This is a genomic window from Variovorax sp. dw_308, from assembly GCF_019207085.1.
Lineage (GTDB): Bacteria > Pseudomonadota > Gammaproteobacteria > Burkholderiales > Burkholderiaceae_C > Variovorax.
This window is the reverse complement of record NZ_JAATOM010000002.1, coordinates 229,115-342,307: the sequence shown is the minus strand read 5'-3', so window position 1 is coordinate 342,307 and position 113,193 is coordinate 229,115. Positions and strand designations below refer to the sequence as shown.

Here is a 113,193-nt window from a genome sequence, read left to right as displayed (position 1 = left end):
GTCGTCGCCGGCCGAGGTCTCCAGCCACAAGGTCTCCAGCGTGGGAAAAGCAGCTTCGAAGTGCTCGCGCTCGTTGCCGATCTCGAGCACCAACACAGCCCCCTCGCTCATCACCGCGGGCGCGGCGGCGAGCAGCGTGCGGATGAAGTCCATGCCGTCCGTGCCGCCGGCCAGCGCCAGTTCGGGCTCCGCCTTGTACTCCGCGGGCAGCGCAGCCATGCTGCCGGCATTGACGTAGGGCGGGTTGCAGAGGATCAGGTCGTACGGGCCGGGCAAGGCGCCCAGGCCATCGGACTGCACCAGCGTGATGCGTGTGTCGAGCTGGTGCCTTGTCACGTTGATGGCCGCGACTTCGAGCGCTTCCGTCGATATGTCAGCCCCGGTCACGTGCACTTCCGGGTAGGTCATGGCTGCCAGCACGGCGAGGCTGCCGTTGCCGGTGCAGAGGTCGAGGACGTGCCGGGTCTTCTCGTCAAGCCAGTAGTCGATGGTGCCGTCTGCCACCAGCTCGGCGATGAAGCTGCGCGGCACGATGGCGCGCTCGTCGACGAAGAAGGGCACGCCCTGCAGCCAGGCCTCCCTGGTGAGGTAGGCGGCTGGCTTGCGCGTACCGATGCGCGTCTTGACCAGCTCTGCCGCGCGTTCGGCGTCGGCCGGCGCCACGGGCTTGTCGGCCACCGAATCGAGATCGTCGATGGGCAGGCGCAGTTGCCACAGCACCAGCCAGGCGGCCTCGTCGAATGCGTTGGTGGTGCCGTGGCCGAAGGCGACGCCGGCGTCGGTGAGTTGCTTCGCGCCGGCTTCGATCAATTGGATGACCGTTGTCATGCGCGCGCTGCCTGTTCGAGCTTCTCCAGCGTGCGCCGGTAGATGTTCTTCAACGGTTCGATCGCGTCGACGGCAATGTGCTCGTCGATCTTGTGGATGCTGGCGTTGACCGGCCCCAACTCGATCACCTGCCTGCAGATCTTGGCGATGAAGCGCGCATCGCTGGTGCCGCCGCTGGTCGAGAGTTCGGTGACGATGCCGGTCTCGTCACGGATCGCGTCCTGCACCGCCTGCACCAGTTCCGCAGGCTGCGTGAGGAAGGGCAGGCCGCCGACGGTCCAGTCGAGCTTGTAGTCGAGCCCGTGGGCATCGAGCACCGCATGCACTTTCTTCTGCAGCGATTCGGGCGTCGACTCGGTCGAGAAGCGGAAGTTGAAGTCGATCACCGCAGCACCCGGAATGACGTTGCTCGCGCCGGTGCCCGAGTGGAAGTTGCTGATCTGCCAGCTGGTCGGCTGGAAGTGCGCATTGCCGGCGTCCCAGCCGCCGGTGGCGTTGATGGCGACCAGTTCCGCCAAGGCCGGCGCGAAGGCATGCACCGGGTTCTTGGCCAGGTGCGGGTAGGCGATGTGGCCCTGCACGCCGTGGACGGTGAGCTTGCCGCTCATGGTGCCGCGCCGGCCGTTCTTGATCATGTCGCCGCAGCGCTCGACCGAGGTGGGCTCGCCGACGATGCAGTAGTCGACGACCTCGCCGCGCGCGGCCAGCGTGTTGCAGACGATGACGGTGCCGTCGACGCCCGGGCCTTCCTCGTCGCTCGTGAGCAGCAGGGCCAGCGAGAGATGCGGATCGGGCGTGGCGGCCAGGAACTCCTCGATGGCCACTACGAAGGCCGCCAACGAGGTCTTCATGTCACAGGCGCCGCGGCCGTAGAGCAGGCCGCCGCGGTGCGCCGGGGTGAAGGGGTGGCTGGTCCACTGTTCGAGCGGGCCGGTGGGCACCACGTCCGTGTGGCCGGCGAAGGCGATGGTCTTCGCGCCGGGCGTAGTGGCGGTGCGCCTGGCCCACAGGTTGGTCACGCGGAAGTCGGCGGGGCCGCTTTCGATGGTCTCCAGCGTGAAGCCCAGCTTCGCCAGCCGCTCACCGAGGATCTGCTGGCACCCTCCGTCGTCCGGGGTGACAGAGGGGCGCGAGATCAGTTGTTCGGCAAGGTGCAGCGTGCGGGACATCGGTGGGGCGGTGCGTCAGGGAGGTGGCGGATTTTGCCCGACCTGCCTGTGCCGGACCGCCTCCGACTCAAAACTTCACGTCGAGCGTGATGTCGGTGAAGGTGGGTTCGTCGAGCTGGTCCAGCAGGGCCCGGTCGTCGGTGTTGGTGGCCGGGTTGTTGCGGTTTTGCAGGCGCCACATGAGGTTGGTCGGCGAGTCGGCCTGGAGCATGCCTTCCTCGCGCGTGACGCGCTCTTCGAGAATCAGGCGGGCGATATCTTCCTCGAAGGTCTGCGAACCCTCGGCCATCGACTGTTCCATCGCTTCCTTGACGCTGGAGAAGTCGCCCTTCTCGATGAGCTCGGCCACCAGGGCCGAATTCAGCATCACCTCCACGGCGGGCACGCGCACACCGGCCGGCGTGCGCATCAGGCGTTGCGCCACGATGGCGCGCAGCGACGAGCCCAGGTCGGACAGCAGCGTGCCGCGCACTTCCACCGGGTAGAAGCTCAGGATGCGGTTCAGCGCACGGTAGCTGTTGTTGGCATGCAGCGTGGCCACGCACAGGTGGCCCGATTGCGCGTACGCGATGGCGGCCGTCATGGTCTCGCGGTCGCGGATCTCGCCGATCTGGATCACGTCGGGCGCCTGGCGCAGCGCATTCTTCAGCGCGACCTGGAGCGATTGCGTGTCGCTGCCCACGTCGCGTTGGTTGACCATCGACTTCTTGTTGGTGAAGGTGAATTCGATCGGTTCCTCCACCGTGAGGATGTGGCCGCTTGCATGTTCGTTGCGGTAATCCAGCATCGACGCCAACGTGGTCGACTTGCCCGCACCCGTGGCGCCGACCATGAGGATCAGCCCGCGCTTCTCCATGATCAGCGTCTTGAGGATGTCGGGCAGGTTCAGGTCGGCGAAGGTCGGGATGATCGACGCGATGTGCCGCACCACCACCGCATAGCTGCCGCGCTGGCGCATGGCGCTGATGCGGAAGTTGCCGAGGCCCTCGAGCGCGATCGCCATGTTGAGCTCGCCGGTGCGTTCCAGCTCGGCCACGCGGCTTTCATGCACCACCTCGGACAGCAGCGAAAGCGGCGCCGCCGCTGGAAGCACCTGGCCGTTGATGGGAACGCAGTTTCCATTGATCCGGATCAGCGCCGGCGAATTGGCCGAGAGGTAGATGTCGGAGGCCTTTCGTTCGGCCATCAATCGCAGGATGCGTTCCATCGTATTCATCGGCACTCTTTCCAGCAAAGAAACGGAAGAAGAAAAATCAGTCGCGCAGCAGGTCGTTCAGCGAGGTCTTGGCACGGGTTTGTGCGTCCACGCGCTTCACGATGATTGCAGCATAGAGGCTGTAGCGGCCGTTGTCCTTCGGGAGAGACCCGCTGATGACAACAGAGCCTGCCGGCACGCGACCGTAGGTGATTTCACCGGTTGCGCGGTCGTAGATGGGTGTGCTTTGGCCGATGTAGACGCCCATCGACAGCACCGAGTTCTCTTCCACGACCACGCCTTCCACCACTTCCGAGCGGGCGCCGATGAAACAGTTGTCTTCGATGATGGTCGGGCCGGCCTGCAGCGGCTCCAGCACGCCGCCGATGCCCACGCCGCCCGAGAGGTGCACGTTGGCGCCGATCTGCGCGCAGGAACCCACGGTGGCCCAGGTGTCGACCATGGTGTTTTCACCGACGTATGCGCCGATGTTCACGTACGACGGCATCAGGATCGCGCCCTTGGCGACGAAGCTGCCACGGCGGGCCACGGCGGGCGGCACGATGCGCACGCCGGCTTCCTTGAGTTCACCGGCCGACAGGTGCGAGAACTTGGTCGGCACCTTGTCGTAGAAGCCCAGCGAGCCGGCCTGCATCTGTTCGTTGTCCTTCAGGCGGAACGACAGCAGCACGGCCTTCTTGATCCATTGGTGCACCGTCCACTGGCCGACGCCCTCGCGCGTGGCCACGCGCAGGTGGCCGTTGTTGAGCTCGGAGATCACATGATCGACCGCCTTGCGCACCTCGGCCGGCGCGTCGGTTGCGGACATGTTGGCGCGGTCTTCCCACGCGGCGTCGATGGTTTGCTGGAGTTGCTGGGTCATGGATGAAGTCTCGGAAGTCGAATGCAAGAAAAGGGCCGCGTCATTGGCCCGACTGGATGAACTGGACGATGCGGTTGGCGGCTGCCACGCACTCGTCGGTGCCTGCCACGAGCGCCATGCGGATGCGCCCCCGGCCCGGATTGACACCGCCGAAGTCGCGGGCCAGATAGCTGCCGGGCAACACCGTGACATTGTATTGAGCGTACAAGTCGCGGGCGAAGGCGGCATCGTCGCCCTCCCACCGGGCGGGCACGCCGGCCCAGAGGTAGAAGCTCGCATCGGGCAGCTTCACGTCGAGCACGGGTTCGAGCAGCGGCGTGACGGCGGCGAACTTGGCACGGTACTGGGCGCGGTTCTCAACGACGTGATGCTCGTCGCCCCAGGCTGCGATGCTGGCGGCGGCGACGGCGCCGCTCATCGCGCTGCCGTGGTAGGTGCGATAGAGCAGGAAGCTCTTGATGATCGAGGCGTCGCCGGCCACGAAGCCGCTGCGCAGGCCGGGCACGTTGCTGCGCTTGGACAGCGAGGTCAGGGCGATCAGGTTCTTGAAGTCGCTGCGACCCAGCCTGGCCGCGGCTTCGAGGCCGCCGAGGGGCGGTTCCTCGCGGAAGTAGATCTCGCTGTAGCACTCGTCGGAGGCGATGACGAAGCCGTGCGCGTCCGAGAGCGCGAACAGCTTCTTCCACTCGTCCAGCGGCATCACGGCCCCGGTCGGGTTGCCCGGCGAGCACACGAACACGAGTTGCGCGCGCGCCCAGACGTCCGCCGGCACGCTGTCCCAGTCGACGGCAAAGTTGCGGTCGGCGCGGCTCGGTACGTAGTACGTCTCGGCGCCGGCCAGCAGCGCCGCGCCTTCGTAGATTTGATAGAACGGGTTGGGCGAGACCACGATGGGGGCCGGCTTCGCGCTGGCATCGACGACGGTCTGCGCCAGCGCGAACAGCGCCTCGCGCGAGCCGTTCACCGGCAGCACCTGCGTGGCCGGATCGAGCGCGAGGCCGTAGCGGGTCTGCAGCCAGTCGGTGAAGGACTTGCGCAGCTTCGGCTCGCCCGCGGTGGCGGGATAGGCGGCCAGGGCGCCCAGCCCCGCGGTCAGCGCGTGCTTGATGAAGTCCGGCGTCGGATGCTTCGGCTCGCCGATGCCGAGGCTGATGGGCGCGAGCGCCGGGTCGGGCGTCACGCCGGCGAACAGCTGGCGCAGGCGCTCGAAGGGATACGGTTGGAGTTTGTTCAGTAACGGATTCATGTCGAGGGTCAGAGCTTCTTCACGAGCACCTGGCTCTTGCGGTCCCAGTTGTACTTGCGCTTGCGGGCCTCGGGCAGCCATTCCGGATCGACCTGGACGAAGCCGCGCTTGATGAACCAGTGCATCGTGCGCGTGGTGAGCACGAAGATGCTTTCCAGGCCGGCCGCCTTGGCGCGCTGTTCCACGCGCTTGAGGATCTTCTCGCCATCGCCCTGCGCCTGCACGTTGGGCGACACGGTCAGCGCGGCCATCTCGGCGGTGCGGGCCTCGGGGTAGGGGTACAGCGCGGCGCAGCCGAAGATCACGCCGTCATGCTCGATCACCGTGTAGTGGCCGATGTCGCGTTCGATCTCGGTGCGGTCGCGCTTGACCAGCGTGCCGTCGCGCTCGAAGGGCTCGATCAATTGCAGGATGCCGCCGATGTCGTCGGCCGTGGCTTCACGCAGCGACTCCAGCTTCTCGTCGATGACCATGGTGCCGATGCCATCGTGCACGTACACCTCCAGCAGCAGCGAGCCATCCACAGCGAAAGGCAGGATGTGATTGCGCTCCACGCCGGCCTTGCACGCTTTCACGCAGTGCTGCAGGTAGAAGGCGGAGTCGGTCGGGCGCTGGGCCGGCTCCATGCGGGCCAGCAGCTTCTCGGCGGCGTCCAGGGGCAGTTCCGTGTCGATCGGGTTGTCCTCGCTCACCGGCAGGCTCGGGTCGATCGCGATGCCGGGCACCTCGGTGAGGAAGATCAGCTTGTCGGCCTGGATCGAGATGGCAACGCTGGTGGCGACTTCTTCCATCGTGAGGTTGAAGGCCTCGCCGGTGGGCGAGAAGCCGAAGGGCGAGATCAGCACCATCGCGCCGAAGTCCAGCGTGCGGCGAATGCCCGAGGCATCGACCTTGCGCACCAGGCCGGAATGCTTGAAGTCCACGCCGTCCAGCACGCCCACGGGGCGCGCGGTGATGAAGTTGCCCGAAATGACGCGTACCGTGGCGCCGGCCATCGGCGTGTTGGGCAGGCCCTGGCTGAACGCGGCCTCGATCTCGTAGCGCAACTGGCCGGCCGCTTCCTGGGCCGAGTCCAGCGCCACCTCGTCGGTGATGCGCATGCCGTGGGAGTAGCGCGCCTCGTGGCCTTTGGCGCGCAATTGCTCGTTGACCTGAGGGCGAAAGCCGTGCACCAGCACCACCTTCACCCCCATCGACTGGATCAGGGCCAGGTCCTGCGCGATGCTTTGCAGCTTGCCGGCGGCAATGGCTTCGCCCGCGAGGCCAACCACGAAAGTCTTGCCGCGATGCGTGTGGATATAAGGCGCCACCGAGCGAAACCACGGAACGAAGGTGAAATTGAAGACGGTCGACATGAAGGGCGGAGGGTTGTCGGATCGGCGGGAATCAATCCTGAATGAATGGATTCTCGACGACAAGCTTGCCGAAACGCTGGCCGTGCTGCCCGTCCTGCGAAACGAGGACGTCGGCGTTGGACCGCAACGCGGCTTCGAGGATCAGCGCGTCCCACCATTGAAGGCGGTGCTTCTGCGCGAGTTCGGCGGCAGCCAACACGCTGTCGGCGGTGGCACTGACCACTTCGAATGCGCACAACTGGGCCACCTGGCTGGCGGCTTCGCGGGCGCTCAAGGGCGGGCGCAGCTTGCGCGTGGTGACGTTGTAGAACTCCTGCAGCACCTGCGTGCTGAGCACAATGGAGTCTTCCTTGAAGGCCCGCTCGAAGCGTGCGAGCGCGATTTCACGGCGTGCGGGGTCGCCGGCATCGACGGCATACACCAGCACGTTGGTGTCGAAGAAGGTACTCATCAAGCGGAGGGATAGGGGCGGTCGTGCGCGTCGTCGCGCGTCCAGCTTGCGCCCTCGCTGTTGGCCTTGCTGCGGCGGGCGGCCGCGATGAAGGCTTGTCCTGCCGTCTGCTGGCGGTCGTTGCCCTGGGCGTACTCGGCGAGGAACTCGCGGATGCGCGCGCTGACCGAAGTGCCTTCGTGGATGGCACGGATGCGGGCCTTGCGAATCAGCTTCTCGTCGACTGAGATGGTCAGGTTAGTCATTGGAACTCTTCCAAAGTCACACGAAAACCAGTGTAGCACGTGAACCTGTGCAGTGCGATAATTGACGGGTTCATGAGCACCATTCCCCCCGAAGCCGTTCGCCCGCGCGCACCTCTCGTCATCGAGTTCCCCGAATCGCTGCCGGTCTCCGCGCGGCGCGACGAGATCGCCGCGGCCATCCAGGCCAACCAGGTGGTGATCGTCTGTGGCGAGACAGGGTCGGGCAAGACGACGCAGTTGCCCAAGATCGCCCTGCAACTGGGCCGCGGCAAGATCAACGCCGCGCCGGCGAACGGCAACGCGCCTGCGGTGCAGGGCCGGCTGATCGGCCACACGCAGCCGCGGCGCATCGCTGCGAGCTCGGTCGCCAAGCGCATCGCCGAGGAGTTGAAGACACCGCTCGGCGAGGTGGTCGGCTTCAAGGTGCGCTTCCAGGACCGGCTGAGCCGCGACGCCTCCGTCAAGCTGATGACCGATGGCATCCTGCTGGCGGAAACGCAGTCCGACCCGCTGCTGAAAGCCTACGACACGCTGATCATCGACGAGGCCCACGAGCGCTCGCTGAACATCGACTTCCTGCTGGGCTACCTGCGCGAGATCCTGCCGCGCCGGCCTGACCTGAAAGTCATCGTGACCTCGGCGACCATCGATGCGGACCGGTTTGCCACGCACTTCGCCTCCAAAAAAGGGCCAGCGCCGATCATCTACGTCTCGGGCCGCACCTTTCCGGTCGAGCAGCGCTGGCGCCCCTTCGAGGAATCCCGCGAGTACGACCTGAACAACGCCATTGCCGATGGCGTCGACGAGTTGTGGCGCGACCCGCACAACGCCGGCGACATCCTGATCTTCCTGCCCGGCGAACGCGAGATCCGCGAGGCGGCCGACCATCTGCGCAAGCACCTGGCGCACCTGCCGCTGTACCGCGGCGCCGAGGTGCTGCCCTTGTTCGCGCGCCTCTCGCAGGCCGAGCAGGACCGCATCTTCGAAGGCCACAGCGGTCGCCGCGTGGTGCTTGCCACCAACGTGGCCGAGACCTCGCTGACCGTGCCGGGCATCCGCTACGTGATCGATACGGGAACCGCGCGCGTCAAGCGCTACAGCTTCCGCAGCAAGGTCGAGCAGTTGCTGGTCGAGCCGATCAGCCAAGCGGCCGCCAACCAGCGTGCGGGGCGTTGCGGGCGGGTCGCAAACGGCATCTGCATCCGCCTCTATGACGAGAAGGACTTCGCGGGACGGCCGCGCTTCACCGATCCGGAAATCCTGCGCTCCTCGCTGGCCGGCGTGATCCTGCGGATGAAGTCGCTGCGGCTGGGCGACGTGTCGCGCTTTCCTTTTCTTGAATCGCCGTCGCCGCGGGCGATCGCGGATGGCTACCAGTTGCTCAACGAGCTTGGCGCGGTCGACGATTCCAACGAACTGACCGCGATCGGGGGCGAACTGGCCCGGCTGCCGCTCGATCCGCGCGTGGGCCGGATGATCCTGGAGGCGCGTTCGCGCGGGGCGCTGGAAGAGGTGCTGGTGATCGCGTCTGCGTTGAGCGTGCAGGACGTGCGGGACCGGCCAATGGAGGCGCAGCAACAGGCGGATCAGGCGCATGCGAAGTTCGATGATGAGCGCAGCGAGTTCAGTGGGTACTTGCAGCTTTGGACGTGGATTCATGCGGCGCGGGGGGGGCAGCCCTCGGCCCGGCCCTCTCCGGCAGGCGGGGGTGAGGGTCACCCGACTCACAAGCTCACCAACCGCCAATACGAACAACTCCTGCGCCAGAACTTCATCAACGTCCGCCGCGTGCGCGAATGGCGCGACACCCATTCGCAGTTGCTCACCGTCGTCACCGAGCACAAGTGGAAGATCAACACGCAGCCGGCCAGCTACGAGCATCTGCACCTGTCGATGCTGGCCGGCCTGCTCGGCAACGTCGGCTGGAAGGTCGAGGACGACGAGACCTACCTCGGCGCGCGCGGCATCAAGTTCTATCGCCATCCGGGCGCGCACCTGAAGAAGAAGCCGGGCCGCTGGATCGTGGTCGCCGAGCTGGTCGAGACCACGCGGCTGTTCGGCCGCGGGATCGCCAACATCGAGCCGCAGTGGCTGGAGCAGGTCGCAGGGCATCTGCTGAAGAAGCAACTGCTCGATCCGCATTGGGAGAAGAAGGGCGCGCAGGTCACCGCGCTGGAGCGCGCCACCCTGTATGGGCTGGTCATCTACAGCGGCCGTCGCGTCGACTTCACCCGCGTCGATCCAGTCGCGGCGCGCGAGATCTTCATACGGGAAGCGCTGGTCGGTGGCCAGTGGGACAGCAAGTTCCCTTTTCTTGCCGCCAACCGCAAGCTGGTGCGCGAGGTCGAGGGCCTGGAGCACAAGGCTCGCCGGCAGGACGTCTTGGTCGACGACGAACTCATCTTCGCCTTCTATGACGCGCAACTGCCGCCCGACGTGGCCAGCGGCATCAACTTCGAGAACTGGTACCGCCAGGCATCGGTCACGCAACCGCGCCTGCTGTTCCTCACGCGCGACGAACTCATGCGTCACCAGGCGGCCGGCATCACGACGCAATCCTTCCCGCCGACGATCCGGCTCGGCGGCGTCGATTGCGCGGCCACCTACCTGCACGAACCGGGCGATGCACGCGATGGCCTCACCGTCACGGTGCCGCTGTTCGTGCTCAACCAGGTCAGCGAGGAGCGCAGCGAATGGCTGGTCACCGGCATGCTCAAGGACAAGATCCAGGCGCTGCTCAAGAGCCTGCCGCAACGCCCGCGTTCCCGGCTGGTGCCCTTGCCTGAATCGGCATCGCGGCTGGCCGAGGAAATGGCGATGCCCGAGGCCTTCGGCGCCGGCTCGTTGACCGATGCGCTGCTGAAGAAGGTGCGCGACATCACCAGCCTCGACGTGAAGCGCGCCGACTTCAAGCTCGACATGCTGCCGCCACACCTGTTCATGAACCTGCGCGTCGTCGACGAGCATGGGCGCCAGCTCGGCATGGGGCGCAATCTGGGCGCTCTCAAGGCGGAGCTGGGGGCGCAGGCGCGCGGTGCGTTCCAGGCGCTGGCCGGGCTCAACGTCAAGAAGGCGCCGGACACGAAGCCCTCACCCGCCCCGGGTGGCCAGACCCCGGCGGCGCAAGGCGCAAGGGCGCCGGAGCCCGCGCTGCCAGCCGGCCAGCGCTACACCACCTGGACCTTCGGCGAACTGCCGGAGTTGATGGAAGTGCGGCGCGGCGCACAGTCGCTGGTCGGTTTTCCGGCCCTGGTCAATGACGGGCATGCGGACGGCGTCACCATCGAGGTGTTCGACGAGCCCGCCGTTGCGGCTGCCAGGCACCGCGCCGGGCTGCGCCGGCTCGTCGCCCTGCAACTCAAGGATGCGCTCAAGTACCTGGAGAAGAACATCCCCGACCTGCAGAAGATGGCCGTGCAGTTCATGCCCCTCGGCACGGTCGAGGAGTTGCGCGCACAGATCATCGATGTCGCGCTGGACCGCGCCTTCCTGCAGGAGCCATTGCCCACCGATGAATTTGCCTTCAGGCGCCGCATCGAGGAAGGTCGCGGCCGGCTGACCCTGATAGCCAACGAGGTCGCGCGGCTGGCGGGCACGATCCTCGTCGAGTACGCGACGGCGGCTCGCAAGATCAAGGACACCAAGGTGCAGCCCGATTCGGTGCAGGACGCCGCGCAGCAACTGCAACGCCTGGTCGGCAAGCGCTTCGTCGCCGACACGCCTTGGCCGCAGCTGCAGCATTTCGCACGCTACCTGAAGGCGATCACCGCACGGCTGGACAAGCTCCGCGCCGACCCCGCGCGCGACACCGCCCGGCTCGTCGAACTGAGGCCGCAGGAGCAAAGGTATTGGCGTCTGGTGGCGGAGCGCAAGGGCGCGGTCGACGACCGCATGCTGGAGTTCCGCTGGCTGCTGGAAGAGTTGCGCGTGAGCTTCTTTGCGCAGGAACTGCGCACGCCGCAGCCGGTGAGCGTGAAGCGTCTGGACAAGGCCTGGGCGCAGCTCAATACATGAAGGCCGCTTGCGCGCTTGTCGCAGGCAACCCACCGTGCCCAAGCCGTACTGGATGCCCGAGAGCGCACCGACACAGCGGGGAAAAGAGGGCCAACCGGGTGCTGGCCCGTTCGCCGCGCGCTATATGTGGCCGAGCACCGCCAGGATGACCACGACCACCAGCACCAGGCCCAGGCCGCCGCTCGGGCCGTAGCCCCAGTTGCGGCTGTAGCCCCAGCTTGGCAGCGCGCCGACCAGCAACAGGACCACCACGATCAGCAGGATCAACGAGAGCGACATGACCTTCTCCTAAGAGCTTTGCGAAGGAGTCCATGGTCAGCTCGCGCCGTCCGTCCGCGCCGGGGACAGACGGCCCTTCGGAGGTCAGGCGAAGTCGCCGCAGCGTGTCAGAGCCGGGCGAGTCGCTCCAGCGCCGAAAGCAGCGTCTCATCCTTCTTGGCGAAGCAGAAACGCACCACGCGCTGGTCGAAGCCATCGCCATAGAAGGCCGACAGCGGTATCGCAGCCACGCCGATCTCGCCGGTCAGCCAGAGGCAGAACTCCGACTCGGACAGGTCGCTCACCCCGGAAATGTCGACGCATTGGAAGTAGGTGCCCTGGCTCGGCAGCAAGCGCAGCCGTGTCTTCGCCAGGCCCGCGGCGAACAAGTCGCGTTTGCGCTGGTAGAAGGCCGGCAGTTCCAGGTAGGGCGCCGGATCGGCCATGAACTGCGCCAGTGCATGCTGCATCGGCGTGTTGACCGTGAAGACGTTGAACTGGTGCACCTTGCGGAACTCGGCCGTGAGCGGCGCCGGCGCGGCCACATAGCCGACCTTCCAGCCCGTCACGTGATAAGTCTTGCCAAAGCTGCTCACGATGAAGCTGCGTGCCGCCAGGCCCGGGTAGCGCGCCACGCTCTCATGCCGCAGCGGCGCATAGACCATGTGCTCGTACACCTCGTCGGCGATCACCAGCACCTCGGTGGGCGCGAGCAACGCCTCGAGGCGGCGCATCTCGGCATCGGTCCACACAGTCGCGCTCGGGTTGTGCGGCGTGTTGACGATGATCGCGCGCGTTCGGGGCGACAGGGCGGCCGCGATCTTGTCGAAGTCGGGCCGGAAGGTGCCCGGCGTCAGCGGCACGCGCACGACGATGCCGCCGGCCAGTTCGATGTTGGGCACGTAGCTGTCGTAGCAGGGTTCCAGCACGATCACTTCGTCGCCCGCCCGTACCACCGCGAGGATCGCCGTGATGATGGCCTGCGTCGCCCCGGCCGTGATCGTGATCTCGTCCGCCGCGCTGTAGCGGTGTCCGTAGAGCGCCTCGACCTTGCTGGCGATGGCGTTGCGCAAGGGCAGCACGCCGGGCATCGGCGGATACTGGTTGTGGCCGGCGGCCATGGCGTCGGTCACGGCCTGCAGCAGCTTCGGGTCGCAGCCGAAATCCGGAAAGCCCTGGCCCAGGTTCACCGCATTCTTCTCCGCGGCCAGCGCCGACATCACGGTGAAGATGGTCGTGCCGACGGACGGCAGCTTGGTGGTGATATCGGGGGTGCGTGGGGCGGCGATGACGGTTCTCATGGTGTCGTGGCTTGGGTGGTTCTTCGACATTGTGCAGTTCACATCCCGAAGTCCTCGTTGTGGCCGCTCAGGGCCTTGGCGATCAGGTTGCGGTCGAGCCGGTCGCTCAGCAGTTCCGCGAACTTGAAGACGAAGTTGCGCAGATAGGCGCTGCGCTTGAAAGCCACGCGCGCAATGTTCTGGCCAAAGATGTGCCCCATCGGCTTCACCACCAGGTCGGCATTGGTGTCGTCGCGCACCGCCATCTCGGCCACGATGCCCACGCCCAGCCCCAGGCGCACATAGGTCTTGATCACGTCCGAATCGATGGCCTCGAGCGCGATGCGCGGCGAAAGCTTCTTTGCCGCAAAGGCGTGGTCGATGCGGGTGCGCCCGGTGAAGGATGGGTGGTAGGTGATGATCGGTTCGTGGGCCAGGTCTTCGAGCGATACGCGCTCCTTGCCCGCCAGCGGATGGTCTTTCGGCAGCACCAGCACGTGCTGCCATTCGTAGCAGGGCAGGGTCACGAGTTCGGCATAGGCATCCAGCGACTCGGTCGCGATGCCGATCTCGGCCACCTCGTCGATCACCATGCGCGCCACCTGGTCGGGCGAGCCCTGGTGCAGGCTGACGTTGACCTTGGGGTAGGCCTCGCGCAACTTCGCCACCGGCACCGGCAGCACGTAGCGCGCCTGCGTGTGGGTGGTCGCGATGGACAGCGTGCCGCTGTCCTGCGCGCTGAACTGCTCGCCGATGCGCTTGAGGTTGCCTACCTCGCGCATGATGAGTTCGATGCTGGCGATGACGTGCTGGCCGGGCTCGGTCACGCGCTTCAGGCGCTTGCCGTGCCGCGCGAAGATCTCGACGCCGAGTTCTTCCTCGAGTTCGATGATCGCCTTGGAGACGCCTGGCTGCGAGGTATGCAGCGCCTTGGCCGCCTCGGTCAGGTTGAGATTGCGGCGCACCGCTTCCTGGACAAACTTGAATTGGTGCAGGTTCATAACGAATGGTGTCCTTATATGGATTTCATTATGCCGCCTGCGTCTATGGAAAGTGTTGCGTCTTAGCCATCCGGACACGCAATCCTGGCCAGGAGGTCAATCACCTCCGACTCCTCGCCAATGGCCTTTTGCAGCGTGAAGATGACTTCCCGGTGGGTGTCGGCACATTGCGCCATCAGCTTGGGCAGGTCTTCGCGCAGATGCTTCCCGATGCCGAGGAACAGCGGCACCACGCGCACGCTCGTTGCTCCCAGGCCCACCAGCTGGGCCACGGCGGTCGTCAGGTCGGGCGCGACCAGTTCAAGGTAGGCGCAACGCACGAGGGCCTCCGGGTGGCGCTCGGCGACGCGAAGGGCGACGGCCTCGATCGGCTCGCGCCAGCGCGCATCGCGCGACCCATGCGCGAACAACACGATGCCGCGCCTGGCCTGCATCGCTTCAGCGCCGCAGCACCAGCCAGCCGAAGGCGCCCAGGGACATCACCGAATAGATCATGCCCGGCGCGGCGGCCGTGAACCAGGGCGACCAGGTCCGCAGGTTGCCGATGTAGCCGAACACGTTGTTCAGCAGGAAGAAACTGATGCCGATCAGCACGCCGCCAAAGACATAGGTCGTGATGCCGGCCTGGCGAAAGTGCAGGTAGGCAAAGGGCAAGGCCAGCACCACCATCACCAGGCAGGACAGCGGATAGAACACCTTGCGCCAGAAGTCGATTTCATAGCGTTGCGTCTTCTGGCCGTTGGCGTTCAAGTGCCGGATGTAGGCGAACAGGTCGATCGTTGCCATGCGATCGGGCTTGAGCAAGGCCACGGAGACCATCTCGTGCGTGATGGTGCTGGGCCAGCGCAGCAGTGGTTCAGCCGTGGTGCGAATCTGCGCCTTCGTGTCGGCGCCGTTGGCATCGTAGGCTTGGCGCTCCACGCTCGTGAGCAGCCAGGTGCCGTCCGGCTCGATGCGGGCGGAGTCGGCGGAGGTCTGGGCGGTCAGGAAGCCCTTGGCATCGAACTCGAAGATCCGCGGGCTCGTCAGCGAGCCGTCGCGCCCCATGGACAGGACATTGACCGCATAGGACTTGTCGTCGCCCTTTTCGCGCAGCCAGGCGCCCGTGAGCCCGCTGGTGGTGAAGAGCCCCTGGTAGCGGGCCTTGACCAGCGTGGCGGTGCGGTCGCTGAAAGGCGCCACGTAGTCGCCCACCGCGAATGTCAGCACCACGAACCCGAGCCCGAGCACCAACAGCGTGCGCAGCGCCCGCCATGGCCCGAGTCCGCTGGTGCGCAGGATGGTGTATTCGGAGCTTTGCGCCAGGCGCGCCATCACGAAGATGGTGCCGATGAGCACTGCGATCGGCAGCAACTCGTAGAGATGGCTCGGCACCAGCAGCGAGACGTAGAGGATGGCCTGGGGCAAGCCGTAGCCAAGCGTGTTCGACGACTTGGTGACCGCCTGCAGCTCGTCGATGAAATCGAAGAAGAAGAACAGGCAAAGAAAGCCCAGTGCGACGAAGGCGACGGACTTCAGCACCTCGCCATAGATGAGTCGGCGTATGGTTTTCACGCAGTGGACGAAGCAATGGAGGAGCGGCGGCGCAGGCTGAAGCTCCAGTTGTTGTGGCGCTTGGCCAGCCATGCGACGGCGACCACGAAGACGCCTCCATGCAATGCCAGCAGGAAAGGCCCGGGTGCGATGCGGCCGGTGCCCACCCATCCCTGGCCAAGGTTCAGCATGTTGTAGTAGATGACGAATGCGAACAGCGCGAACAACAGGTTGCCGCTGCGTCCGACCCGCGGGTTCACGCTCGCCACCGCCAGCGCCAGCAGCACGAAATTGCACGCGGCCAGCAACATGCCCAATCGCCATGACAGTTCCGCGCGGCCGGGCAGCGCGCTGCTGGCCAGCAGGGCCACCGTGGTCTGGGCGCGCGGCGGCAGGGCATCGGGCGAGGTCGCCGCGTTGGAGCCGACCCGGGCGCCATAGGTCTTGAATTCGCTGATCTTCAGGCCTGCTGACTTGTCGAAGGGCCGCTCCAGTCGCTGGCCGTTGCTCAGCATCAGGAAGCGCGCGTTGTCGATCGTCTCGATCCGGCCGCTTCGCGCGGAAGTGATCAACTGGCGATTGCGTTCGATCGACGAGATGAACACGTTCGATGCCGTGCTGTCGTCGGCGGTGTCCTTGTCGATGAAGAACACCCGGTTGCGGCCGGAGGACTCCTGGAACTCACCGGGCGCGATGCGGTCGATGTCGCTGCGGCGCTCGTACTGGTCGCGCATGCCCTGGGTCTGCGAGTTGGCCCACGGCCAGGCGACGAAGGCCAGCATGGCGATCAACACCAGGATCGGCCAGGCAAAGCGCAGGATCGGCCAGGTGAAGTTGGCCAGGCCGCGGCCGCTGGAGAACCAGATGATCATTTCGCTGTCGCCGTACATGCGCGACAGCGTGCCGACGATGGAGATGAACAGGCTGAGGCTCAGGATGGTCGGCAGGTAGCCGAGCACCGTGTAGGTCATCACCAGGAACACTTCCGCCGGATCGACGCTGCCCTTGGACGCCAGGCCCAGGGTGCGGATCAGCATCATCGTCATCACGATGGTGACAAGGACCACCAGCGTGGCCCCGAAGCTGCGCGACAGCTCCTTGCGTAGGGAGGAATGGAATAACATCGTTCAGGAAAAGAAGGATTATGGACTTTCAACTCAAGACACTCTCCATTGCCCAGGCCGCCACCGAAAAGGCCGATGCGCTGATCGTGCTCGCGGCATCCCCTGGCGACGAGGCCACGGGGCCCCTGGCAAGCCTGCTCGCGCAAGCGCGCGAATCGGAAGACCTTCCCGCCAAGGCCGGCAAGCTGCTGCAACTCTACCGGCCCGAGGGCGTCACGGCGCCGCGCGTGGTGCTGGTATCGGTCGGCGACGGCGCGGCCGCGTCGGTGCGCAGCGCGGTCAGCGCTGGCGTGCAGGCGGTCAAGGCCGCCAACCCCAAGCGGGTTGTAGTGGTGTTCGCGCAGCCCCTTGACGCCGCCGGACTCCAGCAGGCAATGCAGGCCGCTGCCGATGCCACCTATGTCTACACGACGACCAAGCCCAAGGCCGATGCACGCACCGTGCGGCAACTGGTGCTGGGCGTGCCCGACGCGGCCTCGCTGGAAGCGGCCTTCCGGGCGTCGTCTGCCACGGTGGCAGGCATCGAATTCGCCAAGGAGTGGGGCAACCGCCCGGCCAACCATTGCACGCCGGCCTTGCTGGGCGAGGCCGCGAAGGCGCTGACGGAGTTTCCGCGCATCAAGTGCGAAGTGCTCGGCCCCAAGGAGGTTGCCAAGCTGGGCATGGGCTCCTTTGCTGCGGTGGCGCAGGGTTCGACGCAGCCGCTTCGCTTCATCGTGTTGGAGTACCACGGCGCGGGCAAGTCCGATGCGCCGGTGGTGCTGGTGGGCAAGGGCATCACCTTCGACACGGGCGGTGTCTCGCTCAAGCCCGCGGCCGAGATGGACGAGATGAAGTTCGACATGTGCGGCGCGGCCAGCGTGCTGGGCGTGTTCCGTGCGTTGGCCGAATGCAAGCCGGCCATCAACGTGGTCGGGCTGATCCCCTCGTGCGAGAACATGAACGACGGTGCGGCGCTGAAGCCCGGCGACGTCGTGACCAGCATGAGCGGCCAGACCATCGAGGTGCTCAACACCGACGCCGAAGGCCGGCTGATCCTCTGCGACGCGCTGAGCTATGCCAAGCGCTTCGAACCCGCCGCAGTGATCGACATTGCCACCCTGACCGGCGCCTGCGTGGTCGCGCTCGGCGGTGTGCGCAGCGGCTTGTTCTCCACGGATGACAAACTGGCCGCGGCGCTCGAAGCGGCGGGCGAGCAATCGCTGGATCGCTGCTGGCGCCTGCCGCTCGACGAGGACTATGCGGAGGGTCTCAAGAGCAATTTTGCCGACGTGGCCAATATCGCCGGGCGGGCCGGCGGGGCGATCACCGCCGCCAAGTTCCTGCAACGCTTTGCCGGTGACTTCGCCTGGGCGCACCTGGACATCGCGGGCACGGCGTGGAAGAGCGGGGCGGCCAAGGGTTCGACGGGCCGTCCGGTCGGCTTGCTGATGGCCTACCTGCTCGACCGGGCCGCAGCTGAGGCGCCGGTTGCTCTAGCCGCGCCAGCCGTGCCACGCAAGCGCAAGACCCGGTGAGGAAGCTTCGCGCGTGACCGAGATCGACTTTCATTTCAATGCCGTCGACAAGGTCAGCCATGCCTGCAGGCTGCTGCGCAAGGCGGTCGTCGCGGGCGGGGCGAAAGTCGTGCTCGTGGCCGACGACGCCATGCTCGATGCGGTCGATGCGGCGCTGTGGCAGTTCTCGGCGGTCGACTTCATCGGTCATTGCCGCAGCGACAGTGAAGCGCACATCGTCGCCCGTTCCGCCGTCGTCCTTGCCGCCGCGGATGCGACCGGCTTGCCGCACCAGCAGGTGATGGTGAACCTCGGCGACGGGGTGCCGGCCGGCTTCGAGCGCTTCGAGCGCCTGATCGAAGTGGTGACGGGAGACGAGGCCGATCGGGTCGCAAGCCGCGCGCGCTGGCGCCATTACGCGGAACGCGGCTACGCGCTCAAGCGCCACGACCTGGCCGGAGGCGCCGCCTGATGGCCGGGCCGACACGAACCCCACCGCGTTTCGTGCCGACGCTCACGACCGTCGTGGAGCCATCGTCGCTCCTTTCGGCCGTGGCGGCCGATGCGACACCGGCCGCGCCCGAGATGCCGCCCGCCCGGCTCCCTGAATCGCCGCTGGCATTCCACAGCGCCTCGGAGGAGCGGGCCGCTCTCATGCCCACCGCGATGGTGTCGGACGCCGACGCTTTCCGGTTCGAAGAGGGGTTGTTGCACCGCGTGCTGCAGCGCATCGACCTCTCCCTGGAAGCGCGCCTGACCGACACCGTGTCGGCGGCGGTGCAGCAGCAACTGGACGCGATGTTGCCGCGCTTGCGCGATGAAATCGAAGGCGTTTTGCGCGAATTGGTGGTCGAGGCGCTGGCCCGGGAACTTGCGGAAAACACAGGGTCTACTACAGGTCAGCGCACTTAACCATTCAGATACACTCCGCGCCGGGTCGAGGGCGCGAGGGCGCCGTGAGGCGGACAAGGCGCGGATTTTGCTCTGTGTCTTGCCCGGTTCAATCGACCGGTTTTTTTGTGTTTTTTCATCCATGTTCTGGAGGTTCCCATGCAATTGAAATGGACTGCGGTCGCCCTGGCTGCTCTTACGCTAGTGGCTTGCGGCAAGAAGGAAGAAGCTGCCGCTCCCGCAGCGACGCCGGCGCCCACCGCATCTGCTCCCGCGCCCGCCGCACCTCCTGCCGGTGAATCGATCGTCGTCAAGATCGGTCACGTTGGCCCCACCAGCGGCCCCATTGCCCACCTCGGCAAGGACAACGAACTCGGCGCCAAGATGGCCATCGAAGACCTGAACGCCAAGGGCATCAAGATCGGCGACAAGGTTGCCAAGTTCGAACTGCTGGCCGAAGACGACGCCGGCGATCCGAAGCAAGGCACGGCAGTGGCCCAGAAGCTGATCGACAGCAAGGTCAACGGCATCGTGGGTCACTTGAATTCGGGCACCACCATCCCCGCGTCCAAGCTGTACAGCGACGCCGGCATCCCGCAAATCTCGCCGTCGGCAACCAACCCGAAGTACACGCGTCAAGGCTTCAAGACCACGTTCCGCGTGGTGGCTGACGACACGCAACTCGGCGGTACGCTGGGCAAGTACTCCGTCGAAACGCTCAAGGGCAAGAACATTGCCGTGATCGACGACCGCACGGCCTACGGCCAGGGCGTGGCCGAAGAGTTCGAGAAGTCGGCCAAGGCCTCGGGCGCGACCATCGTCGGCCACGAGTTCACCACTGCCAACTCGACCGACTTCAACGCCATCCTGACCAAGCTCAAGGGCGCCAAGCCCGACGTCTTGTTCTTCGGCGGCATGGACGCCGTTGCCGGCCCGATGCTCAAGCAAGTCAAGCAACTCGGCATGACCGTCAAGTTCATGGGCGGCGACGGCATGTGCACCAACGAGTTGCCCAAGCTGGCTGGCGATGCCGTCGGCGAAGAAATGGTCTATTGCGCCGAAGCCGGCGGTGTGGACGGCGATTTCAAGGCGCCGCTGGATGCCTGGAAGGCCAAGTTCAAGGAAAAGAACGGCGTCGAAGTGCAGATCTATGCGCCGTACGTCTATGACGCCGTGAACGTGATGGCAACCGCCATGGTCAACGCCAAGTCTTCGGACCCGGCCGTTTACCTGCCTGAAGTCGGCAAGGTCCAGTACAACGGCCTGACCGGGCCGATCGCTTTCGACGAGAAGGGCGACATCAAGAACGGCGCCCTCACGCTTTACACCTACAAGGGCGGTGTGCGCACGCAAATCGCCGTTGTGCGTTGAGTTGAGTTGCTCGTCAAAACGTGAAAAAGGGGCCCCTTCGGGCCCCTTTTTTTACATTTGGAACTTGCAAATTCACAATTTCGGGCTCATTGTGGGCACGGCTAGTGGTTTCTCCATGGGTCTCCTAACCACAGATCCTTAGGCCCGCATCGTGCGGGCCTCTTTTTTTCCACTTGCCAGAGGGACACGTGGCGATGCAAGGGACCGGTTCAGCACTCGGCCGGCGTGACCGTCAGTCCTTGCAATGGCGCGGCGACAACTGTCAGGACAGGGCGATCGACGGTCGTAAATGTATCGAGTTGCTGCCATGCGGGATCACCAGCCGCCGATGAGCCAGACGAAGCCGAAGTCGCCGGGTAGGGCGCGCATCTTCAGCCCCGCTCGCCCCAGGAGCGCTCGATCACCTTCCTGAATTCGACCTCCGTCCCGAGCGTGCCGAAGGCAAGGCCCCAGTCGCCGCCGAGCCGCGAGGCGCAGAACGCCTGCGACACATATGACGGGCTGAAGCGCAGCAGCAGCGAGGCCTGCAGCGCCAGCGCCGTCTTCTCGACGAGGCGGCGCGCGATGCCTTCCATCTGGTCGCGGCGTCCGATGGCGGTGCGCAGCCAGGCCGTGGTGCGGTCGAGGTGCGCGTCCATGCCCCTGGCCAGTTCGATCTCCTGCAGCACGGGCAACAGCGCGTCCGGATCGCGGTCGACGGCGCGCAGCACGTCGAGGCAGATCACGTTGCCGCTGCCTTCCCACACGCTCTGCACCGGCGCCTCGCGGTAGAAGCGCGGCATCATCGAATCCTCGATGTAGCCGAAGCCGCCGTGGCACTCCAGCGCCTCGAAGGCGTTGGCGCTGGCGCGCTTGGCCAGCCAGTACTTGGCGATGGCGGTGACGACGCGCGAGAAGCGGGCCTCGTTGTCATCGGTGGCGGCGCGGTCGATGCTGCCGGCCAGGCGCATCAGCAGGGCCGTCGCGGCTTCGGATTCGAGCGCGAGGTCGGCCAGCACGTTGCTCATCAACGGCTTGTCCACCAGCTTGGCGCCGAAGGCCGAGCGTTGCTGCGTGTGATGCAGCGCGCGGAACAGGGTCTGCCGCATGATGCCCGCGGAGATCGAGGCGCAACCCAGCCGCGTGAGGCTGACCATCTCGATGATGGTGCGGATTCCCTTGCCTTCGTCGCCGACACGCCAGGCCAGCGTGCCGTTGTATTCGATCTCGCTGGACGGGTTGGAGCGGTTGCCCAACTTGTCCTTGAGCCGCATGATCGAGAAGCGGTTGCGCGTGCCGTCGGGTAGCCAGAAGGGCACGAGGAAGCATGAGATCTGGCCCGGCGAGCCTTCGATCTGGGCCACCGTGAGGAAGCAATCCACCATGGGCGCCGAAAAGAACCACTTGTGGCCGGTGAGTTCGTAGACGCCGGCCTCCTGCGTCGGCCGCGCCACCGTCGTGTTGGCGCGCAGGTCGGAGCCACCCTGCTTTTCCGTCATGGCCATGCCGATCAGGGCCGCGGTCTTTTCCGATGACGGGCGATAGCGCGGGTCGTAGCTGGTGGAGGTGAGCAGCGGTTCCCACTGCGCGCTGAGCGCGGGGTTGTTGCGCAGCACCGGCACGCCGGCATAGGTCATGTGCAGCGGGCAGAGCGAGCCGCTTTCCACCTGCGCCATCAGCATGCTCGATGCGGCGCGCGCGACGTGGCTGCCGGCCTGCGGATTGCGCCAGGGCAGTGAATGCACCTCATGGCGGCGCGCGAGGCGCATCAGTTCGTGCCACGAGTGATGCAACTGCACTTCGTTGATGCGATGGCCGTAGTTGTCGTGCGTGTGCAGTTCGGGCACGTAGCGGTTGGCCATGTAGCCGTGGCGGATCGCCTCCGGGTCGGACAGGTCCTTGGCGAAGGCGTCGAGTCGCGGTGCGGCCCAGGCGGCGCCTTCGCGCGCCAGCCCTTCGCGCAACGCGTGGTCGCGGGCCAGCAGGTTGTAGCCGCCGTAGGGCGTCGGCTGGTTGAAGACTTCATGCGTGCCGTGGGCAGCATGGCGCGCGGCGGCCCGCGGTGCGGGTTCGGCGGCGAGAGCGGTGGCTTCGGTCATCGGGGCTTGCCTCATTCAGGGTTTGTTCGGAACGGATCGGATTAAATCAAATGATTTATTCGGTGTAAAGCACTTGACTTAAAGATTGGCTGATTCCAGAATCGGCTCCATGGTCACGACGACGAATCCCTCCGCCGGCAAGGCAAGGCGCAAAAGCGGCGCCGCGCCGGCCCCCAGCCTCGACAGCGCCGACGTGCTGCTCGTCACGGCGCAGCAGCTCTTTGCCGAGAAAGGCATCGATGCGGTGTCGATGCGCGAGATCGCCCGCGAATCCGGCCAGCGCAACAACTCGGCGCTGCACTACCACTTCGGCTCCAAGGAAGCGCTGATCCAGGCGATCCTGCAGCGGGGCATGGTGAAGATCGACGGCTTGCGCAACGACTACCTCGACCGCGTGTTCGTCGAGCAGCGACACACCGACTTGCGCGCGCTGGTCGAGGCCATCGTGTGGCCGCTGGCAACGGGCCTCGCGACCACGCAAGTGAACTCGTACAACCGCTTCCTCGCGGCGGCGCAAATGCATCCGGAAGTCGACCTCGCAGGATCGACGCGCGAGGATGGTGAGCGAGGTTTTCGCCGCATCCAGGACATGCTCGAGCCCTTGCTGCCCGCCGTGCCGCCGCTGCTGTTGCGCCAGCGCTTTCTTGCTGCCGTGGCCTTCGTGATCTTCAGCCTGGCCGACTTCGAGCGTCTCAAGACGCGGCGCGGCAAGAACAACCGCGGCTTCGACCTGCAGCGCGCCGTCGAGAACCTCATCGACATGCTGTGCGGGGCCATCTCGGCGCCGGTCTCGCCGCAGGTCGCGCAGCGCGTGGCCGAGCACGACCCACCCAAACCCTTTTCCGCCAGGGCCAAAGCGACGCCGTAGAAGCGTCGGGCCCGGCGGGCTTTTATTACCGCCTTTCGAACAATCAGGAGACAACGATGATCAAGGTAATCGGCATGCTGCTCGCGTGCTTCACGGCCTTCGCGCAACCGGTTGCGGCGCAAGAGGCCTTCCCCGGCAAGCCCATCCGCATCGTGGTGCCGTACACGCCGGGTGGTCCGACCGATACAGTGGCGCGCGTGGTGGGCCGCTCGGTCTCGACCCAGTTCGGGCAGCCGGTCATCGTCGAGAACAAGCCCGGCGCCGCAAGCACCATCGGCACCAACTACGTGGTGCACCAGCCGGCCGACGGCTACACGCTGGTGCTGGTGGCGGCGCACGTCGTCACCAACTCGGCGATGGGCATGCAGATGCCTTACGACCCGCTCAAGGACCTCACGCCCATCGGCGCGCTGACCTGGATGCCCATCCTGGTGGCCGCCAACCCGAGCGTGCCTGCAAAGGATCTCAAGTCGCTGATCGACTGGATCCGCAAGCAGGACAAGCCGGTGCAGTACGCCAGCCCCGGCGAAGGCACGATGACGCAGTTCTGGGGCGAGATGTTTGCGCAGCGCAACAAGCTGAGCCTGCAGCATGTGCCTTACAAGGGCTCGGCCGAAGCAGCGCGCGCAGCGGTCGGCGGCGACGTGCCGCTGCTGTTCGACGTGGCCGGCATCACCGCCACCATGATCGCGCAGGGCAAGCTCACCGGCATCGTCACGCCCGGCAGCCAGCGCGCACCCGGCCTGCCGAACCTGCAGACCGCCCGCGAAGCCGGCGTGCCCGACATGGAGGCCAACAGCTTTCTGGGCCTCATGGGCCCGGCCAACCTGCCGGTGGCCGTGCGCGACAAGCTCAATGCCGCCGTCAACCGTGCGCTCAAGGATCCCGAAGTGGTCGCAGCCGTCAGCGGCCTCGGCCTGACGCCAGCGGGCGGCACGCCCGACGAGTTCGGCAAGCTGCTCGCGTCCGAACTCAAGCGCTGGACAGAAGTGGGACGCGTCGCCGGCATCAAGGCCAGCAACTGACCATGCAAGAAACAGCAGACCAGCGGCCGCTCGCCGGAGTGCGCGTCGTCGAGTTCGGCCAGTTCATCGCCGGGCCGGGCGCGACGCAGATCCTCGCGGACCTTGGCGCCGATGTCATCAAGATCGAAAGCCCGAACGGCGACAACGGCCGGCGCTTTGGCGTCAGTGAAGCCACGAAGGGGCGTAGCGGGCTCTTCATGGCCTACAACCGCGGCAAGCGTTCCATCGTGGTCGACATGCGGCAAGCGGAAGGCCTGGCGATTGCGCGCGACCTGGCCTTGAAGGCGGATGTGGTCGTGCAGAACACGCGCGCGGGGGTCATGGAGTCGCTCGGGCTCGACGCCGGCGCGCTGCGCAAGGAGAAGCCGGGGCTGGTCCATGCGTCGATCTCGGGCTTTGGCTCCTTCGGCCCGTCGCGCAAGCGGCCCGGATTGGACATCGCGGCGCAGGCCGAGAGCGGGATGATGTCGATCACCGGCGAACGCGGCGGTTCACCCTTGAAGGCCGGCTTCCCGGTGGCCGATGTGTCAACGGCCAATGCCACAGCCAGCGCGATCCTCGCTGCGCTGTTTCGCCAAGCGCGCACCGGGCAGGGCGAGACCATCGAGACTTCGCTGCTCGCGGTCGCCATCTCGATGCAGGCGCAGATCTGGGCCGAGTACCAGTGCACCGGCAAGCTACCCGTGCGCTTTGGCAACGCCCAGCCGCTGGTCGCTCCGGCCGCTGACGTGATTGCGGTGCAGGACGGCCACATCGTCATCTCTGCCTATATGGACGACCACTGGCGTCGCTTGTGCAAGGCCATCGGCCTGCCTGCGCTCGCCATGGATCCCCTCTACGCAACCAATAACGATCGCGTGCGCAACCGCCCGGGCTTGATGGAGGTGCTGGGGCGCGAGCTCGGCCGCTACACCGGCGAGGAAGCGCGCGCGCTGCTTGAACGGCATGAGGTGGTCGTCGGCGTGGTTCGCGACTACACGCAGGTGCTGGCCAGTGCGGACGTGCAGGCGAGCGGGGTGTTCCAGGCGGTCGGGGATGGGCATGGTGGCGAACTGAAGCTGCCGGGCCTGCCTTTCCTGCTCGGCGAAGCGCTGGCCGATGGCCCGATGCCCGTCGTGCCGCGACTGGGCGAACACACGGCCGAGGTGCTGGCGCAGGCCGGCTACAGCGCGGACGACATCTCGCGGCTGCAAGCCGGCGGTGTGGTCGGTACGGCGCCCTGCTCGCTCGCGGCCTGAAGGTATTCACCTCCTGCGGGAACCTGGCGCCCGGGACGCCGATCCCGCCGTTCCTCCTTCTCTATTTGCACAAAGGCCTTCCACATGACAGCCGTTGTTCTCGACATCCACGATGGATGGGCGGAGCTGATCCTCAACCGGCCCGAGCGCAAGAACGCCATCGAAGGCACGCTCGCACAGGCCATGCACGACGCACTGCGACAACTCGCCCTGGACGATGCCGTGCGCGCCGTGGTGCTGCGTGGCGAAGGCGGCGCCTTCTGCTCGGGCCTCGACGTGAAAGCCTTCGGCGCGGAGCCGGCGCCTGAATGGAAGGCCGGCTTCCCTGTGTTGTGGGCGGCGGTGCACAACCAACTGCTCGCAAGCCGCAAGGTGCTGGTCGTCGCGCTGGAGCGCTATGCCATCAACGGCGGCGCCGCGCTCGCATTGGCCGCCGACCTCATGGTCTGCGGCGAGGGGGCTTTCCTGCAGGTCGGCGAGATCGGCATCGGCATGGCGGCGCCACGCAATGCGGCCTGGCTGGCGTTGCGCCATTCCGAAGCGGTCGCGGCGCGCGTATGCCTGATGGGCGACCGCATCGGCGCGGCCGACCTGCTTCGGCTGGGCATCGCGACCGAAGTGGTGGAAGACGGCGCGGTCGTCGCGCGTGCGCAGGCTATCGCGAAGGCCATCGCCGCCTTCCCCGCGCACTCGGTTCAGGCCATTAAGTCAGGCATGCGCGCGGCCACGATGCAGATGCCGCCCGAGCAGTGGATGGACGCCTGCGCCAAGGCCGATCTGCTGGACCGGCAAGGCGCGATCAGCCATGTGACGACCAACAAGTCGTGAAGACCGGCAGCGCCGGGCTGCTGCGCATTCACGTCGAGCCGTCCCGCGGCTGCCTTGCCTTGTCCAGCATGAACTCGATGAAGGTGGCGGCTGCGCGGGTGCGGTGGCGGCCTTGCATGTACAGCATGTACATGTGGGTGCCGAAGATCGAGAGGCGCCACTCGCTCAGCGCGGCGACCACTTCGCCGTTGGCGAGTTCCTCCTCGAACACGTAGTCCGGCACGATGCCCACGCCCAGGCTGGCGAGGATCGCCTTGCGCAGGAACAGGAAGTTCTCCGAGATGAGGGTCGGCTCCAGCAGCACCTCGTGCCGCTCCTGGGCCAGGTAGGCCGACACGCGCAGCTGTCGCCCCATCACGGCCGAGGTGATCAGCGGCACGTGGCGCAGGTCGTCCAACTGCACCGGCAGGCCATGCTCGCGTGCCCAGGCGCTGCTGGCGCAGGCCACGTAGTTCACCGGCCCCATGTCGCGTGCCACCAGGTTCTGCGGCGGCTCGGACATCACGCGGATCGCGATGTCGACCTCCTCGCGCATCAGGTCTTCCACCCGGTTCTCGAACATCACGTCCAGCACGATGCCGGGGTAGAGGCGCTTGAATTCCACAAGCCAGTCGGACATGACGAGCTGCCCGTAGCCGCTGGGCACCGACAGCCGCACGCGGCCCTGCAGGCTTTGCCCGAGGGAGGTGACCGACTCGCGCGCGGCCTGCAGTTCGTCGCGGATGGCGCAGCCGTGCGCGTACAGGCGCAGGCCGATCTCGGTGGGCTCGATGCGGCGCGTGGTGCGGCGCAGCAGTTGCTGGCCCAGGCCGCGCTCGAACTGGCCGAGCCGGTTGCTCACGTTGGCGCGGCTCATGCGCAGGCGCCGCGCCGCCTCGCTGAGGTTGCCGGCTTCGACAATTTCTACGAACAGGGCGAGGGCGTTCTGGTCCATGGGCGGGTGGCTCCGCTGTCAATTAAAAGTTGACAGTGTGTCAATCACTGGGGGAATTGTAGATATCGGATTGCCACATCAGAATCCGCGTCAGGCCCCGCCCGGGGCGCATGTGCTTGCTTTCGGAGACACACCCATGACGACTGCTTCCATCACCACCCCCGTCGTTCGCAGCGCCCGCCATGGCGGCGTGCTGTGCATCACCATCGACAACGCGCCCGTCAACGCCATCTCGTCGGCCGTGCGCCGCGGGCTGAAGGAAGCCGTCGAGGCGGCCGACGCCGACGCCGCCGTGAAGGCGATCCTCATCGTGGGCGAGGGCGCCAACTTCGTGGCCGGCGCGGACATCCGCGAATTCGGCCAGGCGCCGCAGCCGCCCTCGCTGCCCGAGGTGTGCAACCGCATCGAGGCGTGCGGCAAGCCGGTGATCGCCGCGATCCGGGGCGCGGCGCTGGGCGGCGGGCTGGAGATCGCGCTGGCTGCGCACTACCGCGTTGCCCTGCAGGACGCAAAGCTGGGCCTGCCCGAGGTGCAACTGGGCCTCATGCCCGGCGCAGGCGGCACGGTACGCACGCCGCGCCTGGTCGGCGCGCAGGCCGCGCTGGACCTGATGCTCAGCGGCCGCCACGTGAAGGCCAAGGAATCTCTGTCGCTCGGCCTGTTGGACCGCCTCGCGGAAGGCGAGGACGCGCAAGTCGCGGGCCTGACCTATGCCAATGAACTGCTGGCACAGGGCGCCGGCGTGCGCCGCAGCCGTGACGCGCAGGGCTTGGCCGACCGCGCTGCCGCGCAAGCTGCCATCGACGCCGCCAAGGCCGACGCCGCGAAGAAGTCGCGCGGTCTTTTCTCCCCGATGAAGATCGTCGAGGCGGTCCAGACTGCGCTCGACAAGTCCTTCGACGAGGCAGTCAAGGCGGAGCGCGAGGCCTTCCTCGCCTGCATCGAGAGCCCGCAGCGCGCCGGACTCATCCATGCCTTCTTCGCCGAGCGCGAAGTGGCCAAGGTCCCTGAAGCCAAGGCCGCGCAGCCGCGCAAGCTGGAAAGCGTGGGCATCGTCGGCGGCGGCACCATGGGCGCCGGCATCGCCGTCGCCGCGATGGACGCGGGCTTGCCGGTGGTGATGGTGGAGCGCGACCAGGCGTCCATCGATCGCGGCCGCGCCAACGTCGAGAAGGTCTACGATGGCCTGGTCGCCAAGGGCCGCATGACGCCCGAGGCCAAGGCCGCCGTCATGGCCCGCTACACCGGCAGCACCGACTACGCCGCGTTCAAGGACGTCGATCTGGTCATCGAGGCGGTGTTCGAGGACATCGAGGTCAAGAAGGCCGTGTTCAAGGAACTGGACCGCGTGTGCAAGGCCGGCGCCGTGCTGGCCACCAACACCTCCTACCTGGACATCGACGCCATCGCCGCGAGCACCTCGCGCCCGCAGGACGTGGTCGGCCTGCACTTCTTCAGCCCGGCCAACATCATGAAGCTGCTGGAGATCGTGGTGCCCGCCAAGGTGAGCGCGGACGTGGTTGCCACCGCCTTTGCGCTGGCCAAGCGCATGAAGAAGGTGCCGGTGCGCGCGGGCGTGTGCGACGGCTTCATCGGCAACCGCATCCTGGCGGTGTACCGGCAGGCCGCCGATCACATCCTCGAGGACGGCGCCAGCCCTTACGAGATCGATGCCGCGGTGCGCGGCTTCGGCTACCCGATGGGTCCCTTCCAGGTCTCGGACCTGGCCGGCGGCGACATCGGCTGGGCCACGCGCAAGCGCAAGGCCGCCACGCGCGACCCGAAGGCGCGCTACGTCGAGGTGGCCGACCGCATCTGCGAGCGCGGCTGGTTCGGCCAGAAGACGCAGCGCGGCTGGTACGTGTATCCCCAAGGTGCGCGCGCCGGCCAGGAAGACGCCGAAGTGCTGGCCATCGTCGACGCCGAGCGGCAGAAGAAGGGCATCGTGCCGCGCAAGTTCACGGCCGAAGAAATCATGCGCCGCTACATGGCCGCGATGGTCAACGAAGGCGCCAAGGTGGTGGCCGAGGGCATCGCGCTGCGCCCGCTGGACGTGGACGTGACCTTCCTCTCCGGCTACGGCTTCCCGCGCTACCGCGGCGGCCCGATGAAGTACGCCGACATGGTGGGCCTGCCGAAGATCCTCGAAGACATCCGCGCCTTCGCCAAGGAAGACCCGCTGTTCTGGCAACCCGCGCCGCTGCTCGAAAAGCTCGTGGCCGAGGGCAAGGACTTCGCCAGCCTCAACCAGCCGCAAGGCTGAACCCCATCCCCCTGCCGCATCCTCCTAAAGTGGAGGAGGGCGGCTTTCACCTCGAAACCTCCCAGGAGAAATCCCATGCGCCAGGCCGTCATCGTTTCCACCGCCCGCACGCCGCTCACCAAGTCGCACCGCGGCGAACTCAACATCACGGCCGGCCCGACGCTGGCCAGCTTCGCGGTGCGTGCCGCTGTCGAGCGTTCGGGCATCGATCCGGCGCTGATCGAGGACGCCATCCTCGGCTGCGGCTATCCGGAAGGGATCACTGGCCGCAACGTCGCGCGGCAGGCCATCATCCGCTCTGAACTGCCCCTGAGCATCGCCGGCACCACCGTCAACCGCTTCTGCGCCTCGGGCCTGCAGGCCATCGCCATCGCCGCCGGGCGCATCGTGGTGGACGGGGCGCCGGCCATGATCGCGGGCGGGGTGGAAAGCATCTCCGGCATCCGCACCCGCGACGACGGCAACTCCGGGCTGGACCCGTGGATCGTCGAGCACAAGCCGCAGCTGTACATGGAGATGATCGACACCGCCGACGTGGTGGCGCAGCGCTACGGCATCAGCCGCGAGGCGCAGGACCGCTTCTCCGTGGACAGCCAGCGCAAGACCGCCGAGGCGCAGGAAGCCGGCCGCTACAGCGAGGAGATCGTCCCCGTCACCACCACCATGGCGGTGGCGAACAAGGAGACCGGCGAAGTCGCCAAGAAGCAGGTGACGATCGACCACGACACCTGCAACCGCGCCGGCACCACCTACGAGTCGCTGGCCAAGCTGGCGCCGGTGAAGGGCGCCGACAAGTTCATCACCGCGGGCAACGCCTCGCAACTGTCCGATGGCGCCAGCGCCTGCGTGATGATGGAAGCGAAGGAAGCCGAGCGCCTCGGCCTGCAGCCACTCGGCGCCTTCCGCGGCATGGCGGTGGCCGGCTGCGAGCCCGATGAGATGGGCATCGGCCCGGTGTTCGCGGTGCCCAAGCTGCTGCAGCGCTTCGGCCTCACGGTGCAGGACATCGACCTGTGGGAACTCAACGAAGCCTTCGCCTCGCAGTCCATCTACTGCCAGCAGACGCTGGGCATTCCGGCCGGGCGCCTGAACGTGGACGGGGGCGCCATCTCCATCGGCCACCCCTTCGGCATGACCGGTGCGCGGCTGGCCGGCCACATCCTGCTTGAAGGGCGCCGCCGCAAGGCCAAGTGGGGCGTGGTGACGATGTGCATCGCCGGCGGCATGGGCGCGGCGGGCCTGTTCGAGATCTTCTGAAGCAAAAGGCCACGGCATGGACCTGAAGTTCACTCCCGAAGAAGAAGCGTTCCGCGGCGAGGTGCTGCACTTCCTGCGCGACAAGTTGCCCGAGCGGCTTTCGCACAAGGTGAAGAACGGGCTGCGCCTGACGCGTGACGACATGCTGCAGTGGCATGCCATCCTGCATGCGCGCGGCTGGCTGGCCAACCACTGGCCCGAGCAGTACGGCGGGCCGGGCTGGAGCCCGGTGCAGAAGTTCATCTTCGAGAACGAGTGCGCGCTGGCCGGCGCGCCGCGCATCGTGCCCTTCGGCCTGAACATGCTGGGGCCGGTGCTCATCAAGTACGGCAGCGAGGCGCAGAAGCAGCATTGGCTGCCCCGCATCCTGAATGGCGAGGACTGGTGGTGCCAGGGCTACTCCGAGCCGGGCTCTGGCTCGGACCTGGCGTCCGTCAAGACCACGGCGGTTCGGGACGGCGACCACTACATCGTCAACGGCCAGAAGACCTGGACCACGCTGGGCCACTACGCCAACATGATCTTCTGCCTGGTGCGCACCAACAGGGAAGCCAAGGCGCAGTCGGGCATCAGCTTCCTGCTGGTCGACATGAATTCGCCCGGCGTCGAGGTGCGGCCCATCATCACGCTGGAGGGCGAGCACGAGGTCAACGAAGTGTTCTTCAACGACGTGCGGGTGCCCGCCGAGAACCTGGTCGGCGAGCAGGACAAGGGCTGGACCTATGCCAAGTTCCTGCTGACCTACGAACGCACCAACATCGCGGGCGTGGGCTTCTCCGTCGCGGCGCTGGAAAAGCTCAAGCGCATCGCCGGCAAGGTCCGGCGCAACGGCCGCCCGCTGGCGCAGGACCCGCAGTTCGCGGCCCGCCTTGCCAAGGTCGAGATCGACCTGGAGAACATGAAGACGACCAACCTGCGCGTGATCGCCGCCGTCGCCGGTGGCGGCGTGCCGGGCGCGGAAAGCTCCATGCTCAAGATCCGCGGCACCGAGATCCGGCAGGAAATCTCCTCTCTGGCGCGCCGGGCGATGGGGCCGTATGCGCAGCCCTTCATCGAGGCCGCGTTGCACGAAGGCCATGACGAAGCGCCGGTCGGCCCGGCCGAGGCGGCGCCGGCGGCCTCGCTGTACTTCAACAACCGCAAGCTGTCGATCTTCGGCGGCTCCAACGAAATCCAGAAGAACATCATCTCCAAGATGATCCTGGGCCTGTGAGGGAAGCGACACCATGAACTTCGAACACACCGACGACCGCCGCATGCTGGCGGATTCGCTGGACCGCTTCATTGCGGAGCAATACGCATTCGGCACGCGAGACCGCATTGCGAAAAGCGACGAGGGCTACAGCCGCGAACACTGGTCGCAGCTGGCAGAAATTGGGGCCCTGGGCGCGCTGTTTCCCGAGGAGGTGGGCGGCTTCGGCGGGGCCGGCTTCGACGTGGCCGTTGTCTTCGAGAGCCTTGGCAAGGGTCTGGTGGTGGAGCCATTCCTCGGCGCGCTAGTTGTCGGCCGCGCCATCGCGCAGGCCGGCAGCGCAGGGCAGAAGGAGCGCATCGCTTCGCTGATCGACGGCAGCACCTTGGCCGCGCTGGCGCACGAGGAACCGGGCTCGCATTACGAGGCCACGTTGGTCGCCACGAAGGCCGAGCGCTCCGGCGATGGCTGGGTGCTGGACGGCGCGAAGGCGGTGGTGCAACAGGGCGCGCAGGCCGGCTTGTTGCTGGTGTCGGCGCGCACGCGTGGCGCCGACGACGATGCGGACGGCATCTCGCTGTTCCTGGTGCCGTCAGATGCGCCGGGCCTGGCCTGGCGTGACTACACGAAGATCGACGGCGGGCGCGCCGCCGAGTTGACGCTGCAAGGCGCGCGCGTGGGTGCCGATGCGCTGCTGGGCACCGAGGGGGCAGGCGCGCCGGTGCTCGAGCACGCGGTCGGCTGGGGCCTGCTGGCGCTGGCCGCGGAATCGCTGGGTGCGATGGAAGTCGCCAAGCGCGACACGCTGGAATACCTGCGCATCCGCAAGCAGTTCGGCGTGCCCATCGGCAGCTTCCAGGCACTGCAGCACCGCATGGCCGACCTGCTGCTGGAGATCGAGCAGGCGCGCTCGGCCGTCATCAACGCCGCCGCCGCGATCGACGGTGGCGAGCGCATCGGCCGCGAGAAGGCGCTGTCTGCCGCCAAGTACAGCATCGGCCGCATCGGCACCCGCGTCGCGGAGGAATGCATCCAGCTTCACGGCGGCATCGGCATGACCTGGGAGCTGCCGCTGTCGCACTACGCCAAGCGACTGGTGATGATCGACCACCAGCTCGGCGACGAAGACCATCATCTGGCGCGCTACATCGCGCTGGGCCAGGAGACCCTGCAATGACCGGGACCACCACCGTTCCCCCCATCCTCGTGCGCCGCGAAGGCCCGGTGCTGGTGCTGGCCATCCACACGCCCGGCAAGCGCAACGCGATCAGCCCCGGCCTTTACGCCGCGCTGGCCGAGGCGCTTGCATCTGCCAGCACCGATGCCACCGTGGGCGCCGTGGTGCTGACCGGCGCCGACGGCTACTTCTGCTCCGGCGGCGACCTGAACACGCTCGCCACCCGCCGCCTGCTCACGATCGAGCAACGTCTCGAAAAGCTCGAAGGCCTGCACGGCCTGGTGCGCCTGCTGCGCGACTTTCCCAAGCCCGTCGTCGCGGCGGTGGAGGGTGGCGCGGCCGGCGCCGGGTTGTCGATGGCGTTGGGCTGCGACCTGCTCGTGGCCGCGCGCGATGCGAGCTTCTCGGTGGCCTATGTGAAGGTGGGCCTGACGCCCGATGGCGGCGCCACCGCCTTCCTGGCGCAGGTGCTGCCGCGCCAGTTGCTGACCGAGATGTGCCTGACCGGCGACCGCATCGGTGCCGAGCGTCTGCACGCCCTGGGCGTGGTCAACCGGCTCACCGAACCCGGCGGCGCCGACGCCGAGGCCATCGCGCTGGCCACGCGCCTGGCGGGCGGCCCCGAGCAGGCGATGGCGCGCATCAAGACGCTGTGCCGCGAGGCGGTGTCGAGCACGCTGGACGCGCAACTCGACCGCGAGGCCGGGTTCATGGTCGAGGCTCAGGGCAGCGCGGAATCAGCAGCGGGCATCGATGCCTTCCTGGCCAAGCAGACGCCCGATTTCGTGCCGCTGCGGAGCAAGCGATGAGCGTGGCCGGCGAAGCCCGCCTGCCGCTCGCGGGCGCGACCGCGGAAGCCCGCCTGCCGCTCGCAGGCGCGACCGCGGAAGCCCGCCTGCCGCTCGCAGGCGTGCGGGTGCTGGACCTGTCGCGCGTGCTGGCCGGCCCCATGTGCGCCCAGGCGCTGGGCGACCTGGGTGCGGAGGTCATCAAGATCGAGCACCCTGGCCGTGGCGACGACACGCGCGACTGGGGCCTGCGTGTGGGCTCGCGTAACACCGCCTACTTCAACAGCGCCAACCGCAACAAGCAGTCGGTGGGCGTGGACCTGCAGAAGCCCGAGGGCCAGCGCCTGGTGCGCGAACTGGCCGCGAAGAGCGACGTGGTCATCCAGAACTTCAAGTTCGGCGGCATCGCGAAGATGGGGCTGGACTACGAGTCGGTGAAGGCCATCAACCCGGCCGTCGTCTACTGCTCCATCACCGGCTACCGCACCGACGGCCCCGAGGCCGCGCGCCCCGGCTACGACCTCGTGGTGCAGGGCGAGGCCGGCCTGATGGCGCTCAACGGCGAGGAAGGGCAGGGTCCCCTCAAGTTCGGCGTGGCGGCGGTGGACATGTTCACCGGCATGTACTCGGCGCAGGCAATCCTGGCGGCCCTGTTCGATCGCGAGCGCACGGGGCAGGGCAGGCATGTCGAGATGGCGCTGTACGACTGCGGCCTGATGATCACCGCCTACTACGGCATGGAGGCGCTGCTGATGGGCAACGACCCGCCCAAGTACGGCAACGCGCATCCTTCCATCGTGCCTTACGGCGTTTTCGACGCGGCAGACGGCCCGGTGGTCATCACCGTGGGCAACAACGCGCAGTACCAGCGCTTCTGCAGCGAGGTGCTGGAGCGGCCGGACCTGGCGACCGACGAGCGCTTCGCCACGAACCTGGCCCGTTCCAGCAACCGTCACGAGCTGCTGCCCGCGCTGCGCGCCGAACTGGCCCGCCGCCCGCGCGAGCTGCTGCTGACGCGCATGACGGCGGCCGGCATTCCCTGCGGCGAAGTGCTGGGCCTGCTGGAGGCCCTGCAGTCCCCGCGCAGCACCGAGGCGGGCCTGCTGGCCGAGCTTCCCAACCCCGAGACCGGCACGGTGCAAGTGATGGCGCCGCCTTACCGCATCGACGGCCAGCGCATGCCCGTGCGCGCCGCCCCGCCGCTGCTCGCGCAGGACACGGATCGCGTGCTCGGCCAACTGCTGGGCATGGACGCGCAAGCCATTGCCGCGCTCCGGCAGGGCGGCGTCCTGTAGCTTCACTTCTGATTTCCTGAAACGAGACTTCCTGATGAGATTCGATACCTTCACCCGCCGCACCCTGGCGATCGCCCTGGCCTCGCTGGCCGTCGTTGCGGCTGCGCCTGCCTCCGCGCAGGATTGGCCAGCCCGCCCGATCAAGCTGATCGTTCCTTTCCCGCCCGGCGGCCCGACCGACACCGCCTCGCGCGTGGTCGGCCAGAAGCTCGCCGAGCGGCTCAAGCAGCCAGTGGTGGTGGAGAACCGCGCCGGCGCGTCAGGCACCATCGCCGCACAGTTCGTGGCCAAGAGCGCGCCCGACGGCTACACGCTGATGATGCTCGCCACGCCCACGCTGCTGGCGCCCCACCTGTACAAGTCGGCAGGCTACGACATGGCCAAGGACTTCGCACCCGTTGCCAGCGTGTACGACCTGCCGATCGTCGTGGTGGTCAATCCCGCCGTGCTGCCCGACGTGAAGACCTTGGCCGACCTGATCGCCAAGGCGAAGGCCGAGAAAGGCCAGCTCAACTACACCAGCTCCGGCCCGGGCAGCTTCGGCCACCTCACGATGGAGATGCTCAAGGACCTGGGCGGCTTCGACATGCAGCACATCGCCTACAAGGGCGGCACGCCCGCCGTGACCGACCTGCTGGGCGGCCAGGTGCCGGTGATGTATGCCGACCTGGTGGCTGCGTTGCCGCACATCCAGTCCGGCAAGCTGCGCGCCATCGCCGTCGGTTCGCCGCAGCGCATCGTGCAACTGCCGGATGTGAAGACGATTGCGGAGCAAGGATTCAAGGGGTTCGACGCCGTCTCGTGGGGTGGTCTGCTGGCGCCGGCCGGCACTCCCAAGCCGGTAGTGGACCGTGTGAGCGGCGAGGTGAAGAAGATCCTGGCGGACAAGGACGTGCAGGAACGCCTGGTGAAGGCGGGGGCGGCGGCTGCCTATGGCGATCCGGCGCAGATGTCCTTGCGCATTCGCACTGACTTCGACAAGTGGGGGAAGGTGATCCGGGACAAGGGTGTGGCGGTCAACTGAAGCGGGCTTGGTGCGGGTTGGCAGCGACGAAACCGTGCCGCCACCGCACAACTCGATGGGTCGAGGCAGGGCCAATTGGCATGCGGACAACTTCCAACCCGTGAGGCCCAGAAAAGAAAAAAGCCCTTGAAATCAAGGGCTTTGTTCATCTTGGCGGAGCAGGCGGGATTCGAACCCGCGGAGGGCTATTAACCCTCACACGCTTTCCAGGCGTGCGACTTAAACCGCTCATCCACCGCTCCGAGCCTTCGATTCTAACCCGCAGAAGGGGTCGTTTTTCCGGCTTGCACCATTCGCATCGCCGATGCGATCAATGCGGCCGTCTCGGTCATGTTGCTGGGCACGATCAGCGTGGTCTTGGAGTCCGCAGCGACCTTGCTGTAGGCATCCACGGCGCGCTCTGCCACTTTGAGCTGCACCGCCTGCTCGCCGCCCGGCTCGCGGATGGCGGCCGCCACGCGCGAGATGGCGCCGGCGGTCGCCTCGGCCACCGCGGTGATGGCCGCTGCCTCACCCTGCGCGTTGTTGATCTGCGCCTGCTTCTCGCCCTCGGAGCGCGCGATGAAAGCCTCGCGCTCGCCGGTGGCGATGTTGATCTGCTCCTGGCGGCGGCCTTCCGATGCGGCGATCAGCGCGCGCTTCTCGCGCTCGGCCGTGATCTGGCGCTGCATGGCTTGCAAGATCTCCTTCGGCGGCGTCAGGTCCTTGATCTCGTAGCGCAGCACCTTCACCCCCCAGTTCAGCGCCGCCTCGTCGATCGCGGCAACCACCTGCGCGTTGATGATGTCACGCTCCTCGAAAGTCTTGTCGAGCTCCAGCTTGCCGATCACGCTGCGCAACGAGGTTTGCGCAAGCTGCGTCACGGCCACGATGTAGTTCGACGATCCGTAGCTCGCACGCATCGGGTCGGTCACCTGGAAGTAGAGGATGCCGTCCACCTGCAGTTGCGTGTTGTCGCGCGTGATGCAGATCTGGCTGGGCACGTCGAGCGGAATCTCCTTCAGGCTGTGCTTGTAGGCCACCTTGTCGATGAAGGGGATCAGGAAGTTCGGCCCTGGCGCCATCGTCCCGTTGTATTTGCCCAGCCGCTCGCGCACCCAGGCGTTCTGCTGAGGCACGAACTTGACCGACTGGCTGATGAAGATGATGGCGATGACGAGGATGACGGCTGCGACTTCCATGGTGCGGTTCCTTTGGCTTTTCGATTTCAGATCTTGTCGACGACCAGGCGGCTGCCGACCACCTCCGTCACGCGGTGCATGCCGGTCGCCGGCATGACGCCGGGGCGATGGATGGCCGTCCATTGGGCGCCGCGATAGCGCACGCTGGCGGTGCCGTCGCTGTTCCAGGCGTCGACCTGCACGCTGCCGCCGACGTCGAGGTTGACATTGGGGTTGGACTGCGAGGGCAAGTCGGGCGGCCGGCGCTTGCGGATGACGTACCAGCCCAGCACCGCGCCCACGCCGACCACGGCAGCCACGACCAGCTGCGTGGTGAAACCCGCCCCCAGATGCGCCGAGACGGCGGCCGCCGCAAAGCCCCCGCTCAGCAGCAGCAGGTAGACCGTGCCGGACATCAGTTCCAGCACGATGGCGGCCCCCGCGATCAACCACCAGATGGTGGAAAGCTCCATGAATTTGCTCCTGCATGTGAATCCGGCTGCATTCTCTGACATACGGTCAGATGGTGGACATTGGAATTCCTTACACTTCGCGCCTCTTTTCCCCATCCGGGCACGCCCATGAAATTCCGTTTTCCCATCGTCATCATCGACGAGGACTTCCGCGCCGAGAACACCTCGGGCCTCGGCATCCGCGCGCTCGCGCAAGCCATCGAGACTGAAGGATTCGAGGTTCTGGGCGTGACAAGCTATGGCGACCTGAGCCAGTTCGCCCAGCAGCAAAGCCGTGCCAGCGCCTTCATCCTGTCGATCGACGACGAGGAGTTCACGCCCGGCCCGGACCTTGACCCCGCCGTACTCAACCTGCGCACCTTCATCGAACAGGTGCGCCGCAAGAATGCCGAGGTGCCGATCTACATCTATGGCGAAACCCGTACCTCACGCCACCTGCCCAACGACATCCTGCGCGAGCTGCATGGCTTCATCCACATGTTCGAGGACACACCGGAGTTCGTGGCGCGCCACATCATCCGCGAGGCCAAGAGCTACCTCGAAGGCGTGCAGCCGCCGTTCTTCAAGGCGTTGATCGATTACGCGGAAGACGGCTCGTATTCATGGCATTGCCCGGGCCATTCGGGTGGCGTGGCCTTCCTGAAGAGCCCGGTCGGCCAGATGTTCCACCAGTTCTTCGGCGAGAACATGCTGCGTGCCGACGTGTGCAATGCGGTGGAAGAACTCGGCCAGTTGCTCGACCACACCGGCCCGGTGGCTGCCAGCGAACGCAACGCGGCGCGCATCTTCAACGCCGACCACTGCTTCTTCGTGACCAACGGCACCAGCACCAGCAACAAGATGGTGTGGCACCACACGGTGGCGCCCGACGACGTGGTGGTGGTCGACCGCAATTGCCACAAGTCGATCCTGCACGCGATCATCATGACCGGCGCGATTCCGGTCTTTATGAAGCCGACGCGCAACCACTTCGGCATCATCGGCCCGATCCCCAAGAGCGAGTTCGAGCAGAGCGCGATCAAGGCCAAGATCAAGGCGAACCCGCTGCTCGCGCACGTCGATCCCGACAAGGTCAAGCCGCGCGTGATGACGCTCACGCAGTCGACCTACGACGGCGTGATCTACAACACCGAGACCATCAAGGGCATGCTCGACGGGTACGTCGACACGCTGCACTTCGACGAGGCCTGGTTGCCGCACGCGGCCTTCCATCCGTTCTACGGCGCCTACCACGCGATGGGCAAGCGCCGGGTGCGCCCGAAGGACTCGCTGGTGTTCGCCACCCAGTCCACCCACAAGCTGCTGGCCGGCATCAGCCAGGCCAGCCATGTGCTGGTGCAGGACTCGCAGAACCGCGCGCTGGACCGCGACCTGTTCAACGAGGCCTACTTGATGCACTCGTCCACCAGCCCGCAGTACGCGATCATCGCGAGTTGCGACGTGGCCGCCGCCATGATGGAGCCGCCCGGCGGTACCGCGCTGGTGGAGGAATCCATCCTGGAGGCGCTCGATTTCCGCCGCGCCATGCGCAAGGTCGAAGATGAGTTCGGCAAGGACGAGTGGTGGTTCAAGGTCTGGGGCCCCGAGAAGCTCGTCGACGAGGGCATCGGCCGCGCCGAGGACTGGGTCATGAAGGGCGAGGGCAGCAGCGAGAAGAAGACCAAAAGCTCGGCGCGCAACTGGCACGGCTTCGGCAAGCTGGCCGACGGCTTCAACATGCTCGACCCGATCAAGTCGACCATCGTCACCCCGGGCCTGGACCTGCAGGGCAAGTTCGCCGAGACCGGCATCCCGGCCAGCGTGGTCACCAAGTTCCTCGCGGAGCACGGTGTGATCGTCGAGAAGACCGGGCTCTACAGCTTCTTCATCATGTTCACCATCGGCATCACCAAGGGCCGCTGGAACACGCTGTTGACGGCGCTGCAGCAGTTCAAGGACGACTACGCGCGCAACCAGCCGATGTGGCGGATCCTCCCGGAGTTCTGCCAGCAGCATCCGGGCTATGAGCGCCTCGGCCTGCGCGATCTCTGCAATCACATCCACAAGCTCTATGCGCGCTACGACGTGGCGCGGCTCACCACCGAGATGTACCTGAGCGACCTGACGCCGGCGATGAAGCCCAGCGACGCCTACGCGCACATCGCGCACCGCAAGACCGAGCGCGTGGAGATCGACAAGCTCGAAGGCCGTATCACCACCAGCCTCATCACGCCATACCCGCCCGGTATTCCGCTGCTGATCCCGGGTGAGGTGTTCAACAAGAAGATCGTCGACTACCTGAAGTTCGCGCGCGAATTCAACACCGAGTGCCCAGGCTTCGAGACGGACATCCACGGGCTGGTGGCGAAGGTCGACGAGACGGGCAAGAAGCGCTATTACGCCGACTGCGTGCGGGCCGGCTGAACCTTCGGGGCGTCTTCAACCCAGGCGCAAGGTCATCACCCCGGCCGCAATGACGAGAGTGCCGATGGCCCGCTGCCAGCCAAAGGCCTCGCGCAGGAAGAGGGTGCCGATCAGCGCGGCGAACAGCACCGAGGTCTCGCGCAGCGCGGCGACGACGGCGACCGGCGCGCGGGTCATCGCCCACAGGGCGACGCCGTAGCTGCCGAGCGAGGCCGCGGTGCCGAGGAATGCGATCGGCCAGCGGCGCTTCATGTAGCGCAACGCCGCAAGACGTTGGCCTGGGCGGCGCCAGAGTACCAGCAGCAAGTACGGAATGCCGTCGAACACGAACAGGCCCGCGACATAGGCCACCGCGCTGCCGGAGACGCGCACGCCGATGCCGTCGACGATGGTGTAGACAGCGATGATCGCGGCGTTGGCGAGCGCAAAGCCGATCGCCTTGCCGCGATGCGAGGTGCCATCGGGAGCCGCCGCCGAGCGGGACAGGCCCAGCGTGAAGACGCCGATGCAGAGGACGGCGACGCCGATCCAGGCCGTGGCGGAAATGCGTTCGCCGATGAAGGCCATGCTGCCGAGCGCCACCAGCAGCGGGGCGCAGCCGCGCATCAGCGGGTAGGTCAGGCCCAGGTCGCCATGCTTGTAGGCGCCGGCGAGCGCGATGTAGTAGCCGAGGTGGATGGCGAGCGATGCGGCCATGTACGGCCATGCCGCGCGGTCCGGCAGGCCGCTGCTCATCAGGAGCGGGATCGCCACGAAGATGCCGAGGCTGTGGACGAGGGCCGTGTCCAGCGCCTTGTCTCGGCCGGCCTTGATGAAGGCGTTCCAGCCCGCGTGCAGCAGCGCGCCGAAGAGTACGGCGAGAACGATCGGGCCGGTCAGTGTCACGCGGCGGCCAGCACGCAGCTTCTGGCGCGCGCCAGGTAGTGCCCGAGCGGCGGGGTCTGGAGATCGGGCGACTTGGCCAGGTCGTCCCACAGGCGCACCTGCACGGCATCGGCTGCATGCGCACGGCCGATGAACTCGCGGGCCTGCGCGGCGGAGAAGGTGCCGCCCTGCAGCTCAAGGCTGCGCTTCGAGTCGGCGGAAAGCGCCTGCCAATAGTCGGGCCGCGTCGCGCACAGGTAGCGCTTGGCATCGACGTGCCACTGGATCGCGCCCAGCACGCGCTCGCCGAACACGCCGCGCAGGAAGGGCAGGGCGAAGTACTGGTGCACGTCGTCGATGCCGCGCAGCGTGGGCGATTCGCCTTGGTCGTTGAGCAGGTGGCCGAGGTCGTGCAGCAGGGCTGCGGTGACGAGTTCATCATCCGCGCCGGCCTGCTCGGCGAGCCACGCGGTCTGCAGTGCGTGCTGCAGCTGGGTCACCGGCTCGCCGCTGTAGGTGGCCGCGCCGTGGCGGGCGAACAGTGCCTCGATGTCGGTCAGGGACAGGGCCATCGTCGACGTCTTCTCAGGCTTCCACGGCAGCGGTGGACCCGGAAAGGGGCGCCTTGGCCTCCGCGGCCTGCTTCTGCGCGTAGTTGCGCTGGGTGCGCTCGCGGCTGTTCATCACGTGCTGGTACATCGCCTGGCCCGCGGCTTCGGGGTCGCCACCGGCGATGGCCTTCACGATCTGCCGGTGCTCGCGCGCATAGACCGCCATCGATTCGCTGGTGAGGTTCTGCCGGCGGAAAAGCGAAAGCTCGTTGACGAGCTTGCGGTAGGTCGCCGTGAGCTTGGCATTGCCGGCCAGTTCCAGCAGGCGGTCGTGGAACTTCAGGTTGTAGTGGTGGAAGTCATGCGCGTTGTCGGCTTTCACGGCCTGGTCCATCGCATCGGCCAGTTGCCGCAGTTTCTTGACCTGGGCGGTAGCCAGGCCCTGCGCGAGCTTGCGGCCCACGTAGAGGTCCATCACGGCGCGCACCTCGAAGATCTCGAGCGCCTCCTCGATCGGCACGTGGCGCACGAACACGCCGCGGTTCTTGATGGTGGTCACGAGGCCGGCTTCCTCGAGCATGCGGAAAGCCTCGCGTACCGGCCCGCGCGAGACGCCGATCTGCTCGGCCAAGGTGGACTCGGTGAGCTTGGCGCCGGAGGGCAGGTCGCCGTCCAGGATCATGCGTTCGATCTCGGCCTGCACCAAGGTGGCGAGCGAGGTGCACTGAAGCTGTGCGATGGCGGGATTGCTGGAGATCTTCGTGGCCATGGTGGGATCGTAGGTTGCCCATCGCAGATTGTCTACGATCTACGAACAACAATAGACAAAGTCCTGCGGCAGGCCCCGATTTTGCTAGGTGCATGTGTCACGAGCGTGTCGTTTCGTGTCGGCAAAGTTGCTGTCTTTTCGAACCAGGAGTGGGCAGATGAAATTCGCAAGATCGATGGTGGCCGGCTTGCTCGGCGTGGCATGCATGGCAGGCGCGTGGGCGCAGAAGACCCAGCTCGTGGTCTACACCGCGCTGGAGACCGACCAGCTGAAGGCCTACCAGGAGGCCTTCAACAAGGTCAACCCCGACATCGACATCAAGTGGGTGCGCGACTCGACCGGCGTGATCACGGCCAAGCTGCTGGCCGAGAAGGCCAATCCGCAGGCCGATGCGATCTGGGGCGTGGCCGCATCGAGCCTCGCGCTGTTCGATCGCAACGGCATGTTGCAGCCCTATGCGCCGCTGAACCTCGACGCGATCATGCCGCAGTACCGCGACAAGAAGTCGCCGCCGGCCTGGTGGGGCATGGACGTGTTCGGCGCCGTGGTGTGCGTGAACACGGTCGAGGCCAAGAAGAAGAACATCCCGATCCCGACCACGTGGAAGGACCTGACCAAGCCCGAGTTCAAGGGCCAGGTCGTGATGCCGAATCCGGCCTCCTCGGGCACCGGCTACTTCGACGTGGTGGCATGGCTGCAGATGTGGGGCGACGACGCGGGCAAGGGTGGCGGCTGGAAGTACATGGACGCGCTGCACGAGAACATCGGCCAGTACACGCACTCCGGTTCCAAGCCCTGCAACATGGCGGCGGCCGGCGAATACGTTGCAGGCATCTCCTTCGAATACCGCGGCTACACCAACAAGGCCAAGGGCGCGCCGATCGAACTGGTGTTCCCCAAGGAAGGCCTGGGCTGGGACCTGGAAGGCTATGCCATCTACAAGGGCACGAAGAAGCTGGAAGCCGCGAAGAAGCTGGCCGACTGGGCCTCGTCGAAGGACGCGATGCTGCTCTACGGCAAGAACTTCGCGATCACGGCGCAGCCGGGCGTGGCGCCCAAGCTGCCGAACATCCCGGACGACTACGAGGCACGGCTGATCAAGCTCAACTTCGACCAGGCTGCCGCCGGCCGCGACCGCACGCTGGCCGAGTGGACCCGACGCTACGACGGCAAGAGCGAACCGAAGAAGTGAGATCGCAAGCAAGCGCAGGCGGAGGCGAGGGCGAGGGCGACGACGCCACCTACCTCGAACTGCGGGGCATCAAGAAGAGCTTCGGCGCCTTCGTGGCGCTGGACGACATCCACCTGTCGATCCGGCGCGGCGAGTTCGTCTGCTTCCTCGGGCCGTCGGGCTGCGGCAAGACGACGCTGCTGCGGATCATCGCGGGGCTGGAGATGCAGTCGGCCGGACGCATCCGGCAGGGCGGGCGCGACATCTCGGTGCTGCCGCCCGCGGGCCGCGACTACGGGATCATGTTTCAGTCCTATGCGCTGTTCCCGAACCTCACGGTGGCGCAGAACGTCGCCTATGGCCTGGTCAACCGCAGGCAGTCGCGGGCGCAGATCGCGCCGCGCGTCGACGAGCTGCTGCAACTCGTCGGACTGCCGGGCAGCGGCGCCAAGTACCCGGCGCAGATGTCGGGCGGGCAGCAGCAACGCATCGCGCTGGCGCGCGCGCTGGCCACCTCGCCGGGACTGCTGCTGCTCGACGAGCCGCTGTCGGCGCTGGACGCCATCGTGCGCGTGCACCTGCGCAACGAGATCCGCGAACTTCAGCGCAAGCTCGGCGTGACGACGGTGATGGTGACGCATGACCAGGAAGAGGCGCTGTCGGTGGCCGATCGCATCGTGGTGATGAACCAGGGCGTGATCGAGCAGGTCGGCACGCCGATGGAGGTGTACCGCGAGCCGGCCTCGCCCTTCGTCGCCGACTTCGTGGGCAAGGTGAACCGGCTCGCAGCCGTGGCAGAGGGCGACCGCTGGTTCCGCTGCGGCGAGATGCGGCTGCAATGCCAGCCCGGCAATGGCGCCGACTTCCGGCCGGGGCGCGAGGTCGCGCTCTACCTGCGCCCGGAAGACCGCGTGATCGATGGGGTGCGCGAAGACGATCCGATGCGGTGCGTCGGCACGGTACGGCATGTCGAGTTCCTCGGCGGCAACTGCCTGGCGGAAGTGGCGGTCGATGCCATTCCGGGCCAGCCTTTGCAATTGCAGTTCTCGCTGAATCAGATGGACGAGTTCGGCGTGCGCGAGGGGGCGCAACTGAACTTCGCCTTGCGCGCCGATCGGCTGCGCGTGTTCCCCGTGGCCTTGGGCAGCTGAGCATGGTCGCTGCCGTCTGGAAGGCTGCGCCGCCGAAGCAGCAGGCGCAATGGGCCGACCGCCTCGCCAACCTGGCGCTGCTGGGCACGGTCGCGCTGCTGTGCATCGGGCTGCTCGCGCCCTTGCTGCTGATCCTGTCGAAGGCGCTCGATGCGCCCGAGGGTGGGCAAGCGTCGGGCCTCGACGCGTTTGCCGCGTACCTCGCATCGCCGGCACTGCTGCAGAGCCTCGGGCACAGCGTGCAGGTATCGGTTCTGGTCACGCTGATCGTGGTGCCGCTGGCCTTCGCCTTCGCCTATGCGCTGACGCGAAGCTGCATGCCGGCCAAGCCGCTGTTTCGCGCGATCACGCTGCTCCCGCTGCTGGCGCCGTCGCTGCTGTCGGCCATCTCGCTGATCTACTGGTTCGGCAACCAGGGCATCGCGAAGGAGCTCTGGCTGGGGCTTGGCTTCAGCGGCATCTACGGCGCATCGGGCATCGTGCTGGCCGAATGCTTCGCCACCTTTCCGCATGTGCTGATGATCCTGGTGACGGCCTTGTCGCTGGCCGACGCGCGGCTGTACGAGGCGGCCGATGCGCTGGGCACGCGCACCTTGCGGAAGTTCTTCACCATCACGCTGCCCGGCGCCAAGTACGGGCTGATTTCCGCGGCACTGGTGTGCTTCACGCTGGTCATCACCGACTTCGGTATTCCGAAGGTGGTCGGCGGCAACTTCAACGTGCTGGCGACCGACGTGTTCAAGCTGGTGATCGGGCAACAGGACTTCCAGCGCGGAGCGGTGGTCGCGCTGCTGCTGTTGACGCCGGCTGCGCTCACCTTCGGCATCGACTACCTGGTGCAGCGCAAGCAGACCGCGATGCTGACGGCGCGGGCCGTGCCGCTGGTGCCGCGGCGCGCGCCGCGCTTCGATGCGGCGATGACCGTCTATTGCATGCTGATCGTCGCCTCGATGCTGGCGATGTTCTTCATGGCCGTGTTCGCCTCGTTCGCGACCTTGTGGCCCTACAACCTCAAGCCGAGCTTCGTCCACTACGTCTCGGGGCTGGTCGATGCGGAACTCGGCGATGCGATGCTCAACAGCCTCAAGCTGTCCGCATGCACGGCCGTGATCGGCACCGCGGTGGTGTTCGTCGGCGCCTACTTGCTGGAGAAGACGCGTGGCCTGGATTGGGTGCGGCCGGTCATCCGCCTCATGGCGATGCTGCCGATGGCCGTGCCGGGGCTGGTGCTGGGCCTGGGCTACATCTTCTTCTTCAATGCGCCCGCCAACCCGCTGAACTTCCTTTACCGCACGATGGCGCTAATGGTGCTGTGCACGATCGTCCACTTCTACACCACCGGGCACCTGACCGTAGTGACCGCGCTGAAGGCCATCGATGCCGAGTTCGAGGCCGTGTCGGCCTCGCTCAAGGTGCCGTTCTACAAGACCCTCTGGCGCGTCACCCTTCCGATCTGCCTGCCGACGCTGCTGGATGTATCGCGCTATTTCTTCATCAATGCGATGACGACGATCTCGGCGGTGGTGTTCCTGTATTCGCCCGACACCAAGCTGGCTGCGGTCGCGATCCTGAACCTCGACGAGGCCGGCGACACCGGGCCTGCCGCGGCCATGGCGGTGCTGATCGCCGCGACCTCGGCGGTGGTCACGCTGCTGTACATGGCGCTCGGCAAATGGATCGACCGCCGCACGCAGGCATGGCGTGTGCCCGCGCGATGACGAGCCCCTGAACATGGCATCCATCGACACATCGTTCGATCTCATCGTGGTTGGCGCCGGCATCGTCGGCCTGGCGCATGCCTACACGGCCGCGAAGCGAGGGCTGCGCGTGTGCGTGGTCGAGCGCGACGCGGCCTGCGTGGGCGCATCGATCCGCAACTTCGGCTTCATCACGGTGACGGGGCAGGGCGCGGGCGACACCTGGCGGCGGGCGCGACGCGCGCGCGCCGTGTGGGGCGAAGTCGCGCCGCTGGCGGGCATCGCCACCTTGCATCACGGGCTGTACCTCAGCGCTTTCCGGCCGCAGGCGCTCAAGGTGCTTGAGGAATTCATGGCCACCGAGATGGGCGAAGGCTGCGAACTGCTCGACGTGGGCGAGGCCGCGCGTCGTGCGCCAGCGCTGCGGCTCGACGGTGCGCAGGGCGTGCTCTACAGCCCGCATGAGATGCGCGTCGAATCGCGCACCGCCATCGGCCTGCTGGCGCGCTGGCTGGCCAAGACGCACGGCGTGGTCTTCCGCTTCAGCGAAGCCGTCCTCGAAGTCGCGACGCCGCGGGTGCGCACCTCGCGCGGCGTGCTGCACGGCACGCGTGTCGCTGTCTGCACCAACACCGATCTCAATGGCTTGTTCGCCGAGCGCCTCACGCCCCACCAGTTGCGCCTCTGCCAGTTGCACATGCTGCGCGTGCAACCCGAGCCGGGCTTCAGGCTGCCCGGCTCCGTGATGAGCGATCTGAGCCTGGTGCGCTACCACGGCTACAGCAAGCTGCCGTCCGCGGCAATCCTGCTGGAGCAGATCCGCCGGGAGGAGGGCGAGTCGCTGGACAACGGCATCCACCTCATCGTCGTCCAGAGCGCGGACGGCTCGCTCGTGGTCGGCGATTCGCACCACTACGGCGCGGCGCCCGAACCCTTTGCCGACCTGCGCGTCGACGACCTGATCCTCGAACACCTGCACAAGACGCTGCGCCTGCAGCGGGCGAAGGTGACCGAACGCTGGGTCGGGACCTATCCCTCGTCTGCCACCACCGACTGCCTCATCGACAAACCCGACGACGCTACCCGCCTGGTCCTCGTCACCAGCGGCACCGGCGCAAGTACCGCCTTCGGCATCGCCGAAGATGTGTTCGCGGGCTGGTAACCGATTCCCTCCAGAAAGCAAGACATGCCAACTCACCCCACCACCCTCAGCGCCGTCGTCTTCGACTGGGCCGGCACCATCATCGACTTCGGCTCATGCGCGCCGATGGGCGCCTTCGTGCGGCTGTTCGAGAAGTTCGACATCGACCTCACGATCGCCGAGGCGCGCGGCCCGATGGGCATGGCCAAGTGGGACCACATCAAGGCGCTGGGCACGCTGCCGCGCATCGCCGCGCAATGGGAAAAGGCGCACGGCAAGGCCTTCACCGACGCCGACGTGGACCATCTCTACGAAGTCTTCACGCCGATGAGCGCCGTGGCCGCCGCCGAATATGCGGACTTCATTCCCGGCGCGGTGGACACGGTGAACGCGATCCGCGCACGCGGCCTGAAGGTCGGCTCCACCACCGGCTACAACCGCGAGATCATGGCCGCCGTCACGCCCATCGCCGCGGCCGGCGGCTACGTGCCGGACAACCTGGTGTGCGCCGGCGACCTGGCCGCCGGCCGTCCGTCGCCGCTGGGCATGTACCGCACCTTCGCCGACATCGGCGTGTGGCCACCGGCCAGCGTGGTCAAGGTCGACGACACCGGCTACGGCATCGAGGAGGGCGTGAACGCCGGCACCTGGGCCGTGGGCCTGGCGGTCAGCGGCAACGAGATGGGGCTGTCGCTCGCGGAATGGCAGGCGCTCGATGAACAGCGCCAGGACACGCTGCGCCAGGGCGCCACGGCCCGGCTCAAGGCGGCCGGGGCGCACTACGTGATCGATTCGGTCGCCGATCTGCTGCCGGTCCTCGACGACATCGAGCAAAAGCTGAAGCAGGGCCTCAAGCCCTGATCCGCTTTCGCGGTCGAACGCTTGACTGCGTTGGAGCGCCTTGCCTCAACCAACCAGGTCGGGGCGCACTCGCAGGAAGCGCGCGAACCGCGGCAGGCCGCTCGGGTTCTTGCCGTTGTAGCGGTACGTGACCCAGGCGCCGACCGGCGGCGGGTCTTCGCGGTCGGCATCGGTGAAACCGCCGCCCAGCTTGAAGCGTTGGCCTTCCGGCGTCTCGACCACCAAGGCGCCGAGCCGGCCGGCGTGCTTGCCCTTGCCAGGCACGACGCCCACCACCCGCGCCTCCGCATCGTCGAAGGGCTTGAACTTCAGCAGGTCGCTGGTGCGCTCACCGCGATAGAGCGAAGTCCCCTTGTGCAGCATCAGCCCTTCGCCGCCTAGCTTGAGGGTCTTCTCCAGCAGGGCCTGCAGTTCGGCCGGCGTGGTCGCGCGTTGCTGGGCCACCAGCACCACCCAAGGCGCCGCCGTGACGGGCAGCAGCTTTCTCAACGCGGCCAGGCGGGCATTGAAGTCGCCCGGTTGCATGGGCAGGTCGAACACCATGAAGCGCATCTCGCGCCATGCCGCGCCGTTGGGCGTCTGGCTGCGCACCGTGGACGTGGCCAGGTTGAACTTGCCCCGGCCCGCCCAGAGTTCGCCATCCATCGGGGTGCCCGGCATCGGTGCGGTGAACCACGCGGGCGCCACGATCGGTTCGCCATTGCGGGTCCAGAACTGCTTGCCGTCCCAATAGCCGCGCACCCCGTCGAATTTCTCGCTGACCCAATAGTCATCGAGCGGCATCCCGGGCCGGTACACCTCGGCCAGCATCACGGGCCTTGGCGCCGCGAACGTTGGGTTGCCCAGGCTGAATGACAGAACGCCCAGGGCGAGAAAATTTCGCCGTTTCAACATACTTCCCTTTGGATACGCTGGCCGCTTGCGCCCTTCCCCGAGCGGTGCGGCACTTGTGAAAACCGAAAAACTCAGGCGGCAGGTTCCGTCAGGCCCCCTACGACCTGGCTGAAGCCGCCGTCGACGTAGGTGATCTCGGCGCTCACGCCGCTGGCGAGGTCGCTCAACAGAAAGGCAGCCACGTTGCCCACTTCGTCGATCGTCACGTTGCGACGCACGGGCGCCGTCCTCGCAACGCCGTTGAGCATCTTGCCGAAATCCTTGATGCCGCTGGCCGCCAGGGTCTTGATAGGACCGGCGCTGATGCCGTTGACGCGCATGCCCTTGGGGCCCAGCGATTCGGCCAGGTAGCGCACCGATGCTTCCAGGCTGGCCTTGGCGAGTCCCATGGTGTTGTAGTTGGGCAGGGCGCGCACGGAGCCCAGGTAGGTGAGGGTCAGCAAGGCCGACTTGTCGTTGAGGTAGGGCAGGGCCGCCTTGGCCATTGCCGGGAAGCTGTACGCGCTGATGTCGTGCGCGATCCTGAAGCCTTCGCGCGACAGGCCTTCGAGGAAGTCGCCCGCGATGGCTTCGCGCGGCGCAAAGCCGATGCTGTGCACGAAGCCGTCGAACTTGGGCCACGTCTGGGACAGGTCCGCGAACAGCTTGTCGATCTGCGCGTCGTCGCCCACGTCGCAATCAAAGATCAGCCTGGAGTCGAAGTCGGCGGCGAACTCGGTGATGCGGTCCTTGAAGCGCTCGCCTACATAGCTGAAGGCCAGTTCCGCACCTTGCGCGTGGCATGCCCTGGCAATGCCGTAGGCGATGGAGCGATTGCTCAGGACGCCTGTGATCAGAAGTTTTTTGCCAGCGAGAAAGCCCATGGTCGTTGCCTCTTTCAAATCTTGGGCAGAATTCTCGCATGCGAGGTTGGCTGCTTTCGATGGTGATGCTCTGCGCGGCCTGCTTCGGCGGGCCGGCTTGGGCCGTGCACGGCATGGGCATGGGTTATGAGCCCAAGTACGGCCGGTCCTTCAAGCACTGGGACTACGTCAACCCCGAAGCGCCCAAGGGCGGCTCTCTCACGCTGTCGGCCAGCGGCACCTTCGACAAGCTCAATCCCTTCATCCTCAAGGGCCGGCCTCCGGTGGGCATGGGCTATAGCGCCAACGGCTTCGTGTTCGCGGAATACAGCCTGCTGTTCGAATCGCTGATGACGCACAGCGAGGACGAGCCATTCTCCAACTATGGCATGCTGGCCGAGGACGCCGAACTCGCAGCCGACCACCTGAGCGTCACCTTCCGGCTCAATGCCAAGGCGCGCTTTTCCGATGGGACACCGGTGCTGGCGAAGGACGTGAAGTACTCCTTCGACACGCTGATGAGCAAGCGGGCCAGCCCTACCTTCCGCTCCTACTGGGCCGACGTGAAGGAGGCGGTCGTCGTCAGCGATCGCGTGATCCGCTTCGACTTCAAGCGCAAGAACTCGGAGCTGCACATGATCATCGGCCAACTGCCGGTGTTCTCGCCCAACTGGGGCAAGGGCAAGCCCTTCGACGAGGTGGTGAGCGAGCCACCCATCGCCACCGGCCCCTACGTGATCGACAAGGTCGACTTCGGCAAGTCCATCAGCTACAAGCGCCGGCCCGACTACTGGGCCGCAGACCTTCCGGTGCGCAAGGGCATGTTCAACTTCGGCGAGGTGAGCTACCAGTACTTCAAGGACCGGCTCGGCGAGGAGGAGTCGCTCAAGACGGGCGCGCTCGACGCGCTGGAAGAAACCTCGATCCTGGCCTGGGTTCGCCGCTACAAGGGCAAGCGCTTCGATTCGGGCGAGATCATCAAGGACGAAATCTCGCATCGCCGCGCCACCGGCATGCAGGGCATCGTGCTGAACCTGCGCCAGCCCCGCTTCCAGGACGTGCGGATGCGCGAGGCGCTGGCGCTGTCCTTCGACTTCGACTGGTTGAACCAGCACCTCTTCTACGGGCGGCGCGCGCGCACGCAGAGCTACTTCCAGAACAGCGACGACCTGATGGCCCAGCCCGCGGTGAGCGCGGATGAGCAGGCGCTGATCGAGCAACTGAAGAACAAGCAGCGCTACCTGGCACAGGTGAAAGGCCCCTTGCCGCGACCGGCCGCGACCGGCGACAGCGCCGAAGGCCTGCGCAGGAATCTCGTGCGGGCGCAGGCACTGCTGCGCGAGGCCGGCTGGACCTACCGCGACGGCGCCTTGCGCGACCAGGCCGGCCAGGCCTTCGTGATGGACATCGACATCGCCGACCGCAGTTCCGAGCCGGTGCTGACCGCCTGGTCGCGCAACCTGGCCAAGCTGGGCATCGCGCTGCAGATCCGCCTGCGCGACGCGACGCTCATCAAGAAGAAGCAGGACGACTTCGACTTCGACCTGGCCATCAACATCCTGGGCGGCTCGTCCAGCCCCGGCAACGAGCTCTACGACGACTTCGGCTCCGCATCGGCGGCCGAGAAGGGCAGCCAGAACCTGAGCGGCATCAGCGACCCGGTGCTCGACGAGATCATCGAGCTGATCGTCAACGCACCCGACCGCAAGGCGCTGTCGACCGCGAGCCAGCTGCTGGACCGCTACTTGCTGCACCAGCACTACGTCATTCCCATGTATTACGGTAAGCAGTACTTCATCGCGCACAAGGGCCACTTGCGCCGGCCCGAGCAGGCCTTGCCGCAACGCATGCTGGCCGGTTTCTGGCTGCTCACCATGTGGTGGGACGCCAACCCCTGAGCAACGCACATGGCCGCCTACATCCTTCGTCGCCTGCTGCTGATCATCCCGACCTTGCTGGGCGTGCTGTTGCTGAATTTCGCGATCGTGCAGTTCGTGCCCGGCGGGCCGGCGGAGCAACTGATGTCGCAACTCACCGACAAGGAAAGCCGCATCGCCGGCGGACCGACCACACGCGCCCTGGACCCCAAGCAGATCGCCGAGATCAAGGCGCTGTACGGCTTCGACAAGCCCGCCCCCGAGCGCTTCTGGCAGATGATCGGCCAGTTCGCGCGCTTCGACCTGGGCAACAGCTTCTTCCAGCACAAGGCCGTGGGCCAGCTGATTCGCGAGAAGCTGCCGGTGTCGATCAGCCTGGGCTTGTGGACTTTCTTCATCAGCTACCTGATCGCGGTGCCGCTGGGCGTGGCCAAGGCCGTGCGCGCCGGTTCGCGCTTCGACTTCTGGACCACGCTCATCGTGCTGGTGGGCTACGCGATCCCGGGCTTTGTGCTGGGTGTGGCGCTACTCGTGGTATTCGGAGGGCAACTGCAGTGGTTCCCCTTGCGCGGGCTGACTTCGCCCAACTGGGACAGCTTGAGTTGGGGAGCGAGGATCGTCGACTACCTCTGGCACATCGCGCTGCCCGTCACGGCCATGGTTCTGGGCAGCTTCGCGATCACTGCCATGCTGACGAAGAACGCCTTCCTGGAGGAGATCCGCAAGCAGTACGTGCTGACCGCGCGCGCCAAGGGCCTTGGTGAACGGCAGGTGCTGTGGAAGCACGTGTTCCGCAATGCGCTGATCCCCATCGTCACTGGTTTTCCCGCGGCCTTCATCACTGCTTTCTTCACCGGGTCGCTGTTGATCGAGACGCTGTTCTCGCTCGACGGCCTGGGCCTGCTGAGCTATGAGAGCGTCATCCGGCGCGACTATCCGGTCGTGATGGGCACGCTGTATCTCTTCACGCTGATCGGGCTGGTGACCAAGCTGATCAGCGACCTCTGCTATGTGTGGGTCGATCCGAGGGTGAAGTTTGACTAGCCCCGTGACCGTTTCGTTGAGCCCCGGCGAGCGCGCCTGGCTGCGCTTCAAGCGCAACCGGCTCGGCTTCTGGAGCCTTGCGCTCTTCACCGCGCTGGTGGTGCTCAGCCTGTTCGCCGAAGTGCTTTCCACAGACAAGCCCCTGGTCGTGCGCTACGAAGGCAAGACCTACTTCCCGGTGTTTCGCGACTACGCGGAGAAGACCTTTGGCGGTGACTTCGACACCCCGGCGGACTATCTCGACCCCTTCGTGCGCCAACGCATCACGCAAGGTGACAACTGGGCGATCTATGCCCCCAATACCTACGGACCGAAGACGCTCAACTACTACGCCAAGGCGCCCAATCCGGCGCCGCCGTCACGCGCGAACCTGCTGGGCAGCGACGATCGGGGCCGCGACTTGCTCGCGCAGTTGATCTACGGCTTTCGTGTCAGCGTGTTGTTCGGCCTGGCGCTGACCGTCATCGGCGTGGTGCTCGGCGTCGCCACCGGCGCGATCCAGGGCTTCTTCGGCGGCAAGACCGACCTGGCTTTCCAGCGCTTCATCGAGATCTGGGGTTCTATGCCGGAGCTGTACCTGCTCATCATCTTCAGCGCCATCTTCGCGCCCAGCGTCGCGCTGCTGCTGGTGTTGCTGAGCCTGTTCGGCTGGATGGGCCTGTCGGACTACGTGCGCGCCGAATTCCTGCGCAACCGGCAGATGGACTACGTCCGCGCCGCCCGTGCGTTGGGTGTCGGCAACCTGCAGATCATGTGGCGCCACATCCTGCCGAACAGCATGGTGCCGGTCGTGACCTTCCTGCCATTCCGCATGAGCGCCGCCATCCTGGCGCTGACCTCGCTCGACTTCCTCGGCCTCGGCGTGCCGCCCGGTACGCCCTCGCTCGGCGAGTTGTTGAGCCAGGGCAAGGCCAACATCGACGCCTGGTGGATCTCGCTGTCGACCTTCGGCGTGCTGGTGCTGACGCTGATGCTGCTGACCTTCATGGGCGACGCCTTGCGCGACGCTCTGGATCCCCGGAAGGCAGAACGATGAAACGGCCGGAAATCGGGCAGCCGGAAATCGGACTGCCGAACGCAGAAGTCGCAAAGGTTTCGCAGAAGTCGCAAAGGAAATTCCTGAAAGTTTCTTCTGGCTGTTCTTTTGCGGCTTCTGCGCAACGTTTGTATTTCTTCTGCGTTCGGCTGTCCGATCCCGTACCTGGATCCGTATCCCCATGACCCCCTTGCTCGACGTCCGGAACCTGCGCGTGGCCTTCGGCGGCAAGGAAGTGGTGCATGGCATCGACTTCCAGGTGGCCGCGGGAGAGAAACTGGCGCTCGTAGGCGAATCCGGCTCGGGCAAGACGGTGACGGCGCTGTCGCTGCTGCGGCTGGTGCAGAACGCCGAGCTGGGCGGCGTTGCGACCTTTCATGGCCAAGGCGGCGACGCGCGCGACCTGCTGTCCTTGCCGGAGCAGCAACTGCGCGGCATCCGCGGCAAGGAGATCGCGATGATCTTCCAGGAGCCGATGACCGCGCTCAACGCGCTGTATCCGGTGGGCGACCAAGTCGCCGAGGTGCTCGAACTGCACGAGGGGCTGTCAAAGCGCGAGGCGCATGCGGCGGCGGTCAAGCTGCTCGCGGAAACCGGCATTCCCGAGCCGGGGCGGCGTGCGTTGTCCTTCCCCCACCAGCTCTCCGGCGGGCAACGTCAGCGCGCCATGATCGCGATGGCGCTGGCCTGCAAGCCGCGCCTGTTGCTGGCCGACGAGCCGACCACCGCCCTCGACGTGACCGTGCGCGCCCAGATCCTCGCGTTGCTGGCCGGCCTGCAGGCCAAACACGGCATGGCGGTGCTGCTGATCACGCACGACCTCAACCTGGTGCGCCATTTCGCTGACCGCGTGGCAGTGATGGAGAACGGCCACATCGTCGAGCACGGACCGGTGCGCACCGTGTTCGACGCGCCGCAGCATCCCTACACGCGAAAGCTCATCGACAGCCGCCCCGAGCGCGACGTGGTGCCGGCGCAGGGGCAGGGCGGCGACGCAGTGTTGCAGGCCAAGGGACTGCGCGTGACCTACCCGGTGCCAATGCCGGGCCTGCGCGGTTGGTTCAGCAAGGGCGCGTTCGTCGCCGTGCAGGGCGCGGACCTGGCCATTGCGCAGGGCCAGACGCTGGGCGTCGTCGGTGAATCGGGTTCCGGCAAGTCGACACTGGCACTCGCGGCGCTCGGTCTGTTGCGCCACGAAGGCACGCTCGGCATCGCCGGCAAGGCATGGACCGGCAATGGCGCCGCCGATCGGGCCTTGCGACGCGTCATGCAGGTGGTGTTCCAGGACCCGTTCTCCTCGCTCTCGCCCCGCATGACCGTCGAGCAGATCGTCGGTGAAGGCCTGAAGGTGCATGAGCCTGCGCTTGACACCGCCGCGCGCCGCGTGCGCAGCTTGGCCGCTTTGAACGACGTGGGCCTGACCGAGGCGCAGTTCCCGTCCCTGCTCGACCGCTATCCGCACGAGTTCTCCGGTGGGCAACGCCAGCGCATCGCCATCGCACGTGCGCTGATCGTGAACCCGCGACTGCTGGTGCTCGACGAACCGACCAGCGCGCTCGACGTCACCATCCAGAAGCAGGTGCTGAGCCTGCTCCAGCGCCTGCAGCGCGAGCGCGGCCTGAGCTACCTGCTGATCACGCACGACGTCGAAGTGATCCGCGCGATGGCGCATGAGGTCATCGTGATGAAGGACGGCGCGATCCTCGAAGCCGGCCACGTCGACCAGGTGCTGGACGCGCCGCGCCACCCCTACACCCGGCAACTGGTCGCTTCGGCGTTGATTCAGTCATGAGCGCCGCCCGGCCGCTCGAAGGCGCTCGCACCGAAGCGCGCAGCGCGAAGGTCAGTTGGTGAGCCAGCCCGTAACCGACGACGCTGCAAACAGGCGCGGAGCCTGGCGCGCCGCACTGGCCTGCATGGTGACCTTGGCGGTGGCGCTGGGCATCGGACGATTCGCCTTCACGCCGATGCTGCCGGTGATGCTGGCGGAGGGAAAGCTGGACCTCGAGGGCGGCGGCCTGCTCGCTTCGCTGAACTACCTCGGCTACTTCGTCGGCGCGCTGTCGTGTGCGGCGATTCACCTGCGGCCCATCGCGATGGTGCGGGGTGGATTGATCGCGACAGCGGCGCTGCTGCTCGGCATGGGCTTGTTGAACGACTTCGCGGCCTGGGGCGTGCTGCGCGGCGCCGCGGGCGTCGTCAGCGCCTGGGTTTTCGTGTTCGCCTCGGGCTGGGGGCTGCGGCGGCTCGCGGAGACGGGCGCGCCGGCGCTGGGCGGCGTGATCTATGCGGGGCCTGGCATCGGCATTGCCGCAACAGGGCTGCTGGGCGGTGTGGTGGGACGTTGGGGTTCGACGGCCGCATGGATAGGCTTCGGCCTGGTCGCGCTGTTGCTGGTCGCGCTGATCTGGCGCGTCTTCGACGATGGCGCCGCTGGCGGCGCGGCTGCCGCGCCGGCCGCATCGCCGCCGGCCGCCCACGCACTGGCCGCGGCGCGCAGCGATGCGCGCTGGCTGGTGGCGCTCTATGGCATCGCCGGTTTCGGCTACATCATCACCGCGACTTTCCTGCCGGTGATCGCCCGGCAGGCGCTGCCGGGCTCGCCCTGGCCCGACCTGTTCTGGCCCCTGTTCGGCCTGGCCATCGTGCCCGGCGCGATCATCGGTGCGCGCATGCCCTCGCATTGGGACAACCGCCTGCTGCTGGCCGCCGGATGCGCGCTGCAGGCGCTCGGAGTGTTGCTCTCGGTGGTCTGGCCGACGGTCGTGGGCTTCACGCTGGGCAGCGTCCTGCTGGGCCTGCCGTTCACCGCCATCACGCTGTTCGCAGTGCGCGAGGCGCGGCGCCTGCGCGGCAACGCGGCCGCCGGCCTGATCGGGTATGCCACCGCCTCTTACGGCGTCGGCCAGATCGTCGGCCCCTTGTTCGCCGCGCCGTTGGCGCACGCCACGGGCAGCTTCGCGGTGCCGCTGCTGGCGGCGGCGGCGGCGCTCATGGGCGGGAGCGTGTTGTTCGTCATGGTGTGGCGCAAGAGGGGATAAACGCTCCGGAAGCGCTTGCCGCCTTGCTGTCCCCCGTGCGGCGCGCGCATCAATGGAAACACAATGTTTCAAAGCTGCCGTTCAAGCCGCAGTTCGTCCGAATCGTCGCTGGGCAGGCGCGATCCATGAGCTATTTCGTCGCAACTGAAACATAACTGGCATATAATTCGAGGCTCACGACCAAACGGGCGGGTACCAACCGCCCGTTTTTTTTGGTCGATCGATTTCGACACTGCCGCACGGTCAGGGCGGCGCCCGGGGCAGTGTCAGGCACAGGCACAAACTCAAAGGCGAATTCGAACACGTGGCATTGCAGCAGACAGTGGAACAAACCGTTGCCGGACTCGGCTACGACCTGGTCGAGATCGAAAGATCCGCCGGGGGATTGCTGCGCGTCACGATTGATTTGCCCTGGACTGGCCCCAATTCAGAGGCTGTGGCCGGCGCGCCCGAACCGTTCGTGACGGTCGAGGACTGCGAGAAGGTCACGCGGCAGCTCCAGTTTGCGCTGGAAGTCGACCAGGTCGAATACAAGCGGCTCGAGGTTTCCTCGCCCGGTATCGACAGGCCGCTGCGGCACGAGAAGGATTTTGAGCGTTTCGTCGGCGAGGTGATCGACCTGACGCTCAAGGCGCCCATGGGCGCCGCGGCGGGTGGCCATGTGTCGGCCAGCCGCAAGAAGTTTCGGGGCACGCTGGAGCGGGCCGAGTCGGGTGGCTGGCAGATCGTCTGGAGCGACGACCCCGCACCCAAGCCAGGACAAAAGGTGAGCAAGAAGCGCGCGCCCGCACCGTTGCAGGCGCTGGGCTTTGCATTGGATGAGTTGCGTGATGCGCGGCTTGCGCCAATCGTTGATTTCAAGGGTCGCAAGACCAAAACCGGCGGGTCGCCGGACTGATCGAGGAGCGTAGTGGCATGAATCGCGAAATGTTGATGTTGGTGGATGCGATCTCGCGCGAGAAGAACGTCGAACGTGACGTGGTGTTCGGCGCGGTGGAATCCGCCTTGGCGCAAGCCACCAAGAAACTTCACCAGGGTGACGTGGACATCCGTGTGGCCATCGACCGCGACAGCGGCGTCTACGAAACCTTCCGCCGCTGGCACGTCGTTCCCGACGAGGCCGGCCTGCAGCTGCCCGACCAGGAAATCCTCCTGTTCGAAGCCAAGGAAGAGATGCCCGACATCGAGGTCGACGAGTACATCGAGGAATCGGTGGAATCGGTGCCGATCGGCCGCATCGGCGCCATGGCCGCCAAGCAGGTGATCCTGCAGAAGATCCGCGACGCGGAGCGCGAGATGCTGCTCAATGATTTCATGTCGCGCGGCGACAAGATCTTCGTCGGCACCGTCAAGCGCCTGGACAAGGGCGACATCATCGTGGAAGCCGGCCGCGTCGAAGGACGCCTGCGCCGCAGCGAGATGATCGCCAAGGAAAACCTGCGCAATGGCGACCGCGTGCGCGCCATGATCATGGAAGTCGACCTGACGCTGCGCGGCGCGCCGATCATCCTGTCGCGTTCGGCGCCCGAGTTCATGATCGAGCTGTTCCGCCAGGAAGTGCCCGAGATCGAGCAGGGCCTGTTGGAAATCAAGAGCTGCGCCCGCGACCCGGGTTCGCGCGCCAAGATCGCCGTGCTCTCGCATGACAAGCGTGTCGACCCGATCGGCACCTGCGTCGGTGTGCGTGGAACCCGCGTCAATGCGGTCACGAACGAACTCGCCGGCGAGCGCGTCGACATCGTGCTGTGGAGCGAAGACCCGGCGCAATTCGTGATCGGCGCGCTAGCTCCGGCCAACGTGTCGTCGATCGTGGTCGACGAAGAAAAGCACGCCATGGACGTGGTGGTCGACGAGGAAAACCTCGCCATTGCCATCGGCCGCGGCGGACAGAACGTGCGCCTGGCTTCCGACCTCACGGGTTGGAAGATCAACATCATGGACGCCAACGAATCGGCCCAGAAGCAGGCCGTCGAGACCGACGCCAGCCGCAAGCTGTTCATGGAAAAACTCGACGTCGACGAGGAAATCGCGGACATCCTTATTTCCGAAGGCTTCACCAGCCTCGAGGAAGTGGCGTATGTGCCGATCTCCGAGCTGCTCGAAATCGAGAGCTTCGACGAAGACACCATCAACGAACTGCGTTCGCGCGCCAAGGATGCGTTGTTGACGATGGAGATCGCCAAGGAAGAGAACGTCGAGACCGTTTCGCAGAACCTGCGCGACCTCGAAGGACTCGACCACGAACTCATTCCCAAGTTGGCCGAGGCGGGTGTCCACACCCGTGACGACCTGGCCGACCTCGCGGTCGACGAACTCACCGAGATCACCGGCCAAAGCGCCGATGACGCCAAAGCCCTCATCCTGAAAGCCCGCGAACATTGGTTCGCCGGCCAGGCTTGACGGTCATGGAGGCTCAAAGCACATATGTCCAGCACCACAGTCGCCGAGTTCGCGAACGAACTCAAAAAGACCCCCGAAACTCTTCTTGACCAGCTCAAGAGCGCAGGCGTGCCCAAAGCGGCCGCGTCCGACGCGCTCACCGAGCAGGACAAGCAGCGCCTGCTCGGCCATCTCAAGGCCAGCCACGGCACGGTCGAGCCCGAGCGCAAGAAGATCACGCTGACGAAGAAGTCGACCAGCGAGATCAAGCAGGCCGACGCCACCGGCCGGGCGCGCACCATCCAGGTGGAAGTGCGCAAGAAACGCACCTTCATCCAGCGCGACGAGGCCCATGCGCCCGCGCCCGAGGCGCCCCAAGTGGCCGCGCCGGTTGCGCAGGCACCCGCGGCCCCTCAGATCGACGGCGCCGAACTGGCCCGCCGCGAAGAGGAAGCGCGTCGCCAGGCCGAGCTGATCCGCCGCCAAGAGGAAGAACTCGTCGAGAAGCGTCGTGTCCGCGAAGAGGCCGAGGCCCGCGAACGCGAGCAGGCCGAGCGCGCGGAGAAGGCTGAAAAGGCCGAGCAGGCTGCCAAGGCGGAAGCCGCAGCCGCCGCTGCTGCCGACGCAGCGAAGCTGAAGGAAGCGGCACCGCCCGTCCCGCCTGTCAAGACCACGCCCAAGGCTGTCGCCGCCGAAGAGGCCGCCAAGGCCGTGGCCGCGAAGGCCGCTGCCGACAAGGCGGTTGCCGATGCTGCCGCAGCGCAAGTCAAGGAAGACGCCAAAGCCAAGGCCGCGGCGGATTCGAAGGCCCGTGCCGACGAGGAGGCCGCCCGCGCCAAGGACCTCGACGAACGCCGCCGCAAGGCGCTGGCCGAGGCCGAAGCCATCCGCGCCATGATGAATGCGCCGGCCCGCGTGCTGGTGCCGCACAAGGCGCCCGAGAAGGAACAGCCGAAGCCGGCCGTCAAGGGCACGCTCCACAAGCCTGCCACGCCGGCGGCTCGTCCGGGTGCGCCTGCTGCCGCGCCGGGTGCTGCAGCGGCAGCGCCGGGCAGCAAGGACGTCAAGTCGGCCAAGCTCTCGTCGAGCTGGGCGGGCGATCCGGCCAAGAAGAAGGAAATCAAGACCCGTGGCGACGCCAGTGGCGGCGTTGGACGCGGCAACTGGCGCGGTGGCCCGCGCGGCCGTCGCGGCAATGACCGTGGAGGCCCGGAAGAGCATCAACAAGCCGCGCCGGTCGAGGCGCGCGTGCTCGAAGTGCATGTGCCGGAAACCATCACCGTGGCCGAGCTGGCCCACAAGATGGCCGTCAAGGCGCAAGAGGTCATCAAGCAATTGATGAAGCTCGGCATGATGGCGACCATCAACCAGTCGCTCGACCAGGACACCGCCATGATCGTGGTGGAAGAGCTGGGTCACAACGCCGTGGTTGCGGCGCTGGACGATCCGGAAGCCTTCACTGACGACGACGTGTCGGCACAGACGGCGGAACTGCTGCCGCGCGCACCGGTCGTGACCGTCATGGGTCACGTCGACCACGGCAAGACCTCGCTGCTGGACTACATCCGCCGCGCCAAGGTTGCCGCGGGCGAAGCCGGCGGCATCACGCAGCACATTGGCGCCTATCACGTCGAGACCGAACGCGGCATGGTGTCCTTCCTGGACACCCCGGGCCACGAGGCGTTCACCGCCATGCGTGCCCGTGGCGCGCAAGCAACCGACATCGTCATCCTCGTGGTGGCAGCCGACGACGGCGTCATGCCGCAGACCAAGGAAGCCATCAAGCACGCGAAGGCGGCGGGTGTGCCGATCGTGGTCGCGATCAACAAGGTCGACAAGCCCGATGCCAACCTGGACCGCGTCAAGCAGGAACTGGTGGCTGAAGAGGTCGTGCCCGAAGAATACGGCGGCGACGTGCCGTTCGTGCCGGTGTCCGCCAAGACGGGCCAGGGCATCGACAACCTGCTCGAACAGGTGCTGCTGCAAGCCGAAGTGCTCGAGCTCAAGGCGCCGGTCGACGCCGCCGCCAAGGGTCTGGTCATCGAAGCTCAACTCGACAAGGGCCGCGGCCCGGTCGCGACCGTGCTGGTGCAGTCCGGCACGCTCAAGACCGGCGACGTGGTGCTGGCAGGTTCGACCTATGGCCGCGTGCGCGCCATGCTCGACGAAGACGGCAAGTCCATCAAGACGGCGGGTCCGTCGATCCCGGTGGAAATCCAGGGCCTGACCGAAGTGCCGCAAGCGGGCGACGAGTTCATGGTGATGGCCGACGAGCGCCGTGCGCGCGAAATCGCCACTTACCGTGCCGGCAAGTTCCGCAACACCAAGCTGGCCAAGCAGCAAGCCGCGAACCTGTCGAACATGTTCACGGACCTGTCGGCGGGCGAAGTGCAGACGCTGCGCATCATCATCAAGGCCGACGTGCAAGGCTCGCAGGAAGCCCTTGCGCAATCGCTGCTCAAGCTGGCGACCGAAGAAGTCAAGGTGCAGATCGTCTATGCAGGCGTCGGCGGCATCAGCGAAAGCGACATCAACCTCGCGATCGCTTCGAAGGCCGTGGTCATCGGCTTCAACGTGCGGGCCGATGCCGGCGCGCGCAAGCTGGCCGAAGGCAACGGCGTGCAGCTGAACTACTACAGCATCATTTACGACGCCGTGGATGAGGTGAAGGTGGCGATGTCCGGCATGCTGGCGCCCGAGCGCCGCGAAGAGATCATCGGCGCGGCCGAGATCCGGACGGTGTTCGTCGCGTCGAAGATCGGCACGGTGGCGGGTTCGTACATCACGGCTGGCCATGTCACCCGCAGCTCGCATTTCCGCCTGCTGCGCGACAACGTCGTGGTCTACACCGGCGAAATCGACTCGCTCAAGCGCATGAAGGACGACGTTCGCGAAGTCCGCGAAGGTTTCGAGTGCGGTATCAAGCTGAAGAACTACAACGACATCAAAGAGGGCGATCAGCTCGAGTTCTTCGAAGTCAAGGAGATTGCGCGGACGTTGTAAGCGTCGAGCGGATCTTCCGGAGTTGAAGTGAGGCGTCGTGCTTGTTCGCGTCCATGCAAGGGATGAAAATGATCATTCGTGATCTTTCGTCCGGCGTGGCGCGAGGCTTGCTGAGCCGGACCATGGCGCGGAGTGTGGCGTTGGTCGCGCTGACTGTGGTTGCCGCAGGAAGCGCCACAGCAACGGATCGGTCGGAGTGGCCCGGCGTCGAGTACAGGACCGGCGAGGGCTTTGCCCTCACCGCGATGTGTGCATTGCAAAATCGCAAGTACGCTGTCATGGAGCGAGGTCGCGAACAGTTTGAGCGCGACAACCTAGAGGAGCTGGATAAGCTTTTGAATGTCAAATGCCTGTCAGCCGGTCACAAGGTATCGAAGCCCATGTGCAGATTTCTCTACGAGGCCAATCCGTGGGACTATTCGAAGCAGGAATTCGAGCAAACCCTGATGCAGGAAATGCAAGCCCTCGGCCCCGTTTACCAGAAATGTGCGGCGCAGAAGAAGCTCGAGTCCCGCGAATAAGTCAGAACTGAACTGAATGCCAAAACGCAAAGCAGCCGCCCCCAACCGCGCCTTCAAGGTGGCCGATCAGATCCAGCGCGATCTGACGGAGTTGATCGCGCGCGAGTTGAAGGACCCGCGTGTGGGCATGGTTACGCTCCAGGCGGTCGAGGTGACGCCGGATTACGCGCACGCGAAGGTGTTCTTCAGCGTGCTCACCGGCGATCCGGTCGAGACCACCGAGGCATTGAACCAGGCGGCCGGCTTCCTGCGTGCCGGCCTGTTCAAGCGCCTGCACATCCACACCGTGCCCACGCTGCACTTCCTGTTCGACCGCACCACCGAGCGTGCTGCCGACATGAACAAGCTCATTGCGCAAGCCGTCGCCTCGCGCTCCAAAGAGGAATAGCTTGAGCACCGCCGGGCCGCCCCAGGGAGCGAAGGCCCCCTTGGGGGGCAGGCATTTACACGCAGTCGAAAGCCGTGGGGGCGACATTGCCGCGCCACGCACAAGGGTGCAGCGGCGCCCTGTGCATGGGGTGTTGCTGCTCGACAAACCGCTGGGGCTCTCCAGCAACCAGGCCTTGCAGAAGGCCAAGTGGCTGCTGCGCGCCGAGAAGGCGGGGCACACGGGCACGCTTGATCCGCTGGCGACCGGCGTGCTGCCGCTGTGTTTTGGCGCGGCGACCAAGTTCAGTCAACTGCAACTCGATGCGGACAAGACCTATGTCGCCACCGCGCGTCTGGGCGTGAAGACGTCCACCGGCGATGCGGAAGGCGAAGTGATCGCCGAACGGCCCGTCCATGTCACTCCCGAAGACCTGGCGCGCGTCGAAGTGCAATTCACCGGCCCGATTCGCCAGACGCCGCCGATGCACAGCGCCCTCAAGAAGGACGGCAAGGCGCTCTACGAGTACGCCCGCGAAGGCATCGAGATCGAGCGCGCGGCGCGCGACGTCGTCATCCACAAGTTGCTGGTGGAGGCCATTGCGTCGACACCCGATGTCCGCATCAAGGCGACCGTGAGCAAGGGCACCTACATCCGTACCCTCGGCGAAGACATTGGCGAAGCGCTCGGTTGCGGTGCGCACCTGAACTCGCTGCGCCGTACCGCCACGGGCGACTTCGACGAATCGCAATGCATCACGCTCGAAGCACTTGAAGCCATGAGCGAAGACGAACGGCTCGCGCAACTGCTCCCGGCCGAAGCGCTGGTGGCCGGCCACAGCCGTGTCATGCTCGGCACGGAAGATGCAGCGCGCTTCCTGTCCGGCCTGCGTCGACGCGGGCAGTGGGCGGACGCGGGCGAAGTGGCTGTTTTTGGGCCGGGCTTGCCCTCACCCCAACCCTTTCCCGCAGACGGGAGAGGGGGCAATTCACTCCCCCTCCCGCATGCGGGAGAGGGTGCGCGTGAGGGTGATCTTGCCTTCCTCGGCACGGCCCGCATCACGGCCGGCGAACTGATTCCGGGGCGCCTGCTGAACCCCATCGAAATCCAGCAAATCCTTTTGAACGCAACTCCTTGCGAGACGACACCATGAGTACCAAACAGATCCGCAACATTGCCATCATTGCCCACGTCGACCACGGCAAGACCACGATGGTCGACCAGCTGCTGCGCCAGTCCGGCACCTTTGCCGAGCACGAGAAAGTGGTCGACACCGTGATGGACAACAACGCGATCGAAAAAGAGCGCGGCATCACCATCCTGGCCAAGAACTGCGCCGTGACCTGGGAAGGTACGCACATCAACATCGTCGACACTCCCGGCCACGCGGACTTCGGCGGTGAAGTGGAGCGCGCGCTGTCGATGGTCGACGGCGTGGTGCTGCTGATCGATGCGCAGGAAGGCCCGATGCCGCAGACGCGCTTCGTGACCAAGAAGGCGCTGGCGCTCGGCCTGAAGCCCATCCTGGTGGTCAACAAGGTCGACAAGCCCGGCGCGAACCCCGACAAGGTGGTCAATGCCGCCTTCGACCTGTTCGACAAGCTCGGCGCGACCGACGAACAGCTCGACTTTCCCGTGGTCTATGCCTCCGGCATCAACGGCTGGTCGTCGCTCGAGGAAGGCCCGCAAGGCGAGCAGTGGGGCCCCGACATGTCGGCCCTGTTCAACACCATCCTGCAGCACGTGCCGGCCCAGAAGGGCGACCCGGACGCGCCGCTGCAACTGCAGATCTCGGCACTCGACTTCTCGACCTTCGTCGGCCGCATCGGCGTGGGCCGCATCAGCCAGGGCACGATCAAGCCCATGATGGACGTGGTCGTCATGGAAGGCCCGGACGGCAAGGCGATCAAGGGCCGCGTCAACCAGGTGCTGACCTTCCAGGGCCTGGACCGCGTGCAGGCCTCCGAAGCCGGTCCGGGCGAGATCGTGCTGATCAACGGCATCACCGACATCGGAATCGGCGTGACCGTGACCGACCCGACCAACCCGGCGCCGCTGCCGATGCTCAAGGTCGACGAGCCGACGCTGACCATGAACTTCTGCGTCAACACCAGCCCGCTGGCCGGCCGCGAAGGCAAGTTCGTCACCAGCCGCCAGATCTGGGACCGCCTGCAGAAGGAACTGCAGCACAACGTGGCTCTGCGCGTGAACGAGACCGACGAAGAAGGCATCTTCGAGGTCATGGGTCGCGGCGAACTGCACCTGACCATCCTGCTGGAAAACATGCGTCGCGAAGGCTATGAAATGGCCGTCTCGAAGCCGCGCGTGGTGTTCCGCACCGTCGACGGCGAAAAGCACGAGCCCATCGAACTGGTGACGGCCGATATCGAGGACCAGCACCAGGGCGGCGTGATGCAGGCGCTTGGCGAACGCAAGGGCGAACTGGTCAACATGGAGCCGGACGGTCGCGGGCGCGTGCGCCTGGAGTACCGCATTCCGGCGCGTGGCCTGATCGGCTTCACCAACGAATTCCTGAACCTGACCCGTGGCTCGGGCCTCATCAGCAACATTTTCGACAGCTACGAGGCGCACAAGGGCGACATCGGCAGCCGCAAGAACGGCGTACTGATCTCGATGGACGACGGCGAGATCTTCACCTACGCCCTGGGCAAGCTGGACGACCGCGGCCGCATGTTCGTGCGTGCCAACGACCCGGTGTACGAAGGCATGATCGTCGGCATCCACAGCCGCGACAACGACCTGGTGGTGAACGCCACACGCACCAAGCAGCTGACCAACTTCCGTGTCTCGGGCAAGGAAGACGCGATCAAGATCACGCCGCCGATCGAACTCACGCTCGAATACGGCGTGGAATTCATTGAGGACGACGAGCTGGTCGAGATCACGCCGAAGAGCGTGCGCCTGCGCAAGCGCTTCCTGAAGGAACATGAACGCAAGCGCGCTTCCCGCGAAACGGCCGCCTGAGTCGAGGGTGTCGGGAAGGGGCGCCCCGGTTGCCACCTTCAACGGGTGGCAACGGTTCGCGATCGTCTGGTTTCTGTTCGCGCTGGCAGCGCTGGCGCCACTCGCTCGCGCAGGGTCCGACCTGCCCCTGACCGCGCATGCCCAGGCCGGCCAGGCCTTTGACGGATTGCGTTCGCTGCATCCCGAGGAGATGCCGCGTCTGGCCGACGCGCAGGGCGGCGTCGTGCTGCGGCTGCTCGGTGACTCGGCGCGCTTCGTCGATGACTTGCGTTACACGCCCGAGGACCTGGCTGCCTTGTCGCAGGTGTGCGATCGCACCCGGGCAGCGATCACGGCCTACACGAGCTTCAATGCCGTGCAGCAAGGTGTCGCCGATGCCAAGGTCGTGGTGCAGAACGTGGTCGACTACCAGGACGAACTCGCGGTGCTGCAGCCCTTCGTGGCGCGCTGCATCGCCCGGCAGGTGTTGCTGGCCGAAGCCATGCTGCAGAAGCTCGGCGCGGCACAAACCTCGCAGTTGCGGCTCGGCGGATTGAAGCGCGCCCAGAACTCGCTGCTGCAGCTCTATGCCGGCGTGGCTTCCTGCTTTGCCGATCCTCGCTTCGGGCCTTCCTACTGCGCGCTGCTCGACACCATGTCGGAACTCGCACGCGTGCATGCGCGGGGGCTGCCGCTGGTGTCGCGCGCCTTTGCCCTCCGCATGTTGCCGCCGCCAGCGCAGCTTGCCACGGGCCCGCAGCGCGAGGCGCTGCAGCGGATCGTCGATGCGCTGGGCGATATCCGGTGCACGGGCCTGTGCCTGCTTGGATCGAATGACGGCCTGCCGCCCGCCGGGGGCAAGCCTTGAAACTGCCGCACACGCAGGCAGCCTGGTTGATGGTGGTCGTGACGCTGATGTGGGCCACGGCTGGCGTGGTGACGCGGCATCTCGAGGCGGCCCGCAGCTTCGAGGTCACGTTCTGGCGCAGCCTGTTCACGGCGCTGGCGCTGCTGGTGATCCTGCCGGCTTGGCAAGGTCGGGCTGTCTTCACCAGGATCAGGCAGGGCGGCGGGGCGCTTTGGGTGTCGGGCCTTTGCTGGTGCGTGATGTTCACCGCTTTCATGGTGGCCTTGACCATCACCACGACCGCCAACGTGCTGGTGACGATGTCGGTCGGCCCCTTGTTCACCGCGCTGGGGGCGCGCATCTTCATCGGTCACAAGCTGCCGGCGCGCACCTGGGGCGCCATCGCGGTGGCGGGCGTCGGCATTGCGTGGATGTACGGCCAGCAGTTCGGCCAGGGCCCGATGACCGGCACTTTCGTTGCGTTGTGCGTGCCGTTGGCGCTCGCCTGCAATTGGACCGTGGTGCAGCATGCCCACGCCACCGGTCACGATGTCGACCTGGTTCCGGCCGTGTTGATCGGTGCGGCGCTGTCGGCGTTGGTGACGCTACCCTTGGCCTGGCCGTTTCAGGCCAATGCGCATGACCTGGAACTGCTGGCGTACCTGGGCTTGTTCCAGCTCGCGATTCCCTGCGTGCTCTCGGTGCTCTGCGCCAAGGTGCTGAAGGCGCCCGAGGTGGCATTGCTGTCGCTGCTGGAAGTGCTGTTCGGGATTGGGCTGGCCTGGGTCGGCGCCGGCGAAACGCCTGCGCCGAGCGTGTTGACCGGCGGTGCGCTCGTGATCGGCGCGCTGGTGGTCAACGAATGGCTGGGATGGCGGCAGCGCAACTGAAGAAGCGGCGCCGCCGCGCGCCATCTGTGCTGGATGGCGCGCATCCATCCATCAATCAGGGCTTGGCCACGGCCCAGGCGCCGTTCATCATGCCGGCGCCAGTCTTGTCGCCCGGCTTGGCGTCCTTGGCCCAGTAGTAGAGCGGCCAGCCCTTGTAGGCCCATTGCTTCTTGCCGTCGTCACGCATGACGATGGTGTAGGGGCCCATGGGCTGCTTGGGCGAATCGGGCGCCATCAGCGGGGGCCAGTTGGTGGCGCATGCGCCGTTGCAAGTCGACTTGCCGCTGTCGGCAGCATCCTTGTTGAAGGTGTAGAGCGTCATGCCATTGGGGCCGATCAGCACGCCGTCGGAGGTGCGGGTCGGCGCGTCGGGTGTCATTGACATGCTGCCGCAGCCGGAAAGCAAGGCCACCGCGACGACGGAGGCGCTGAACAGTTTGGTGATCATGATGAGGTTTCCCCTTCAGTGTTAAGTGAATCGACACAACAAAGGCATTCGTTGCGACACGGCAGTTTATGCCGGACCCACTGAAGATAGGTGGCGAACTACCTGTTGCGGCTCTTCATGGCGCGCTCGACTTCGCGCTTGCCTTCGCGGTCCTTGATGGTGTCGCGCTTGTCGTGTTCGGCCTTGCCCTTGGCCAATGCGATCTCGCACTTCACCTTGCCGGCCTTCCAGTGCAGGTTGAGCGGCACCAGCGTGTAGCCCTTCTGCTCGACCTTGCCGGTGAGACGCCGGATCTGCTCCTTGTGCAGCAGCAGCTTCTTGGTGCGGATGGAATCGGGCGTGGTGTGGGTGGAGGCGCTGCGCAGCGGGTTGATCTGGCAGCCGACGATGAACATCTCGCCGTCGCGGATCATCACGTAGCCATCGGTGAGCTGCACCTTGCCTTCGCGCAGCGACTTCACCTCCCAGCCTTCGAGCACCATGCCGGCCTCGAAGCGTTCTTCGAAGAAATAGTTGTACGCCGCCTTCTTGTTGTCGGCGATGCGGGAGGAGGGGTTTGCTTTTTTCTTGGTGGCCATGGTGCTTGATTTGGGGTCTGCATGGCTTCAATACAATCCGTCGCGCACGCTCGTGCCCATTCTATGAAAACAGTCCACAAGTCCGTCCTGATCTGGTACAGCGCCGAGGAGATGTACGCATTGGTGACGGACGTGGCCCGGTATCCTGAGTTCCTGCCGTGGTGCGATCGCTCGAAGGTGGTCCAGCAGCACGAGGACGGCATGACCGCCGAGGTCGGCCTCGCCTTCGGCGGCATCCACCAGAGCTTCACCACCCGCAACACGCAGGTGCCGGGCCGCGAGGTCCAACTCAAGCTGATCAGCGGGCCGTTCTCCAATCTCGATGGCGTCTGGAAGTTCCAGCCCGTGGGCGGGGAGGGCGAACGCGCCTGCCGCGTCGACCTGAACCTGAGCTACAGCTTCAGCAACTTCGCGCTCGAGAAGCTGGTCGGGCCGGTGTTCGACAAGATCGCGTCCAGCCTGGTCGAGGCATTCGTCAAGCGCGCCGAACAGGTCTACGACAAGCCGCCAGGATGACCGACCCCCTGGAGCACTGGTTGTACGTCACCCTGGTTTGTTCACCGGCGCCGCGCGAGGTGTTCGAGCAGGGGTTGACGCTGCCCGCACATGCAACGGCCCGCGATGCGGTGCTGGCCAGCGAACTGCCATCGCGCTTTCCAGCGCTCGATTGGGCCGCGATGTCGGTCGGCGTTTGGGGGCGGGCTGTCGAATGGCAGCAGGCCTTGGTTGAGGGCGACCGTGTCGAGTTGTGCCGCCCGCTCACGGTAGACCCTAAGGTGGCGCGTCGCGAACGCTTTCGGCGGCAAGGGGCACGCGCGACCGGGCTGTTCGCCAGACGGCGCGAGGGTGGCAAGCCCGGGTACTGACATGATGGGGCGCGCTGCCCTCGCGTCTCATCCCGCAAGGACGCCGCCGCGGCGTCCAGGCATTTCAGTCGTCTGTTGACGTTACCTGCAGTTCTGGTCGATGGCCGCCTGCGCCCGCTTTACTTCGGCGGCGCGCTGGGCGTCGTCGAGGATCTCGCGTTCGCCGCTGGCGTTGACGCGGGCGACGCGGATGCCGCTGTCGAAGGTGGACTTGCTTTGGCGCGCCTGCGCGCAGTTGTCGGCCTTGGCCTTGGCGATCTTCGCTTCCTCGGCGGCCTTCCTGGCCTTCTCGGCATCTGCGGCCTTGCGCGCCTTTTCCTCGAGTTCCTTGTCGACGCCGGTGGGCTTCGGGGCGCTGGCGGCCGCAGGCTGGGGTGCGGCGGTCGCAGCATCCGCGCCGGCGGGCGGCACGGCGTCAGGGTTCACTCGGGGTGCGCCGCGGGCGTTGGCGGGCCGGCGCACGATGTTCTTTTCCGGCACGTCGAGTGACGGGGGCTGGTCGCTGAAAACCGTCTTGCCCGCGCTGTCGACCCACTGCCACTGCGCGCTCGCGGCCAGCGGCAGCACACAGGCGAAACCAAGAACCAGGACGTGCGCGAGTTTCATTGGTGGCAGTTTAGGGGTTGTGTGAGCGATTGTTACGGAAGTGTTGTCGGAAATTAACGAATGACGACCGCTTTTGAACATTGTAGGTACGCAACGTGGGGACACCGGCGTCCGCGTCCGGGTAACTACGCACCCATCGTTACAATCCGTCTTTTGGAGCCTCACCCATGCGCCTTCTCGGCAAAGCGCTGACCTTCGACGATGTGTTGTTGGTGCCAGCGTTCTCCCAGGTCCTGCCCAAGGACACCTCCCTCGCCACCCGACTCTCCCGCAACATCACGTTGAACATCCCGCTGGTGTCAGCGGCGATGGATACCGTGACCGAGGCGCGCCTCGCGATCGCGATTGCGCAGGAGGGCGGCATCGGCATCGTCCACAAGAACCTGACGGCCCAACAGCAGGCCGCCGAGGTTTCAAGGGTGAAGCGCTATGAATCCGGCGTGCTGCGCGACCCGGTCGTGATCACGCCGACGCACACGGTGCGCCAGGTGATGGCGCTGTCGGACCAGCTCGGCATCTCGGGTTTTCCGGTGGTGGACGCGGGCAAGGTGGTCGGCATCGTGACCGGGCGGGATCTGCGCTTCGAAAGCCGATACGACGTGCCCGTGACGGAGATCATGACGCCGCGCGACAAGCTCATCACCGTGCCCGACGGCACCACGCTGGCCGAGGCCAAGGCGTTGCTGAACAAGCACAAGCTGGAGCGGCTGCTGGTCATCAACGGCGAATGGGTGCTCAAGGGCCTGATCACCGTCAAGGACATCACCAAGCAGACCAGCTTCCCGAATGCGGCGCGTGATCCATCCGGCCGCCTGCGTGTGGGCGCGGCAGTGGGCGTCGGCGAGGGCACCGAGGAACGTGTCGAGGCGCTGGTGAAGGCCGGCGTGGACGTGATCGTCGTCGATACGGCGCACGGGCACAGCGCCGGCGTGATCGAGCGGGTGCGCTGGGTCAAGAAGAACTATCCGCAGGTCGACGTGATCGGCGGAAACATCGCGACCGGCGATGCGGCGCGGGCGCTGGCGGACGCGGGCGCTGATGCGGTGAAGGTTGGCATCGGGCCGGGCTCGATCTGCACGACGCGCATCGTGGCCGGCGTGGGCGTGCCGCAGATCATGGCGGTCGACAGCGTGGCGACGGCTCTGCAAGGCACCGGCGTGCCGCTGATCTCCGATGGCGGCGTGCGCTATTCGGGCGACATTGCCAAGGCCATTGCGGCCGGCGCGAGCACGGTAATGATGGGCAGCATGTTCGCGGGAACCGAGGAGGCGCCCGGCGAGATCGTGCTGTACCAGGGCCGCAGCTACAAGAGCTATCGCGGCATGGGCAGCATCGGCGCGATGCAGCAGGGCAGCGCCGACCGCTACTTCCAGGAGTCGACCACCGGCAATCCGAACACCGACAAGCTGGTGCCTGAAGGGATCGAAGGCCGGGTGCCGTACAAGGGCTCGATCGTGTCGATCGTCTACCAGATGGCCGGCGGCGTTCGTGCCAGCATGGGCTACTGCGGCTGCGCCACCATCGCGGACATGCAGAACAAGGCCGAGTTCGTGGAGATCACCTCGGCCGGCATTCGCGAGAGCCACGTGCATGACGTGCAGATCACGAAGGAAGCGCCGAACTACCGGGCTGAATAGGCGCATTCGCTTACGACGCATTCGCCACCCCCCTTCGGCGGGCGCAGCACCAGCGGCCCGGCAAGGCCGGTGCGGCGGTGTTTTTCCCCTGGAGGTTCGATCCGCTTCAAGGGAGGCGCATTAGAATATGGCCCAATTTTCAAATAAGGCCAGATCATGCAATCGATCGCCATTCATCAGGCAAAAAACCAGCTTTCTGCGCTGATCCACGCCGTGGAGCAGGGCGAAGAGGTGGTGCTGACGCGTCATGGCCGGCGCATTGCCCGCATCATCCGGGAGCCGGCGGAAGAGCAGTCGCCAGATGCGCTGGAGGCGCTCGGCCAGCAGGCGCTGGAAGAACTGAATGCCTTTCGCGCCTCGGTCAAGCCTGACTCGGGCTATCAGCGCGGTGACTGGAGGAGTTTGCGGGACGAGGGGCGCCGCTATTGAAACCCGTCATCGTCGACGCCTCCGCCGCGGCCGCCTGGCTCATTCCGGATGAGCGGACCGAAGCGACGGACCAGCTCTACAAGCAGGTTCGCGTGCAGCCGGGGCGTTTCCATGCACCATCGCTCTGGCACTGGGAAACGGGCAACCTGTTGCTGATGTCCTTGCGTCGGGGCCGGTTGGACCAGGAGCAGATTGAACAGGGTCTGAAGCTGCTGGGCGCATGCCAGATCGAGTTCGACCCGCCGCCCGATGCACGCCGACGGAGCGCGATCGTGCGGTTGGCCGGCGCTCATCAACTGACTTTTTATGACGCCGCGTATCTGGAACTGTGCGTGAGGCTCAACAGCCAGATCGCATCGACCGACAAGGCACTCCTGCGCGCCGCCCAAGCCTGCGGCATCGAGCGCATTGCACTGGACTGAACACAACATGCAACACCAGAAAATCCTCATCCTCGACTTCGGTTCGCAAGTCACCCAACTGATTGCCAGGCGCGTGCGCGAGGCGCATGTGCTGAGCGAAGTCCATCCCTGTGACGTCACCGACGAATGGGTTCGCGAGTACGCGAAGGACGGCTCGCTCAAGGGCGTGATCCTGTCGGGCAGCCATGCCAGCGTCTACGAAGACACGACCGACAAGGCGCCGCAGGCGGTGTTCGAACTGGGCGTGCCGGTGCTCGGCATCTGCTATGGCATGCAGACCATGGCGCACCAATTGGGCGGCAAGGTCGAGGGCGGTCACAAGCGCGAGTTCGGCTCCGCGGCGGTGCGCGCGCGCGGTCACACCGAGCTGCTGAAGGACATCGCCGACTTCACCACGCCGGAAGGCCACGGCATGCTCAACGTCTGGATGAGCCATGGCGACAAGGTCACCGAACTGCCGCCGGGTTTCAAGCTGATGGCCTCGACCGACAGTTGCCCGATTGCCGGCATGGCCGACGAGACGCGCCACTTCTACGCAGTGCAGTTCCACCCCGAGGTCACGCACACGCAGCAGGGGCAGGCGATCCTCGACCGATTCGTGCTCGGCATCTGCGGCGCGAAGCCCGATTGGGTGATGCGCGACCACATCGCCGAGGCGGTCGAGAAGATCCGCGAGCAGGTGGGCGAGGAGGAGGTCATCCTCGGCCTGTCAGGCGGCGTCGATTCATCGGTGGCTGCGGCGCTGATCCATCGCGCCATCGGCGACCAGCTGACTTGCGTGTTCGTCGACCACGGCCTGTTGCGGCTCAACGAGGGCGACATGGTGATGGACATGTTCGTCGGCAAGCTGCATGCGAAGGTGATCCGCGTCGATGCGAGCGACCTGTTCCTCGGCAAGCTCGCGGGCGTGAGCGACCCGGAGGCCAAGCGCAAGATCATCGGCGGCGAGTTCATCACCGTGTTCAAGCAGGAGGCGGCCAAGCTGACCAGTGCGGGCGCCAAGGGCGCGAAGTGGCTGGCGCAGGGGACGATCTACCCGGACGTGATCGAGTCGGGCGGGGCCAAGAGCAAGAAGGCCGTGACGATCAAGAGCCACCACAACGTGGGCGGTCTGCCGGAACAGCTGGGGCTCAAGCTGCTGGAACCGTTGCGCGACCTGTTCAAGGATGAAGTGCGCGAACTGGGCGTGGCGCTGGGGCTGCCACCCGAGATGGTCTATCGGCATCCGTTCCCGGGCCCGGGGCTGGGCGTTCGCATCCTGGGCGAAGTGAAGAAGGAGTACGCCGACCTGCTGCGCCGCGCCGACGCGATCTTCATCGAGGAGCTGCGCAACTTCAAGGACGCATCGGGCAAGACCTGGTACGACCTCACCAGCCAGGCCTTCACCGTCTTCCTGCCGGTGAAGAGCGTGGGCGTGATGGGCGATGGCCGGACGTACGACTACGTGGTTGCGCTGCGTGCGGTGCAGACCAGCGACTTCATGACGGCCGATTGGGCGGAGTTGCCCTATGCACTGCTCAAGAAGGTGTCGGGGCGGATCATCAACGAGGTGCGCGGGATCAACCGGGTGACCTATGACGTGAGTTCGAAGCCGCCGGCGACGATCGAGTGGGAGTGAGGGGTACGACAGCGTTTCTGGCATGCCGCCGCGCGCTGGTCTTGCCTTCAGTCCAGCGGTAGTTCTTCGTCGAAGTCGAAGGTCAGCTGGACCGGTTGCCGGATGAGCCGGTAGCGACGCCAGGGCCCGGGCAGCATGTCTGTGCCGGGGACCGCGATGTGCTGCAGATGCACCGCCAGACACCGCGCCTGGGCGCAGCGACGATAGGCGTAGGACACCGAAATGCGGAGATGATTGGCGGCGGCATCCATTCGGTTGTCGAAGTGGCGCAGCAGCCGGATGTAGGCCGCCGCCAGCGATCCATGCGACTGCAGAGCGATTTCCAGCGACTGATCCGCTTCACGTTCCAGCAGTGCATCCAGCACGTTGCGACCCGCATCGCTGGCCAGTGTGCGCGCCAGTGGATGGCCGGCCTCGCCGTCGTCGCTGCCGCCTGGCGCGTGTTCGAGGCGCACGGCATGGCGCACCGTGACTTCGGTGTAGCGAACGATGTGCTGGTACAGGTAGGCCAACAGCCGCTGCTGGTGCATCTCGTTCCGCAGGTCCAGCGCGCTGCCGTCGTCGGCACGCAGTGTGCGAGCCATCAACCAGGCCTCCTGCACCACATCTTCGTATTGCTGCTCGCCCGCTGTCTTGTAGGCGATCCCGCGCAACTTCTTTTTCCACCGGACGACGAACTGGTTGAAGGCTTCGTCGTCGGTGGTTGTCATGCAGGACTCTGGTGTCAGCTCAAGGACAGGTCGTTGAAGAGGGACTCGGCCACTGCTTCCTCGGCAATGGCCAGGCCGTGCCGGCGCATGGCCGGGGCCAGTTGCACATCCCAGACCGCTTCTGTTTCGGAGCCAGTCAGGGTGTGGCGAGCAGGGGCTGCTGCCCGAGCGGCGGTCTCGTAGTCGGCCATGCCCATGCGCCACGGTGCGGCACCGGCATGGCGCAGCACATGGTTGGCAATGCGCAGGCCGGCCCAATCGAAGTCGCCGTGGTAGCGCAGTCGCGCGCCGGACCGCACCAACTGCTGCAACAGCGTTCGCTGGGCTGCGGCCGGCATGCCGTCGGTGCAGATCAACGGTGCGCAGCGTGTGCCGAGCTGCTCGGCGGCGATGGCCAGCAGGTTCGGGTTCTCGCACACGAAGACCGTGCGGTCGGCCACGTCCCATCGAGGGGCAGCGCGCAGCAGCCAGCGCAGCGAAAGGTAGGCGGGCTCGCCGCGCAACCAGGGTACGGTGTCCAGGTCGACCGGCACGGGCAGGTTCAGCACCAGCACCGGCCGGGCCAGCTCATTGACGAGTACGCCCGCGCGCGCCCAGATGTCGCGAGCGCGTTCGTCGGCGGCGGGGCCGAGTGGCTCGTCCCGGGTGTCGTCGAAGTCTCCATCGCCAGCGTCGACCGCGGGCATGTCGCGGATGGCTTCGCCATGGCGCCACGCCGCCAGCACCAACGCCGCGACGGGTCGCCCGGCGTCGAGCGCGTGGGCATCGCCGAGAACCTGCGCGGCCAGTTGCGAGCGTGGCAGGCCGGTGGCCGGCATGCGGCCCAGGACCTTGCCGGCCTGGCTCAGCAGGATGTCGGCGGCGTCGGCATCCTGTCGCGAAAGGCGCTTGAGCAATCCGGCTGCGGTGCCGGCTTGCAGCCAGGCTTGCAGGCGCGGATCGCGGCCGGTCCGCGACAGCATGGCCAGCCAGGTGGACTGCTGCGCGTCACGCTCGGCAACGAGGTCGGTGATCGGTCCGTCCAGGTGTTCCAGTGCTTCGCGCAGCGAACCGGCGATGCCGGCAGCCTGCAGTCTGGCCTGCAGTTCGGCCAGGTCCAATCGCAGCGAACGTGCCGCCTTGGCCGGGCGGCCGCTCAGCAGCGCCAGCGCCTCGCGCTCGGCCGGCTGCAGTTGACCGAGCAGAAGCGCTCCCTCGGCAGTGCCGCCGCGCTCGAAATGGCGCCGCAGACGCTGCCGGAGCGCCGCCAGCGCGAGGCCGCCGAGCAGGCGCTGCAGGCGTGGATCAGGCGTCGCCATCGGCTGGCGGCACTGGCGGTGCCGGCGGGAAGCGTCGGTCCGGGTCATCCTCGCGCCGCCGGGCGCGTCCGTCCCAGACCCAACGCGAGACATGCACGGCGTCCACGCCTTCGCGGCGTTGCAACTGCGCAATGGCCACGCCGGGCAGTTCGGCCGAGCAGGCCCATTCGCGTTCGCTGGTGATGACGAAGTCCAGGTCGAATTCGCGCACCAGCGCCCAGCAGTGGGCACGCGCGGCGTCGTCGATGCCGGCGAAGGCCTCGTCCAGCAGCACCAGCCGCGGCGCGTGCACGCTGCCGGCCTGGCTGTAGAAGCTGGAGACGGCGGCGAACAAGGGCACCGTGAGGCCCAGCGCGCGCTCGCCGCTGGAGGCCGGGCCGGACAACGCGCGCCATTGCCCGTCCTGCCAGCGCTGCACGCGGAAGCGGTGCCAGCGCCGGTAGTCCAGCGCACGGGCCAGTTGCTCCTGGAGGCTGCCTCCTTGCTCGGCATCGGCGCGGCTGCGCTCGGCCGCGATGCGCTGCTGCAGCATCTCGCCGACGACGCGGCGGTCCTCCGCGGTCCACAGATCCGCACCTGTGTTGAGCAGGCGGCGGCGCGCGGCTTCCAGGCCCACGGGTGCGCCGTCGGCACCCTCGGGCAGGGTTTGCCACTGGAGGCGAAAGCGCACGCCGGTGGAAGTGGGGCGCTTGTGCAGTTCCGTGTTGATGGCGTCCACCTGACGCTCTGCCTCGCGCAACAGCTTCTGCACCGCGGCGGCAATTTCGGCTTGCAGATGGTTTTCCAGCACCTCGCGCTCGCCGGCCGTCAGCAGTTCCCGGCGTTGCGCAATTTCGGCAGCCAGCTGCAGACTGAGCTGGTCGGGCCGTTCGGGGCGGTTGCGGTAGACGATGCGGACCACGAAGCCATGGTCGTTGGTTTCGGCCTGGGCCTGGTGGCTGAGCGCGGACAGCGCACGGCCGAGTTCGGTGAAGTCTTGCGACACCTGGGACTGCACGCGGCTCCAGGCTTCGTCATCGTCCTTCACATCCGACAGGGCCTGTTCCGCGCGGCGCGCCAGCGTCAGCGCGGGTTCGATGGTCCAAGGCGCCGCGAGCGGCGGCAGTTCAGCCTCGGGCAGCGCGGTGGCCAGCAGGCCGGTGGCAGCAAAGCCTTGCAGGTGGACCACTGCCTGCTGGCGCGCGGTTGTGCGCTCGTCCAGCGTGGCGGCGGCGGACAGGGCTTTCTGCCCGGCCTGGGCCCGGTTTTCGGCGGCGAGCCGGCGGGCCTGGTGTTGCTGCTCCAACTGCCGCTGGCCCGTGGCGACGGCAGTGCGCGCGTCGGCCAGGCGCCGGCGCACGTCATCGACTTCTGCGCCGATGGATTCCTGCAGCGTCTGCCAGTGGATCTGCGCCTCCTCGGCCAGCGCGAGGCGCTCGGCGGCGTGATCTGCGGCGTTCTGGGCGGCGTCGGCAGCCTCCTGCTCGCGTGCGCGCTGCTGCGCCAACTCGGCCATTGCGTCGCGCAACTCGCGCGTGGCAGCGGCCAGTGCGTGAGCCGCGTCGTTGAAAGTCTGAAGCGCCAAGGTGATGGATGACAGTGCCTCGCGGGTGGCTGGCAGTGTCAGGTCTTCCGCATCGCGGGCCAGGGCGTGCTGTGCCTGTTCCCAGGCTTGCGCAGCCTCGTGCCAGCGCCGTTCGGCCTGATCCAGCCGCAGGCGGGCGGCGTCGTACTCACGGGCACAAGCGGCGGCGTGGGCATGGGCACCGCGCAGCGCATCGTCGCCGGGCGCGCGCTCCCATTCGCGCGCCGCTTGCCGACGCGCATCGGCAAGCTGGGTGAAGGACTGTTCCAGCGCGCGGGCATCCGCGGCCAATTCGTCCAGGCGTAAGGCGATGTCGTGCAGGCGCCGCGCGCGGGCAGCGGCACGCGCCGCGTAGCCGATGAACTCGGCGCCTGGCTTGGTCCACGCGCCGGCCAGCGTGCCGAGGCGAAAGCGTCCGTCGGGCGAGAGCCAGGTTTCGACGGCTGGCGGGTCTTCCAGTCCGCAGGCCACGCCTTCGAGCAGGCGCCGCAGGACCTCAGGTGCCACTGTGCCGTTGTCCGCGGGCAGCAGCCAGTCCGCCAGCGAAACTGGTTGCGCCGGTCGTGCCAGCCACTGCGCGTCGTGCGGCAATGGTGTGCCGTCGGTGCCGAGTAGCGCGCCGTCCGGGGTGACCCAGGCGTCCAGCAGGCCGGCGGCCTGCAGGGCAGCCTCCAGGCCGGCGCGCTGGCTATCGGCGAGTCCGGGCCGGAAGTCGACCAGTTGCCAGAGCGGCGCCCCCGTGCGCCCCAAACGCAACGACTCGGCGCGCCAGTGCGGGGCCGGCGGCTGCGCGTCCTCGCCCCGCTCGAGGCGAGCGCGCTCGGCTAGCAGTGCCTGTTCTTCTTCTTCGACGCGGTGGCGCTGCGCTTCCAGTTCGGCCTGGCGTCGGGCCAGACTGTCGGCACTGGCCTGCTGGGCCGACAGCAGCGCCGCGTGGGCCGGATTCTGTCCTTGCGGCGCGGAGGCCCAGGCGGCCAGCCGATCCAGCACGACGGGGGCGTCCGGCAACTGCAACTCGCGCAGGCTGTCGAGGTGGTCCTGCCAGGCGTCCAGCAAGGCCTGGGCCTGTGTTGCAACAGCATCGTCGGCTTCGGCTCGGCGGGCGGCGGCATCGTCGGCTTCGTCTCTGCACAGGTCGCGCTGCTCCTGCGTGCGGGCATGGGTCTCGGCCGCGCGCTCGACGGCGTCGCAGTGCTGCAGCAGGAAGGTGGTCTGCTGGCGGCGCAGCGCGACTGCGCGGCGCAGATCATCCTGCGCAGCCTGCACGGCCGATGGTTCCAGCGTGGCGGCCTCGGCGGTGGCCAGGGGGCTGGTGGCGAGCGCGCGGGACATGCCGGCCGCGGCAGCTTCCTCGACGGCTTCCTGGCGTCGCGTGGCCAGCACTTCGGTGGCCTGGTCGGTGCGCTCGCTGCGCTGGCGCGTGGCCAGCTGTTCCCGGGCGAGGCGAACTTCGGCCTCCTGGCGGGCTTGCGCGGCCTTGCTCGCATCTTCCTGTCGGCGCCTGGCTTCGCGCTCGGCGCTGTCGAGCTGCTTGGCGCTGGCCATCGCCGGGTCGTTCAGCAGTGCCTCCTGTCGCAGGCGAGCGGTGGTCAGTGCGGCGTCGACCACTGCCAACTGCGCGATGGCCTCGGTTTCGGTAGCCTCGGCCTGCGTCAGTGCCGCGCGGCTGTCGTTCAGTTCGCGGCTGGCGTTGTCGAAGCCGGTCTGCGCGCTGCGCAGATCGCGCGCCTTGCGTCGAGTCTGCGTGGCGGCATAGCGTCGGTAGCGCTGGCTGAACTGGCCGACGGCGCGTTCCAGCGCCTCGTATTCGGCGAGCTCGCGGCGGTCTTCCTCCAGGCGGCTCAGCGCATCGGCCACGTCGGCCAGCAGGTCGGTGGACAGCGGCGGCAGGGCTTCGGTCAGCGCCTGCGACAGGTTGGCTTCATCAGGCTTCTTCGACAACTGGGGCTGGCGCAACTGGATCAGCGTGTCCATCAGCGCGGCGTAGCGGACCGGGCCGAGATGGAACAGACGCTCGTCCACGGCGCGTCGGTACTCGGTGGCGGTGGGGAAGAGCTGGCCACCCAGCGGCGCCAGGGCGTCGCGCAGCCGCTCGCGCGTGAGCACCACATGCGTGGGGCCGATGAGCCAGAGATCCTGCCCGATGCGGCTGCCTTCGAGCAGGAAGAACCAGCTGTCCACCTGCGTTCGCGCGGCCACGGCAGACAGGCCGCAGCCCAGGGTCAGGAAGCGCGGCGTGCCGTCGGCATCGACGCGGCCGAATTCGATCCAGGCGTAGCCCATGCGGCGGTCGTGGCGGCCGAGCAGCAGGTTCCAGGCCATCTTCTTGCCGGGGTCGCCGTCGGGTTCGATGCGCGAGGGCTTCAGCTGGGCGTCGAACAGGAAGGGCAGCGTCAGCGACAACACCTTGGACTTGCCGGTGCCGTTGTTGCCGCGCAGCAGCAGGTGGCCGTCGCGGAACCAGAATTCCTCGCTGTCGTAGTGGAACAGCTCGGTCAGGCCCAGCCGCAGTGGCTGCCAGCGCGGCAGACCGGGTTGGGGCAGGGGAGGTCGGATGTCGTCGGTCATGCGGCGTCGAACAGGGAGTTCGGTGCGTGTGGGGTGGCGGTTCGCAGTTCGGCGTCACCGAGTGCGAATCGTGCCAGTGCGGGCAGCGGGCGTATGTGCTCGCCTTGGGTTGTGATCAATCGCAGTTGGGCCAGCCGCTGGAGCGCGGTCTCGGCCAGTTCGTGCTCGGCACCGGGCTCGCGCGCGGACTTGCGCCAGTAGCTTCCGTAGCGGGTGCGCGCCTCGGCGATGAAGGCGACCACCTGGTCCAGGCGGCATCCTTCGGTTGTGCCGGCGCGCCGCCGGTCGGCCAGGAACTCGGCCACCAGCAAGGTGGCATGGGCGTCGGTGCCTTCGGCGGGCATGGCGACGTCGGTGAGCGCGCCGTCCTCGTCGACCAGCGCCAGTCCTTCGGCTCGCTGCTCGGGCACCAGGCCGGTGGCCTCGCACAGCCGCACGGCCATCGGGCCGCGCTGGTTTGTGAAGTAGGTGCGCTGCGCTTCGTCCAACGTATCGAAGTAGATCACCGGGTCGTCCAACAGCCGGCGCGCCAGGTGATGGCGCAGGGCCGTGCGCTGGCCTTCGTCGCTGTCGGGCACGTGTTCGTCGACCAGCGACGCCAGGCGCTCGTCCAGCGTCATCGGATCTTGCGCCGCAGGCCAGGTGGAGGGGCCGCGCACGGCCACCAGCATGCTGGCCAGCACGCGGCGCTGCACGTCGTAGAGCGCGTCGGCAGCTTCGCCGCTGGCCGTGGCATCGCGCACGAAACCCTCTTCGTCACCCGCCACGCGTTGCAGCACGCCGAGTGCGAGCAGCGTTCGGCACACGGCCACCAGTTCGCGCCGTTCGTGTGCGGCGGTCAACGTGAAAGCAAAGCCGCGCGAGGCCAGCGCCGGATCGGCCGCCAGCGCCAGCAGCCGTTCGCCGAGCAAGCGCAAGGTGATCTGGGCTTCGGCGCGCTCCAGCACGGCGCAGGCCAGGCACAGCAGCACGTAGCGCCGGCGCTCATACCCTTGCAGGCCGCGGCTGGCATCGCTCAGGTCGGCGGGGCGCTTGAACAGGCGTGCGCAGTCGCGCTCGATGTGCAGCGGCCAGCCGGTCTCGCGCGCGAACCAGGCGCGCAGGTCGTCGGCATGGCGGCGCACGGCCGCAAACTCCTCGTGCGCCGGGGTCATCAGGGGTGTCATCAGCAGCGCTCGCAGGGCCTGGCAGCGCTCGTCGTCCCGGTGGTGCTGCTGCTGGCGGGCGATCTGGCGGGTGTCGGTCATGTCGGGCCCGTCCGGCCGCCCGAAGGGACTGATGCGCCCCTTTGGGGTCGCGAACGAACTGAGCTGCAGGGTGTTTTCATTGCGCGTCCAGTTCGGAGATGGTCAGCAGGTGGTCGCGGCCGGCGAACACGCCGGCCGGCGTGTGGACCTGGGCCCAACTGCCGGGGGCCAACGGCTGCAGCCGGATGCGCAGCAGGCCGTCGCCGCTGGTCTGTTCCACCGCTGCATCGGGGTGGGTCTGCGCCGCCAGTGCTTCGCCCAGCAATGCGAGGAACAGGCCGAAGGCGTGCGGATCGAGTTCGCCCAGCTCCGAGAGCTTCACGGGCCGACCCGTGGCCAGGCGCTGGCGCGCGGCCTGGACTTGCGCGTGCTCCTCTTTCAGCTGCATGGCCAGCAGGAGGCGGGCCTCGTCGCGTGCCTGCACGCGCGGCAGGGCGCCCCGCGGCGTGGCCTGCCCGTACTCGCGCAGCCGCGGGTGGATGCGCAGCGGCGGCGCCTCGGCCCAGGGCGTGCTGGCGGGCAGGTCCTCGCCACCGGGCTGCAGCGCCGGGTTCAGGGCGAAATGCCGTGCCGGATGCAGCGCGAAGGCCGCGCGCGCCAGGCGATGCGCCTGCGTGTCGTCCTCGCAGGAGGCAAACCAGCCGGCGAGCACGCGGAAGTCGGCGGAACGGTCGCTGCGCCCACTGCGGCGCTCATTGAGTGCGGCGAGGGCGGCCAGCAACTGCGGGATCGCGGCGCGCGCCTTGGCGCGCAGCAACTCGGCCTGGGGAGGCTCATGCCGGTCGGCGACGAACCAGCGCCGCAGGCCGCGCCAGCGCTCGCGCCAGGCCAGCAGGCCTCGGGTCCGGGCGTCGAGTTGTTCTTCCTCGCTTCCGGGCGCGGTGTCGCGCGACTCACGCTCCACGGCCAGCCACAACAGCGTCTCGATGCGCGGTGCAATCGCCAGGATGCGCTGCGCGATGCCACCGGAGCGGCCGACCAGATCGCCGATGAAGCGCTCCAGGTAGTCGATCAACCGGCGCTTGTAGGCCACCACGGCCTGCGCGTCGGCTTGCTGAAGCTCGATGCTGCGCGCGATGCCGGCCATGAAGGCCTGGGCGTTGTCCGCCAGGCCCTCGAATACGCGCACCAGGTCGCGCAGCGTGGCGTGCACCTTGGCGGCGTCTGGCGCTTCCTCGGCTGCGAGGCCCTGCAGGGCTTCGAGCCTGTGTGCGATGTCCTCCAGCGCCACGGTCTGCAGTTCGGCGCGGCGCGAGAGTGCTCGCGCAAAGGTTTCCAGTGCCGACTCCACCGCCTCGCCACCCTGCGACAGGCGGTACAGGAACTTGGCACGGTAGAAGTCGGCGATGCTGGCGACGCGCGTGGTGTCGGGCTGCGACTCGAGGTTGCCCCATTCGGTGAGCTGGGCCAGTGCGGCTTGGAGCTCCTCCAGTCGTGGTGCCGCGGGCAGTCCTTCCCAATGGCCTTCGACCAGCACCTCGTCGGGTCGCAGGTGCAGGCGGAACTGGCGCTTGGCGGCCGCGAAGGTCTGCATCACCGCGCGGTACAGCGCTGCCTTCTCGGTGCTGACATGGCGAAAAAGCTCGGCCTGGATGCCCGTGCGGGCCGTCATGAACTCAAGTCCGATAGCCAAGTCTGGCCTGTGCAGGCCTCGCCACATGCTGAGGGTGCATGTTCAACCATGCAGCTCCTTTGGATCGGCGGTATTGCGGTTGGGCCACCTGGTACTGCGGCCCTTTGCCGTCGGCTCGATCAATCCCGCTGCCTTCATGGCTCGCAGCACGAGGCTCGACATGTCGCGGCAGACGCCGGAGCGGGACGTTTCAATCTCGGAGTTGGTCGATGGACTCATGGGTCGAATTTGAGCAGATGACTCATTTTCTGATCGTTTTCATGCGCCACTGATTCATCGGCACGGTCACGTCTGCCATCGTTGACGTCGTTGTGCAGGTGAAAGCGGCACGACGACCATGATCGGGCACTTCCATCTACGGCTGTCCTCCTCGAACGATCTCGGACGGGCGGTGAGTTGCGACTCGTCGGTTGGCCTGCAAGTCGAACAGCCGGCATCCGCACCGGAATGGCAACATTGCGGCATCGCACAATCGAATCCAGTCGATGCCATGAAGCAACAGAAGAAGGCCGCCAAGTCACCCCCTGAACCCAGGCTGTCCCGAACCCATGCCCCGCAAGGGTTGGCGCCGGTCGAATGGCAGCGATCCCTGCGCCGCCAATTCGGGCGCGACCAGGTGTTCGGGCTGGAGAACGTCGGTTCCGAGCCGTTCTTCTCCGAATTCCGCGTCAGCAATCCGGAGTCGAAATCCGCCTACTACGTGGCGATCCGCGGCGCGCAGCCGGGCGACAACTTCTGCGCCTGTCCCGACTTTGCGACCAACGAGCTGGGCACTTGCAAGCACATCGAATTCACGCTCGCACGGCTGGCAAGAAAGCGCGGCGCCAAGTCGGCATTCGCGCGTGGTTACCAACCCTCGTTTTCCGAGCTGTATCTGCGCAACGACGGTACGCGCACGATTCACTTTCGTGCCGGAACGGATTGCCCCGCCGAGCTCGCGCGCTCGGCGGCGGCTCTGTTCGATGCTTCGCAAGGCTGGCGCCTGCCGGAGGATCGTTTCGACGCGCTCGGTCGGTTTATCGCCGGTGCGGCGCGGACGGGCCATGAACTTCGCGCCTACGACGATGCGCTCGACTTCATCGCCGGCAGGAGCGATGCGACGCGGCGTGCAGCGGCGCTGGCCGATCTGTTCCCGGACGGCGCGGCGGACTCCCGCTGGAAGAAGCTGCTCAAGGTGCCGCTGTATCCTTATCAGGCCGAAGGCGCACTGTTCGCCGTGCGCGCCGGTCGCGCGCTGATCGGTGACGAGATGGGACTGGGCAAGACCATCCAGGCGATTGCTGCAGCGGAGATCCTGATGCAGCATTTCGGCGCAGCCAAGGTGCTCGTGGTCTGTCCGACGTCGTTGAAGTACCAGTGGCAAAGTGAAATCCTTCGCTTCTCCGGTCGCCCGTCCAGGGTGATCGCCGGCGGGCGGGCCCAACGGCAAAAGGAATACGCGTTGGACGACGCCTGCAAGATCACCAATTACGAAAAGCTCCGGTCCGACCTCGACCTGATCACCGCCTGGGCGCCGGACCTCGTGATCGTGGACGAGGCTCAGCGCGTCAAGAACTGGAACACCATCGCGGCGAAGGCGCTCAAGCGCATAGACAGCACGTATGCGATCGTGCTGACCGGGACCCCGCTGGAAAACAAGCTGGAGGAGCTCATCTCGATCGTCCAGTTCGTCGACCAGCATCGCCTCGGGCCGACCTGGAAACTGCTGCACGAGCATCAGGTCAAGGACGAGGGAGGCCGCGTGACGGGCTACACCGGTCTCGACAGGATTGGCCATTCCCTGGCACCGGTCATGGTCCGGCGCCGCAAGTCCGAGGTGTTGCAGCAGTTGCCGAGCCGCACCGACCAGAACCTGCTGGTGCCGATGACCGAGATGCAGATGCAGTACCACGCGGAGAACGCGGACGTCGTGGCGAAGATCGTCCAGCGCTGGCGCAAGATGAAGTTCCTCTCCGACCAGGACCAGCGACGCCTCACCTGCGCCTTGCAAAACATGCGCATGTCATGCAACAGCACCTACCTGCTCGATCAGGAGAGCGACCACGGCGTCAAGGCCGACGAACTGGCGGAGTTGTTCGAAGGACTGTTCGTCCAGCCGGGCGCCAAGGCGGTGGTTTTCAGCCAGTGGACGCGCACGCATGCCATCGTCATCCGCCGGCTCGAGGCACGTGGCATCGGTTATGTCAGCTTCCATGGTGGTGTCCGTCAGAGCAGCGCCCGGCGCTGATCGATCGCTTTCGCGACGATCCGGATTGCCGCGTGTTCCTGTCGACCGACGCTGGCAGCAGCGGGCTCAACCTGCAACACGCCTCGACGCTGGTCAACATGGATCTGCCGTGGAATCCGGCGGTGCTGGAGCAGCGTATCGCGCGCGTGCACCGCATGGGGCAGAAGCAACCGGTACAGATCGTCAACTACGTGGCCAAGGGAACCATCGAGGAGGGCATGCTGTCGGTGCATGCCTTCAAGCGTTCCCTGTCCGCCGGCATTCTGGATGGCGGTGGCGCGGAAGTGTCGCTTGGCGGGTCGCGGCTGAGCCGCTTCATGAAGGACGTGGAAAACGTCACCGGGCGCATGGGCGACGGAGAGGCCATGGCGCCGGCTGAAGAAGCCGCCCAGGTCGCTGCGCTGGAACTGGCGGCACCGGTCGGTGACGCGACCGCGGATGCGGACGCCGTGATTGCAACGGCTGCGCCGGCTCCATCAGGGGCCGCCGCAACCGATCGGGAATCGGCGGCGACGATCACCGAACCGTGGTCCGGCCTGCTGCGCTTCGGTGCGGAACTGGTGGCGGCGATGACCTCGCCGGACAACGGCTTCGGCACCACCCACCCTTGGGTCGAACGTGACCCCTCCACCGGGCAGCGCAGCCTCAAGGTGCCACTGCCGCCGCCGGAGACTGGCAAGCGGATCGCCGATGCCCTGGAGCTGCTCGTCGACGCATTGCGGGGTGCAGACAAGAAGCGCTGAGTGGCTTGGTGTTGTCACGAGACGGCTCGATCGGGGCCGTTTCGTTCTGCCTCGCGACGAAGGCTCCGCCGAGGGTACCCCGCGCTCCCGATCTCCCTTACCATCGACCGCCGGCGCCAGGGCCAGGGCCAGCGCCGGCGACGTGGTCCGGCTGCCGCCGCCCAGGCACGCTCGTCGCCGCCCGATGAATCTGGAGACCTGCCATGACACCTGTGTCGCGCTACGCTGCTTCGTCCCGCTGGCTGCACTGGCTAGCAGTGCTGCTGCTGCTCGTCATCATTCCGGTCGGCATCTGGATCGGCTTCTTCGAGCCGGCCGACGAGGCGTTCAAGATGCGGCTCTACAACGTGCACGAAAGCCTGGGCGTGCTGATGTTCTTGCTGGTGCTGGTTCGCATCGTCAATCGCCGCCTGAATCCGCCGCCGCCCCTGCCGGTCGACATGCCGGGATGGATGCGGACCGCCGCGCATGCGAACCACATCGCCCTCTATGTGCTGCTGTTCCTGATGCCGATGATCGGCTTCCTTGCCACCAACGCCTGGGGCTTTCCGCTTTCGGTTTTCAATGTCTTGCCGATTCCGTCGCCGCTGGGCAAGGACGAGGCGATCGCCAAGGTGCTGTCGTTCCTGCACCTGTGCGGGGCGATTGCGATCGTGCTGCTGATCCTGGCGCATCTGGCTGGCGTCGTGAACCACGTCTTCATCCGACGCGACGGGCTGTTGCGCCGCATGCTGTGAGGCCTGCCGCAGCTTCGGCAACGAGTGTCGGCCTGCGCTGGCGCCGCGCCGGCTTCGCCCTTGCGGTCGCGGCCACGGCGCTCGGGCTGCTTTGGCTGATGGCTGCGACGCTGTTCGTCGCGAGGGTCGACGGGATCGGCCTCGGGATGCTGCTGGCCTTCGCGGTCACGCTGCCCTGGACGGTGGTCGGCTTCTGGAATGCGGCCATCGGCCTGGCGCTGATGGGCGCCAGCCGCCACGCGGCCGCCCTGGTGGCGCCGCACATGCTGGCCGCGGACCCGCAGCAGCCCATCGAGTCGTCGACGGCGTTGCTGGCCTGCATTCGCAACGAGGACACGGGCCGGCTCTCGCGCAACCTGGCCTGGATGCTGCACGGGCTGGTGGACAGCGGCCAGGCCGGCGGCTTCCGTCTCTACCTCCTGAGCGACAGCGACGATCCCGGGACCGTGGCCGCCGAGGCCCGCATGGTGGCCCAGCTGCAGGCGCGTTTCGGCGCGGCCATCGCGCTGAACTACCGCCGCCGCGAGCAGCACCATGGCTTCAAGGCCGGCAATATCCGCGACTTCTGCGAGCGCTGGGGCCCGCTGCACGACTACGCCATCGTGCTCGACGCCGACAGCCTGATGACGCCCCGGGCGATGCTGCGGCTGGTGCGGATCATGCAGGTACGGCCCGCGATCGGCATCCTGCAGACGCTGGTGACGGGGCTGCCCAGCGCCAGCGCCTTCACGCGCATGTTCCAGTTCGGCATGCGGCTGGGCATGCGTTCCTACACGCTCGGCGCGGCCAGTTGGCAGGGCGACTGCGGTCCCTATTGGGGCCACAACGCCATCCTGCGGCTGCAACCGTTCATCCAGCACTGCGAACTGCCGGAATTGCCCGGCCCGCCGCCGCTCGGCGGGCCGGTGCTGAGCCACGATCAACTGGAGGCGGTGCTGATGCGGCGCGCCGGCTACGAAGTCCGCGTACTGCCGGAGGAGGAAGGCAGCTGGGAAGAAAACCCGCCGAACCTCCTCGAGTTCATCCGGCGCGACCTGCGCTGGTGCCAGGGCAACATGCAGTACCTGCGGCTGCTCACCTTGCCCGGGCTGATGCCGGTCAGCCGCTGCCAGCTGCTGCTGGCGATTGCGATGTACCTGGGGGCGCCGGCCTGGCTCGCGTTCATGATGCTGGGGCTCTGGCGCGAACAGCCTTTCCGGCCCGACCTCGCGCCGGTGCTGTTGCTCGCGGTGATGGGCATGAGCCTTGCGCCCAAGCTGGCCACGCTGGTCGACGTGATGTGTCGCGGTCCGTTGCGTCGGGCCTACGGCGGTGCGCCGCGCATCGTGTGCGGCGTGGTGCTGGAGTTCGGCTTCTGGGTGCTGACCGCGCCCGTGGTGGCAGTGGCCGTGAGCCTGTTCTTGTTGGGGCTGCCCTTCGGGCGCCGCGTCGGCTGGGCCGCGCAGCAGCGCGATGTCCAGCGGATCGACTGGCAGGTTGCGCTGCGCGGCCTGTGGCCGCAGACGGCGCTCGGTCTCGTGCTGGGCGCCTGGGTGTGGGTGCGCATGCCAGGCGCAATCTGGATCTGGTCGCCGGTCCTGGTGGGGCTGGTCGGATCGATCCCGTTCGCCTGGCTGAGCGCGCACGAGGCGGTCGGTCGATGGCTGCTGCGTTGGGGCCTGTGCCGCATACCGGAGGAAGCTTCGATGACTGCCGGGCCGGCGCCGTTGCGCGACGTTCCGGTGGAGGCGCCGACCGCGCCGCCCGCGGTGCCAGCGGCCGAATGAAGCCGTAGTAGTCTCAGCTCCAGACCACCTGGTGCTTCCACACCAGCGGCCCGATGCGCTCGCCAACCGCCTGTGCAAGCGGGTCGCGTTCGCCATCGCCCACGCCTTCGAAGCGCACAGTGATCAGGTTGCCATTCACAGGGCAGGGCCCGGCGGTCACGGACATCTGCTTGCCCGCGGGAACGACATCCTCCAGCATCTTCGTGACCGTGCGACCTGCGGCATCCCAGCGCAGCGCGGGCTTGAACACCTTGCCTACGGCCGTCAACGGAATGCTGTCGACCAGGTAGAGGTTCACCGGCACCGCGGCGCGCTCGGGCGTGCGCTCGGCGACGAAGGCGCGCAGTTCGGCCGCATCGGCCGTGGCGCCAGCCTTGAGCTGCACATAGGCGACCGGAAGTTCGCCGGCATACGCGTCGGGCTGCCCCACGACCGCCGCCAGCGCGACGGCGGGATGCTGGAAGAACACTTCCTCCAGCGCCATCGGATCGATGTTGTGGCCGCCCCGGATGATCAGGTCCTTCGCGCGTCCGGTGACCCAGAGGTAGCCGTCCTCGTCGAGCCGGCCGAGATCGCCCGAGTTGACCCAGCCAGGCTCCACGAATGCGCCCTTGTTGTGCTTGTCGTTGAGGTAGCCCGAGAACACGCCCGGCCCGCTCATCGTGATCACGCCGATCTCGTTGACTTCGCAGTTCCGCACAAAACGATCCTGATCATCGAGCTGCACGACGCGCACGCGTGCGTAGGGGACCGGGTGGCCCACCGCGCCGATGCGGATCGGCCGCGTCTCGTGCGAAATGAGGTGCACGCTGGACGTCTCGGTCATGCCGTAGACCTCCATCACCGGGATGTTGAAGCGCTCCGCATACGCCTTGCCGACCGGCACCGGAATCGCCGAGCCGCCGCCCGCGACGCGCCGCATGCTGGACACGTCGGCGCCATCCACCGGCACGTTGAGGGCAGCCGCCATGACGGTCGGCACGCCGCCGAGAACCTCGGGCCGATAGCGCTCGATGAGGCGCCATACATTGCGAATCGACGCCGGATTGCGCCAACCGGAAGGCGACAGCACGACCAGCGCGCCGCCCGCGGCCAGCGTTGCCAGCCCCTGCGTCAGCGCGCCACCCACGTGGAACAGCGGCAGGCCGAACAGGAAGGTGCAGCCTGGCTGGAGCTTGAGGACCAGCCCCATGGCCCAGGCCTGGGATACCTGGTTGGCATGGGTGTGTCGCACCAGCTTCGGCAGGCCGGTGGTACCGCCGGTGTGGAAGTAGGCCGCGATGTCGCTGGCGGCAATGCTCCGGTTGCTGGTCAGCTTGTCGGCGGGCTGGCGCGCGAGTGCGGCATCGAAGTTGTGGATGCCGCGCGCGGCATCGTCGGCGCCGCCCACCACGAACACCGTTTTCAGCTCCGGCATCAACTCGCGGATGCGCTCGACCTTGGCCCAGATGTCCGTCCCGGGAACCGGGCCGAGCGCAACCAGCACCTTGGTGTCGGCCGCGCGAAGAATGTCCGCGAGCTGGCCCGGCTCCAGCAGCGGGTTCACCGGATTCGCGATGCCTGCGGCTTCCGCGCCGAACAGCGTGAAGAAGGCCTGCGGCACCAGCGGCAGCAGGAAGCTCACCACGTCGTTCGGGCCGACGCCGGCTTCCGTGAAGAGATTGGCGGCCTGCGTCACGCGGGCGAGGAACTCGCGGTGGGTCACGCGCAGCGGGGTCTCGTCGGGGTCGGCGTTGGGCAGGAACAGCAATGCCGGGGCATCGGGGTTGCAGGCCGCGCCGAGTTGCAGCGCCTCGTAGGTGCTGGCCGCGGCGATGCGTTCCTCGTACGGCACGCTCTCGAACGCGCGGACCTCCGCATCGTTCGCGAGCGTCGGCCAGGTGTCGCCGATGAATTTGTCCAGCGTATGGATGTGCGCCATGGTGTCTCCCTTATTCAGTGGATGGATGGGTCGTTGCGGAACCGGGGGCTGTCATGCGCGTGATGCCTCGACGGCGTTGACGTAGCCGGGGCGCAGGACCTTGGTGGGATGGGAGGCGGTCACGTGTCCCATGAACGGCGCCATGATTTCGTAGCCGAGCAAGGTCTGCAGGCGCGGCGACATCCGGCTCACCAGCGCGGGCGGAATGCCGAGGAAGAAGTTCTCCTGCGTGCGCGCCCAGGGTTCGCAATACTGGTTGGAGAAGGCCAGCCGCTCGGCCTTGCTGCGGTTGGCGCCGCCGCGGTGGAGCAGGGTGCCGTGGAAGACGACACAGGCGCCTGCGGGCATCTCCATGGGCACCAGCAGTCGTTCGAGTTGCGGCGGCATGTCGGCATCCGCGTCACGCCCGTCATACGCGCCGGCGATCGTCGCGTCGCTCCATCGATGGCTGCCGGGAATCACCTCGGTGCCGCCGTTCTCCGCGGTGAAGGCATCCACCGCGACGATGGTGCTGATGCTGATCGACGGCCGCGGCCGTGGGATCGGATAGAAGGAATCGTCGAAGTGGATCGGCTGCGGCGTTTCGCCGGGATGGATGCAGATCGCCTGGCTGGCGGTGAGCAGGTAGCCGGGCGCCAGCAGCTTGTCGAGCAGCGCCAGCACGCGTGCGTCCTCGGCGATGTCCTCGAAGACGCGGCCCCGGCCGGCAAGCGTGTAGACGCGTTCTGTCTTGAAGCCCTCGAAGTTGTTTCGCCCGGCATGGGTGCTGAGAAAGGGCGCGAGTCCGGCACGCACGCGTGCGATGTCGTCGGCCTTCAGGAAATCGGGGATGACGGTGTAGCCCTGCTGGTTCAGTTCGTCGAGGTGACGTTGAACGTCCATTGGTGAATGCTCCCATGCGCCGTTTGGCGCGCTCAAGATTGCCTGGTTCGCGGCCGGGAAATCCGGCTTGCAGAGACTATCGTGCTTGCCCGGCGGCGCGATTCTGGTTATCCATGACCCGGCGCCTGGTCCGCACGCCGAGGGCACAATCCGCGCGTATGAATCAACGCTTGCGCGCACTCGCTGGCTGGTGGCTCGCGTGGCTTGTGCTCAGCGCGGCGGGTGCGGCATGGCTGGCGCGCAACGAACTGCGGCAATTGCAGGAAGCCTTCGAAACGGATGCCCGCATCGCCCATCGCCTGCTGAGCCAGCAGGTGGTTCAGTACGACGCGGTGCTGGCCACGCTGGCGCTGCTCGGCAAGGCGGGCGCCGCCGACTCGCCGGAGCAGCGGCTGCCCTCGGTCTATCCATCGATCCTGTCGGTGCAGCGCCGCGAGCGCTCCGGCGCCTGGCCCGATGCCGCGCTGGCCGAGGCCGAGGCGCAATCGCGCAACCAGCACCGTCCCGCGCTGGCGCAGGTCGAGTTTGCGCGGGGCCGCTATCGGCTGGTGATCGGCGCGGAGCCGGTCAGCTATGCCCTCGACATCGACCTGGCCGCGACCGTGCCGTGGCGCGACTGGCCGATGGATCCGAAGACCAGTCCGAGCCGCGTCACCATCGAGCAGGGCGCGCAGCAGTTCGTCGTGCAGCCGGGCCGCGTGGGCGCCGATGGCTGGCGCTTCGACTTCCGCAAGGTGCTGGCCTCGGAAAGCCAGGCCTTCGACGTGGTGGCCCGGCGCGACGTGGCTTGGCGCGAGTTGCCCTGGATCCTGATGGCGGCCTGGGCGCTGGCGGTTGGCGTGGTGCTTGGCGGGGCGCGCATGCTGCTGCGCCAGCGCGAGGCGCGGCGCCGCGCGGAGGAACTGTTGCGCCTTGGGCAGGTGGCCCGCCTGAACGCGTTGGGCGAACTCGCGGCCGGCATGGCGCATGAACTCAACCAGCCCCTGACGGCGCTGCTGGCGAACACGCAGGCAGCCAGGCGATTGCTGGCCGACGATCCGCCGGACATCGGCACGGCGCGCGACGCGATGGGCAAGGCGTCCGAGCAGGCCCGGCGCGCCGCCGACGTGGTGGCGCGCTTGCGGCGCGCCATCGAGCGACCCGACGGTCACGGAAAGCGCGAGCAGGTGGCCCTGCAGGACGCGGCCCGCAGCGCCCTGTACCTGCTGGAGCCGGAATGCACGCGCCGCGGCGTGGGCGTGAACTTCGAGCCGGGCGCCGCCGTGCGTGTGCTGGCCGATCCGGTGGCGCTGGAGCAGATCGTGCACAACCTGCTCATCAACGCGCTGCAGGCGCTGGACACGATACCCGCGGGCCGTCGACGCATCACGATCGAAGTCCTCGACCAGGGCCCGATGGGCCAACTCGTGGTGAGCGACAGTGGCCCCGGCATTGCCGCCGAAGCGCTGCCGCGCCTGTTCGAACCCTTCTACAGCACACGCGAAGGCGGCCTGGGCCTCGGCCTGAGCCTCAGTGAATCGCTGGCCGGCGACATGGGCGGCTCACTCGCCGTCGACGCATCGGCAACGAGCGGTGCGCGCTTTGTCCTGAGCCTGCCGCTGGCGGGGGCCTCCGCATGAACCCGCCGCTGTCGCCCCTGATCCACCTGATCGACGACGACCAGGCCGTGCGTGACAGCCTGGCGCTGCTGATCGGCACGGTGGGGCTGCGCGTGCAGACCTGGTCCGATCCGCAAGCCTTCATCGACCAGTTCGATCGCAGCGGCATCGGCGCGATCGTGCTCGACGTGCGCATGCCAGGCATCAGCGGGCTCACGGTGCTGGAGCGGCTGGTGGCGCAGCAGGTGGACCAGCCGATCATCATGCTGACCGGCCACGGCACGGTGGAGATGTGCCGGCGCGCCTTCAAGTCGGGCGCGGCGGAGTTCCTGGAAAAGCCGGTCGACGACGAGCAACTGCTCGAAGCGCTGCAACATGCGGTGCGCCAGCACGTCAACTCGCGCGAGCGGGCGCAGGTCGACCAGTTCGCGCGCGACCGCTTTGCCCAGCTGTCGGAGAGGGAGCGCGAGGTGCTCGGCATGATCGTCACCGGGCTCACCAACAAGGAGATCGCGCGGGCGCTGGCGCTGTCGCCGCGTACGGTCGAGACGCATCGGGCCAACCTGTTCGCCAAGCTCGATTGCGATTCGCTGGCGCAACTGATCCGCCGCTATGCCGTGCTGGCGGAAAGCGCCGCTCCGTAGAACTACGGAGCGCCGCGCGTAGCCCTACGAATGGCGGCCGGGCATGGCGTTTCCTACAGTAGCGAAGCGGCTGGCGCCCTTGCCGGCCCGGTCATTCCACACTGGAGATTCCTCATGCATTCCACCCTTCGTCTCGGCGCGCTCGCGCTGGCATTCGCAGCCGTCGGCGCACAGGCCCAACAAGCCCCGCAGGCGCAACCCGCCGCGCAACCGCTGGTCCGCACCGAGAAGAACATGTCGCTCGAACTGGCCACCCAGATCGCCTCCGCCGCCGTCGCAGCCTGCGCAGCCAATGGCTACAACGTGGCCGCCACCGTGGTCGACCGCGCCGGCACCGTGCGCGCCGTGCAGCGTGCCGACAATGCCGGCCCGCATACGCTGGCTTCGAGCGAGCGCAAGGCCTGGACCTCGGCCTCCGCCAAGGCGCCGACGCAGGCCATGATGGAAGGCTCGCAGAAGAACCCTGGCGCCGCCAACCTGGTCTATCTGCCGGGCATGCTGCTGCTGGGCGGCGGGGTGCCGGTGAAGGCGGGCAATGACGTCATCGGCGCGGTGGGCGTGGGCGGCGCACCGGGTGGCCACCTCGACGAGCAATGCGCCAACGCAGCGCTCGAAAAGGTCAAGGGCCTGCTGGGCTGATGCGCATGCGCCGCCGCCTGTTCGCGCTGCTGGGCATGCTGTTCCTGTGCGTCGCTCCGGCCGTGGCGCAGGTGCCGCCGTCCTCCACCGACGTGCAAGCCTACGAGGGCCTTCACGAGGCCGCCTGGCAAGGCGATCTCGCCTCGCTGAAGCGCCAGCTCCAGGCAGGCGCCGACACCAGGGCGCGCGACGCCCAGGGCCGCACGCCGTTGCACGTCGCGACCTATGCGCGCCACAGCGACGTGATCCGGGCCCTCGTGCAAGCCGGTGCGGACCTCGACGCCATGGAGAACGACCGCTACGACGCGGTCACGATCGCATCGGTGGCCAACGACCCGGCCACGCTCGCAACGCTGCTGTGGCTCGGCGCGAGCGCGCGCCAGGTCACCAGCCGCTACGACGGCACTGCGTTGATCGCGGCGGCGCACCTGGGCCATGACGAAGTCGTGCGCCAACTGATCGTGGCGGGCGCGCCGCTCGACCATGTGAACAACCTGCACTGGACGGCGGTGATCGAATCGATCGTGCTGGGCGACGGAGGTCCGCGGCACCAGCGCACGCTGGCGCTGCTGGTCAAGGCTGGCGCCAACCTGCAGTTGACCGATCGGGAAGGCAACGCCCCGTTGCAACTCGCGACCATGCGTGGCCATGGGGCCATGAGCGCCATCCTGAAGGCGGCGGGCGCACGTTGAAGCGACGCTGTCAAGCCCCACGGCGGTTCCCTTCCAGGGCTGTAACCCCCTAGAATTTGCCGATGGGGGGTCACGCCTGTTCCGAGAGGATCGAGCCGCCATGCACTCCGTAGTCATCGTCGACGACCACCCTGCCATCCGGCTCGCTGTTCGCTCCGTCCTGGAAGGCAGCGGCCTTTTCAAGGTTGTCGGCGATGCCGATTCCGGCCCTGCCGCGCTGACGATCATCCGCGACCTCCAGCCCTCCCTGGCCATCCTGGATCTCGACCTGCCCCGCATGAATGGGCTGGAACTGATCGAGCGGCTCAAGACGTCGAATCCGACGCTCAAGGTGCTGGTGCTGTCGGGCCAGCAGGAATCGATCTTTGCCACCCGCGCCCTGCACGCCGGCGCCAATGGCTTCATGAGCAAATCGGAAGACATGGCCTCGATCGTGCAGGCATCGCAGTCGGTGCTGTCGGGCTACAGCGTCTTCCCGAGCGGTGCGTTGACATCGCTGACGGGTCCGGTGGGCACTTCGCCGGCTGACCTGGTCAAGAGCTTGTCGGACCGGGAGCTCAGCGTCCTGCAGCACCTCGCGCGGGGCCTGAGCAACAAGGAGATCGGCGACATGCTGCTCATCAGCAACAAGACGGTGAGCAGCTACAAGACGCGCCTGTTCGAGAAGCTGAACATCTCGACGCTGGTCGAACTGGTGGACTTCGCGCGCGCCAACGGGCTCATCACCTGAGGATCGGCAGCGTGGCCACGCTCGGGCTCGTTCGGCGTTGGCAAGTGTGGAAGGCGCTGGGCCTGGTGGCGCTTTCCATGCTGTCCGCGGCAGCCGCGTGGAGCCAGGAGACACCGTCCGGGGCACCGCCGCAACTGGTGGGCTATACGCACCTGCCCAAGCTTCCGCTCGCGATCGGCGACAGCGGGAGGCAATGGCTCAGGGCGCATCCGACCCTTGTCGTCGGCGTGTTGCCGAACGACCTGGTGCCGTTCGACCTGATCGGCCTGGACAACGACTACAAGGGCATCTCGGCGGACTACCTGGACGCCGTCGCCACGGCGCTGGGCATCGAGGTCCAGGTCAAGACCTTCGGTTCGATCGAGGATGCCACGGCGGCGCTGGCACGGCGCGATGTCGACATACTCCCGACGGTGCCGCGCTTGCGCGCGGACGGCTCCGTTGCGCTGTCCGCGCCCTATTTCCTGAGCCGTCACGTGGAAGTCACCGCGCTGAACGGGGTGATCGACCGCAGCGGCCCGATCAACGTGGGCTACATCCCCGGCCATATGCCGGAGGAGGCGCTCAAGGCAGCGTATCCGGCCGCGAAGCTGGTTCCCTATACGAGCGTCTTCCTCGGGCTGACCGCCGCCGCCGACGACAAGATCGACGTCCTGGTGGAAAACGGCGCCACGGCCGGCTACCTCATCGACCAGTACCAGTTGACCAAGTTGCGGCTGGCCAACTTCGGCGAGGAGCCGGCCTATTCGGTCCACTTCGCGCTGCGTTCCGATGACACCGTGCTGCACCACCTGGTCGACCAGGTGCTGACGGCGCTGCCGCTGCGGGTGCGCAACGACATCAAGGCGCGGTGGTCGCCCACCTTCGAGCCGACCGAGCCTGCGGAGCGCGTCAACCTCTCCGAGGAGGAGCGCAAATGGATCGTCGCGAATCCGGTGATGCGCTATGCGGCGGTGCCCGATCGCATGCCCTTCATGTTCGTCGACCAGTCGGACCGATACGCCGGCCTGACGGTGCAGGTACTGAACAAGATCACCAGCGAGACCGGTTTGAAGTTCGAGCCGGTGCTGACGCGGGCAGGCCGGATCGGCCGGGCCGACCTGCTGCCGGTGATGATCAGCGGCCAGCAATCGGAGACCGACGTGGTGGCCTCCGCGCCGTACTTCCGGGGCTATTGGGTGCTGGTCTCGCGCGTCGACGATCCGGACATCCTTCGCATCGACAAGCTGGCCGGCAAGCGCATCGCGTACCTGCCGCCCAACGGCGTTGCGGAGGGCCTCAAGGAACGCGTGCCAAGCGTCGAACTCGTTCCGGTCGATTCCATCCTCGAGAGCTACGAGCAGGTGGCCAGCGGCAAGGCGGACGTGACGGTGGGCAATGTGAACACCGCGAGCTACCTCATCCGGCAACGCTACGGCAACAAGCTCAAGGTCGCGGGTGCCATCGGCGATGCGCCGGTCGACGTGAGCTTTGGCGTGCGTGCGGACAACCCGATGCTGCTGTCCATCATCGACAAGACCCTGCAGAGCATCTCGCCGGAGGAGATGCGCCGCGTCCGCACCAACTGGACCTTCTCGAGCCATCCCTCCACCGGCTGGAGCCGCTATGCGCGCTGGCTGTACCCGATCGGCGCGGCGCTGGTGTTGTGCCTGGCCCTGTTCGCATTCTGGAACCGGGCTCTGAAGAACCAGGTGCGGAGGCGCCGCGCGGCCGAAGCGGAACTGCGCGACCAGCTCACCTTCCAGCGCGCCATGCTGGAGGGCATACCCCAAGCGATCTGCGTGCGCGACATGCACGCCCGGCTGATCTTCTGCAACACCGCGTTCGAGACATTTTTCAACGTCGATCGGCAGATGGTTCTCGGCAAGACCTTGCCTGAATCCAACGTGACGAAGGCGCCCCTGGAGCAAGTCAGGTCCGTGCATGCGCAGTACATGCAGCTCCTGGCGGAGGGCATCAGCATCAACGAAGACCTCGACGTCGTCCTGCACGGCGACACCAAGCGCATCAACCATTGGGCCGCGCCCATTTCGCTGGTGGATGGAGGGCCGCGCGTGGCCTTCGTGAGTGGTGCGATCGACATGACGGAACGCCACCACATGATGGCGCTGGTCGAAGCGGCGCGGGAGAAAGCCGAGTCCGCGAACCGGGCCAAGTCGAACTTCCTGGCCACCATGAGCCATGAGATCCGCACGCCGATGAACGCGGTCCTCGGCATGCTCGAACTGATGGTGCGCGAGGGCCGCCTTTCCCGCGAAGACCTGGCTTCGGCGGACCTGGCCCGCAAGTCGGCGCAGGGCCTGCTGGGGCTGATCGATGACATCCTCGACATCTCGAAGATCGAGGCGGGCGGCCTGGAAGTGATTCCGCGTCCGGCGCAACTCCGGCCACTGGTCCGCGAGGTGGCGAACGTCTTCGCCAGCATGGCTCGCCAGCGCGGCCTGAACATCACGGTGGAGATCGACGAACGGGTGGCGCAGTGGCATGCGGTGGACGGCGTGCGCTTTCGGCAGATCGTCAACAACCTGGTCAGCAACGCGATCAAGTACACCGATGAAGGCGGGGTCACGGTCCGCTTGCGACATGTGTCCCGGGCCGGGGATATGGAGCACCTTGAACTGGAGGTGCAGGACACCGGCATCGGCATCAGCGCGACCGACCTCAGCAACCTCTTCAAGCCATTCTTCCAGGCCGAGGCTGCGGGCCCGCGCGCCATCGGCGGCACCGGGCTGGGCCTGCCCATCGTGCAGCGCCTGTGCACGAAGATGGGCGCGGAGATCTCCGTGCAGAGCCAGAGCGGCAAGGGCACCAGCGTGCTCGTCGAGTTGAAGCTGCCGGTGCTGGCGCCGCCAGCGGGCTTGCCGGATGAGGAGGAGGCCAGGAGGGCGGCAGAGTTGCCGCCGGCCAGTCTTCACGGCTACAAGGTGCTGGTGGTCGACGATCATCCCGCCAACCGGATGTTGTTGAAGCGGCAATTGGAATTCCTTGGCATGCGATGCGACACCGCGGAGGACGGCGAGATTGCGCTCGACATGTGGCGCCATGAGGCCTTCGACGTGGTCATCACCGACTGTTCGATGCCGGTGATGGACGGGTATGCGCTGACCGAGGCCATCCGCGCCATCGAGCGAGAGAAGGGCATGCCGCGACGACCGGTGCTGGGCTGCACGGCGCATGTGCAGGAGAAGGAGCGCCAGCATGCGCTCGACGTCGGCATGGACGAATGCCTGATGAAGCCACTCAGCGTCGACGCCTTGCGCGACGCCCTGCGCCGGCACCTCCACGGCGGCGCCGCTGCGGCGTTCGCGTCGATGCACGAACCCGCAAAGTCGACGACGCCCGACCTGCCGTTCGATCTTTCGACGCTGAAGGCTTTCTCAGGCGGCGACCCCGCCATCGAGGCCAGCTTCATGGAGGCGCTGTTGCGCTCGAACCTGTCGGACGCGGAGGAGCTTGCGGATTGCATCCAGTCCGGCGACCTGGGCAAGGCGGCCTCGGGCGCGCACAAGATCAAGGGCGCTGCGCGGCTGGTCAAGGCAGAGGCCGTGATGCGGGATTGCGAGGCGCTTGAAGCCGCCGCCAAGGATGGCGATACCGATTCGGCGCGGGAACGGTTCGCGGTGCTCCAGCACAGTCTCGGGGAATTCAACGACGCGCTCACGGCACAGTTGCAGGCGACCGTGCCGCTGGCACACTAGCCCTCAGCTGCACTTTTCACTGAACGCCATGTATTTGCCTCCGCAATTCAACGAGAAGAACCGCGACGTTGCCATCGAATTGATGCGCGCGCATCCCTTCGCCAGCCTCATCGCCACCGACGACGAGGGCTTGCCTGAAGTGACGCATCTGCCATTGGTGGTGGACGTGCGCGACGACACGCAGTTCTCCCTGCTCGGCCACTGCGCCAAGCCCAATCCGCTGTGGCGCCATCTGCGGGCCCGTCCGCGCGCCGTCGTCACGTTCCAGGGGCCGCACGCCTACCTGTCGCCGAGCGTGTATCCCGACCTGGCCCGCGTGCCGACGTGGAACTACCTGGCCGTGCATTGCACCGTCGAAGCCAGCCTCATCGAGTCGCCGCAGGAGAAGGACGCCTTGCTCAAGCGCCTGATCGCCGAACACGAACCTGCCTACGCGGCGCAATGGAACAGCCTCGGCGAGGAATTCCAGCTCAAGATGCTCGCCGGCATCGTCGGGTTCGAATTGAAGGTGGTCGCGTGGCAATGCAAGCTCAAGCTCAACCAGCATCGCCGCGAGGCCCATGCCGCCATGTACGCCACCTACAGCCAGGGCACGCCCGACGAACAGGCATTGGCCGCGTGGATGCAGCGACTCGGCATGACCGAGGGAGTCCAGCATGCGTAGCCTGGGACTGGTGGGCCTTGTGCTGGCGCTGGTGATCGTCGGCCTGTTGGTGAAGAAGCAGATGAACGCGCTGATGCCGGCGGCCGCGCCTCCGGTAGCCGGCGCGCCCGCGCCGAACGTGCGCGAACAAAGCCAGCAGATCCAGCAGCAGGTGCGCCAGCAGGTCGAGGCCGCCATGCAGCAGCCGCGCCCGTTGCCGGATGAGGCGAAATAGAAGCGGATGCCGGATTCGACAGCCGTCCGATGACTGACGACGACTGGATGCAGCGCGCGCTGGACGAGGCGCGCGCTGCCGCCGCGGCCGGCGAAGTGCCGGTGGGCGCCGTGGTGGTGAAGGATGGCGCATTGCTCGCCAGCGGACGCAACACATCCATCGCGCAACACGACCCCAGCGGCCACGCCGAGATCAACGCACTGCGCGCCGCGGCCCAGGCGCTCGGCAACTACCGGCTCGAGGACTGCACCCTCTACGTGACGCTGGAGCCTTGCGCGATGTGCGCGGGCGCCATGCTGCACGCGCGCCTGGCACGGGTGGTGTTTGGCGCACCCGACCCCAAGACCGGTGCCTCGGGCTCGGTGGTCGACCTGTTTGCGCAACCCCTGCTCAATCATCGGACTGTGGTGCAGGGCGGCGTGTGCGCAGACTCATGCGCAGCTGAACTGCAGCAGTTCTTTCGTGCGCGTCGCGTGCTGGCGCGCGAGCAGGCGCAACCCCTGCGCGACGACGCCCTGCGCACGCCCGATGCGCGATTCGCCGACCTGCCGGACTGGCCGTGGGCCGCGCGCTACAGCAGCGACCTGCCGACCCTGGCCGGCTGGCGCCTGCACTACATCGACGAAGGGCCACGCGACGCGCCGCTTGCCGTGGTCGCCCTGCATGGCGCGGGTCAGTGGGCCTACCTCTATCGCCGCCTCGTCGCCCGGCTGGCCGCACTCGCCGGACCCCGCGTGCTGGCGCCCGACCTGATCGGCTTTGGTCGCAGCGACAAGCCCAAGCGCGCGTCGGTGCATGCGCTCGAATGGCATGCGGCAGTGATCCGCGAGTGGATCGAAGGGCTGGACCTGCCGCGCGTGTTGCTGGTCCACGCTGCGGACGATGCGGCGCTGGCCGCGCGGGTCGGCTCATTGCTGCCGGCGGACCGCTTCGCAGGTTTCCTGCCCGTGGAAACGCAACATGACGCGGCCACTGCGGCGGCATGGAGCGCACCCTTCGTGGATGCGGGCTACCAGGCCGGCCTGCGCGCATGGCCGGTCAAGCGCGGCGCGGTGCGCGACCTGGCGCAGGCCGAAGCGGATCGGGCCGCGCAGGCCGCAATGGGATACTTCGCGCCGTGACAAAACACATCTACATCTTTTCGCCTTCCAGCGCGGTGCGCGACAAGGCAGCCTTCAGGCGCGGCGTCGCACGCCTCAAGGCGCTGGGCCACGAGGTCGAGATCGACGAAGCCGCGCTCTCGGTGCACCAGCGCTTCGCCGGCGACGACGCCACCCGCCTTGCGGCCATTGCCCGTGCGGCAGCCAGTGGCGCCGACGTGGCCTTGATCTCGCGCGGCGGCTACGGCCTCACGCGCATCCTCGATGCGCTGCCGTACAAGGCGATCGCCAAGGCCATTTCTCACGGCACCGAGTTCGTCGGCGTCAGCGATTTCACCGCCTTCCAGCATGCGCTGCTGGCGAAGACCGGCGCAGTGACCTGGCAGGGCCCGGCGGTGGGAGAAGACTTCGGCGCGGAAGGCGGCGCCGACGACATCATGGAAGCCTGCTTCGACGACATGCTGTCGGGACAGGGCGAAGGCACCGGCTGGCGCCTGCCGCTGCGCGACGCCGAAGCCGCGAGCGGCATGCGCACGGTCCACGGCGCGCAGCTATGGGGCGGCAACCTCTGCGTGCTCACCAGCCTGCTCGGCACGCCGTATTTCCCGGCCATCGACAAGGGCGTGCTGTTCCTCGAAGACGTGGGCGAGCATCCCTATCGCATCGAACGCATGCTGGACCAGTTGCGTCATGCAGGCGTGCTGGGGCGCCAAAAGGCGATCTTGATGGGCCAGTTCACCGGCTACCGCAAGGTGCCGAACGATCGTGGCTTCAGCCTGCAAACGGTCGTCGAGCGCTTGCGCTCGCAGATCAAGGCGCCCGTGCTGACCGGCCTGCCATTCGGCCATGTGCCGACCAAGGTGCTGTTGCCGGTGGGCGCCAAGGTCGAACTGGCGGCCGATGGACGCGATGTCTTCATGGTCTGGGGGCACCGTCACGCCCATGATCACGATTGACACGACTTCGCGGCGCCGTCGGCGCCCGCGGCTTCACATGTTGAAGCGCTGGTGCCGCCGCGGACCCATCGTCTCCGGCAGCCGGCCCTTGAACATGCTGTTGATGGGGCGAAGCTGGCGGCGTGCCGCGGCCTCGCCGTCGATTTCGCTGATCGCGCACATCATGTCCTGGCGCAAGTACCAGAGCGCTTCGAGGTCGCCCGCGAAGCGCACGCGCTGCGCCACGCGCTGTACACCGTGGCCGCCGTGCACCTGCAGCAATGACAACATCGCATGGCGCACCCGGCTGGTATGGCGGTGCTCCGAATCGCGCAGGCGGAAGCCTGGAAGCGAAAAAAGCCGGAGGAAACTGCTAGGTAATACCATGACGCAAGGGCAATGAGCTGGAGCCGTTGATAGCGGTACCTTACGATCCGCCAAGCCGGCGCACAAGGTGGGGAAACATTAATTAATGTTTAAAAACAACATAGTTCACAAAAATGCTAAGGCGCTTCCTGAGGAAGCAATACCTAAGTTCTACATTTTGTAACCTTCAGCGGCAACGCACGATTTTCCCGTTTCGCAAGTGTTCCAATTCGCGCGCAATTCGCGCTTGATTTGCCGATGTCGCATGCAACACTGCAAAACCAATGGCAGATTCATGGTTTTGCCATAATCGGCGGCATTCGCGCCCCAGAACTCAATCCAATGGCTGCACCACCCACTGTCGTATTTGCGGATCTGACCGGAAGCACACGTGTGTTCGAGGCCATGGGCAACGCGCGGGCGACGGACACGGTGACGCGCCTGGTGCAATGGATCGGCGGCGTGTGCGAATCCCATCATGGCCGCGTCGTGAAGACGCTGGGCGATGGCATCTTCGCAATATTCCCCAACGCGGCCGACGCCGTCGAGGCGGTTCTCGAACTGCAGCGAAATCACCAGAAGCGGCTGATGGCCTGGCCAGCGCCGCTGCGGATGGATTTGCAGATCGGCGTGGCCAGTGGCGAGGTGGTGGAGGTCGACGGCGATTCGTATGGCGACGCCGTCAATCTGGCGTCCAGGCTCAGCGATCTGGCGGGCCCCGGGCAGATTTGGGCCACCGCATCGGTGATTGAGCAAATCCCCGATACGGGCCTGAGGCACCGCAACCTGGGCCCGATCAATATCCGCGGCAAGACGGAAATGCCGATCGTGCACCGCATTGACTGGCAGGAAGAAATCACCGAATTCATGACGGTGCCCGCCCCGCTCGCGCACCAGCTCCGCGCGCCGGATTCCTCGTTTGGCCAGATCGAGCTCTCCTGGCTCGATGTGCGCTCGATGTTCCGCGCATCGGACCTGCCGATTCACCTGGGCCGCGTCGACGAGGCAGAGTTCGTCGTCAACGATCCGCGCGTGTCCCGGCTGCATGCCCGAATCGAGGCGCGGCAGGGCAGTTGCGTGCTGGTCGATGTCAGCACCTACGGCACGTGGGTGCGCTTCCATGGCCGCTCCGGCGCCAGCGGCGAGATCGCCCTGCGCCGCGACGAATGCGTGCTGCATGGCAGCGGCGAGATCGGCCTGGGCGCGCCGCTAAGCGACTTCAGTGCGCCGACGATCGCGTTCAACACCACCGGCGGCAACGTGCTCCTTGCACGCAAGGACGCGCGCTGACAATCAGCGCCAGTGGCCTGTAGCAGTCGTTCGCGAGTGAAGGCTGCGTCGCAGGCGCTTGCGCCTTGGCTGTTGGAGGCGACTAGGTTTTCAGGAACTGCAGTCGCGCCGCCTGCGTGATCGCCACCACGCACGGGTGGGTGATCCGCCGCTCCACCGAGATGGCGAAGAACTCCTCGAGCAGCCCCTGCGCCTGGCCCAGTACCTCGACGCCGTACTGGGCGCAGGTTTCTTCCTCCAGCACGGTGGGTGACATGAAGACGCCGCGTCCTTCGCCGCCAAAGGCCTTCAGCAAGGCGGCGTCATCGAACTCGCCGATCAGCCGGGGCCGCAGGCTGTGCTCCGCGAGCCACAGGTCGAGCCGTTGCCGCACGGCCGACGAGGCGCCCTGGATCAGCATCGGCGCGCCGTCGAGGCAAGCCGGAAACTCGCCGGCGAGGGATCGCTTCAATGCCGGCGCCGCGAAGAAGCTCATGGCCGTGCTGCCCAGCGTGTGGTTGAAGGCCTTGACGCTGGTCTGCTTGCCCATGGGCTCGTCGGCGATCACCAGGTCGAGCCGCTGCACCGACAGTTGGGCGAGCAGGTCGCGGAAGTTGCCTTCGTGGCAGATCAGTCGCACCGTCTCGGCAATGGCCAGCGCGGGTTCCAGCAATCGATAGGCAATGGCCTTGGGCACCGCATCGGCAATACCGACCCGGAAGATCAGCGTCCGCTTGCCTTCGCCGCGGCTGCCCAGCGCCATCTCGAGTTCATCGCCGAGCGCGAATATCTGGTCGGCATAGCTCAGGGCGGTGCGCCCGTCCGGCGTCAGTTCAAGGCCGCGGCCATGCTTCTGGAAGAGATGGCAGCCCAGGCGATCCTCCAGCAGCTTGATCTGCGTGGACAAGGTTTGCGGCGTGATGTGCAGTTGCTCGCCCGCCCGTGCGATGCCTCCGGCCTTGGCCGCGGCCCAGAAGTAGTAGAGGTGCTTGAAGTTCATGGGGCCTTCCCGGGGTTCTCTCAGTTTAAACAGAACAATCGGTGTCGAAAATGCGACTTTTCCAGAATGCTCGCACCGCCTAGATTCGGGAACACGACAAATTCGCATTCCTGCCTTTGTCGAACACGAAAGGAAAGCCATGAACGAAAACCTCCAGACCTTCGGCCGCGCGCCCGCAGCACGGGCCGCCGAGGTAGGCCAACGCAACGCCGTGCTCCGCAACACCTACTGGCTGCTGGCGCTGTCGATGGTGCCCACCGTGCTCGGCGCGTGGATCGGCGTGGCCACGGGCGTTGCCAGCGCGATGTCGCCGGGCATCAGCCTGATCGTGTTCATGGCTGGCGCCTTCGGCTTCATGTTCGCCATCGAGAAGACCAAGGAATCCGCGGCCGGCGTCCCGGTGCTGCTGGCCTTCACCTTCTTCATGGGCCTGATGCTGTCGCGGCTCGTCGGCAACGTGCTCGGCATGGCCAACGGCGCGAGCCTGGTGATGATGGCCTTTGCCGGCACCGGCGCGATCTTCCTGGGCATGGCCACGCTGTCGTCCGTGATCAAGCGCGACCTGTCCTCGATGGGCAAGTGGCTGTTCATCGGCGCAGTGATGCTGCTGGTGGCGGGCATCGCCAACTTCTTCATCCAATCCAGCGCGCTGATGATCACGCTGGCGGTGCTGGCCATCGGCATCTTCTCGGCCTTCATCCTGTACGACCTGAAGCGCGTGCAGGACGGCCATGAGACCAACTACATCACGGCGACGCTCGGCGTCTACCTGAGCATCTACAACGTGTTCCAGTCGTTGCTCGCCCTGCTGGGCCTGGGCGGCGGCCGCGACGAATAAGGAGACGGCGATGCGTTTGACCACCAAGGGCCGTGTGGCCGTCAGCGCGATGGGGGACCTGGCGGCGCGCCGCGGCCGGGGCCCGGTGCCGCTGGCCACGATGAGCGAGCGCCAGAAGGTGTCGGTGTCCTACCTGGAGCACCTTTTCGGCAACCTCCGGCGGCACGGCCTCGTCTCGGCGACGCGCGGGCCGGGCGGCGGCTACATGCTGGGCCGGGATGCGGCGACCATCAGCGTGGCCGACATCGTCCGCGCGGTCGAGTCGATGGACAGCGATGCATCGGCGCGCAGCGCGGCAGCGCGGTCCGGGCAGAGTTGCACCACGCCCGAACTGTGGGCCTCGCTGAACCGGTGCATGCTGGAGTTCCTGGAGAACGTCTCGCTCCTGTCGATCGTGAGTGACGCGGCGCGGGCAGGATGGGACGCGGAAGTGAGGACCCGGGCCGCAGCGCGCCCCAGGTTGGCGCGACGGCCCGGGCGGCCAGACCCTGATCGGCCGATGCCCGTCAATTCAGTGTTCGCGCTGGGCGGGCGGGGCTGATCTCCCGGGGCCGGGGCAAGGGCTCCCCGGCTCAGGACAAGAAACCGGCGCGCGGCGGGGTAATCCCTGCCCGCTGCCTCTGTTGCAATTTGCGTGGACCTCCTGTCGAATGGCGAGCCCTTTTCAAGCCAAATTCCTGGAGATCCATCGATGACCCGTGTCTTCAACTTCAGCGCCGGCCCTGCGACGCTGCCCGAACCCGTGCTGCGCCAGGCCGCCGACGAGATGCTCGATTGGCGCGGCAGCGGCATGTCGGTGATGGAGATGAGTCATCGCGGCAAGGAATTCATCTCGATCCATGCGGAAGCAGAGAGCCTGCTGCGTGAACTGATGGGCGTCCCGGGCAGCTACAAGGTGCTGTTCCTGCAGGGCGGGGCGATCGGCGAGAACGCCATCGTTCCCATGAACATGCTGCGCGGACGCAGCGGCGCCGATTACATCGACACCGGCGAATGGTCGAAGAAGTCGATCAAGGAAGCGAAGAAGTACTGCAAGGTCAACGTGGCCGCCAGCTCGGAGGAGGGCGGCTATACCCGCGTTCCGAAGCAGGACACGTGGAAGCTCGACAAGGACGCTGCCTACGTCCACATCTGCTCCAACGAAACGATCGGCGGCGTCGAATACCACTGGACGCCAGATACGGGCGACGTGCCGCTGGTGGCCGACATGTCGAGCAACTTCATTTCCCGCCCGATCGACGTGAGCCGCTACGGGCTGATCTATGCGGGAACGCAGAAGAACGTCGGCCCGGCCGGCGTGACCATCGTGATCGTGCGCGATGACCTGATCGGCCAGGCGCTGCCGATCACACCCTCGGCCTTCGACTACAAGATCCAGGCCGACAACGACTCGATGTTCAACACGCCGCCGACCTACACCATCTACATGGCCGGCCTGGTGTTCAACTGGATCAAGGCGCAGGGCGGGCTGACGGCGATCGAGGCCAGCAACCGCAGGAAGGCGGCCGTGCTGTACGACCACCTCGAAACCACCTCCTTCTTCTACAACCCGGTGGCGCGCGACGACCGGTCGCTGATGAACGTGCCTTTCAAGCTGCGCGACGAGTCGCTCGACGATGCCTTCCTCAAGGGCGCGCAGGCCCGCGGCATGGTGCAGCTCAAGGGGCACCGCTCGGTCGGCGGCATGCGTGCGTCGATCTACAACGCGATGCCGATCGAAGGCGTGCTCGCGCTGGTCGACTACATGAAGGAGTTCGAGGCCAGCCATGGCTGAGCGCCTCCAGGTCCTGGTGCTGAACGAGATCTCGGAAAACGGACTCCGGCGCCTGCCCGCTGACCGCTATGCGACCGGCAAGGACATCGCCGCACCGGATGCAGTGCTGGTTCGCTCCGCCGACATGCACAAGATGGACGTTCCGGCCAGCGTGCGCGCCATCGGGCGTGCCGGCGCCGGCACCAACAACATCCCGGTGGCCGCGATGAGCGCGCGCGGCGTGCCGGTGTTCAACGCGCCGGGCGCCAATGCCAATGCGGTGAAGGAACTGGTGCTGGCCGGCATGCTGATGGCGGCGCGCAATCTCTCCGGCGCCCTCCATTTCGTCGGCGGCCTGGCGCCGGAGCGCCCGGATCTGGAGAAGACGGTGGAGGGCGGCAAGAGCAGCTTTGCCGGCTACGAACTCGCGGGGCGCACGCTGGGCATCGTGGGCCTGGGCAAGATCGGCTGCCTGGTGGCGGACGCGGCCATCAAGCTCGGCATGAACGTGCTCGGCTACGACCCGGACATCACCGTCGACGCGGCCTGGAGCCTGCCCTCGCAAGTGCGCAAGGCCGGCAGCGTGAGCGAGGTCTTGCGCGTGGCGCAGTTCGTGACCCTGCATGTGCCACTGGTCGATGCCACGCGCCACATGGTGAGCGAACAGAACATCCGCCTCATGCAGCCCGGCGCGGTGCTGCTGAATTTCTCGCGCGAGGGCGTGGTCAGCGACGAGGCGGTGCTGGCTTCGCTGGCGGCCGGCCACCTGGGGCGCTACGTGTGCGACTTTCCGAGCGCTGCGCTGCTGCGCAACGACCGCATCGTTTGCCTGCCCCACCTGGGTGCCAGCACGCGCGAGGCGGAAGAGAACTGCGCCGTGATGGTGGCGGACCAGCTGCGCGACTACCTCGAGAACGGCAATATCGCCAACGCCGTGAACTTTCCGGGCGTGAGCATGGTGCGCGAGTCGGCCTTTCGCGTGGCGATCGCGAATGCCAACGTGCCCAACATGCTCGGCCAGATCTCGACCGCGATGGCGCGCGCCGGGCTCAACATCCACAACATGGTCAACAAGTCGCGCGGTGACATGGCCTACACGCTGGTCGACGTCGACAGCGCCGTGAGCGACGCGGTGCTTGCGGACATCGGGGCAATCGAGGGCGTGCTGTCGGCGCGGTACCTGCCGAACTTGCCGCACCTGCCAGGCTGAGGGAGCGCGCAACCGGCGCGCCTTGCCATGGCTGCGCGGCTCGCGAGGGACTATGCTCTGCGGCCCCGGCGCGGCGTATGCGCGTGCATGTGATTGGAGTTGCCATGGCCTCTCAAACCGACAGCGCAGGCGCCTTCCAGGCGCCACCCGAAGTCGCCCGCCATCCGACCTGGTTGCGGCTGGAAGACCAGCTCCGCTACTACAGCCGAAACTGCGGCAACTATCGCAGGCGCTACCAGTGCGCGAAGGTGCTGCAGATCCTGTTGGGCGCGGCCATTCCCGTGCTTGCCCTTGCGGGATGGCCGGATCCGGACTTCCGGCGCCTGAGTGCGCTGTTCGGCGCGTCCATCGCGGCCCTGGAGGCGCTGATCCAGCTGTTCCAGTGGCATGCGCTGTGGCTGCAATACCGAGAGACGTCCGAGCGTCTCAAGCGGGAAAAATGGCTGATGCTGGCGGGCGCCGAACCCTACGCGGGCGGCCCCTCGGGCGCGACGCTGACCTTGCTCGCGGAACGCATCGAAACGTTGATGGCGTCGGAGCATGACGCGTGGGTGGGGACGGTGAAACAGGCCGCGCCGCGGAACCCGGTTCCCGCGCCGGTGGTGACCGCACCAGCGCCAATGCCAACTCCAGGGTCCGGCCCCACGTTGACTTTGGCGCCGACACCCGCGCCGACGCCGCCAGCCGCACAGACAACGACTCCGGCACCAGCCACCCGATAGAGGCCGAGGCGTCTTGCCGGGCGCGGAGCCGCTTGCCTCCGATGACGGAGCGTGGCAAAGCGGTCGACTCCCCAAACAGGGGTGCGCGTCCTACACTGGCTTTTCCGCGAAGTGATGCTTGATCTGGAGGGAACGTGTCACCGGAATTGGCCGCTATGGATGGGGCGGCAATTGATCGCCGACGAGCGGCGCCAGTTCGGCCTGCCGCAGTTACTACCCATCAAGAACTGACCCCATGAACGCCCCTGTCATCCCCAACCAAGTCCTGCTCTTCAGCGGCCACATGATCGACGCGCCCGATCGCAAGACGCCGCGCTTCCCCGCCGACAAGGAACCCATCGCCCGCGAAGCCATCGAGGCCCTGTTCGACCAACTGGCCGCAGGCCCGCAAGGCCTGGCCATCTGCGGCGGCGCCTGCGGCGGCGACCTCCTGTTCGCCGAGGCGGCACTCGCGCGCGGCGTGGCGCTGGAGATGTACCTGCCATTCGACGTATCGACCTTCCTCCCCAAGTCGGTCACATTCGCAGGCGGCGACTGGCTTTCGCGCTTCAAGGCGGCCAAGGCGGCCTGCGAGCTTCACATCCTGCCGGCGGAGCGCGGCGCGCTGAAGGATGGCGAGGATCCGTACGAGCAGAACAACCTGTGGATGCTCGAGGCCGCAAGCCGCTTCGGCACCGAGAAGGTCCAGTTCATCTGTCTGTGGGACGGGAAGGGCGGGGATGGCCCCGGCGGTACGCAGCACCTCATGGAGGAGGTCCGCAACCGGCATGGCCACACGCACCGGCTCGACACCACGCAACTGTGGAGCTGAAACATGAGCAGCGTGATCGTCAAGCCCTTGTGCTTCATGGTGATGCCCTACGGCGTCAAGGCGACGCAGGCAGAACCGGGCAAGGGGCCGGTGGAGATCGACTTCAATGCGCTGTGGGACAAGGCCTATGTGCCGGTCATCGAGGCCCTGGGCTACCAGCCGGTCCGGGCCGACCAGGACACGGGCGCGCTGATCATCACGCAGATGCTGGAGCGTCTCTACTTCGCGGACCTGGTGCTCGCGGACATGACGATCCCCAATGGCAACGTCTACTACGAGATCGGCATTCGCCACGCCGCGCGACGCAGGGGCTGCGTGCTGCTGGCCGCGGACTGGTCGAGCCAGTTGTTCGACGTGGCCCAGATGCGCACGATTCGCTACCCGCTGCCGGAAGGAGCGATCCTTCCTGAAACAGCCGCGGCGATCCAGGCCAGGATCAAGGATGCGATCGAGGGTCTCGCTGCGGGCGAGTCCCCCATGCATGTCTCGATTCCGGGTTACCCGACCCAAGTCGACGAAGCGACTGCCGCGGGCATGAAGGACCAGATGGCACTGCTGTCGGCCTTCCAGGCCGAAGTGCGTGCGGTGCGGGCATACCCGAAGAAGGACCGCATGATGCGGGCGCAAGCGCTGGCGGATACCTATGCGGCCGGGCCGATGATTGGCGCCGTGGCCATCGCCCTGATGCTGATGCTGCGCGACTGCGCCAACACGACCGCAGACTGGAACCTGGTGGTGAAGTTCATCGATGGCCTGAGTGCTCCCCTGCGGGCGATCCCCGAAGTCACCGAGCAGCGCGCGCTGGCCCTGTCCTACGCCGGGCAGCATGTCGACGCCATCGCTGCGGTCGAGGCAATGGACGTCACTTCCAAGCCGACGCCCGAGCTGTTGGGTCTGCTGGGCGGGCGCTACAAGCGATTGTTCAAGGAGGCGACGACGCCGGAGGACGCGAAGAAGTACCTGAATCGGTCCATCGACTACTACGAGAAGGGAATGCAGCTGGACCTGAACGAGTACTACTGCTCCAGCAATCTGCCGCGCCTGTACCGCGTCCGCCAACGCCCGGCCGATGAGAAGCTGGCGCTGTCCGTCGTACAGCTCACCATCGCGGCCTGCGAGCGGGCTCGAAAGCGCGGCTCGACGGACATCTGGTTGCCCGCCACCCTGCTCGGTGCGGCATTCGATTCGGGCGACCCGGACAAGGCCGAGGCGTTGGCCGATGAAGTCGAGAGCGGCGACCCGGCCGAGTGGCAGCTCGACACCACCATCGACTCGTTGAGGCTCAGCCTGACGCACGTGACGGATGACTCGGCCAAGGCGCGGTTGTCGGACGTGATCGACAGGCTCGACGCGCTTTGACGACCGGCGCCGGTTTTCAGTGGAAGCCGCCGAAATGGCCGGCGGAAACGCTCGCCTTCGCGTAGACGCGTCCGACCTCCTGGAGCTCGTCCATGTGATCGACCGAATCGAGCCGCTGCACGTTCGTGGGCTCGATCTGCGGCAGGCCCAGGCTGGCCAACCCTTGCGTCGAAAGCTCCGGGTTGTAGCGCATGTAGCGGAACAGCTTCGGTACGGTCGAGTTGGACTGGCCATTGTCGGCAGCGCCGACCATCGGCCCGAACTCCCGATCGATCGGCGCGCCGAAGACGCACTCGCCGAGGTTGCGGCAGGCCATGTCCCATCCGGCCGATGCGGCGTTCATCAATGCATCAGGCCGCCGCGCGCAGCGATGCGCTATGTCCCCGGAAGCCCGGACGGTTGCAATCGCAGCGGTGAGGGTGGATATTCGACCGCATGTCCGTCCTACGCCTGGTTGCCTGCTGGCTCCTGCTCGCGCTGCAGATCGTCCCCGCGCTGGCGCAAGACCGGCCGGCCGACAGGCGCATCGCCCTGGTGATCGGCAATTCCGAATATTCGAGGGCCCGGCTCGGCAACCCCGAGAACGACGCCCGGCTCATCGCCGGCAATCTGCGCAAGCTGGGCTTCGAGGTCAACGAGCAGCTCAACATCGGGGTGCTGCAGTTCAGGCGGGTGCTGCGCGAGTTTGCACGCCAGGTGCAGAAGGACGATGCCACCGCGGTGCTGTACTACGCCGGTCACGGCATGCAGATCGACGGCCGCAACTACCTGCTGCCTGTGGACATCAACCTGCGCGAC

At 66.7% G+C, this 113,193-nt stretch carries 103 protein-coding genes and 1 tRNA gene (2 of these 104 only partly in view); 66 read left to right on the top strand and 38 right to left on the bottom strand.

Going from position 1 to position 113,193, the window contains the following annotated elements; all coding sequences use genetic code 11:
* The 8 genes from prmB to HCU76_RS04795 all read right to left on the bottom strand — a co-directional run.
* Positions 1-828 carry the 5' portion of a 50S ribosomal protein L3 N(5)-glutamine methyltransferase gene (gene prmB / locus HCU76_RS04830; RefSeq protein WP_218508603.1) on the bottom strand. 39 nt of this gene lie to the left of the window's left edge, so only the first 828 of its 867 coding nucleotides appear in the window; the start codon lies at positions 826-828; its stop codon lies off the left edge, out of view.
* On the bottom strand, positions 825-1,997 hold the full coding sequence (gene dapE / locus HCU76_RS04825) for a succinyl-diaminopimelate desuccinylase (protein ID WP_213954843.1): 1,173 nt from the start codon (positions 1,995-1,997) through the stop codon (positions 825-827). Before dapE ends, prmB begins: the two co-directional genes overlap by 4 nt.
* A 67-nt stretch (positions 1,998-2,064) precedes the next feature.
* Complete coding sequence (locus tag HCU76_RS04820; RefSeq protein ID WP_213954844.1) at positions 2,065-3,213, bottom strand: PilT/PilU family type 4a pilus ATPase; 1,149 nt, start codon at positions 3,211-3,213, stop codon at positions 2,065-2,067.
* A gap of 37 nt (positions 3,214-3,250) precedes the next feature.
* On the bottom strand, positions 3,251-4,075 hold the full coding sequence (gene dapD, locus HCU76_RS04815) for a 2,3,4,5-tetrahydropyridine-2,6-dicarboxylate N-succinyltransferase (protein ID WP_213954845.1): 825 nt from the start codon (positions 4,073-4,075) through the stop codon (positions 3,251-3,253).
* A gap of 40 nt (positions 4,076-4,115) precedes the next feature.
* On the bottom strand, positions 4,116-5,321 hold the full coding sequence (gene dapC, locus HCU76_RS04810) for a succinyldiaminopimelate transaminase (protein WP_213954846.1): 1,206 nt from the start codon (positions 5,319-5,321) through the stop codon (positions 4,116-4,118).
* Between the two features lie 8 nt (positions 5,322-5,329).
* Positions 5,330-6,676 (bottom strand): amino-acid N-acetyltransferase, encoded by a 1,347-nt coding sequence (gene argA, locus HCU76_RS04805; RefSeq protein ID WP_218508602.1) that lies wholly within the window; start codon positions 6,674-6,676, stop codon positions 5,330-5,332.
* A 31-nt stretch (positions 6,677-6,707) separates the two neighbouring features.
* Positions 6,708-7,127, bottom strand: coding sequence for a PIN domain-containing protein (locus HCU76_RS04800; RefSeq protein ID WP_213954848.1), 420 nt, complete (start codon positions 7,125-7,127; stop codon positions 6,708-6,710).
* Positions 7,127-7,372, bottom strand: a complete 246-nt coding sequence (locus HCU76_RS04795; protein ID WP_213954849.1) for a DUF6364 family protein — start codon at positions 7,370-7,372, stop codon at positions 7,127-7,129. The genes HCU76_RS04800 and HCU76_RS04795 overlap by 1 nt, the downstream gene beginning before the upstream one ends.
* 72 nt (positions 7,373-7,444) lie before the next feature.
* Between HCU76_RS04795 and hrpA the strand changes: the two genes are divergently transcribed.
* On the top strand, positions 7,445-11,386 hold the full coding sequence (hrpA, locus tag HCU76_RS04790; RefSeq protein ID WP_218508601.1) for an ATP-dependent RNA helicase HrpA: 3,942 nt from the start codon (positions 7,445-7,447) through the stop codon (positions 11,384-11,386).
* Positions 11,387-11,506: 120 nt separating this feature from the next.
* Here hrpA and HCU76_RS04785 read toward each other — a convergent pair whose 3' ends face one another.
* The 6 genes from HCU76_RS04785 to lptF all read right to left on the bottom strand — a co-directional run bounded on the left by HCU76_RS04785 (position 11,507) and on the right by lptF (position 16,582).
* Entirely contained in the window at positions 11,507-11,665 is a 159-nt protein-coding gene (locus tag HCU76_RS04785) for a DUF3309 family protein (protein ID WP_213954851.1), read from the bottom strand.
* Between the two features lie 107 nt (positions 11,666-11,772).
* Entirely contained in the window at positions 11,773-12,945 is a 1,173-nt protein-coding gene (locus tag HCU76_RS04780) for a pyridoxal phosphate-dependent aminotransferase (RefSeq protein WP_213954852.1), read from the bottom strand.
* A 38-nt stretch (positions 12,946-12,983) separates the two neighbouring features.
* Complete coding sequence (locus HCU76_RS04775) at positions 12,984-13,925, bottom strand: CysB family HTH-type transcriptional regulator (protein WP_213954853.1); 942 nt, start codon at positions 13,923-13,925, stop codon at positions 12,984-12,986.
* Between the two features lie 62 nt (positions 13,926-13,987).
* Positions 13,988-14,359, bottom strand: a complete 372-nt coding sequence (locus tag HCU76_RS04770) for a sirohydrochlorin chelatase (protein ID WP_213954854.1) — start codon at positions 14,357-14,359, stop codon at positions 13,988-13,990.
* 4 nt (positions 14,360-14,363) lie between these two features.
* Positions 14,364-15,479, bottom strand: coding sequence for an LPS export ABC transporter permease LptG (gene lptG / locus HCU76_RS04765; RefSeq protein ID WP_213954855.1), 1,116 nt, complete (start codon positions 15,477-15,479; stop codon positions 14,364-14,366).
* A complete protein-coding gene (gene lptF, locus HCU76_RS04760) occupies positions 15,476-16,582 on the bottom strand; it encodes an LPS export ABC transporter permease LptF (protein ID WP_213954856.1) in 1,107 nt (368 codons plus the stop codon). Before lptF ends, lptG begins: the two co-directional genes overlap by 4 nt.
* A gap of 20 nt (positions 16,583-16,602) precedes the next feature.
* Between lptF and HCU76_RS04755 the strand changes: the two genes are divergently transcribed.
* The 4 genes from HCU76_RS04755 (at position 16,603) to HCU76_RS04740 (ending at position 20,340) form a co-directional block, all read left to right on the top strand.
* A complete protein-coding gene (locus HCU76_RS04755; RefSeq protein ID WP_213954857.1) occupies positions 16,603-18,099 on the top strand; it encodes a leucyl aminopeptidase in 1,497 nt (498 codons plus the stop codon).
* A 13-nt stretch (positions 18,100-18,112) separates the two neighbouring features.
* A complete protein-coding gene (locus HCU76_RS04750) occupies positions 18,113-18,550 on the top strand; it encodes a DNA polymerase III subunit chi (RefSeq protein ID WP_213954858.1) in 438 nt (145 codons plus the stop codon).
* Positions 18,551-18,582: 32 nt separating this feature from the next.
* Positions 18,583-18,990, top strand: coding sequence for a hypothetical protein (locus HCU76_RS04745; protein WP_345944658.1), 408 nt, complete (start codon positions 18,583-18,585; stop codon positions 18,988-18,990).
* A 138-nt stretch (positions 18,991-19,128) separates the two neighbouring features.
* Positions 19,129-20,340: a branched-chain amino acid ABC transporter substrate-binding protein gene (locus tag HCU76_RS04740; protein WP_213954860.1), complete on the top strand. Its 1,212-nt coding sequence runs from the start codon at positions 19,129-19,131 to the stop codon at positions 20,338-20,340.
* A gap of 371 nt (positions 20,341-20,711) precedes the next feature.
* Here HCU76_RS04740 and HCU76_RS04735 read toward each other — a convergent pair whose 3' ends face one another.
* On the bottom strand, positions 20,712-22,418 hold the full coding sequence (locus tag HCU76_RS04735) for an acyl-CoA dehydrogenase family protein (RefSeq protein ID WP_218508600.1): 1,707 nt from the start codon (positions 22,416-22,418) through the stop codon (positions 20,712-20,714).
* Positions 22,419-22,527: 109 nt separating this feature from the next.
* Between HCU76_RS04735 and HCU76_RS04730 the strand changes: the two genes are divergently transcribed.
* From HCU76_RS04730 to HCU76_RS04715, 4 genes are all read left to right on the top strand, one after another.
* Positions 22,528-23,286 (top strand): TetR/AcrR family transcriptional regulator, encoded by a 759-nt coding sequence (locus HCU76_RS04730; RefSeq protein ID WP_218508599.1) that lies wholly within the window; start codon positions 22,528-22,530, stop codon positions 23,284-23,286.
* A gap of 56 nt (positions 23,287-23,342) precedes the next feature.
* Positions 23,343-24,311: a tripartite tricarboxylate transporter substrate binding protein gene (locus tag HCU76_RS04725; RefSeq protein ID WP_213954863.1), complete on the top strand. Its 969-nt coding sequence runs from the start codon at positions 23,343-23,345 to the stop codon at positions 24,309-24,311.
* 2 nt (positions 24,312-24,313) lie between these two features.
* Positions 24,314-25,549: a CaiB/BaiF CoA-transferase family protein gene (locus tag HCU76_RS04720; protein ID WP_213954864.1), complete on the top strand. Its 1,236-nt coding sequence runs from the start codon at positions 24,314-24,316 to the stop codon at positions 25,547-25,549.
* A gap of 84 nt (positions 25,550-25,633) precedes the next feature.
* Complete coding sequence (locus tag HCU76_RS04715; protein ID WP_213954865.1) at positions 25,634-26,377, top strand: enoyl-CoA hydratase/isomerase family protein; 744 nt, start codon at positions 25,634-25,636, stop codon at positions 26,375-26,377.
* A 28-nt stretch (positions 26,378-26,405) separates the two neighbouring features.
* Here HCU76_RS04715 and HCU76_RS04710 read toward each other — a convergent pair whose 3' ends face one another.
* On the bottom strand, positions 26,406-27,311 hold the full coding sequence (locus tag HCU76_RS04710) for a LysR family transcriptional regulator (RefSeq protein ID WP_218508598.1): 906 nt from the start codon (positions 27,309-27,311) through the stop codon (positions 26,406-26,408).
* 136 nt (positions 27,312-27,447) lie between these two features.
* Here HCU76_RS04710 and HCU76_RS04705 point away from each other — a divergent pair, with 136 nt between their 5' ends.
* The 7 genes from HCU76_RS04705 (at position 27,448) to HCU76_RS04675 (ending at position 36,307) form a co-directional block, all read left to right on the top strand.
* Complete coding sequence (locus HCU76_RS04705) at positions 27,448-29,574, top strand: 3-hydroxyacyl-CoA dehydrogenase NAD-binding domain-containing protein (RefSeq protein ID WP_218508597.1); 2,127 nt, start codon at positions 27,448-27,450, stop codon at positions 29,572-29,574.
* Positions 29,575-29,649: 75 nt separating this feature from the next.
* On the top strand, positions 29,650-30,831 hold the full coding sequence (locus tag HCU76_RS04700; RefSeq protein WP_213954868.1) for an acetyl-CoA C-acyltransferase: 1,182 nt from the start codon (positions 29,650-29,652) through the stop codon (positions 30,829-30,831).
* 16 nt (positions 30,832-30,847) lie between these two features.
* Entirely contained in the window at positions 30,848-32,044 is a 1,197-nt protein-coding gene (locus HCU76_RS04695; RefSeq protein ID WP_213954869.1) for an acyl-CoA dehydrogenase family protein, read from the top strand.
* A gap of 13 nt (positions 32,045-32,057) precedes the next feature.
* The gene (locus tag HCU76_RS04690) at positions 32,058-33,200 is read left to right on the top strand and encodes an acyl-CoA dehydrogenase family protein (RefSeq protein WP_213954870.1); all 1,143 of its coding nucleotides are present in this window, start codon (positions 32,058-32,060) and stop codon (positions 33,198-33,200) included.
* Complete coding sequence (locus tag HCU76_RS04685; RefSeq protein ID WP_213954871.1) at positions 33,197-34,009, top strand: oxepin-CoA hydrolase, alternative type; 813 nt, start codon at positions 33,197-33,199, stop codon at positions 34,007-34,009. Before HCU76_RS04690 ends, HCU76_RS04685 begins: the two co-directional genes overlap by 4 nt.
* Positions 34,006-35,283 carry a CaiB/BaiF CoA-transferase family protein gene (locus HCU76_RS04680; RefSeq protein ID WP_213954872.1) on the top strand — a complete coding sequence of 426 codons (1,278 nt, stop codon included), beginning with the start codon at positions 34,006-34,008 and terminating at the stop codon, positions 35,281-35,283. The genes HCU76_RS04685 and HCU76_RS04680 overlap by 4 nt, the downstream gene beginning before the upstream one ends.
* 34 nt (positions 35,284-35,317) lie before the next feature.
* Entirely contained in the window at positions 35,318-36,307 is a 990-nt protein-coding gene (locus HCU76_RS04675; protein WP_213954873.1) for a tripartite tricarboxylate transporter substrate binding protein, read from the top strand.
* Positions 36,308-36,458: 151 nt separating this feature from the next.
* Here HCU76_RS04675 and HCU76_RS04670 read toward each other — a convergent pair.
* From HCU76_RS04670 to HCU76_RS04660, 3 genes are all read right to left on the bottom strand, one after another.
* Positions 36,459-36,549 (bottom strand) — tRNA-Ser (locus HCU76_RS04670).
* A gap of 12 nt (positions 36,550-36,561) precedes the next feature.
* Positions 36,562-37,488 (bottom strand): SPFH domain-containing protein, encoded by a 927-nt coding sequence (locus tag HCU76_RS04665; protein WP_213954874.1) that lies wholly within the window; start codon positions 37,486-37,488, stop codon positions 36,562-36,564.
* Positions 37,489-37,514: 26 nt separating this feature from the next.
* Positions 37,515-37,940: an NfeD family protein gene (locus HCU76_RS04660; protein ID WP_213954875.1), complete on the bottom strand. Its 426-nt coding sequence runs from the start codon at positions 37,938-37,940 to the stop codon at positions 37,515-37,517.
* 108 nt (positions 37,941-38,048) lie between these two features.
* Here HCU76_RS04660 and HCU76_RS04655 point away from each other — a divergent pair, with 108 nt between their 5' ends.
* Entirely contained in the window at positions 38,049-40,343 is a 2,295-nt protein-coding gene (locus HCU76_RS04655) for an arginine/lysine/ornithine decarboxylase (protein ID WP_213954876.1), read from the top strand.
* A 15-nt stretch (positions 40,344-40,358) separates the two neighbouring features.
* Here HCU76_RS04655 and HCU76_RS04650 read toward each other — a convergent pair whose 3' ends face one another.
* The 3 genes from HCU76_RS04650 to HCU76_RS04640 are packed head-to-tail and all read right to left on the bottom strand — an operon-like array spanning position 40,359 to position 42,527.
* Positions 40,359-41,228, bottom strand: coding sequence for an EamA family transporter (locus HCU76_RS04650; RefSeq protein WP_213954877.1), 870 nt, complete (start codon positions 41,226-41,228; stop codon positions 40,359-40,361).
* Positions 41,225-41,779, bottom strand: a complete 555-nt coding sequence (locus HCU76_RS04645; protein WP_213954878.1) for a phosphonate degradation HD-domain oxygenase — start codon at positions 41,777-41,779, stop codon at positions 41,225-41,227. The genes HCU76_RS04650 and HCU76_RS04645 overlap by 4 nt, the downstream gene beginning before the upstream one ends.
* A gap of 13 nt (positions 41,780-41,792) precedes the next feature.
* The gene (locus HCU76_RS04640; protein WP_213954879.1) at positions 41,793-42,527 is read right to left on the bottom strand and encodes a phosphonate utilization associated transcriptional regulator; all 735 of its coding nucleotides are present in this window, start codon (positions 42,525-42,527) and stop codon (positions 41,793-41,795) included.
* Positions 42,528-42,684: 157 nt separating this feature from the next.
* On the opposite strand from HCU76_RS04640, the gene HCU76_RS04635 reads away from it, so the two are divergent.
* The 5 genes from HCU76_RS04635 to phnX are packed head-to-tail and all read left to right on the top strand — an operon-like array spanning position 42,685 to position 48,548.
* Positions 42,685-43,719 (top strand): putative 2-aminoethylphosphonate ABC transporter substrate-binding protein, encoded by a 1,035-nt coding sequence (locus HCU76_RS04635; RefSeq protein WP_213954880.1) that lies wholly within the window; start codon positions 42,685-42,687, stop codon positions 43,717-43,719.
* Positions 43,716-44,849, top strand: coding sequence for a putative 2-aminoethylphosphonate ABC transporter ATP-binding protein (locus HCU76_RS04630; protein WP_213954881.1), 1,134 nt, complete (start codon positions 43,716-43,718; stop codon positions 44,847-44,849). The genes HCU76_RS04635 and HCU76_RS04630 overlap by 4 nt, the downstream gene beginning before the upstream one ends.
* A 2-nt stretch (positions 44,850-44,851) precedes the next feature.
* Positions 44,852-46,567, top strand: coding sequence for a putative 2-aminoethylphosphonate ABC transporter permease subunit (locus HCU76_RS04625; RefSeq protein WP_213954882.1), 1,716 nt, complete (start codon positions 44,852-44,854; stop codon positions 46,565-46,567).
* A gap of 13 nt (positions 46,568-46,580) precedes the next feature.
* Entirely contained in the window at positions 46,581-47,708 is a 1,128-nt protein-coding gene (locus HCU76_RS04620) for a TIGR03364 family FAD-dependent oxidoreductase (protein ID WP_213954883.1), read from the top strand.
* 24 nt (positions 47,709-47,732) lie between these two features.
* Positions 47,733-48,548, top strand: a complete 816-nt coding sequence (gene phnX / locus HCU76_RS04615; protein WP_213954884.1) for a phosphonoacetaldehyde hydrolase — start codon at positions 47,733-47,735, stop codon at positions 48,546-48,548.
* 45 nt (positions 48,549-48,593) lie between these two features.
* Here the strand turns inward: phnX and HCU76_RS04610 are convergent, their stop codons facing one another.
* A complete protein-coding gene (locus HCU76_RS04610; RefSeq protein ID WP_213954885.1) occupies positions 48,594-49,442 on the bottom strand; it encodes a DNA ligase in 849 nt (282 codons plus the stop codon).
* A 71-nt stretch (positions 49,443-49,513) separates the two neighbouring features.
* Positions 49,514-50,305, bottom strand: coding sequence for an enoyl-ACP reductase FabI (fabI, locus tag HCU76_RS04605; RefSeq protein WP_213954886.1), 792 nt, complete (start codon positions 50,303-50,305; stop codon positions 49,514-49,516).
* A 38-nt stretch (positions 50,306-50,343) separates the two neighbouring features.
* On the opposite strand from fabI, the gene HCU76_RS04600 reads away from it, so the two are divergent.
* The 15 genes from HCU76_RS04600 to HCU76_RS04530 all read left to right on the top strand — a co-directional run bounded on the left by HCU76_RS04600 (position 50,344) and on the right by HCU76_RS04530 (position 68,253).
* Positions 50,344-52,182 (top strand): extracellular solute-binding protein, encoded by a 1,839-nt coding sequence (locus tag HCU76_RS04600; protein WP_213954887.1) that lies wholly within the window; start codon positions 50,344-50,346, stop codon positions 52,180-52,182.
* Positions 52,183-52,191: 9 nt separating this feature from the next.
* Positions 52,192-53,205: a microcin C ABC transporter permease YejB gene (locus tag HCU76_RS04595; RefSeq protein WP_213954888.1), complete on the top strand. Its 1,014-nt coding sequence runs from the start codon at positions 52,192-52,194 to the stop codon at positions 53,203-53,205.
* Between the two features lie 4 nt (positions 53,206-53,209).
* Positions 53,210-54,241 (top strand): ABC transporter permease, encoded by a 1,032-nt coding sequence (locus tag HCU76_RS04590; RefSeq protein ID WP_213954889.1) that lies wholly within the window; start codon positions 53,210-53,212, stop codon positions 54,239-54,241.
* Positions 54,238-54,426 carry a hypothetical protein gene (locus tag HCU76_RS04585; RefSeq protein WP_218508596.1) on the top strand — a complete coding sequence of 63 codons (189 nt, stop codon included), beginning with the start codon at positions 54,238-54,240 and terminating at the stop codon, positions 54,424-54,426. The genes HCU76_RS04590 and HCU76_RS04585 overlap by 4 nt, the downstream gene beginning before the upstream one ends.
* On the top strand, positions 54,423-56,033 hold the full coding sequence (locus HCU76_RS04580; protein WP_213954890.1) for an ABC transporter ATP-binding protein: 1,611 nt from the start codon (positions 54,423-54,425) through the stop codon (positions 56,031-56,033). The genes HCU76_RS04585 and HCU76_RS04580 overlap by 4 nt, the downstream gene beginning before the upstream one ends.
* A gap of 124 nt (positions 56,034-56,157) precedes the next feature.
* Positions 56,158-57,282 carry a YbfB/YjiJ family MFS transporter gene (locus HCU76_RS04575; RefSeq protein WP_213954959.1) on the top strand — a complete coding sequence of 375 codons (1,125 nt, stop codon included), beginning with the start codon at positions 56,158-56,160 and terminating at the stop codon, positions 57,280-57,282.
* Positions 57,283-57,586: 304 nt separating this feature from the next.
* A complete protein-coding gene (gene rimP / locus HCU76_RS04570) occupies positions 57,587-58,180 on the top strand; it encodes a ribosome maturation factor RimP (RefSeq protein WP_213954891.1) in 594 nt (197 codons plus the stop codon).
* Between the two features lie 17 nt (positions 58,181-58,197).
* On the top strand, positions 58,198-59,682 hold the full coding sequence (gene nusA / locus HCU76_RS04565) for a transcription termination factor NusA (RefSeq protein WP_213954892.1): 1,485 nt from the start codon (positions 58,198-58,200) through the stop codon (positions 59,680-59,682).
* 24 nt (positions 59,683-59,706) lie between these two features.
* Complete coding sequence (gene infB, locus HCU76_RS04560) at positions 59,707-62,664, top strand: translation initiation factor IF-2 (protein WP_213954893.1); 2,958 nt, start codon at positions 59,707-59,709, stop codon at positions 62,662-62,664.
* Positions 62,665-62,732: 68 nt separating this feature from the next.
* A complete protein-coding gene (locus HCU76_RS04555) occupies positions 62,733-63,185 on the top strand; it encodes a hypothetical protein (RefSeq protein ID WP_213954894.1) in 453 nt (150 codons plus the stop codon).
* Positions 63,186-63,201: 16 nt separating this feature from the next.
* On the top strand, positions 63,202-63,573 hold the full coding sequence (rbfA, locus tag HCU76_RS04550; protein ID WP_213954895.1) for a 30S ribosome-binding factor RbfA: 372 nt from the start codon (positions 63,202-63,204) through the stop codon (positions 63,571-63,573).
* An 85-nt stretch (positions 63,574-63,658) separates the two neighbouring features.
* Positions 63,659-64,705 carry a tRNA pseudouridine(55) synthase TruB gene (truB, locus tag HCU76_RS04545; RefSeq protein ID WP_218508776.1) on the top strand — a complete coding sequence of 349 codons (1,047 nt, stop codon included), beginning with the start codon at positions 63,659-63,661 and terminating at the stop codon, positions 64,703-64,705.
* Positions 64,702-66,537 (top strand): translational GTPase TypA, encoded by a 1,836-nt coding sequence (gene typA, locus HCU76_RS04540; protein ID WP_218508595.1) that lies wholly within the window; start codon positions 64,702-64,704, stop codon positions 66,535-66,537. The genes truB and typA overlap by 4 nt, the downstream gene beginning before the upstream one ends.
* A gap of 7 nt (positions 66,538-66,544) precedes the next feature.
* Entirely contained in the window at positions 66,545-67,384 is an 840-nt protein-coding gene (locus HCU76_RS04535; RefSeq protein ID WP_218508594.1) for a hypothetical protein, read from the top strand.
* A gap of 29 nt (positions 67,385-67,413) precedes the next feature.
* Positions 67,414-68,253, top strand: coding sequence for a DMT family transporter (locus tag HCU76_RS04530; RefSeq protein ID WP_213954961.1), 840 nt, complete (start codon positions 67,414-67,416; stop codon positions 68,251-68,253).
* A gap of 55 nt (positions 68,254-68,308) precedes the next feature.
* Here the strand turns inward: HCU76_RS04530 and HCU76_RS04525 are convergent, their stop codons facing one another.
* Together HCU76_RS04525 and smpB are read right to left on the bottom strand one after the other, a co-directional pair.
* A complete protein-coding gene (locus HCU76_RS04525; RefSeq protein WP_213954898.1) occupies positions 68,309-68,701 on the bottom strand; it encodes an ATP-binding protein in 393 nt (130 codons plus the stop codon).
* Between the two features lie 98 nt (positions 68,702-68,799).
* Positions 68,800-69,279, bottom strand: coding sequence for an SsrA-binding protein SmpB (gene smpB / locus HCU76_RS04520; protein ID WP_218508593.1), 480 nt, complete (start codon positions 69,277-69,279; stop codon positions 68,800-68,802).
* A gap of 63 nt (positions 69,280-69,342) precedes the next feature.
* Between smpB and HCU76_RS04515 the strand changes: the two genes are divergently transcribed.
* A complete protein-coding gene (locus HCU76_RS04515; RefSeq protein ID WP_218508592.1) occupies positions 69,343-69,795 on the top strand; it encodes a type II toxin-antitoxin system RatA family toxin in 453 nt (150 codons plus the stop codon).
* Positions 69,792-70,145 (top strand): RnfH family protein, encoded by a 354-nt coding sequence (locus tag HCU76_RS04510; protein ID WP_218508591.1) that lies wholly within the window; start codon positions 69,792-69,794, stop codon positions 70,143-70,145. Before HCU76_RS04515 ends, HCU76_RS04510 begins: the two co-directional genes overlap by 4 nt.
* A gap of 81 nt (positions 70,146-70,226) precedes the next feature.
* On the opposite strand, the gene HCU76_RS04505 is transcribed toward HCU76_RS04510, so the two are convergent.
* Complete coding sequence (locus HCU76_RS04505) at positions 70,227-70,751, bottom strand: DUF4124 domain-containing protein (protein WP_218508590.1); 525 nt, start codon at positions 70,749-70,751, stop codon at positions 70,227-70,229.
* Positions 70,752-70,918: 167 nt separating this feature from the next.
* Here HCU76_RS04505 and guaB point away from each other — a divergent pair, with 167 nt between their 5' ends.
* The 4 genes from guaB to guaA all read left to right on the top strand — a co-directional run bounded on the left by guaB (position 70,919) and on the right by guaA (position 74,857).
* Positions 70,919-72,388, top strand: a complete 1,470-nt coding sequence (guaB, locus tag HCU76_RS04500) for an IMP dehydrogenase (protein WP_218508589.1) — start codon at positions 70,919-70,921, stop codon at positions 72,386-72,388.
* Positions 72,389-72,544: 156 nt separating this feature from the next.
* A complete protein-coding gene (locus HCU76_RS04495) occupies positions 72,545-72,817 on the top strand; it encodes a type II toxin-antitoxin system Phd/YefM family antitoxin (protein ID WP_218508588.1) in 273 nt (90 codons plus the stop codon).
* The gene (locus tag HCU76_RS04490; protein WP_218508587.1) at positions 72,814-73,239 is read left to right on the top strand and encodes a type II toxin-antitoxin system VapC family toxin; all 426 of its coding nucleotides are present in this window, start codon (positions 72,814-72,816) and stop codon (positions 73,237-73,239) included. The genes HCU76_RS04495 and HCU76_RS04490 overlap by 4 nt, the downstream gene beginning before the upstream one ends.
* Before the next feature lie 7 nt (positions 73,240-73,246).
* Positions 73,247-74,857 carry a glutamine-hydrolyzing GMP synthase gene (gene guaA, locus HCU76_RS04485; RefSeq protein WP_218508586.1) on the top strand — a complete coding sequence of 537 codons (1,611 nt, stop codon included), beginning with the start codon at positions 73,247-73,249 and terminating at the stop codon, positions 74,855-74,857.
* Positions 74,858-74,904: 47 nt separating this feature from the next.
* Here the strand turns inward: guaA and HCU76_RS04480 are convergent, their stop codons facing one another.
* The 6 genes from HCU76_RS04480 to HCU76_RS04455 form a co-directional block, all read right to left on the bottom strand.
* A complete protein-coding gene (locus tag HCU76_RS04480) occupies positions 74,905-75,567 on the bottom strand; it encodes a hypothetical protein (RefSeq protein WP_213954907.1) in 663 nt (220 codons plus the stop codon).
* A 14-nt stretch (positions 75,568-75,581) separates the two neighbouring features.
* On the bottom strand, positions 75,582-76,865 hold the full coding sequence (locus HCU76_RS04475; protein WP_213954908.1) for a TIGR02679 family protein: 1,284 nt from the start codon (positions 76,863-76,865) through the stop codon (positions 75,582-75,584).
* Entirely contained in the window at positions 76,852-80,997 is a 4,146-nt protein-coding gene (locus HCU76_RS04470) for a TIGR02680 family protein (protein ID WP_213954909.1), read from the bottom strand. The genes HCU76_RS04475 and HCU76_RS04470 overlap by 14 nt, the downstream gene beginning before the upstream one ends.
* The gene (locus HCU76_RS04465; protein ID WP_218508585.1) at positions 80,994-82,244 is read right to left on the bottom strand and encodes a TIGR02678 family protein; all 1,251 of its coding nucleotides are present in this window, start codon (positions 82,242-82,244) and stop codon (positions 80,994-80,996) included. Before HCU76_RS04465 ends, HCU76_RS04470 begins: the two co-directional genes overlap by 4 nt.
* Positions 82,245-82,320: 76 nt before the next feature.
* Positions 82,321-83,856: a TIGR02677 family protein gene (locus HCU76_RS04460; RefSeq protein ID WP_213954911.1), complete on the bottom strand. Its 1,536-nt coding sequence runs from the start codon at positions 83,854-83,856 to the stop codon at positions 82,321-82,323.
* Positions 83,857-83,919: 63 nt separating this feature from the next.
* Entirely contained in the window at positions 83,920-84,096 is a 177-nt protein-coding gene (locus HCU76_RS04455; protein WP_213954912.1) for a hypothetical protein, read from the bottom strand.
* Positions 84,097-84,214: 118 nt separating this feature from the next.
* On the opposite strand from HCU76_RS04455, the gene HCU76_RS04450 reads away from it, so the two are divergent.
* From HCU76_RS04450 to mdoH, 4 genes are all read left to right on the top strand, one after another.
* Positions 84,215-86,104: a DEAD/DEAH box helicase gene (locus tag HCU76_RS04450; RefSeq protein WP_256353990.1), complete on the top strand. Its 1,890-nt coding sequence runs from the start codon at positions 84,215-84,217 to the stop codon at positions 86,102-86,104.
* A 32-nt stretch (positions 86,105-86,136) separates the two neighbouring features.
* Positions 86,137-86,847 (top strand): helicase-related protein, encoded by a 711-nt coding sequence (locus HCU76_RS36500; RefSeq protein WP_371319761.1) that lies wholly within the window; start codon positions 86,137-86,139, stop codon positions 86,845-86,847.
* Positions 86,848-87,050: 203 nt separating this feature from the next.
* A complete protein-coding gene (locus HCU76_RS04445; protein ID WP_213954913.1) occupies positions 87,051-87,584 on the top strand; it encodes a cytochrome b in 534 nt (177 codons plus the stop codon).
* Positions 87,581-89,350 carry a glucans biosynthesis glucosyltransferase MdoH gene (gene mdoH, locus HCU76_RS04440; protein WP_213954914.1) on the top strand — a complete coding sequence of 590 codons (1,770 nt, stop codon included), beginning with the start codon at positions 87,581-87,583 and terminating at the stop codon, positions 89,348-89,350. Before HCU76_RS04445 ends, mdoH begins: the two co-directional genes overlap by 4 nt.
* Before the next feature lie 13 nt (positions 89,351-89,363).
* Here the strand turns inward: mdoH and HCU76_RS04435 are convergent, their stop codons facing one another.
* Both HCU76_RS04435 and HCU76_RS04430 read right to left on the bottom strand, forming a co-directional pair.
* Positions 89,364-91,271, bottom strand: coding sequence for an acyl-CoA synthetase (locus HCU76_RS04435; protein ID WP_213954915.1), 1,908 nt, complete (start codon positions 91,269-91,271; stop codon positions 89,364-89,366).
* 51 nt (positions 91,272-91,322) lie between these two features.
* Positions 91,323-92,153, bottom strand: coding sequence for a phytanoyl-CoA dioxygenase family protein (locus tag HCU76_RS04430; protein ID WP_213954916.1), 831 nt, complete (start codon positions 92,151-92,153; stop codon positions 91,323-91,325).
* A gap of 158 nt (positions 92,154-92,311) precedes the next feature.
* Here HCU76_RS04430 and HCU76_RS04425 point away from each other — a divergent pair, with 158 nt between their 5' ends.
* The 10 genes from HCU76_RS04425 to HCU76_RS04380 all read left to right on the top strand — a co-directional run bounded on the left by HCU76_RS04425 (position 92,312) and on the right by HCU76_RS04380 (position 103,088).
* Positions 92,312-93,772, top strand: coding sequence for an ATP-binding protein (locus tag HCU76_RS04425; RefSeq protein ID WP_213954917.1), 1,461 nt, complete (start codon positions 92,312-92,314; stop codon positions 93,770-93,772).
* Positions 93,769-94,395, top strand: coding sequence for a response regulator transcription factor (locus HCU76_RS04420; RefSeq protein ID WP_213954918.1), 627 nt, complete (start codon positions 93,769-93,771; stop codon positions 94,393-94,395). Before HCU76_RS04425 ends, HCU76_RS04420 begins: the two co-directional genes overlap by 4 nt.
* A gap of 114 nt (positions 94,396-94,509) precedes the next feature.
* Entirely contained in the window at positions 94,510-95,034 is a 525-nt protein-coding gene (locus tag HCU76_RS04415; protein WP_213954919.1) for a heme-binding protein, read from the top strand.
* A 5-nt stretch (positions 95,035-95,039) separates the two neighbouring features.
* Positions 95,040-95,726: an ankyrin repeat domain-containing protein gene (locus tag HCU76_RS04410; protein ID WP_256354038.1), complete on the top strand. Its 687-nt coding sequence runs from the start codon at positions 95,040-95,042 to the stop codon at positions 95,724-95,726.
* A gap of 100 nt (positions 95,727-95,826) precedes the next feature.
* Entirely contained in the window at positions 95,827-96,456 is a 630-nt protein-coding gene (locus HCU76_RS04405; protein ID WP_213954920.1) for a response regulator transcription factor, read from the top strand.
* 11 nt (positions 96,457-96,467) lie between these two features.
* Positions 96,468-100,154, top strand: a complete 3,687-nt coding sequence (locus HCU76_RS04400; RefSeq protein ID WP_213954921.1) for an ATP-binding protein — start codon at positions 96,468-96,470, stop codon at positions 100,152-100,154.
* Between the two features lie 28 nt (positions 100,155-100,182).
* Positions 100,183-100,818: an FMN-binding negative transcriptional regulator gene (locus HCU76_RS04395; protein WP_213954922.1), complete on the top strand. Its 636-nt coding sequence runs from the start codon at positions 100,183-100,185 to the stop codon at positions 100,816-100,818.
* The gene (locus HCU76_RS04390; protein ID WP_213954923.1) at positions 100,811-101,032 is read left to right on the top strand and encodes a hypothetical protein; all 222 of its coding nucleotides are present in this window, start codon (positions 100,811-100,813) and stop codon (positions 101,030-101,032) included. Before HCU76_RS04395 ends, HCU76_RS04390 begins: the two co-directional genes overlap by 8 nt.
* A 29-nt stretch (positions 101,033-101,061) precedes the next feature.
* Positions 101,062-102,153 (top strand): tRNA adenosine(34) deaminase TadA, encoded by a 1,092-nt coding sequence (tadA, locus tag HCU76_RS04385; RefSeq protein WP_213954924.1) that lies wholly within the window; start codon positions 101,062-101,064, stop codon positions 102,151-102,153.
* The gene (locus tag HCU76_RS04380) at positions 102,150-103,088 is read left to right on the top strand and encodes an LD-carboxypeptidase (RefSeq protein WP_213954925.1); all 939 of its coding nucleotides are present in this window, start codon (positions 102,150-102,152) and stop codon (positions 103,086-103,088) included. The genes tadA and HCU76_RS04380 overlap by 4 nt, the downstream gene beginning before the upstream one ends.
* 33 nt (positions 103,089-103,121) lie before the next feature.
* Here the strand turns inward: HCU76_RS04380 and HCU76_RS04375 are convergent, their stop codons facing one another.
* The gene (locus HCU76_RS04375) at positions 103,122-103,358 is read right to left on the bottom strand and encodes a hypothetical protein (protein ID WP_256353989.1); all 237 of its coding nucleotides are present in this window, start codon (positions 103,356-103,358) and stop codon (positions 103,122-103,124) included.
* A gap of 417 nt (positions 103,359-103,775) precedes the next feature.
* Here HCU76_RS04375 and HCU76_RS04370 point away from each other — a divergent pair, with 417 nt between their 5' ends.
* Positions 103,776-104,723, top strand: a complete 948-nt coding sequence (locus HCU76_RS04370) for an adenylate/guanylate cyclase domain-containing protein (RefSeq protein ID WP_213954964.1) — start codon at positions 103,776-103,778, stop codon at positions 104,721-104,723.
* Positions 104,724-104,805: 82 nt separating this feature from the next.
* On the opposite strand, the gene nhaR is transcribed toward HCU76_RS04370, so the two are convergent.
* Complete coding sequence (gene nhaR / locus HCU76_RS04365) at positions 104,806-105,702, bottom strand: transcriptional activator NhaR (RefSeq protein ID WP_213954927.1); 897 nt, start codon at positions 105,700-105,702, stop codon at positions 104,806-104,808.
* A 139-nt stretch (positions 105,703-105,841) separates the two neighbouring features.
* On the opposite strand from nhaR, the gene HCU76_RS04360 reads away from it, so the two are divergent.
* The 7 genes from HCU76_RS04360 (at position 105,842) to HCU76_RS04330 (ending at position 112,395) form a co-directional block, all read left to right on the top strand.
* Positions 105,842-106,540, top strand: a complete 699-nt coding sequence (locus tag HCU76_RS04360) for a Bax inhibitor-1 family protein (protein WP_213954928.1) — start codon at positions 105,842-105,844, stop codon at positions 106,538-106,540.
* A gap of 10 nt (positions 106,541-106,550) precedes the next feature.
* Positions 106,551-107,081, top strand: a complete 531-nt coding sequence (locus HCU76_RS04355) for an Rrf2 family transcriptional regulator (protein ID WP_213954929.1) — start codon at positions 106,551-106,553, stop codon at positions 107,079-107,081.
* Between the two features lie 150 nt (positions 107,082-107,231).
* Positions 107,232-108,314 carry a 3-phosphoserine/phosphohydroxythreonine transaminase gene (gene serC, locus HCU76_RS04350; RefSeq protein ID WP_213954930.1) on the top strand — a complete coding sequence of 361 codons (1,083 nt, stop codon included), beginning with the start codon at positions 107,232-107,234 and terminating at the stop codon, positions 108,312-108,314.
* Positions 108,307-109,503 carry a phosphoglycerate dehydrogenase gene (locus HCU76_RS04345; RefSeq protein ID WP_213954931.1) on the top strand — a complete coding sequence of 399 codons (1,197 nt, stop codon included), beginning with the start codon at positions 108,307-108,309 and terminating at the stop codon, positions 109,501-109,503. Before serC ends, HCU76_RS04345 begins: the two co-directional genes overlap by 8 nt.
* A gap of 104 nt (positions 109,504-109,607) precedes the next feature.
* Positions 109,608-110,225 (top strand): DUF4231 domain-containing protein, encoded by a 618-nt coding sequence (locus HCU76_RS04340; RefSeq protein WP_213954932.1) that lies wholly within the window; start codon positions 109,608-109,610, stop codon positions 110,223-110,225.
* A 235-nt stretch (positions 110,226-110,460) separates the two neighbouring features.
* Positions 110,461-111,036 (top strand): hypothetical protein, encoded by a 576-nt coding sequence (locus tag HCU76_RS04335; RefSeq protein WP_213954933.1) that lies wholly within the window; start codon positions 110,461-110,463, stop codon positions 111,034-111,036.
* 3 nt (positions 111,037-111,039) lie between these two features.
* A complete protein-coding gene (locus tag HCU76_RS04330; protein ID WP_213954934.1) occupies positions 111,040-112,395 on the top strand; it encodes a TRAFs-binding domain-containing protein in 1,356 nt (451 codons plus the stop codon).
* 16 nt (positions 112,396-112,411) lie between these two features.
* Here the strand turns inward: HCU76_RS04330 and HCU76_RS04325 are convergent, their stop codons facing one another.
* On the bottom strand, positions 112,412-112,738 hold the full coding sequence (locus tag HCU76_RS04325) for a hypothetical protein (protein WP_213954935.1): 327 nt from the start codon (positions 112,736-112,738) through the stop codon (positions 112,412-112,414).
* 92 nt (positions 112,739-112,830) lie between these two features.
* On the opposite strand from HCU76_RS04325, the gene HCU76_RS04320 reads away from it, so the two are divergent.
* Positions 112,831-113,193, top strand: partial view of a caspase family protein gene (locus HCU76_RS04320; RefSeq protein WP_218508584.1) — the 5' portion only. 1,191 nt of this gene lie beyond the right edge of the window; 363 of the gene's 1,554 nt are visible here — the first part of the coding sequence; its start codon is at positions 112,831-112,833; its stop codon lies beyond the right edge, outside the window.

What these genes read in the sequence shown, in the direction of transcription:
- dapE (WP_213954843.1), bottom strand. Translation starts at nt 1,997, where the DNA reads ATGTCCCGCACGCTGCACCTTGCCGAACAACTGATCTCGCGCCCCTCT.
- HCU76_RS04820 (WP_213954844.1), bottom strand. Translation starts at nt 3,213, where the DNA reads ATGAATACGATGGAACGCATCCTGCGATTGATGGCCGAACGAAAGGCC.
- dapD (WP_213954845.1), bottom strand. Translation starts at nt 4,075, where the DNA reads ATGACCCAGCAACTCCAGCAAACCATCGACGCCGCGTGGGAAGACCGC.
- dapC (WP_213954846.1), bottom strand. Translation starts at nt 5,321, where the DNA reads ATGAATCCGTTACTGAACAAACTCCAACCGTATCCCTTCGAGCGCCTG.
- argA (WP_218508602.1), bottom strand. Translation starts at nt 6,676, where the DNA reads ATGTCGACCGTCTTCAATTTCACCTTCGTTCCGTGGTTTCGCTCGGTG.
- HCU76_RS04800 (WP_213954848.1), bottom strand. Translation starts at nt 7,127, where the DNA reads ATGAGTACCTTCTTCGACACCAACGTGCTGGTGTATGCCGTCGATGCC.
- HCU76_RS04795 (WP_213954849.1), bottom strand. Translation starts at nt 7,372, where the DNA reads ATGACTAACCTGACCATCTCAGTCGACGAGAAGCTGATTCGCAAGGCC.
- hrpA (WP_218508601.1), top strand. Translation starts at nt 7,445, where the DNA reads ATGAGCACCATTCCCCCCGAAGCCGTTCGCCCGCGCGCACCTCTCGTC.
- HCU76_RS04785 (WP_213954851.1), bottom strand. Translation starts at nt 11,665, where the DNA reads ATGTCGCTCTCGTTGATCCTGCTGATCGTGGTGGTCCTGTTGCTGGTC.
- HCU76_RS04780 (WP_213954852.1), bottom strand. Translation starts at nt 12,945, where the DNA reads ATGAGAACCGTCATCGCCGCCCCACGCACCCCCGATATCACCACCAAG.
- HCU76_RS04775 (WP_213954853.1), bottom strand. Translation starts at nt 13,925, where the DNA reads ATGAACCTGCACCAATTCAAGTTTGTCCAGGAAGCGGTGCGCCGCAAT.
- HCU76_RS04770 (WP_213954854.1), bottom strand. Translation starts at nt 14,359, where the DNA reads ATGCAGGCCAGGCGCGGCATCGTGTTGTTCGCGCATGGGTCGCGCGAT.
- lptF (WP_213954856.1), bottom strand. Translation starts at nt 16,582, where the DNA reads ATGTTATTCCATTCCTCCCTACGCAAGGAGCTGTCGCGCAGCTTCGGG.
- HCU76_RS04755 (WP_213954857.1), top strand. Translation starts at nt 16,603, where the DNA reads ATGGACTTTCAACTCAAGACACTCTCCATTGCCCAGGCCGCCACCGAA.
- HCU76_RS04740 (WP_213954860.1), top strand. Translation starts at nt 19,129, where the DNA reads ATGCAATTGAAATGGACTGCGGTCGCCCTGGCTGCTCTTACGCTAGTG.
- HCU76_RS04735 (WP_218508600.1), bottom strand. Translation starts at nt 22,418, where the DNA reads ATGACCGAAGCCACCGCTCTCGCCGCCGAACCCGCACCGCGGGCCGCC.
- HCU76_RS04730 (WP_218508599.1), top strand. Translation starts at nt 22,528, where the DNA reads ATGGTCACGACGACGAATCCCTCCGCCGGCAAGGCAAGGCGCAAAAGC.
- HCU76_RS04725 (WP_213954863.1), top strand. Translation starts at nt 23,343, where the DNA reads ATGATCAAGGTAATCGGCATGCTGCTCGCGTGCTTCACGGCCTTCGCG.
- HCU76_RS04720 (WP_213954864.1), top strand. Translation starts at nt 24,314, where the DNA reads ATGCAAGAAACAGCAGACCAGCGGCCGCTCGCCGGAGTGCGCGTCGTC.
- HCU76_RS04715 (WP_213954865.1), top strand. Translation starts at nt 25,634, where the DNA reads ATGACAGCCGTTGTTCTCGACATCCACGATGGATGGGCGGAGCTGATC.
- HCU76_RS04710 (WP_218508598.1), bottom strand. Translation starts at nt 27,311, where the DNA reads ATGGACCAGAACGCCCTCGCCCTGTTCGTAGAAATTGTCGAAGCCGGC.
- HCU76_RS04705 (WP_218508597.1), top strand. Translation starts at nt 27,448, where the DNA reads ATGACGACTGCTTCCATCACCACCCCCGTCGTTCGCAGCGCCCGCCAT.
- HCU76_RS04700 (WP_213954868.1), top strand. Translation starts at nt 29,650, where the DNA reads ATGCGCCAGGCCGTCATCGTTTCCACCGCCCGCACGCCGCTCACCAAG.
- HCU76_RS04695 (WP_213954869.1), top strand. Translation starts at nt 30,848, where the DNA reads ATGGACCTGAAGTTCACTCCCGAAGAAGAAGCGTTCCGCGGCGAGGTG.
- HCU76_RS04690 (WP_213954870.1), top strand. Translation starts at nt 32,058, where the DNA reads ATGAACTTCGAACACACCGACGACCGCCGCATGCTGGCGGATTCGCTG.
- HCU76_RS04685 (WP_213954871.1), top strand. Translation starts at nt 33,197, where the DNA reads ATGACCGGGACCACCACCGTTCCCCCCATCCTCGTGCGCCGCGAAGGC.
- HCU76_RS04680 (WP_213954872.1), top strand. Translation starts at nt 34,006, where the DNA reads ATGAGCGTGGCCGGCGAAGCCCGCCTGCCGCTCGCGGGCGCGACCGCG.
- HCU76_RS04675 (WP_213954873.1), top strand. Translation starts at nt 35,318, where the DNA reads ATGAGATTCGATACCTTCACCCGCCGCACCCTGGCGATCGCCCTGGCC.
- HCU76_RS04665 (WP_213954874.1), bottom strand. Translation starts at nt 37,488, where the DNA reads ATGGAAGTCGCAGCCGTCATCCTCGTCATCGCCATCATCTTCATCAGC.
- HCU76_RS04660 (WP_213954875.1), bottom strand. Translation starts at nt 37,940, where the DNA reads ATGGAGCTTTCCACCATCTGGTGGTTGATCGCGGGGGCCGCCATCGTG.
- HCU76_RS04655 (WP_213954876.1), top strand. Translation starts at nt 38,049, where the DNA reads ATGAAATTCCGTTTTCCCATCGTCATCATCGACGAGGACTTCCGCGCC.
- HCU76_RS04645 (WP_213954878.1), bottom strand. Translation starts at nt 41,779, where the DNA reads ATGGCCCTGTCCCTGACCGACATCGAGGCACTGTTCGCCCGCCACGGC.
- HCU76_RS04640 (WP_213954879.1), bottom strand. Translation starts at nt 42,527, where the DNA reads ATGGCCACGAAGATCTCCAGCAATCCCGCCATCGCACAGCTTCAGTGC.
- HCU76_RS04635 (WP_213954880.1), top strand. Translation starts at nt 42,685, where the DNA reads ATGAAATTCGCAAGATCGATGGTGGCCGGCTTGCTCGGCGTGGCATGC.
- HCU76_RS04625 (WP_213954882.1), top strand. Translation starts at nt 44,852, where the DNA reads ATGGTCGCTGCCGTCTGGAAGGCTGCGCCGCCGAAGCAGCAGGCGCAA.
- HCU76_RS04620 (WP_213954883.1), top strand. Translation starts at nt 46,581, where the DNA reads ATGGCATCCATCGACACATCGTTCGATCTCATCGTGGTTGGCGCCGGC.
- phnX (WP_213954884.1), top strand. Translation starts at nt 47,733, where the DNA reads ATGCCAACTCACCCCACCACCCTCAGCGCCGTCGTCTTCGACTGGGCC.
- HCU76_RS04610 (WP_213954885.1), bottom strand. Translation starts at nt 49,442, where the DNA reads ATGTTGAAACGGCGAAATTTTCTCGCCCTGGGCGTTCTGTCATTCAGC.
- fabI (WP_213954886.1), bottom strand. Translation starts at nt 50,305, where the DNA reads ATGGGCTTTCTCGCTGGCAAAAAACTTCTGATCACAGGCGTCCTGAGC.
- HCU76_RS04600 (WP_213954887.1), top strand. Translation starts at nt 50,344, where the DNA reads ATGCGAGGTTGGCTGCTTTCGATGGTGATGCTCTGCGCGGCCTGCTTC.
- HCU76_RS04595 (WP_213954888.1), top strand. Translation starts at nt 52,192, where the DNA reads ATGGCCGCCTACATCCTTCGTCGCCTGCTGCTGATCATCCCGACCTTG.
- HCU76_RS04585 (WP_218508596.1), top strand. Translation starts at nt 54,238, where the DNA reads ATGAAACGGCCGGAAATCGGGCAGCCGGAAATCGGACTGCCGAACGCA.
- HCU76_RS04580 (WP_213954890.1), top strand. Translation starts at nt 54,423, where the DNA reads ATGACCCCCTTGCTCGACGTCCGGAACCTGCGCGTGGCCTTCGGCGGC.
- HCU76_RS04575 (WP_213954959.1), top strand. Translation starts at nt 56,158, where the DNA reads ATGGTGACCTTGGCGGTGGCGCTGGGCATCGGACGATTCGCCTTCACG.
- nusA (WP_213954892.1), top strand. Translation starts at nt 58,198, where the DNA reads ATGAATCGCGAAATGTTGATGTTGGTGGATGCGATCTCGCGCGAGAAG.
- infB (WP_213954893.1), top strand. Translation starts at nt 59,707, where the DNA reads ATGTCCAGCACCACAGTCGCCGAGTTCGCGAACGAACTCAAAAAGACC.
- HCU76_RS04555 (WP_213954894.1), top strand. Translation starts at nt 62,733, where the DNA reads ATGATCATTCGTGATCTTTCGTCCGGCGTGGCGCGAGGCTTGCTGAGC.
- rbfA (WP_213954895.1), top strand. Translation starts at nt 63,202, where the DNA reads ATGCCAAAACGCAAAGCAGCCGCCCCCAACCGCGCCTTCAAGGTGGCC.
- typA (WP_218508595.1), top strand. Translation starts at nt 64,702, where the DNA reads ATGAGTACCAAACAGATCCGCAACATTGCCATCATTGCCCACGTCGAC.
- HCU76_RS04530 (WP_213954961.1), top strand. Translation starts at nt 67,414, where the DNA reads ATGGTGGTCGTGACGCTGATGTGGGCCACGGCTGGCGTGGTGACGCGG.
- HCU76_RS04525 (WP_213954898.1), bottom strand. Translation starts at nt 68,701, where the DNA reads ATGATCACCAAACTGTTCAGCGCCTCCGTCGTCGCGGTGGCCTTGCTT.
- smpB (WP_218508593.1), bottom strand. Translation starts at nt 69,279, where the DNA reads ATGGCCACCAAGAAAAAAGCAAACCCCTCCTCCCGCATCGCCGACAAC.
- HCU76_RS04515 (WP_218508592.1), top strand. Translation starts at nt 69,343, where the DNA reads ATGAAAACAGTCCACAAGTCCGTCCTGATCTGGTACAGCGCCGAGGAG.
- HCU76_RS04510 (WP_218508591.1), top strand. Translation starts at nt 69,792, where the DNA reads ATGACCGACCCCCTGGAGCACTGGTTGTACGTCACCCTGGTTTGTTCA.
- HCU76_RS04505 (WP_218508590.1), bottom strand. Translation starts at nt 70,751, where the DNA reads ATGAAACTCGCGCACGTCCTGGTTCTTGGTTTCGCCTGTGTGCTGCCG.
- guaB (WP_218508589.1), top strand. Translation starts at nt 70,919, where the DNA reads ATGCGCCTTCTCGGCAAAGCGCTGACCTTCGACGATGTGTTGTTGGTG.
- HCU76_RS04495 (WP_218508588.1), top strand. Translation starts at nt 72,545, where the DNA reads ATGCAATCGATCGCCATTCATCAGGCAAAAAACCAGCTTTCTGCGCTG.
- guaA (WP_218508586.1), top strand. Translation starts at nt 73,247, where the DNA reads ATGCAACACCAGAAAATCCTCATCCTCGACTTCGGTTCGCAAGTCACC.
- HCU76_RS04480 (WP_213954907.1), bottom strand. Translation starts at nt 75,567, where the DNA reads ATGACAACCACCGACGACGAAGCCTTCAACCAGTTCGTCGTCCGGTGG.
- HCU76_RS04475 (WP_213954908.1), bottom strand. Translation starts at nt 76,865, where the DNA reads ATGGCGACGCCTGATCCACGCCTGCAGCGCCTGCTCGGCGGCCTCGCG.
- HCU76_RS04470 (WP_213954909.1), bottom strand. Translation starts at nt 80,997, where the DNA reads ATGACCGACGACATCCGACCTCCCCTGCCCCAACCCGGTCTGCCGCGC.
- HCU76_RS04465 (WP_218508585.1), bottom strand. Translation starts at nt 82,244, where the DNA reads ATGACCGACACCCGCCAGATCGCCCGCCAGCAGCAGCACCACCGGGAC.
- HCU76_RS04460 (WP_213954911.1), bottom strand. Translation starts at nt 83,856, where the DNA reads ATGACGGCCCGCACGGGCATCCAGGCCGAGCTTTTTCGCCATGTCAGC.
- HCU76_RS04455 (WP_213954912.1), bottom strand. Translation starts at nt 84,096, where the DNA reads ATGAGTCCATCGACCAACTCCGAGATTGAAACGTCCCGCTCCGGCGTC.
- HCU76_RS04450 (WP_256353990.1), top strand. Translation starts at nt 84,215, where the DNA reads ATGATCGGGCACTTCCATCTACGGCTGTCCTCCTCGAACGATCTCGGA.
- HCU76_RS04445 (WP_213954913.1), top strand. Translation starts at nt 87,051, where the DNA reads ATGACACCTGTGTCGCGCTACGCTGCTTCGTCCCGCTGGCTGCACTGG.
- HCU76_RS04435 (WP_213954915.1), bottom strand. Translation starts at nt 91,271, where the DNA reads ATGGCGCACATCCATACGCTGGACAAATTCATCGGCGACACCTGGCCG.
- HCU76_RS04430 (WP_213954916.1), bottom strand. Translation starts at nt 92,153, where the DNA reads ATGGACGTTCAACGTCACCTCGACGAACTGAACCAGCAGGGCTACACC.
- HCU76_RS04425 (WP_213954917.1), top strand. Translation starts at nt 92,312, where the DNA reads ATGAATCAACGCTTGCGCGCACTCGCTGGCTGGTGGCTCGCGTGGCTT.
- HCU76_RS04420 (WP_213954918.1), top strand. Translation starts at nt 93,769, where the DNA reads ATGAACCCGCCGCTGTCGCCCCTGATCCACCTGATCGACGACGACCAG.
- HCU76_RS04415 (WP_213954919.1), top strand. Translation starts at nt 94,510, where the DNA reads ATGCATTCCACCCTTCGTCTCGGCGCGCTCGCGCTGGCATTCGCAGCC.
- HCU76_RS04410 (WP_256354038.1), top strand. Translation starts at nt 95,040, where the DNA reads ATGCGCCGCCGCCTGTTCGCGCTGCTGGGCATGCTGTTCCTGTGCGTC.
- HCU76_RS04405 (WP_213954920.1), top strand. Translation starts at nt 95,827, where the DNA reads ATGCACTCCGTAGTCATCGTCGACGACCACCCTGCCATCCGGCTCGCT.
- HCU76_RS04395 (WP_213954922.1), top strand. Translation starts at nt 100,183, where the DNA reads ATGTATTTGCCTCCGCAATTCAACGAGAAGAACCGCGACGTTGCCATC.
- HCU76_RS04390 (WP_213954923.1), top strand. Translation starts at nt 100,811, where the DNA reads ATGCGTAGCCTGGGACTGGTGGGCCTTGTGCTGGCGCTGGTGATCGTC.
- tadA (WP_213954924.1), top strand. Translation starts at nt 101,062, where the DNA reads ATGACTGACGACGACTGGATGCAGCGCGCGCTGGACGAGGCGCGCGCT.
- HCU76_RS04375 (WP_256353989.1), bottom strand. Translation starts at nt 103,358, where the DNA reads ATGTTGTCATTGCTGCAGGTGCACGGCGGCCACGGTGTACAGCGCGTG.
- HCU76_RS04370 (WP_213954964.1), top strand. Translation starts at nt 103,776, where the DNA reads ATGGCTGCACCACCCACTGTCGTATTTGCGGATCTGACCGGAAGCACA.
- nhaR (WP_213954927.1), bottom strand. Translation starts at nt 105,702, where the DNA reads ATGAACTTCAAGCACCTCTACTACTTCTGGGCCGCGGCCAAGGCCGGA.
- HCU76_RS04360 (WP_213954928.1), top strand. Translation starts at nt 105,842, where the DNA reads ATGAACGAAAACCTCCAGACCTTCGGCCGCGCGCCCGCAGCACGGGCC.
- HCU76_RS04355 (WP_213954929.1), top strand. Translation starts at nt 106,551, where the DNA reads ATGCGTTTGACCACCAAGGGCCGTGTGGCCGTCAGCGCGATGGGGGAC.
- serC (WP_213954930.1), top strand. Translation starts at nt 107,232, where the DNA reads ATGACCCGTGTCTTCAACTTCAGCGCCGGCCCTGCGACGCTGCCCGAA.
- HCU76_RS04345 (WP_213954931.1), top strand. Translation starts at nt 108,307, where the DNA reads ATGGCTGAGCGCCTCCAGGTCCTGGTGCTGAACGAGATCTCGGAAAAC.
- HCU76_RS04340 (WP_213954932.1), top strand. Translation starts at nt 109,608, where the DNA reads ATGGCCTCTCAAACCGACAGCGCAGGCGCCTTCCAGGCGCCACCCGAA.
- HCU76_RS04335 (WP_213954933.1), top strand. Translation starts at nt 110,461, where the DNA reads ATGAACGCCCCTGTCATCCCCAACCAAGTCCTGCTCTTCAGCGGCCAC.
- HCU76_RS04330 (WP_213954934.1), top strand. Translation starts at nt 111,040, where the DNA reads ATGAGCAGCGTGATCGTCAAGCCCTTGTGCTTCATGGTGATGCCCTAC.
- HCU76_RS04325 (WP_213954935.1), bottom strand. Translation starts at nt 112,738, where the DNA reads ATGAACGCCGCATCGGCCGGATGGGACATGGCCTGCCGCAACCTCGGC.